Below are 115,343 nucleotides of genomic sequence, written 5' to 3'. Positions count from 1 at the left end.
ATTTTGTCAGTAATGCCGGCACCGGTGGTGAGGGCATCGGGCGCTGTCGTGTATCTGGACGGGGAGAATGGTTCAGATGAGAATTCAGGAGCGGATGCAGATCATGCGGTAGCTTCGTTCTATCAGGCTGAGGGACTGCTTGGCGGCAGCGGAACGATTATCGTGACAGGGACGCTGACTGTATCAGGCGAGAGTGACTGGTATTCGGAGTCAGATGTGGTGCTGAAGGCATCAGATGATCTGGACGGTCCGGTGATCAGGATAAAGGAAGGCGGTTCTCTGGCAATCGGCGGAGTGACTGTCAGCGGCGGAGACGTTCTGATTAAAAATTCCGGGAGCCTGAATCTGGATGGAGTTGTTTTGAGAATCTGGGGTGAAAAGGTCAAGGCTCCGGAAGGTATCATTACAACTGACACCGGGGTGACAATGAAATATGGCGAAGCGCTGGAAGGCGGCAGTGAATCCGGAGATGAGTGGACTGAAGGATCCACAGAGAGCTGGACAGAACCCCAGGAAGAGACCGGAAACGGCCAGGATGAGAGCTGGACAGAGGCACCGGAAGAGACCGGAAACAGCCAGGATGAGGGCTGGACAGAGGCGCCGGAAGAGACCGGAAACAGTCAGGATGAGGGCTGGACAGAGGCGCCGGAAGAGTCTGAGAGCAGCCAGGATGAAGGCTGGACAGAAGCGGCAGAGGAGACCGGTGATGGCCAGAGTGAGGACTTGACCGGGACAACGGAAGAGACTGGAAACGGCCAGAGCGAGGACATGACAGAGGCACCGCAGGAGACCGGAAGCACTCAGAGTGAAGGCTTAACAGAGGCGCCGGAAGAGAGCGGGAGCAGCCAGGAGCAGGATGGAACAGAAGCGGCAGAGAAACCTGCGGACGATCAAAGCAGCTCATCTGAGAAAGCCACAGAAAGCCAGAGTGAGTCAGAGCAGGAATCAGAAAAAGCCACAGAAGGCCAGAATGAGGGCTGGACGGAAGTGACAGAGGGATCAGGCGAAGACCAGAGCGAAAAAGAGACAGAGACACAGAGTGAAAGCCAGGCAAAAGATCCTGTGACAGCATTCATGGACAGCGCATATGCACTGCAGGTATCATCAAGGGATGATGTAATGCAGGTCCTGGAAGTTTCCAAAATGTTTGATGCATTGACGGAGGAAGAACTTTCCCAGGTCAGTCAGGGGGCAATAGAGGCGCTGTGGACTGCACAGAGTATATCCAGTGAATTAAATAAAACGGAAGCGGGCGTGTCAGTAGTGGGCGATTTCCCATGGTTTGTACAGTTCCGTGTAGTACTCAGAGATAAGTCGGAGACAGCGTCCAGTGAAGAGGGAATGGATATTATAGCTCCTTATGAGCTCTGCCTCTGGAATCTTTATGATGATATACCGTATTATCTGCCGGAAGGGGAACAGGTGACTGTAATGATTCCGGCTCCGGTTGGGGAGAATGCCCAGGAACCTGTAATTTTCCACTATAAAGCAGATGGAAGCTATGAGAAGATTATTCCAAGGCAGGAAAATGGAATGCTGGTTTTTGAGACAAGTTCATTCAGCCCGTTCAGCATAGCGGGAAGTACTGTCATTTCTGGTATTGGGATCAATGGACAGACAGCAGATTCACCTGGAAAAGGCTCTAAGGATGAGACTGAGAAAAAAGATAATACACCAGGAGGCAGCAGTACAGGGGGAACGAGTAAGCCCGGAAACGCCACACCGGGAGGAAACAGCACGGGAACCGGAAGTACAGGAGGAAGCAGTACAGGAAGCGGGAGCACAGGGGGAAACAGTACAGGAGGTACAGGAACCCAGACAAGCAGTACCACGCCTCAGACCAGTGCACCATCCGGTACAGGGAGCAGCGGACAGGGACAGGCAAGTTCTGGTTCAGGATATGCCCAGAGCAGCACAAGCGCTCCTAAGACAGCCGATGAGACAGATATCTTTTTGTATGTCATGCTGGGAGCAGGAGCTTTGCTGTTAATGGCAGGTGCACTTTTTGCCGGCAGGAGAAGGCTGGAAGATTTATAGGCTGATATTCAGCAGGTGTGTGATTTACTGACCAATACGAATGCAAGGCATTCTTGAAATTAAAGTTAAAGGGAAGGTTATTCTGTAAACGCAGAGTATCCTTCCCTTTTTTGATTTCAGTTTATATGGACCAGGAGGAATAATACACTTTCATCACACATATATTGTGATTAAGAGGAGGGGCGGTATGGAAAATAGTATTTGGAAGAAATCGAAAGTAATGGTGGTCCTGAAATCTTTAATGATTTCTTATGTGGTGACAGGCATTCTGCTTCTGATCCTGGCGGCATTGCTTTTTAAGCTGGAACTAGATGAAGGAAAGGTGACAATTGGAATCATTGCAGTCTATATTATTTCCAGCTTTCTGGGAGGATGGATCGCAGGAAAAGGCGTAGAGAGCAGGAAATTTATGTGGGGGCTTATTGTTGGCTGCGCGTATTTTGTGATGCTTACCATAATCTCACTGCTGGCAAACCAGTCACTTCAGGCAGAACCCTGGCAGCTGATCACTACTTTCCTGATGTGTATGGGCGGAGGCATGCTCGGGGGCATGCTGGCCTGAAAGCAGCAGCCATGATGTTACTGGTCACGGAGTGAACAGCAACACCGTACTTACAAATCCTGGAAATCCAGTGCTATAAATGCTGGATTTCCGGGATAATATGTGTTATAGTATTAATGTCTTAATGAATTCGGTCATTTCTGACAACAATCCCTGTGAAAGTTATTTATAAAGCAGAAAGAGAATATTTAGTTCAAATGGATTGAAAAGAGTATAAATGTATTTATAAAATTTTGGTTATCATAACGAAAGGAGTTTTTATGGAATCAATGCGCGAAAAATATGAGTCGCTGTCAGCAGCGGCTCTAAAAGAACTTGCAAAAGCAAGAGGTCTGAGACATATTTCCGGGCTGCGTAAAAGTGAAGTGATCGAGCGCATGCTGGAAGCAGATACAAAAGAAAATGGCAGCGATGGAAGCGTAAGCCAGCCGGAAGAAAAGAAAGAAAACAGAGAAGTAAGAGCAAATAAAGGTAACAGCGGCAATAATAGTAATAACAGCAGCAATAACGGCGGAAGTAATAATACAAGCAATAACAGCGGCAACAGCGGCGGAAGTAATAATTATACAAGCAATAACAGCGGCAACAGCGGCGGAAGTAATAATTATACAAGCAATAACAGCAGCAACAGCGGCGGAAACAATAATTATACAAGCAATAACAGCGGAAGTAATAATAACAGCAATACTAACAGCAGCTATAACAATAATAACGGCAGCAGCAGTAATAACAACAGCAGCAATAACAGCAGTAGCAACAGCTATAGTAATAATAACAACAATAACAACAGCAGCGCCGCGCCGTCAAGTGAACTGTCACAGCTGGACAGCGGGCAGCAGGCATCCGGGATTCTGGAGGTGCTGCCGGACGGATATGGATTTATCAGGTGTGAGAATTATCTTCCTGGTGAAAATGACGTGTATGTGTCTCCTTCACAGATACGCCGCTTTAACCTGAAGACTGGTGATATTATTGCAGGGAATACCAGGGTAAAGACTCAGCAGGAGAAATTCAGCGCCCTTCTCTATCTGAAGACGATCAATGGCCTTCACCCGGCAGAGGCGGCAAAGAGGCTGAATTTTGAGGACATGACCCCTATTTTTCCAAATGAGCGGCTGAGGATGGAAAGGGGACCCAAGGAAGTATCTATGAGGATCATGGATATGATATCCCCTATCGGAAAAGGACAGAGGGGTATGATAGTCTCCCCGCCAAAGGCAGGTAAGACAACCCTGCTGAAGGATGTGGCCAAGTCAATTCTCAGGAACAGCCCGCAGATGCATCTGATCATTCTTCTGATCGACGAGCGCCCGGAGGAGGTTACAGATATCAGGGAAGCTATCTGCGGACCGAATGTGGAAGTCATATACTCTACCTTTGACGAGCTGCCGGAACATCACAAGAGAGTTTCGGAGATGGTTATAGAAAGGGCAAAGCGGCTTGTAGAGCACCGAAAAGACGTGACGATCCTTCTGGACAGTATCACAAGGCTGGCAAGGGCATATAACCTGACTGTTCCGCCCAGCGGACGTACACTTTCAGGCGGACTTGATCCTGCAGCCCTCCATATGCCAAAGAGGTTCTTCGGTGCCGCCAGGAATATGAGGGAGGGCGGCAGCCTTACCATACTTGCCACAGCGCTTGTGGATACGGGCAGTAAGATGGATGATGTGGTCTATGAAGAATTTAAGGGCACAGGTAATATGGAGCTTGTTCTGGACAGGAAGCTTTCCGAGAAAAGAGTATTTCCTGCTATCGATATCCCCAAATCAGGTACAAGGCGTGACGATCTGCTTCTGGATGCAGATGAGCAGGAGGCAGCTTATATCATGAGGAAGGCCTTAAATGGAATGAAGTCTGACGAGGCAGTGGAAAATATCTTAAATCTTTTTGTCAGGACCAGAAATAATAAAGAATTTACATCCACAGTCAGAAGACAAAAATATGTTTAATGGGGCAGCTAAAGAACTTGCATTTCCAGACAAAATATGATATAATTCAAGAGCTGTTTTAGAGACATAAGCATCCAACGTTACAGACAACAAAGGATGAATCGCAACTGCAGGGACTTGCAGGGGTAGCCCGGGATATCTTACTGTGGAAACATGAGGAGCAGTATTGGCCGGGAATCGGTTGCATCCCTTAGGATGAGAGGGTGCAATAAGCAGTTCACAAATAAAAAAGAAGAGGTGAATATCATGAAGGAAGGTTTACATCCAGAATACCATCAGGCAACAGTTACATGCAACTGCGGAAATACATTTGTAACAGGTTCTACAAAGAAAGAAATCCACGTAGAAATTTGTTCAAAATGTCATTCATTCTACACAGGACAGCAGAAATCTGCTGCAGCCCGCGGACGTATTGATAAATTCAACAAGAAATATGGTATTAGCGCAGACAAATAATGTAGCAATAAAGATAAGGTTGAGGTTGCAAAATCTCAACCTATTTTTAAATGTCGGAAAGAGTGATTTTATGAAGTCATCGAATATAGGCGGACAGGCAGTCATGGAAGGCATTATGATGAAAAACGGCGATAAATATGCCGTAGCTGTCAGAAAGCCGGATCAGGAAATAGAAGTTAAGGTTGAGGAATATAAAGGCATCATCAAAAATAAGAAAATAAAGTCACTGCCGGTTGTGCGCGGTGTGTTCAGTTTTATAGATTCTCTGGTGCTGGGAATGAAAACTCTCATGTATTCAGCTGATTTTTTCATGGAAGATGAAGAAATGGAGCCTGGCAGAGTGGAGAAGGCGCTGGACAAGGCAACAAAAGGCAAGGCAGACTCCGTTATAATGGGGGGAACAGTTGCATTTTCCGTTGTAATGGCAGTTGTGATATTCATGATGCTGCCATATTTCCTGGCGGGGGTCCTGCGCCATGTGATATCGTCAGAGACGCTGATCGCCCTGGCTGAGGGAGTTTTGAGGCTTGTCATCTTTGCCGGATATATCCTGCTTATTTCCAGGATGAAGGATATCCAGCGGGTCTTTATGTACCACGGTGCAGAGCATAAGTGTATCAACTGTATAGAGCATGGGCTTGAACTGAATACAGAAAATGTTATGGGAAGCTCCAAACAGCATAAGCGGTGCGGTACCAGCTTTCTGCTTTTTGTTATGATCGTGAGTGTTATCTTCTTTATTTTCATACGTGTGGACTCACCTGTGTGGCGGGTGGTGATCCGCCTTCTTCTCATACCAGTCATAGCAGGTGTCTCTTATGAGTTTATACGCCTTGCAGGCAGAAGTGAGAATAAGGTCGTAGAATTTTTGAGCAAGCCCGGTTTGTGGATGCAGAACATGACTACAAGAGAGCCGGATGAATCAATGGTTGAAGTGGCTATAGCATCTGTGGAAGCCGTATTTGACTGGAAGGCTTATCTGGCTGAGAATTTTAACTGGGAGTATCCCAGGGAAGATATGGTTTCGCAGGCTCCGGCAGATATGGCGGATCCAACAGGCCAGGCAGATCCGGCAGAGGCAGAAGGGAGCAGTCCGGCGGAGGCGGGGGCATGACATATCAGGAGGCTTTGAAGAAGGCTGAGGAGTATCTGGTATCCCGTGGAATCGATAATGCGCCTGTAGATGCCTGGTATCTTATGGAATACAGCTGTAAGTGCGACAGGTCCTGGTTCCTGATGAACAGGGAAAAGGAAATGCCAGGCCCTTTATATGCCAGATATCAGAGCATGCTTTCAGACAGGGCCAGGCATATTCCGCTGCAGCATCTGACTGGTGAGCAGGAGTTCATGGGGATCCCTTTTATGGTAAATGAGAATGTGCTGATTCCAAGACAGGATACGGAAATTCTTGTTGAGGAAGCTTTAAAAGTCATAAAGCCCGGCAGCCATGTGCTGGATATGTGTACCGGTTCAGGCTGTATCATCATCAGCCTGATGAAATATAAACAGGATATATTGGGAACTGCCGTGGATATCTCAAATGCCGCGCTGGATGTGGCAAAAGAAAATGCGGCCCGGCAGGGAGTATGTATTGATTTCATACAGGGAAACTTATTTCAGAATATAGATGGGAAATATGATGCGATCGTGTCAAATCCGCCGTATATACCTACGGACGAGATTTCAAAGCTCATGGAAGAGGTGAGATGCCATGAGCCTGCAGGCGCCCTTGACGGAAGAGAGGACGGGCTTTACTTCTACAGGCAGATCATCACAAAGAGCTGTGGTTTTCTGAAGGCTGGAGGATGGCTTCTTTTTGAAATCGGATATGACCAGGGACTCTCTGTCAGTGAAATGATGAAGAGTGCCGGATTTTCGGACGTCAGGGTAATAAAAGACCTGGCAGGACTAGACCGCGTGGTAAAAGGAAAGCTGCCCTGATAGCGGGCGGAATAATTTTTTGGATTTTATACAGGTGACAGGTATTAGGAGGAATAGAGATGTTTGACAGATTAGAAGATTTATTGATCCGCTTTGAAGAAATATTAAGCGAGTTAAATGAGCCTTCAGTAATAAATGACCAGGGCAGGTTTCAGAAGCTGATGAAAGAGCAGAGTGACCTGACTCCCATAGTGGAGGCATATAAAGAATATAAAGACTGCAGGCAGACGGTGGAAGACAGCCTCGCCCTTCTGGGGGAGGAATCTGACGAAGAGATGCGTGAGATGCTGAAGGAAGAGCTGAATGATGCAAAGAAGAGGATCGAGGAGCTGGAGCATGAGATGAAGATACTGCTCCTTCCCAAAGACCCAAATGATGAAAAGAACGTTATGGTGGAGATCCGTGCAGGCGCAGGCGGTGATGAGGCAGCTCTCTTTGCAGCAGAAATCTACAGGATGTATGTGCATTATGCAGAAGGACGCAGATGGAGGACAGAGATCATTTCCTTAAATGAAAATGGAATCGGAGGCTTCAAAGAAGTAGTATTTATGATAACTGGACAGGGAGCTTATTCCAGGCTGAAATATGAGAGCGGTGTGCACCGTGTGCAGCGTGTGCCTGAGACAGAGAGTGGCGGCCGCATCCATACTTCCACAGTGACAGTTGCCATCATGCCGGAGGCGGAAGAGGTGGATGTTGTGATCGATGATAAAGATATCAGGATTGATGTCATGCGTGCGTCAGGAAACGGCGGACAGTGTGTCAATACTACGGACTCAGCTGTGCGTCTGACACATTATCCCACAGGGATCGTAATTTACAGCCAGACAGAAAAATCACAGCTGCAGAATAAGGAAAAGGCCTTCCGGCTGCTCCGTTCCAAGCTGTATGAGATGGAACTGGAAAAACAGCAGGCTTCGGAGGCAGCAGCCCGCAGGAGCCAGATAGGGACAGGAGACCGCTCTGAGAAGATCAGGACTTACAATTTCCCCCAGGGACGTGTCACGGACCACAGGATCAAGCTGACTCTCCACAGGCTGGATAATATATTAAACGGTGATCTGGATGAAGTGATAGACAGTCTTATCGCAGCGGATCAGGCGGCCAAACTTGCCAATATGAATGAGAGTTAAGGAGTTATAACAGATCAGTTATAGTGAATTGATATATATGAGATAAAAAATGAGTGCCTGATATTGGCTTTTGTGCCAATATTGGGCACTTTTGTATATGAAAATATTGTAACATATGTTATAATCTAACCTGAAACTGTTAGGAATGATCTGAATTTCAGGAGGGCTTAGAATGGATATCTGGACATACAGCTTTAACCATACTAATACATTTACCAAATAAAGTTCAGGAGATTTCTATGAAAGAAATATATTATATGGGCGGTTCTCCCTGCAGCGGCAAAAGTACGGCTGCGAAGATTCTGGCAGAAAGATACGGGTTATACTATTTTAAAGTTGATGATTATTTAGAGAAGTATACAAATGACGGCGCTGCTGCCGGGATGGAAATTTGCAGCAGGCAGAGCAAAATGAGTCCGGAAGAGATCTGGATGAGAGAGCCGTCTTTGCAGTGCAGAGAAGAACTGCAGTTTTACGGGGAAATATTTGATTTTATTATGCAGGACCTGGAAGCAGTCAGTAAGGGCAGAGATATTATAACAGAAGGTGCAGCTTACCTGCCCTGCCTGATGAAAAAGCGGGATATTTCCGGGAACAGATACCTGGCGGTAGTACCGGCTAAAGATTTTCAGATAAGCCATTATGCCCAGAGAGAATGGGTGCCTTACGTTTTGGAGGGGTGCAGCGACGTCCAGAAAGCCTTTGATAATTGGATGGAAAGAGACTGCCTGTTTGCAGAAGAGGTAAAGAGGCAATGTATCCAAAATGGGTATCTTAGTTTTGTAAATGACGGACAGACTGAAATTGAAGGAGTAGTCCAAATGGTTTCCTGCCATTTTGGTCTGATGAAGTAATTGATGAAATAATTGATATTGGATCTTGTATAAGTGATGCTTAAAAATGGAGTCATTCAGTTTATATCTCGCAAGAGTTATAATAAAAATTTATTATGAAAGGTGGGTTGACGATACATGAAAAAAATAAAATTATCGTTTTGGAGGGGCAATGCTAAATAGCAGGATTTCTCCAGAAAAGGAGAAAATATATGTTAGAAATAGAAATCAGACCAGCAGAAGAAAAAGATTATAAAGAGACAGAAAACATTGCACGCCAGGCATTTTACAGGGATGACAGGATCGCTGAGATTGGTGTCGGCTGTACAGAGCCTTATATGCTTCACATGCTTCGAAAAGAAGTGGGGATAAAAGAGTTGGATTTTGTGGCTTATGTGGATGGAAAAGCGGTAGGACAGATTATCTACAGCCATTCTCATATTCGCCGGCCGGACGGCTCACTTGTGGATACTTTGAATTTCGGGCCACTGAGCGTACTGCCGGAATTCCAGAAAATGGGAGTGGGCAGCGCTTTAATGAGATATTCTATGAAGCGGGCAAAAGAGCTGGGATATGGAGCAATTTTATTCTTTGGCCACCCGGAGTACTATCCGCGTTTCGGGTTTGTGCAGGCCAGTAAGTATGGCATTGAGACTGAATGGCAGGCAGACACGCCGGCATTTATGGCTATTGAATTAAAAGAAGGATATTTAAAAGATGTCACAGGCATATATCTGGAAGCTCCGGTGTATGATGAAGAAATCACAAAGCTCCCGTCAATGGAGTACGAAAAGGAGTTTGCCGGACAGAACGGAGAACAGGGTGGGCACTGAACACGTAATCATGTCTTAAATGTTGTCTGAGAGCTGAATAAACAACAGGGGTCATTATCAGTTTGTAATGCTGATAATGGCCTTTTTTAATTACCAGGTAAATTCGCTGCGGCTGATTTTGCCGTCAGCAGCGAAAATTCTTGTTTTCCCAAACATTATTCATGAAATGAATTGAAAATCAAATGCTTATACCGTATAATTATGTGAAAGTTAGTAACTATTCAGCAGTTCTGTTTTAAATGGATTTCTGCATTCAGCTGTGAAGGGACTGGACAGTTACGAAAGTTAAAATAATGGGGGAAGTTATGAGTGTTAAAGAGAAGAAACATACCAGAAAGGCAATTGAGTATGCCGTCATTTTATTGCTTGTGAATATCGCAGCCATATTCTTTATCAGTATCAGGGAAAAAGACTATATAAATGAAAGTCTGGGGAACCATTCAGAAAGTATAAGCGAACAGTTCAATCTGGTCATGGAAGATTATAAGCGTTCTTTCAGGGTATTTTCCATGATGATGACAAAGGAACTGGAAAATACTCCAGACGAGATCTGGGATCATCTGAAAGGTATGGACGGTGATCTGGCTGAAATAGAGGGAGAGACATATGACGGCCTGTACATGTATTACAGGGACCGTTATCTTTACAGCTGGGACACACCTTATTCCCAGTATGAAAAGACAGGGTACAACGCCAAAGAGAGGCCGTGGTATAAAGACGCCGTGGCAGGCGGCGGAGAGATCGTATTTACTCCCCCGTATATGAGCTATGCAAATCATTATATCCTGACTACGATCTCCCAGCTGCAGCCGGATGGGGAAACTGTATTTGCATATGATATCAAGATGGGAGACATCCAGACACTGGTCACAAATCTGGATTACTATGATGATACACAGGTTATGATCTTTGACAACAGCGGCACTATAATAGGCAGCACGGACTCTGACTATCTTGGAGGAAATCTCTATATGTCGGAAGAAGAGGTGGAGGATGCGCTCTCAGAGCTGGAACAGCAGCTGGAGAGTGCAGATGAAAATGAAGTGGACGAGGCTGACAAGATCAGGGAAAGCATTGATTCCACAAAGGCCTTTTATGAATTCAGAAAGCAGTTTGGGGATGGGACTGCCAGGCTGGAGAAGGACTCAGGGAAGTCTGTTTTATTGAGCATTGGCAGCAGGCAGTATTATGGTTGCGCACTTGGGAGCGGCGGTTATAATTTCATGATCCTGGTGCCACGTCTGGGCATGCTGAAAGAGACCATGGACATATGGCTGATTCCTCTTCTTATTATAGAAATACTTCTGATCTACGTTCTGGGAAGTCTTGGCAGAGCGCGCAGGAATAGGGAGCTGAAGGAGGCTTATGTGGAACTTGGGCAGACTCAGCGCAGGCTGGAGATCGCACTCTCAGTTGCTCAGAAAGCTGCGGCGATTGATGACCTCACAGGAATGATGAATGACAAGTCCTTCAGAAAAGGTATGGGTGAGGCGCTTGATGCAATGGAGCCTGATGAATCTGCAATCTTTATCATGATCGATGGGGATCATTTTAAGCAGGTCAATGATAATTATGGTCACAGCGTGGGAGATGAAGTTATAAAATTGTGTGCTCAGATGATCATAGGACGTATCAGGACAGTCGATCTGGCTTCCAGGCTGCACGGCGATGAATTCGCACTGTTTATAGCAAATACGGGTGATTTCGCAGTCGCTGAGCACATTATGCAGGATATAAATAAATCTCTTGAAAAAGAGGCTGCCAGAAGGAACATGCCTTCGATCACTTTGTCAGCCGGAGCTGTGCGCGCAAGAAAGGGTGATAATTACTCAGCGCTCACAAAAGCGGCGGATGAGGCTTTATACAAGGCAAAAGAGACTCATAACGGCGGATTTTCGTATAACGAATAAAAACCCGGCGTGAAGGGAAATTTAAAGTACAGGCAAATTTTAACATGCACAACAGGACAGGAGCGTAATACATGATTTTATCAGGAAAAGAAATAGAGAAGAGAATTGGCAAAGACATATTTATTGAACCCTTTGACAAGAGCAGGATCAATCCAAACAGTTATAACCTGACATTATCCAATGAACTGCTGGTATATGAGGAGCATGAACTGGATATGAAGCGCCCCAATGCGGCGAAAAAGCTGGTGATACCGGAGGAAGGCCTGCTTTTGCAGCCAAATGTGCTGTATCTGGGCAGGACAAACGAGTATACAAAAACAGAGAGATTCGTGCCTATGCTGGAGGGCAGGTCTTCCATAGGAAGACTGGGCCTGTACATCCATGTGACGGCAGGCTTTGGAGACATTGGCTTTTCGGGATACTGGACTCTGGAGATACATTGTATACAGCCGGTGCGTATATATCCGGACGTTGAGATCTGCCAGATATATTACCATGATATTTTGGGAGAATATGAGTTATACACGAGCGGAAAGTACCAGAATAACAGCGGTATCCAGCCCAGTCTTCTGTATAAGGATTTCGAAAAATAGTTGTAACTGTTCAGTACCTTCACAGTTCCATGCAAAAATCCATTTAAAATCGCCTTCGGCGATGGGATTTTTGCACCCTTGAATCATTTTCTTACGGTCTGTGCAGTAAATGCACAGACCTGCTGAATAGTTACAAACAGTTACAAAAATAACCTCTTGACCTTCGCCTTAGGCGAAGGTCTATATTATTTTTAACAAGAATAAGGAGGAACAGTCATCCCATACAGGACGGCTGAAAAAAGAGAGATGTATTCAATAAAACAGGTTTCGGAAAAGCTGAATATCCAGGCAAATGCGGTCAGGTTTTATGAGGAGAAGGGCCTGATCAGCCCCGGGAGAGGTGAAAATAATTACAGGGAGTACAGCGTGGAGGATATAAGCAGGCTTGAGATGATAATCCTCTACAGAAAGATGGGATTCAGTATAGAGGCTATAGGGTCTGTTATGGCAGCCCACAGCGGGGATGAACTCCTGAATCAGTTTGTGGCCCAGTATAATATCCTGAACCAGCATATCCATACTATGACAAAGGTCAGGGAAACGCTGGGGGAAAGCATAGAATTAATGCTTAACAGCAGTGGTCCATGTGATGATATCCTGGAGAAAATGGAAAAGACGGCTGATATCATCACTGCATCAAATGAGTGGGAGGACAAGTGGAATTTTGACAACTGGGCATCCCACTATGATGCAGATATCAGAAGAGGCGGTCAGGGGCTGGATTTTTATGTCCATTATGATGAGGTGATCTGCTGTGCAGCCGGAGCAGCCAAAGGAAAAAGAATCGTGGAGATAGGAATAGGTACAGGCAACCTGGCAGCAGAGATCCTGAAAAGAGGGATCAGGCCTGAGGATTACACAGGTGTGGACCAGTCAGTGAATATGCTCAGGGAGGCGGGAAAGAAATGCCCGGGGATCCAACTGCGGATTGGGACCTTCCTGCAGCTGCCGTTGGGTGATAATGTGTGTGATACGGTTATTTCCTCATATGCATTCCATCACTGCAGCCATGACGAAAAGATCCTCGCAATTGCAGAGATGGACAGGATAGCCGAAGGCCATGGCAGGATCGTGATAGCTGACCTCATGTTCGCAGATGAGAATGCCAGAAAGGAATATGAGGAAAAGTGCTCAGAGAGAGCAAAGGATGTCCTGAATGATGAGTTTTTCGGCAATGCAGACGAGATAGAGGGGATGCTGAAGGCGCAGGGGTATGAGTGCCGGCATGAAAGAGTGGATGAACTGATCTGGGTCATATGGGCAGATAAAAGACAGAGCAGCTGTAATTACTGATAATCTGACAGAAACATGGAAACTTTTCTGCGCGCATCCTCAGATGTCATCAGCCCCGTACCGGTACTTGGCAGGGAGAAGTCAGAGGCACGCAGGAAAAGGATATCCGCTTTCTTATTTTTTCCAAGGCAGTTTTCAAATACAAGACTAAAATGAGCTGCATCTGTGTTGCTGATGACAATAAATTTTTTTGGCACGTTCAGATACTTCTCATATTCTTTGCGTGCATTCAGATAAACACCCTGTCCCCTCTCTTCAAAGGCATAGAAATTCGAGCAGGGATGCCCGTTATAATTGGGGACTATGAAACAGCACATATCAGCCCCGGCAGCCTTCATGTAGACTTTCCACATGTCGTCATCCTTATGAGGGCATGCCTGCCCGCGACGGAAACATTCATAATGGCAGCTGCCGCAGCCGTTAACTGTAAGGCCCGAGAACTCGATGATCTCCGGCTCAGATGTGCGGATAAGTTCCGCGGCGGCAAAGGCGGCTGTTCCATGTCCGTTTCCACCGGCTCTTCCGCTGAAATTGATGATACAGGTTTTCATGTGTAGACTCCTTTTATATATTCTGTCCATTACGGCTGATTCGCATCGGTTAACCTGCCAGGCAGTATGTCAACAGTTTTCTGCTCCGACGTTGGCTGTCCAAAGTTTCTACTCCAGCCCTGTTGCAAATAGTATATACCTTCGTGACATAAATGCAATAGGGCTGTCTATTTTTCAACCTATACATTATCTAAAACCAGTTTATCTAAAATTACACCGATGTCGCCATTGATACAGATAGACTTCTTTTGAATTTCTTCCGGAGCATAAGCCTCTCCATAATTCAGGCAGGCATACACTGCATTTTTCCATTCGTGCGTCATACGCCAAAAGCTGTACTTCACTATGGATGGGGTATTATATCCGACTGCTGCCTCCAGGAAGACTGTCTTCATGTCCTGGTGGCTGCTCAGAAAATTAAAATACCGGTCTGACGCCTGATGCCAGCCTGCATCCTCCACAAAGGTTCTGTCTGTACGAAGATTCATCATCATAGGTTTTCCGCACTTGGGGCAGTGAGGAATTAATTCAGAAGGAACCGTCATCTTTGGTGTCCTTCCTTCTGGCAAGATCAGTAAACCATCCCCATCCACTGCATAGCCTTGCGCTTCAATCATCCGGCAAATCAAATCCATATTTTCATAGGTTTCATGATGACAGGGCTCGCTGCATTGAAATAAGCCATAATCGCCCTGTGTGTAGAATAACCTGTGCTTATCAAAACCGGCTTTCTGAAAACAATGATCCACATTAGTAGTCAGCACAAAGTAGTCTCTGCCCTTTACCAATTTATAAAGATTATCATAAACAGGTTTAGGAGCCGTCATGTAACGATTGATGTATATGTATCGGCTCCAGTAGGCCCAATGTTCCTCCAGGGTCTTATATGGATAGAAACCGCCGGAATACATATCATGAAAATCATATTTTTCTGCGAAATCATGGAAGTATTTATCGAAGCGTTCACCTTTATAGGTAAAACCTGCGGAGACAGAAAGACCGGCACCTGCGCCGATAATGATGGCCTCCGCATTGTTTAATGCCTCCCGCAGCTTATCTAAAGTACTATATGGATAGAATCCCGGAGAGTATATGTCTGTAGATTTCATAGTCCCTGTCTTTATACACATTAAAAATCACCTCTGTTTCAGAATTATTTTCCTGGAGATATTTTTTTACTGTCCCAACGGCTATCCTGGCGGCAGTTTCATTTGGAAAATGGAATTCCCCTGTAGAAATGCAGCAGAAGGCAATACTGTCCAGCCTGTATGCGGCAGCAAGTTCCATGCAGGAACGGTAGCAGGAGGCCAGTGCTGCACAGTCTTCTGTGTCAGGCTCCCCGTGAATCACAGGCCCGACAGTGTGAAGCACATAGCGGGAGGGCAGATTATAAGCTTTTGTGATCCTGGCTGTTCCAACAGCTTCAGGGTGCCCCTGCGCCTCCATGATCCTGCGGCATTCCAGACGGAGCTGGACCCCGGCAGCGGAGTGGATGGCATTATCGATACAGCCGTGGCAGGGGATGAAGCAGCCCAGAAGGGCACTGTTTGCGGCATTTACAACAGCATCTGCCTGAAGCCTTGTGATATCTCCCTGCCAGAGATATATCCCCTCCTGGACAGGGGAGAGTTCCGCCAGTGTGACAGGTCTTTTAAGCTTCAGCTCACTGCCCAGATAGCTGTCCTGTACCTCTAAAAATTCTTCAGGGACCGGTCTGGGCGGACGTATATTCATCAGGGAGCGCAGCAGTTTCTTTTGTTCCGCCATAGAATCAGGGATTTCCAGATTGCTGTATTTTGTATCTTCATGGATCAGATATTGTATCATGTAAAGCAGCTGTTCCTGAGTATTCATATCTTTTACCTCCGTATTATATATATCATGAAGTGCAAAGGCTTATATTTGCGCCTTGTTTTTATCTGCTCTTAACCATATAATATTTGTAACTATTCAGTACCTTCACAGTTACATGCAAAAATCAATTTAAATTGCCTTCGGCGATGGGATTTTTGCACCCTTGAATCATTTTCTTATGGTCAGTGCAGTAAATGCACAGACCTGCTGGATAATTTAATAATATTTCTATATAGATAAAATGTAAAGTAAGCACTTTTATGTGCTGTAGTTACCAATTGGATACTGTTCACGCATCTGGATACTGTACATGATGCAGGATAAAAGAAATGGAGGCCTGTTATGGAAAAAAAGTTACCTGACTGCCCGGTGGAGACGACACTGATGCTTATCAGTGACAGATGGAAAGTACTTATCATCCGGGATCTTATGGGGGGTACAAAACGCTTTGGAGAATTAAAAAAGTCTATTGGCAGCATCTCTCAGAAGGTGCTCACGTCAAATCTGCGCTCCATGGAGGAGAGCGGGCTTGTGAGCCGCAAGGTATATCCGGAGGTGCCGCCCCGGGTAGAATATACTCTGACGGATACGGGATACAGCCTGAAGCCGGTCTTAGACGCCATGGTGGCATGGGGGACAGAGTATAAAAAGAAACTGTAGGTAATCCGGCTGCGCAAAAAAAGATTGTATTTTTCATACTTCAATCGTATAATTGAACATGTATGTAATTTTTAATGGCAGAGCGCTGCAGTGTGCGCGCGAAGCTGGCATTGGAGTAATTGAATAAGGAGACTATATTATGGGAAAATATTTTGGAACAGACGGGTTCCGCGGAGAGGCTAATGTAGACCTGACAGTTGAACACGCATATAAAGTAGGACGCTTCCTGGGATGGTATTATGGAAGAGAACACAAGGCCCAGATCGTGATCGGCAAAGATACACGGCGCAGCAGCTACATGTTTGAATATTCCCTGGTGGCAGGGCTGACCGCTTCTGGTGCGGATGCATTCCTGCTCCATGTGACAACTACCCCCAGTGTTTCTTATGTAGTGCGCACGGAAGGGTTCGACTGCGGAATCATGATCTCAGCCAGCCATAATCCGTTCTACGACAATGGCATCAAGGTCATTAATGGAATGGGACAGAAGCTGGAGGCGGAAGTAGAAGAGAAAATAGAATCATATATAGACGGAGAGTTCGGAGAGATACCTCTGGCTACTAAAGAGAATATAGGCCGTACCGTGGATTTTGTGGCAGGCAGAAACCGTTATATCGGTTATCTGATATCTCTGGCCACACGTTCCTTCAAAAATTTCAGGATTGGCCTGGACTGTTCAAACGGAAGCGCTTCAGCGATCGCAAAGAGTGTGTTTGACGCGTTAGGGGCAAAGACGTATGTGATCAATAATGAGCCAAATGGTACAAATATCAATACAGACTGCGGGTCCACCCACATCCATGTGCTTCAGGAGTTTGTGAAGGAAAAGGGCCTTGATCTGGGATTTGCCTATGACGGGGATGCAGACAGATGTATAGCAGTAGACGGCAGGGGAAATGTGGTCGATGGCGATCTCATCATGTATGTCTGCGGTAAATATCTGAAAGAAGAGGGCAGACTGAATAATGATACGATCGTTACCACGATCATGTCAAATCTGGGTCTTTACAAAGCATGTGACAAGGCAGGCATCAAATACGAGAAGACTGCCGTAGGTGATAAATATGTATATGAGAATATGGTCCAGAATGGACACTGCCTGGGCGGAGAGCAGTCAGGACATATTATCTTCAGCAAGCATGCTACTACAGGCGACGGTATCCTCACATCCCTCATGGTGATGGAAGTGATCACGGAAAAGAAGCAGAGCCTGGAAACTCTGGCAGGAGAAGTGAAGATATATCCCCAGCTGCTTAAGAATGTCAGGGTGGCTGACAAGAAGACAGCCAGAGAGAATCCGGCAGTGGTAAAGGCTGTGGAGGAGGTCGGCGCTTCTTTAGGAGATGACGGAAGGATCCTTGTGCGCGAGAGCGGCACAGAGCCGGTGATACGTGTCATGGTAGAGGCAGCTGATGATGAACTCTGCGAAAAATATGTAAACCAGGTCATTGACGTAATGAAGGAGCAGGGGCTTATAGTGAACTGAGAACAAAGAAACTGCTGCTTTGTGCCCGGAGTGTGTACAGCAGCAGGAAATATGAAAAGGAAAGACTCTGGCCCGCCGGAATAAGCCGGCAGCCGGAAGCAGGATAAAAATAGTCATGGAACACAAATGGAAAAGATTAATTTCATATTATAAACCATATCAGGGACTGTTCTGGTCTGATATGCTGTTTGCAATCATGGGGGCCGGCGTAACGCTGGCTATCCCTTTAATTGTGAGATATATCACAAATGAAGTAGTTTATATGCCTGAGCCCCTGAAGATGATCCTGACGCTGGGGGCTGTTATGCTGGGGCTGGTAGTCCTGGAATTTGTCTGCAATTTCTATATTGCCTATTATGGCCATATCATGGGGGCTAATATTGAGCATGACATGCGCAATGAGATTTTCTCCCACTATCAAAAGCTGTCATTTGCTTTTTACGACAATCAGAAGGTTGGACAGCTGCTGTCGAGGGTCACAAGCGACCTGTTCGACATCAGCGAGCTTCTCCATCACGGACCTGAGGATCTGCTGATCTCTGTCATCAAAATAGTGGGGTCCCTCATCATATTAGTGAGCATTAATCCGTTCCTGGCGCTGGCTGCTTTTGCCCTTGTGCCGGTCATGGCCGTGTATGCCTTTTTTATGAATAAAAAAATGAAAAAGGCCTTCAAGGAGAACAGGGCCAGGATCGCGGATATTAATGGACAGATAGAGGACAGCCTTTCAGGCATCAGGGTAGTAAAATCCTTCGCCAATGAAGAAGTGGAGATGGAGAAGTTTAAAAAGGGCAACAGCCGTTTCGTAGAGTCCAAGAAGCGCAGCTACTGGTACATGGGCAGCTACAATTCCGGGCTTGGGGCTCTGACAACTCTGATCACTATTGTAGTGCTCGTGGTGGGAGCTGTGCTGATCACAGGAAAAGGGATGCCGGTGGCTGACCTGATCACCTTCCTGCTCTATATTAATAACTTTACTGAGCCGGTGAAAAAGCTTATCAACTTTACAGAACAGTTCCAGAACGGCTATTCCGGATATGAACGTTTCCTGGAAATACTGGCTATAGAGCCTGATATAGCTGATGTACCAGGGGCTGATAGCCTTAAAGATGTAAAAGGTGATGTGGAATTTGAGAATGTCTCCTTCCACTATGAGGATAATAAAGAAAAGGTCCTCAATCACGTGAACTTAAAGGTCCGTTCCGGTGAATACCTGGCCCTTGTGGGAAGTTCAGGGGGAGGCAAGACAACACTCTGCAGCCTGATCCCCAGATTCTATGATGTGGTGGAGGGACGGATCCTTCTGGACGGGACGGATATCCGCAGGATTCAGTTAAAGGATTTAAGAGACCATATCGGGATCGTGCAGCAGGATGTTTACCTGTTTGCTGAAAATATTATGGAAAATATACGCTACGGGAAACCGGATGCCACAGATGAAGAGGTCATCGTGGCGGCCAAACGGGCCAATGCCCATGATTTTATCATGTCCCTGCCGGACGGGTATCTGACGGATATTGGGCAGCGCGGTGCGAAGCTTTCAGGAGGACAGAAGCAGAGATTATCAATTGCGCGTGTATTTTTGAAAAATCCGCCGATACTAATTTTTGATGAGGCCACATCAGCCCTTGACAATGAGAGTGAAAAGATTGTTCAGGAATCATTGGAGGAGCTGGCAAAGGACAGGACTACATTCGTTATCGCTCATCGCTTAAGCACGATCAGAAATGCTGAACGTATCCTGGTGCTGACTGAAAATGGAATCGAAGAGGAAGGAACCCATGCGGAGCTTCTTGCAAAGGACGGGGCCTATGCAAAGCTTTACAAGGGAAGATAGAAAAGAGGAGAACATGGAGATACAATTTAAGAAACCCGTATTAGAAGACAGAGAGCTGATCAAACACTATCTGTCACTGCAGCAGTCCAGAAGCTGCGAACTTACTTTTGGAAATATTTATCTGTGGTCCTGCCACTATAAAGTTAAATTTGCTGTTGTGGAAGATATGCTCATCTTTCAGAGCGCGGATGAGACCTCCTACTCATTTCCCATAGGGAGAAGGGAAGGGGTGAAGGCAGCACTGGAGACACTGATAAATCATGCAAAAGAAAGAGGCGCAGAATTTAAGCTGCACATGGTGACACCCGGGCAGTTTGATATCCTGGAAGAACTTTATCCCGGCAGGTTTGAGATAGAGTATGACAGGGATGATGCTGACTATGTATATGAAGCTGAGAAGCTGGCCAGTCTCTCCGGAAAAAAATATCACGGCAAGAAAAACCATATTAATAAATTTAAGCGTATGTATCCTGACTGGAGCTATGAGCCGTTGAATGACGAAAATGTTGAGGACTGTTTCCAGATGGCGCTTTTATGGCGCAGGGAAAACGGCTGCGAGGCAGACCGGGAGAAAAATGCCGAGATGTGCGTGGCGCTGAATTCCCTGAGGCTTTATAAAGAGCTGGGATTCTGCGGAGGCGTGCTGAGGGTGAATGGGCAGGTAGCGGCCTTCACAGTGGGAGAGCCGGTCAGCGATGACACTATGGTAGTCCACATAGAGAAGGCCATGTCTGATATCCAGGGGGCGTATACGATGATCAATCAGCAGTTTGTACAGCATGAGTGCATGGATTATCAGTATGTGAACAGAGAAGATGATGTGGGCGAAGAAGGGCTGCGCCAGGCGAAGCTCTCCTACCATCCTGCATTTTTAGTCGAGAAGGGCACTGTTACACAAAAGGCAGATATTTAGCAGGTCTGTGCTTTTCTGCACAGACCGTAAGAAAATTAGCGGACCTGTGTATTTACCACAAAAGAAAGAAGGAGCAAGATGATCGCAGATAAGATGAAGGGATTTGTGAAGAACAGTTCAGCGATAAGGGCAATGTTTGAGGAAGGCAAAAAGATGGCGTCAGTATACGGTGCGGAGAATGTCTATGATTTCAGTCTGGGCAACCCAAATGTAGCCCCGCCTGAAAAAGTGAAGGAAGCCATAGAGGCTATTTTAAAAGAAGAAAACCCATTGGAAGTCCACGGTTATATGAATAATTCCGGGTATGAAGGCGTGCGCTCCCAGATAGCAGAATCCTTAAATGAACGGTTTGGGACAGCCTTTGGCGCAGAGAATATCCTTATGACAGTAGGTGCGGCAGGCGGCCTGAATGTGATTTTAAAGTCCATTTTAAATCCGCAGGATGAGGTGATCACCTTTGCACCGTATTTTGGAGAATACAGAAGCTATGTGGAAAATTATGACGGCATCTTAAGGTCAGTGCCTCCCCACGCACCTGATTTTCAGCCGGATCTGGCGGCATTTGAGGAGATGATAAATGGCAGGACAAAGGCAGTTATCATCAACACTCCCAATAATCCCACAGGTGTCATCTATTCAGAAGAAACCATCACAAGGATGGCGGACATACTGAATAATAAACAGAAGGAATTCGGGACAGATATTTATCTGATCGCTGATGAACCATACAGGGAGCTGGCCTATGACGGCCTTAATGTCCCATATTTGACAAAGTATTATGACAATACAGTGGTAGGGTATTCCTACAGCAAGTCATTGTCACTGCCGGGAGAGAGGATAGGCTACCTGGTCATTCCGGATGAGGCTGCTGACAGCGAAGAACTGAGGGCTGCCGCCAATGTGGCCAACAGGATACTGGGATTTGTCAACGCTCCCTCTCTTTTCCAGAAGGTTGTGGCCCGCTGTACCTCGGCGTCAACGGACATTGAGTATTATGACAGGAACAGAAAGCTTCTCTACAGCGGGCTCTCAGAGATGGGATATGAATGCGTGAAGCCTGAAGGGGCCTTTTACCTGTTCGTGAAGTCACCCCTGGAGGATGAAAAGGCGTTCTGTGAGGCGGCTAAAAAGTACCATATCCTTATTGTGCCGGGAAGCTCCTTTGCCTGCCCGGGCTATGTCAGGATCGCCTACTGTGTTGCATATGAAACTATCGAAAAAGCTCTGCCTTATTTTAGAAAGCTGGCAGAGGAATATATAAATAACTAAGGAGAATTTCATGAAAGCATGGGAAAAGAATGTCAGGACCGTGGTTCCGTATGTGCCGGGAGAACAGCCGAATCAGCCGGGAATGATAAAGCTGAATACAAATGAAAATCCTTATCCGCCTGCTCCGGGAGTGGCTTCGGCGCTCAGAGAGATGGACGCAGAAGCGCTGCGCCTCTATCCTGATCCGGCAGCTTCAGACCTGACCGGGGCGCTGGCAGAGAGATACGGTCTTGAAGAGGATCAGGTATTTGTGGGAGTGGGGTCTGATGATGTGCTGGCTATGGCATTTATGACCTTCTTTCATTCAGGAAGGCCTATCCTGTTCCCCGATATTACATATTCATTTTATGATGTTTGGGCCGACCTGCTCAGGATTCCGTATGAATGCCAGCCTCTCGATGAGAATTTTAATATTGTTAAAGAGAATTATAAGAAATATAACGGCGGAGTCATATTTCCGAATCCAAATGCTCCCACGGGGATAGCGCAGGATTTAACAGATATTGAGTATATCATACAGCAGAATCAGGACGTGGTTGTGATCGTGGATGAGGCCTATATCGACTTCGGCGGAGAATCAGCTGTGAGCCTGATTGACAAATATGACAATCTTCTTGTTGTGCAGACCTTTTCAAAATCCCGTTCCATGGCAGGCATGAGAATTGGTTTTGCCATGGGAAATAAGAGCCTGATCAAATATTTAAACGACGTGAAATATTCCTTCAATTCTTATACCATGGACAGGACGGCCTTAGTCCTGGGTGTGGAGGCAGTGAAGGATGAAGCATATTTTCAGGAAACTACAGAGAAGATCATACAGACAAGGGAATGGACAAAGAGAGAGCTTAAAAAACTGGGCTTTCATTTTGCAGATTCCTGCGCCAACTTTTTATTTGTGACACATGAAAAGTATCTGGCCAGGGATTTATTTGAAGCATTAAAGCAGAAGAGGATATATGTGCGCTACTTTAACAAGCCAAGGATAGACAATTTCCTGCGCATCACGATCGGGACTGGCCAGGAGATGCAGGCCCTTGTGGATTTCCTTAAGGCATACACGGCACAGTGAGAGAAATAAGGAGGAGAAATCAGTATGCAGGCTTATACAAGCTTTGCCCGTGTGTATGACACGTTCATGGATAATGTGCCCTATGAGCAGTGGGGAGAATATGTCTGTGGATTATTGGAAGAATATCATATTAGGGATACGCTGGTGCTGGAGCTGGGCTGCGGTACGGGAAGCCTTACTGAATACCTGGCCGGGCGCGGATATGACATGATCGGGATAGATAATTCTCCTGACATGCTGGAGATAGCCATGGAGAAGAAGCGCTCTTCCGGCCGCGATATCCTTTATCTGATGCAGGACATGAGGGAATTTGAGCTGTACGGGACGGTGGCTGCTGTAGTCAGTGTCTGTGATTCTATAAATTACATTACTTCGGAGGATGAACTGAGGCAGGTCTTCTCCCTGGTCAATAATTACCTGGATCCGGGCGGCCTTTTTCTCTTTGACCTGAATACAGTCTATAAATATGAGCAGCTCCTGGGGGACTGTGTCATAGCCGAAAACCGCGAGGAATGCAGCTTTATTTGGGAAAACAGCTATTTCCCTGAGGAGGAAGTCAATGAATATGATCTGACTATCTTCATGAGGGAAGAGGGAGGCCTGTACCGGAAATATGAGGAGACACACTTCCAGAAAGCATACAGGCTTACTGTGATCCGGCGGCTTTTAGAAGAAGCGGGAATGGAATTTGTGGCTGCCTATGATGCATTCACAAAGGAGGCGCCAAAGGAGGACAGTGAGAGGATCTATGTCCTGGCGCGGGAAAAGGGAAAACAAAGAAAGTAATAGAAAAGAGGAACCGATATGGCAGATTATATAGTCAGGGCGACTGCGGCAGATAACCAGATAAGGGCGTTTGCAGCTGTCACAAGAGAGATGGCAGAGGAGGCAAGAAGAGTCCACGGCACCAGCCCGGTGGCAACAGCAGCCCTGGGACGCCTTCTGAGCGCAGGAGCTATGATGGGAGTAATGATGAAGGGAGAAAATGACCTTCTGACACTTCAGATAAGGGGAGACGGTCCAATAAAAGGGATCACCGTGACGGCAGATTCCCATGGCAGAGTCAAGGGCTATGTGGGAGAGCCTGGTGTGATGCTGCCTGCAAATGCAAAAGGAAAGCTGGATGTCTCAGGAGCAGTTGGAAAAGGATTTTTGAATGTAATTAAAGACATGGGCCTGAAAGAACCATATGCAGGACAGACTGCTCTGCAGACAGGTGAGATTGCAGAAGATCTGACTTATTATTTTGCGGTTTCTGAGCAGGTTCCTTCATCTGTGGGGCTGGGAGTACTCATGAACCACGATAATACCGTAAGGCAGGCAGGCGGATTCATCATTCAGCTCATGCCTTTTACAGATGAAGCTGTCATAGATGCCCTGGAGAAAAAGATCTCAGAAATGGCGTCAGTAACATCCATGCTGGACGGGGGAGATACACCTGAGCAGATACTGGAAAAACTGCTGGGAGATTTCGGCCTTGAGATAAATGAAAAGTATCCTGTGTCTTATTACTGCAACTGCAGCCATGAGCGTGTGGAGAAAGCTATCATCAGCATCGGGAAAAAGGATATCCAGGAAATGATAGATGACGGAAAGCCCATAGAAGTGAACTGTCACTTCTGCAATAAAAGCTATACATTTGATGTGCCGGAGCTAAGAGAGATGCTTAAGAAAAGCAAATAGGGTTACTGGTCACGGAGTGAACAGTAACCAAATAGGTAACTATTCAGCAGGTCTGTGCATGTAACTGTGAAGGTACAGAACAGTTACAATCAGATAAGAGATGAGAGGAGGACGCCAGTTGAGGGACGGATTTATCAGGGTAGCGGCAGTGACGCCGGATGTGAGGGTGGCAGACTGTATTTTTAATACAGAGCAGATATGTATGAGGATGGATGAGGCCTGCGGACATGGAGCAAAGATCCTTGTATTTCCCGAGATGTGTATTACAGGGTATACATGTGAGGATTTGTTCAGACAGGATCTGCTGTTAAAGGAAGCGCGGAAGTCTCTGCGGGAGATCATATTCCATTCCAGAGGAAAGGATGCTCTTATATTTGTGGGGCTGCCCTGGGAGCAGGAGGGAAAGCTCTATAATGTGGCAGCAGCCGTCAGCGGCGGCAGCCTTCTGGGCCTGGTGCCGAAAAAGTGTATCCCCATGTACTCTGAATTCTATGAAGGACGATATTTTTCGCCGGGGAATGAAGAAGTCATATGGACGGAATTTGACGGGAAGCCGGTTCCTTTTGGCAGCAGCCAGCTGTTCGCCTGCAGGGAGATGGAGGGCCTGAAGGTAGCGGCTGAGATCTGTGAAGATATCTGGAGCCCCAAGCCCCCAAGCATTTCTCATGCCATGGCAGGTGCCACAGTGATCGTGAACCTTTCCGCCAGCAATGAGAATACGGGGAAAAGCATTTACAGAGAATCCCTCGTAACAGGCCAGTCGGCCCGTCTGGTCTGCGGATACATCTACACAAGCGCGGGAGAGGGAGAATCATCTACAGACCTGGTTTTTAGCGCCCATAATATGATAGCGGAAAACGGGACTCTTCTGGCCCAGTCAGCCCGGTTTAAGAATGAGACGGTATACAGTGATCTGGACATTTTCCGCCTGCTCAGTGAGCGGAGGAGAATGAGCACGTTCACCTCAGCTGAAAATGCGGATTACCAGAAGAATGCATTCCATCTGGAAACAGAAGAAATGAAGCTGGAGCGCTTTTTTGATCCAGCTCCGTTTGTACCGGGCGTCAAGGAGGACAGGGACAGAAGATGTGAGGAGATACTCTCCATACAGGCCCTGGGATTGAAAAAGCGTATGCAGCATACAGGCTGCAGGAGTATAGTAGTGGGGATCTCAGGCGGTCTGGATTCCACGCTTGCACTTTTAGTTATGGCAAAGGCATGCGACATGCTTTCTCTGCCAAGGAATACCATCACTGCAGTGACCATGCCGTGTTTTGGGACTACGGACAGGACTTATACGAATGCATGTACGCTGACAAGGAAGCTGGGAGCCAATCTGCTGGAAGTGGATATTAAGGAGGCCGTTAAGCTGCATTTCAGGGATATCGGACATGACCCTGATGTGCATGATGTAACTTATGAAAACAGCCAGGCAAGGGAAAGGACTCAGGTTTTGATGGATGTGGCGAACCAGCTGGGCGGAATGGTCGTGGGTACTGGAGATATGTCTGAGCTGGCTCTGGGCTGGGCCACTTATAACGGAGACCATATGTCTATGTACGGGGTGAATGCATCCGTGCCAAAGACACTGGTGCGCCACCTGGTATCTTATTATGCGGACACCTGCGGTGACGGGGAGCTGTCCCGGACACTTGAAGATGTGCTGGATACACCTGTCAGCCCGGAGCTGCTTCCTCCAAAAGACGGCGAGATCGCTCAGAAGACGGAGGATCTGGTGGGGCCGTATGAGCTTCATGATTTCTTCCTGTACTATGCACTCAGGTTTGGCTACAGCCCGTCAAAGATCTACAGGATCGCAAAGATTGCTTTTGATGGGGCCTACAGTAAAGAGACAATACTGAAATGGCTGAAGAAGTTCTACTACAGGTTCTTTTCACAGCAGTTCAAGCGTTCGTGCCTGCCTGACGGGCCCAAGGTAGGGTCTGTGGCAGTTTCACCCAGAGGTGATCTGAGAATGCCCAGCGATGCATGCGTGAGGCTTTGGATTGGGGATCTGGACAGGATAACAGCTGATTAGCAGTAAAAATCCCTGCCCGCACCGGTTATTACCGCTGTGGGACAGGGATTTTCAGTTTTTGTTATTTCTTCTTATTCTTCTTATTTTGGCTTTGCAGCTCATAATAAAGTCTGGCAGCCAGCTGGGACACCCACATGATAAGCAGGAGGCCGGTCAGCGTAAGAGCTATATATACGAGTGCGATCTCCTTTACAAACCAGGTCACCACAAGAAGGATCACCAGTCCCACAAAACATGTAAAATAAGCAGCCTGGAATCCGATGCTGTTGCATTTTGCAGTCAGTGCAGCGCCTTCTTCGGCGGAACTGATCTCTGTGGGAGGAGAAAAACTCTGCAGCAGAGATGTGATGCCAAAGAAAAAAACAAAAAGTGTCAGAATAATCAGCTGGAAATAATCGATGACAGGATAGCGGAAAGCCTTCACAATAACCATAGCCAGCAATAAAAGGCCAAGCAGGAGCCAGCCTATGCCGATCAAAAACTTTTTTGTACTATGTACCTCCATCCGAGATATGTCTCCTTTCGGGCAGGTCCGGAGTCTGGACAATAGATGCACGGTCCTGTTGAATCATTACTACAGTTACCATATTACCATTTGTGACGTTTTTTTGCAAGACAGACAGCTGCCGGAACAGTATACTTAATAGTCAAATGTATTTTCTCCAACATCTATTTTTTGGAGCAGCTTTTCATCCGGGTAGGGCTTGCGGATCTCGATCAGGTTTAAAACTGTATATCCGTGCCTGCGCAAAAATGCGATCATCTGGCTGTTATTGGGGTGCACGTAATTATACACAGTAGTCTCTCCAAATGATGCGGCGATCTCTTCAGCCTTTTTAAATAATGCGGTAGCTGTTCCTTTTCTGCGGTATGCTTCATGTACGAAAACAGATTCCACCCACACAACAGGCCTGTCCACCCGGCACACGAGATAACCGGTGTAAGTACCGCCTTCTTTTGCTGCAAAGCAGGGAAAACCTGAATTCAGATATTCCACGATTTCAGCCAGCCCCGCGTCATTATCAGGCAAAGAGCTTATCCCCTTGAATTGTTTTAAAGCAACACGAAATAAAGCGGCTAACGGCGCAATCATTTTAGCTTCGCTTTCGCCAATCTGGATAATTTCCATTTTTCTCTCCTCCTTACTGATTATAAAAATAGTATGTTTTATCCTCCAGAACACTTTTACATATGTCCTGATAAGGCGAAAACATACTATCTTTGATGTGGCAAATAAAAACAGTGGAGATAACGAGATTCGAACTCGCGACCTCATACATGCGAAGCATGCGCTCTCCCAGCTGAGCTATATCCCCGGATAATGCTGATCCATATAAAATATGTGAATTCCTCATTATAGTTGTACCTGATGACTATAGTTATTATATCATGTTTTATTTAAAAGTGAAGAGGATTTTTGAAAGTAGCAGAAAATATTTTGTCACTGTTCGGAGTGGGCAGTAACAATATTTTGTCCCGGACTGTTGAATTATTTTATGATCTCTGGTAAAAATGGAGATAGAGATGCAGCAGGACTGGGAGATAAGAAGAAAGGCAGGTAGGGAGCAATGTGCGGAAGATATTATATAGATGATTCTACAGGCAGGGAGATCGAAAAGATCGTGCGCCAGGTCAGTGAAAGACTGGCGCAGATGAGAAAGAGCGGTGATGTGGTGCCCACACAGGGAGCGCCGGTGATCATAGGCAGAAATGAAGAATTTGCGGAGGAGCTCTTTGTCTGGGGATTTCCGGGAATCCAGAAAAAGGGAGTGATATTTAATGCGCGCAGTGAGACAGCTCTGGAGAAGCGCATGTTTTCTGAAAGTGTCCGCAAAAGGAGATGTGTGATACCGGCCGCAAAATTCTATGAATGGGATTCTGATAAAAATAAAGTGACATTTATGCGCGAGGATGGAAAAGTATTATATCTGGCAGGTTTTTATGGGGATTTTGAGGGGGAAGAGCGGTTTGTGATCCTGACTGCGGAGGCTGATGAATTCGTAAAAGATGTTCATAACAGGATGCCTTTGATCCTGGAGGAGGATGAACTGCGGGACTGGATATTTGACGGAGAGAAGGCCAGGGAGATGCTCAGGCCTAAAAAAATACCGCTGAAAAAGAGCGGTGGGTATGTTCAGCAGACGCTGGATCTGTGGTAAGGATGACAGAAAATTCCACTTTACATCGAACATATATACGGATATAATGAAAATGTGAGGTGGAACATATGTTTGATAAAACGATATTTCATATTGATGTTAATTCCGCCTTCCTCAGTTGGGAGGCGGTTCATCGTCTGGGGCACAGGGGTGCAAGGCTGGACCTGCGCACGGTCCCGTCGGCAGTGGGCGGAGATATTTCTATGCGTCACGGAATCATACTGGCGAAGTCCATCCCGGCCAAAAAGTACGGGGTCAGGACAGGGGAGTCTATACCGGAGGCTCTGCAGAAGTGTCCGGAGCTTGTGATCGTGCCCCCGAACTACGAATTATACGATAAGACTTCAAAAGCATTTATAGAATTGCTGAAGGAATATACACCAGATGTGGAACAGTACAGTGTCGATGAGGCTTTTGCTGATATGACCGGAACGGCAGGACTGTGGGGGGACCCTGTATCCGCGGCGGAACGTCTGAGAAACCAGGTCAGGCAGGAGCTGGGATTTACAGTGAATATCGGAGTTTCACAGAATAAGCTGCTGGCCAAGATGGCTTCAGATTTTAAGAAGCCGGACCAGGTCCATACATTGTTCAGGGAAGAAATATATGATAAGATGTGGCCCCTGCCTGTGGAGGATCTGTTTTTTGTGGGGAGGGCCACCTCCAGAAAATTATACAATATGGGAATCCACACCATCGGAGATCTTGCGCAGACATCCCCGGACATCCTGAGGGCCCACCTGAAAAAGCACGGGGAAGTGATATGGAATTTTGCAAACGGAAGGGATGTATCTGTAGTCGAAAAAGATCCTCCTGCAAATAAGAGCTATGGAAACAGCACAACCATAGCGTTTGATGTGACAGACCCGGGAACAGCCAAAATGGTCCTGCTGGCCCTGGCGGAGACAGTGGCGTCCAGGATGAGGAAGGACGGGGTGAAAGCGGAGATGGCAGCTGTGGGGATCAAGGATTTTGAGTTTCACTATACTGGGCATCAGAGGGTGCTGCAAAGCGCTACGAATATTACACAGGAGATACACAGAGCGGCAGTGCAGCTGTTTGATGAGCTGTGGGATGGCAGACCTGTCAGGCACCTGGGCCTGTGGGCGGGAAGGATCAGGGAAGCAGAGTGTTCCCGCCAGCTGATCCTGTTTGACGGCACAGATTATGAAAAATTAGAGAAAATGGATATGGCGGTAGATGATGTCCGCAGAAAATTCGGGATCGATGCAATTAAGCGGGCGGCCTTTGTTCATACGGGCAGCGGGCCAAAGTCTTTGAATGAAAATAATATTGATCATATGTCAGGAGGCATATCCAGGGAACGCAGGCATGTAGATTATGACAAGGTGCAGATTCTGTAAATCATGAAATGGGGTGAAGATGATGGCATTTGGGATTGGGACGAATATGGAGGAGGCAGATGCGGGGAACGTGAGGGGAATGCAGATCCCTGTGTGCTGCGACTGCTGGTTCACAAGAGATGGGAAAGGGATGCCCAGGCTGATCAAGTTCCAGGACGACCAGGAACAGATCCATACAGTCTCTGAGATACAGGTTTTGTATCAGGAGCAGAAACGGTACTGCGGACTGCCGTCCGTGGAGTATGCATGCAGGATAGTGGACGGCGGCAGGCAGAAGGATGTAAAGCTGATGTTCTGGCCTCAGGAGCAGAAATGGTCCATGGTAATCAGTACCCCGCCCGGGACAGTGGCATGTGAACAGTAACCAGTTTATAATTACCGAATTTAGTATAGAAAAATTTTATTTGAAACATCATAGTAAGTAAGGTAAAATAAATGCAGGAAACAGTAATTGAGTGTAACTATTAAGTCCCGGGTATCCGGATTGTGAAAGGAATCAGGCAGTATGAGAAGACAGGAATTTCTAAAAGAGCTGCAGGCACGTCTGGAGGGGGAATTGAGTCCCGCCCAGGTGCAGGAGCATATTCGTTACTATGATGAATATATAAGAGAAGGTGTCAGCGCAGGGAAGACAGAGGATGAGATGACAGCCAGCCTGGGCAGCCCGCTGCTTATTGCCAAAAGCATTCTGGAGACTGCCAGGGAAGCCAGGGAAAATGCAGGTACATCTGGCTATTCTCAGTATGGGAACGGGCAGAACGGCTATAATGACCAGGGATCATATGGGAATCAGGGCGGATTCGGCAGCCAGGGCGGTTTTGGAGGCCATGGAGGATTCGGCCCGGGAAACTGGGGCGGATGGCAGAATCAGGATGCAGGCCAGAGCCAGGGCGGAGGCTCAGGTTCCGGTATTGGAAAATGGCTGGCCATAGCCGTAATTATTGTTATAGTTGTGGCGCTGTTCTCGATCCTGGGATCTATTATGGCATTTGTACTCAGGTTCTTTTTCCCGATTCTTCTTATCGTGTTCATCGTATCTCTGGTGCGCAGAGGAGGCAGACGATGAAGATTTCTACAAAAGGAACATATGCGCTTGAGATCATTGTGGACCTGGCCATGCATTCGGAACCGGACAGGCTGGCCAGTCTTAAGGATATTGCGCAGAGAAGGCAGCTGTCGGAAAAGTATCTGGAAAGGATAGCCGGGATGCTGAAGAAGGCGGGACTAATAAGCAGTACACGCGGAGCGTATGGCGGATATTGTCTTGCAAAGGAGGCCGGGGATATCACAGTCCTTGAAGTACTGAGGGCGGTGGAAGGAAATCTTGCCCCTGTCAAGTGTCTGGTGTATTCCACTGACTGCGGCATAGAGTGTGAAAAATGTCCTACAAGAGGGACCTGGGGCGAGCTGTGGGAACGGATCAAGAGTGTGGCAGAGAGCGTAACCGTGGAAGAGCTGGCTGCCAGAGCAGGAGAGAAGTAAAAAAAAGAGTTGACATACAGTAAAAATAGGTGTATAAAAGAAAACATATAAAACATATATAAATGGTAGGAAAAAAGGAGGGGCTGCATGAAAATATCTACAAAAGGGAGATATGGCCTGAGGGCACTGGTTGATCTGGCGGCTAATGGCGACAATACCACAGTCTCACTTGTAAGCGTGGCACAGAGGCAGAAAATTTCCCTGAACTATCTGGAACAAGTATTTGCCACGCTGAGGAAGGCCGGAATTGTAAAAAGCGTCAAGGGTGCACAGGGAGGCTATATGTTATCAAAAAGGCCTGAAGAGATATGCCTGGGGGATATCCTGACTGCCTTGGAAGGCAGGTTTTCAATAGTGGATGAGCCGGAATCAGAAAAGGCAGATGACAATCTGAGAAAGACTCTTAATGAAATGGTCTGGGACAGAATTAATGATTCTGTAAATCAATTTCTGGAGGAGAGAACACTGGCGGAGCTGGTTGAAAATTACCGGCGGCTGAATATGCAGGAAGGGAACATGTATTATATTTAATTTTTTTAGGATTAATTCCTACTAAATAACTATGGTAACTAATAATTAAATATATAAATGAGAAGAGGAGATACTATTATGAAAGAAGAAAGACAGTTAAAATTTGAGACACTTCAGTTACATGTAGGCCAGGAAGAGCCGGATGTGGTATCCGACGCACGGGCAGTGCCTATTTACCAGACTACCTCTTATGTTTTCAGGAACTGCGAGCACGCGGCAGCCAGATTTAATCTGTCGGATGCAGGGAATATTTACGGGAGGCTGACAAATACTACCCAGGATATCTTCGAGAAGAGGATCGCTGCTCTGGAAGGCGGTGTGGCGGCGCTTGCAGTGGCATCCGGGGCGGCAGCAGTTACGTATACGTTCCAGAATCTGGCCCAGGCAGGCGACCACATTGTCGCAGCCAAGACAATTTACGGGGGCAGCTACAATCTCCTGGCCCATACACTTCCTGAATATGGTATCTCCGCTACATTTGTGGATCCGGACGAGGAGGGCAGCTTTGAAAAGGCAATCCGGGAAAATACAAAGGCAATTTTTATTGAAAGTATAGGAAATCCCAATGCCAGCCTGATAGATATAGAAAAAACAGCCCGGATCGCACACAGCCACAAGATCCCTCTTGTAGTTGACAGCACATTTGCCACACCCTACCTTCTCCGTCCCTTAGAGCACGGCGCTGACATTGTAGTCCACTCGGCAACTAAGTTTATCGGAGGGCACGGAACCACCATCGGTGGAGTTATAATAGACGGCGGAAAATTTGACTGGGAAGCATCAGGAAAGTTCCCGTCACTGACAGAGCCAAATCCCAGTTATCATGGGGCAAGCTTTACAAAAGTGGCAGGACCGGCTGCCTTTGTGACAAAGATCAGGGCGATCCTGCTCAGGGATATGGGAGCAACCCTTTCCCCGATCCACGCCTTTATTTTCCTTCAGGGACTTGAAACACTTTCACTTCGTGTGGAGCGTCATGTGGAAAATACACTGAAGGTGGTGGAGTACCTGAATAATCATCCTCAGGTGGAGAAGGTAAACCATCCGTCTCTCCCGGACAGCCCATATAATGAGCTGTATAAACGTTACTTTCCAAAAGGAGGGGCATCCATCTTCACATTTGAGATCAAGGGAGGTGCAAAAGAAGCCCAGGAATTCATTGATCACCTGGAAATATTCTCACTTCTGGCAAATGTTGCAGACGTAAAATCCCTTGTGATCCATCCGGCCAGTACAACACATTCACAGATGACAGAAGAAGAGCTGCTGGATTCAGGCATTAAACCGAATACGATCAGGCTTTCCATAGGGACAGAGCATATAGATGATATTATCTATGACCTGGACCAGGCATTCAATAAAATCAGTGTTATACAGTAACAACGCAGCTGCAAAAATAAAAGTAATAATAAAAAAGATAGGAGACATAAAATGGCAAGGATATATGAAAATATTACAGAACTTATAGGGGGAACACCTCTTGTAGAAATGAAGAAACTGGAAAAAAAGGAAGGGCTGAAGGGCAGAGTAGCCGTAAAGCTGGAATATTTTAATCCTGCGGGCAGCGTGAAGGACCGTGTTGGAAAGTCTATGATTGAAAATGCGGAAAAACAGGGCCTGATTAAACCGGGAGCAACGATCATTGAGCCGACAAGCGGAAATACGGGTATAGGGCTGGCAAGTATAGCGGCTGCCAGGGGATACAAAGCAGTGTTTGTGATGCCGGAAACTATGAGTATAGAGAGAAGAAAGCTTCTGAAGGGATATGGGGCAGAGATCGTGCTCACAGAGGGCAGCAAGGGGATGAAGGGGGCCATAGCCAAGGCTGAAGAGCTGGCAGGGGAAATCCCGGATTCATTTTTAGCAGGTCAGTTTGAGAATCCTGCAAACCCTGCGGTTCATGAGAGGACTACAGGACCGGAGATCTGGAACGATACGGATGGAAAGGTAGATATTTTTGTGGCAGGCATCGGAACAGGAGGGACAATCACAGGTACAGGACACTATCTCAAGGAAAAGAATCCGGAAGTAAAAGTAGTGGCGGTAGAGCCTGCTGCGTCACCGGTCCTGACAAAGGGAACGGCCGGACCTCATAAGATCCAGGGTATCGGTGCAGGCTTTGTGCCGGATGTGCTGGACACAAAAGTATATGATGAGGTGGTAACGGTAGAAAATGATGCGGCAATACAGACAGCCAGGCTGATCGCACATGAAGAGGGCATACTTGTGGGGATCTCTTCAGGAGCATCACTGTGGGCTGCCATGGAGCTTGCAAAACGGCCTGAAAACGAAGGAAAGCTTATCGTGGCTCTCCTGCCGGACACAGGAGAGCGTTATCTTTCTACAGAGCTGTTTGAGGACTGAGAGAGAGGGATGTCTGCTCAGCAGCCTGAAAAGGTGTCTGTTTTATAGACCCTGGTATAAAGAATTTTTTTCCAGGGCAGGAAATCTTCCGCTGTAAGGGCGGCAGGATAACTCATGATATAAAGGGGAAGGTTATCCTTCCCTTTTTGCATGGGCGGCTGCAGATAGGCAAATGTATTAAGCCGGAACCCCAGCCTTTCATAGAAGCCTATCCTTCGTTTTGCAATCTCATTTTCAGGAAGCTCTACTTCCAGGACAGCGGGAAGACAGGAGGAATCCAGCCAGTCCGCCAGCATTTCTTTTCCAAGCCCGTGTCCCCTGAGTGCCGGATTTACAGCGAAATGTTCCGCAAAACGGAAGTCTCCGAAGTCCCATGTGCTCAGAAATCCGCCCAGAGTTCCATTGTCCTGCCTGACGATCCATACCTGATAAGCGTTGTCCTTAAATAAATCTCTCTGGTCTTTTTTAGTTCTGTGTTCTATGTCAGGAAAAGACGTCTCCATCAATTCGTAGATCTCATCAAAATCTTTTAATCCGGCTAGTGTCAGTCTGCTCATAATATTTCTCTCCATTCTGCCTGAAAGGCTTATCTGTTACTGTCCGATCAGTGATCAGTAACGCTCATTTACTTCAGAATGATACATGGTAAAAATACGTTTGTCAATCAGCCTGCCGAAGATAATCATTAAGTTTTTATTACTATTTTTTTGTAAAGGTTTTTTGTAAATTCTTATGGTTTCCTGAAGTTCATGGACAGCCATTGAAATATGGAGTATAATATAATTAATCAACTAGGCGAATTTGCACAAATATAAGGAGGAGGCGCAACTATGAAAAAATCAGTAAAACGTCTGATGTCCTGTGTTCTGGCGATGCTGTTTCTGGTCGGGACAGTATTTGGGAATGCAGGCACATTGACAGCAGAAGCATCGGGGGATGGTGGAGGCACAACGTACAGCGGAAGGATTGTCTACCACCTGACTGATGGAAAAGAAGATGCAGGCACCGGCCAGGAAGGAACCCAGGAGGATACCGGAGAACCCGTTGAGGGAGGTGAGCTGTCGGAAGGCGGTGAAGGCCAGGAAATACCAACAGATGTAACTTCAGAAGAAACAGGCAAGACAATAGAGCAGGCTTACTCTTTTGTATGGGACGGAGTGGATGAAGACCTGGAAGCAGCTCTTAAGGGCTCGGAAATTTCTCTTGAGAAAGTAAAGACAGTTCTGGAAGAATCAGGAATTACGAATGAAGGTAACGTAGCAGCAGGCTGGAAGGTAAAGAAGCAAAATCCAGAAGCAGGCGAAGAAAATGTTAAGGTCATCAGGAATGCGTGGGATATCCCGGCAGAACTGTTCCGCGAAAATCAGGGGGGAACTATTGATCTTGAACCTGCGTGGGGTAAAGAGTCGAATGTCACTTATTCTATTTCGAATGATGGAACAGAGGCATCGCATTCTATTCTCGCAATAACAGGAGAGAAGTATAAGGTCAGCGGTTTTGAAGAGATTGCAGGCGCAGCAGAATTTCAGACACCGGAAAATATAGAATTTACCGGCTGGAATACTTCCTGGGACGGGACTGGTGAAAACTATGCAGCAGGCAGTGAAGTGACATTGAATGAAGGCGGCCTGGTACTGTATGCACAGTGGCAGGACACAGGCGCTGCCGGTACAGAGGATACCGGAACTACTGAGCCAGTCACAGAACCTCAGACAGGTGATGATGGAACAGGGAGTACGGAGCTTGGCACAGAGCCGCAGACAGAGCCAGATGGCGGAACAGGAAGTACGGAGCCTGGCACAGAGAACGGCTGGGAGCCGCAGACAGAGCCATCTAATGTAGGTAGTCCGCTGGGCAATGGACTGCCGGATTTTCATACTATAACATTTGATGGAAATGGAGCCACATATAATGTTCCAGAAGCGGTTAAAGCATTACTGGCAGAAGGCGTATATACAACTACAATCCCTGATGTAACGCCAGAATTAGAAGGATATTCTTTTAATGGATGGCGGGATGATGAATGGAATTATTATAACCCAGGTGCTCCAGTGACTGTCAGTACAGATGTGACTCTGTATGCAGACTGGACTAAAACATGGAAGGTTACTTTTGAAGGAAATGGTCAAACAGGAAGAAATGTACCGGAACCAATTATAGTCAGAGAAGGCGACAGCTTAACATTAGATGAGACAATACCAGTTCCGGAGAGGGATTCCTATATATTTGAAGGCTGGAGTTATAATGATACGCTTTATAATACCTGGGATACAATCGAGAATATCACAAGTGATATAACTTTGATGGCATCATGGAAAGCAGTTCCTGTGGAATTTAGCATAACCTTTGATGGCCAGGGAGCAACAGAAGGAGTACCGGGGAACGACAGCGTAGAGGAAGGAAATCCCTACACAATTCCATCGGATGTGCCGGAGAAAGCAGGGTATATATTCAAAGGCTGGAGCGATGGCCAGAATGTGTATGCAGCAGGCACTGACATAACAGATATAAAAGGAAACATTACATTAACAGCAGTGTGGAAAGGTTATTATAGTATAACCTTTGACGGTCAGGGAGCCACAGGAGGAGTAGTGCCTCAGGGAGCCAGTGTTGAAGAAGAAAGTTCCTACACAATTCCAGCAGAAGTGCCGGAGAAAACAGGTTATACATTCAAAGGCTGGAGCGATGGCCAGAATGTGTATGCAGCAGGCACTGACATAACAGATATAAAAGGAAACATTACGTTAACAGCAGTGTGGAAAGGTTATTATAGTATAACCTTTGACGGCCAGGGAGCCACAGGAGGAGTAGTGCCTCAGGGAGCCAGCGTTGAAGAAGGAAATTCCTACACAATTCCAACAGAAGTGCCGGAGAAGACAGGTTATACATTCAAAGGCTGGAGCGATGGCCAGAATGTGTATGCAGCAGGCACTGACATAACAGATATAAAAGGAAACATTACGTTAACAGCAGTGTGGAAAGGTTATTATAGTATAACCTTTGACGGCCAGGGAGCCACAGGAGGAGTAGTGCCTCAGGGAGCCAGCGTTGAAGAAGGAAATTCCTACACAATTCCAACAGAAGTGCCGGAGAAGACAGGTTATACATTCAACGGCTGGAGTGATGGCCAGAATATTTACAAAGCAGGCACTGACATAACAAATATAGCTGGAAATATCACGTTTACAGCAGACTGGCAGGAAATACCGAAGACATATTACAACATAACCTTCGACGGCCAGGGAGCGACAGGCGGAGTAGTACCGCAGGCAGCCAGCGTGGAAGAAGGAAATTCCTACACAATTCCAGCAGAAGTGCCGGAGAAGACAGGTTATACATTTAAAGGTTGGAGCGATGGGCAGAACACGTATAATGCAGGCGCTGAATTGACAAATATAGCTGGAAATATTACATTTACAGCCATTTGGGAGGCAAAGGCACCGGAGCATGTGCCAGTAGTGCCTGATCCGGCTAACAGTACAGTCAGTGGCATCAAGAGTGGTTCAGTATTTACTGTAGGCGACAAGCCATCCTTTGAGGTTAAGGGAGCAGGAATGGATAATAATGCTCCGGGCAAAGGCGATGTGAGATATGTGCCGTCTGACTGGACAGCAGGAAATAATACAGCAACATGGCAGAATGGACCATATAAGGGTACACTTGATCTTGGCAAAGGAGACTATACACTTCAGATAAACCTCAAAAAGCAGGTCTATGATGGAGCACAGTGGACAGCTGATGGTACGACAGCATCTATAAAGATCAACTTTACCATAAAGGAAAAGGAGACAGAAGCTCTTCCGGAGACTAAGACTGTTTCACTTTCTTCAGGCCAGACTGTGATCAGTGCAGATGATATGAATAAGCTGATTGCAGATAATGCGAAACAGAATATTGTAATTAATAATGGTAGTGTATCATTTACGTTCCTGAAAGGAACAATGCAGGCTGTAGAAGGAGTTACGAATTATGATTTCGGAACCTCCCTGAACAGCGGAACTAACTATGAAAAGGCAAAAAGTCTGGCTGGAAAGCAATTTGTAGAATTTATACATTTTAACCATGACGGACAGCTGCCGGGCAAAGCTATTATAAGATTCCCTCTGGATCAGGCACATGCAGGAGCTCTCTGCTATTATTATTACTACAATCCTGAAAAAGAAGGGTTTACTCTGGTACAGGAGGTGACAATAGGCAGTGACGGCTATGGACAGATAGAACAGGAACATTGTTCCGACTATGTGCTCACAGATTCGAAACTGTTGAAAACGATCCAGGGTGTTACTCAGATCAGCAATCCTACGAATGTACCTAAAACAGGCGATAATACACAGATTATTATATGGATTGTAATACTCGCAGTAGCACTCGTATGTATAGTGATAGTTGGAGTGATTTTTGTAAGAAAGCGTAAGAAATAGCATTACAGTTCAGCCATTTGCCTTTCGGCAGATGGCTGAATTACTGCATAGGGTGTTGAGGGCTACGGAGTGAACAGGAACCAGTAACTTTGAACATCTGCTTTGGACTAATAAAAAGACTTTCCTTTTGTAAAGAACTGTATTATAATAAATCCGTTAATTAAATTTCTGGAGGAGAGTTAAAATGAAAAGAAAAAGTATTATCAGTGTTTTGATGCTTCTGGTTATGGTATTTGCGCTTGCAGGATGTAAGAAAACGCCGGCAATCGTAGGTGCATGGACAGGAAAGACGATTGAGTCTGCAGGAATCAGCATGGACATGGAAAAATTTGCAGAACAGCTTGGAGAAGCCGGCGCTAATTTCAAAATGACAATGGATGTGAAAGAAGACAATACATTTACTGTGGATTTCAATGGTGAAACAGAGCAGGGAACATGGAAAGAAGACGGAGATAAGTACACTCTGACAGTTGATGGTGAAGATCAGGTTGTTACTATCGAAGATAACCAGCTCGTTTTTGAGATGACAGAAGAAGATCAGACAGTTAGATTGATCTTCGCAAAATAAGCAGACGATTTTAAATGGATTTTTGAATATGACTGTGAAGGTACCAAACAGTTACATATAACGAAAATAAAGAGTGGGGACACTGCATTTTGCAGTGTCCCCGTTTTTCAAATACGCTATAGAACATCGGTCAGGTTAAGAGTTCAGCTGTCTGATTTCTTTTTGTTTACGGCTGTCAGCTGCATTTAGCGGAAGCCAGACGATGAAGGTAGTGCCGGATTGTGCACTGCTTTCTGCATGGATCCTGCCTTTGTGTTTCTTAACGATAGTCTGGGCGATGGAGAGGCCCAGGCCGTAGCCGCCCTCTGTGCGGGCTCTCGATTTGTCAGAGCGGTAGAAACGTTCGAACAAATGTGAGAGTTCACCGGGGGGTATGGCGTCTCCTGTATTATTAACAGACAGACATGCTTTCTCCTGAACCTGCTCTAATATCACTGTGACCTTTTTCTCCTTTCCGGCGTATTTGCAGGCATTGTCAAGAAGAATGGCTGTCAGCTGTTTGATCTGCCCCTCGTCTCCCAGCATGGAAAGTCCGGGCGTTACAGATTCATTCAATGTCACTCCCTGCTCAAAGGCAACTGATTCGAAGGGGAGAAGACAGCTCCACACTGCATCACTCAGATTGAAGGTATTAACGGCTGCAGGGACGGTATTTGATTCTGAACGCGCCAGGAACAGCAGGTTTTCTACCAGTTTCTTCATACGGGATGCCTCAGTATGTGTATTTTCAATCCAGCGGAATTGATTTGATATCGTTTCCTCCTTGTGTGAGAGGAGGATTTTTAAATTTGCAAGTATGACAGTCAGGGGTGTCTTTAATTCATGTGACGCGTCTGCTATGAACTGATTCTGCTGGTCCCAGGCCCGTTCTACAGGCGTCAGGGCCCATTTAGCCAGGAACAGGCTGATGATAAAGAAAGCGGCCATGCTGCCTGCAAGTATAAGCAGTGATGTCAGGATCAGGCTTCTCATAGAACTGGATTCGTGGGTGGTGTCTGCGAAAGCGATTCTGGTGAAATCTGATGTATTATCTATCAGAAATCGGAGTGAAAGGCTTTTTAAATTTCCGCGCCGTTCCCCCGTTTCAAGGGCAGCGGCCACTGCCTCGCTGGCCAGGTCTTCTGTAACTGTTGACTGGTTCCCACCTGTGATCGATGCGATGGTATTGTCATCATTGAGTGTGACTACGAAAACAGGAACAAGATTAAAGGGAGATTTTTCTCCTCTGCCTATGCGGTCCTTCCCAAATTCGAATTTAGTCTCGTTTGTTCCGAGCCTGTTGTCCTCAAGCGAATGACGGAGCGCATTCATATTGTCATTTTCATATTTCTGGTAACTGGAAAAACAGAGGACGGAGAATACAGCCATGAGAACTATAAATATAAGTGACATATTGATGATTATGAATTTTCTCCGCAGTTTTTTAATCATTGCCTGCCTCCAGCCGGTATCCCATCTTCCGCACCGTACCTATGGAAGTTGATGATCCAAGATAGAAAAATTTCTTGCGCAGGAAAGATATATATGCCTCCACATTGTTATCCTCGGCGTTAGAATCATTTCCCCATACTTTCGTGATAAGTATTTCTTTTGAGATCAGGATTCCAGGGGAGGACATCAGGATCTTTAATATTTCAAATTCTTTGTAGCCAAGGTGGATAGATTTTGCCCCGCACCAGAGGTCACAGGTTGACAGATTCAAAGTGAGATCGGCAAATGAGAGCTCTTCTAATACTACATCGCCCTGGCGTCTGGACAGTGCGCGTATCCTGGCCAGGAGCTCTTCGGGAACAAAGGGCTTTGTCATATAGTCATCGGCACCCTTGTCCAGCCCCATGATCTTGTCATTTACATCGTCTCTGGCGGTCAGCATGATGACGGGAGTGGCGATCTTAGCGGCGCGAAGCTCTTTTACAATATCAAATCCATTTTTTCCGGGCAGCATCACATCCAGAACGATTACGTCATAGATGCCGCTGACGGCATAGGCCAGCCCGTCAATGCCGTTGTAGACTACATCTGCCATATATTTTGCTTCTTCCATGATCTGTCCGAGTGCATCCGCCAGGCGCACTTCGTCTTCTACAATTAATATCCTCATTTTTTCCCTGCTTTCTGATCAGTATCTCCGTTTTTTAATCTATGTCCTGCCATATAAGCCAGGCGTCCAGCATATCTGAATAAGTATTTTCATTTTAAATTATATAAGATAAAAGAATTATGTACAACTACTCTTCTGCACAAGTGTGACAGGAGGCTGTGGATAAATATTCTGTTAGCTTTAGTATAGTGTGGATAGCTGAAATTACTCTGAAAATATTTACTGAAAACTTTTAAGTGTAATTTCAGGTTATGTCTGTATGATAATGAGGAACGCCATAAAGAGGAGTACAGTCCGGCTCTGAACGGGCCGGATGGCAGCGAGGAGGATCATAATATGAGTGAACAGGAAATATTTCAAAGATATGAGAAAAAATACCTGCTGGAAGAGGGGCAGTTCCAACTGCTTAAAAAGGAGCTGGAAGGGAAGATGACTATGGATCAGTATGGAAAGCATACCATATGCAATATTTATTTTGACACTCCGGATTATCTGCTGATCAGGACATCCCTTGAAAAGCCTGTCTATAAAGAAAAACTCAGACTGAGAAGCTATGGGATACCTAAAGAGGAGGATCTTGTATTTGTTGAGCTGAAGAAAAAATACTACGGCATCGTATATAAGAGAAGGGCAGCTATGAAGATGTCTGATGCCAGAGCATATCTGTATGAGGGAAAACGTGAAGGCAAAAAGGGACAGGTCATAAAAGAGGTGAATTATACTCTGGACAAATACGGGCTGGAGCCTAAGGTATATCTTTCTTATGACAGGATCGCAATGTTTGGGAATATGGACCCGAATCTCAGGGTTACTTTTGATTTTAATATCAGAGGCAGGAATACAGCTCTTGATCTGACGAACGGAGTTTATGGGGAAAATATACTGGGAAATGGACAGGTATTGATGGAAGTGAAGACAGCAGGCGCCATTCCTGTATGGATGGCCAGGATTTTAGGAGAGGCTGGAATATTTACCACTTCATTTTCAAAATATGGAGAATTTTACAAGCAGGAAATAATTCAGGATGTTTTTGGGGATCAGGTACAGAAAACAGCAAAAGGAGGAAGCAATTGTGCTTAACAGTATTATATCAGGAAATACATCAACAGGGGTAACACTTACAGAATTTATATTATGCACGGGAGGTGCACTTGTCCTTGGAATTCTGATAGCAGCAGTACATATGTATAAAAACAGATATACCAAAAACTTTATATTGACATTGACAATGCTCCCCGTAGTGGTTGAGGCCGTTATTATGCTGGTAAATGGAAACCTGGGTACTGGCGTGGCAGTTATGGGCGCTTTCAGCCTGGTGAGGTTCAGATCCGTGCCCGGCAATTCAAGGGAGATAGGCAGCCTGTTCCTTGCTATGGCTGTGGGACTGGCTGCAGGCATGGGTTATCTGGGGATAGGATTTTTGCTTGTGCTGATCGTTGGGGCAGCAACAATCCTGTTTGTGACGATTCCCTTCGGGGAAGAGAGAGGCCAGGGAAAAGACCTGAAGATAACCATCCCTGAGAGTCTTGATTACTCAGGAATCTTTGACGATGTATTTGAAAAATATACAGATGGAGCTGAACTGATCAAAGTAAAGACAGTAAATATGGGAAGCCTGTATGAGCTTCATTATCAGGTACAGCTAAAGGATCAGAAACTGGAAAAAGCTTTTCTGGATGATATACGCTGCCGCAATGGCAATCTGAACATTGTATGCGGGAGGATAGCATCTGAACGGGAGGAATTATAATGAAAATAAGAAGAAAACAGCTGACGGCGCTTGGGATTGCAGCATGTATGACAGTCATGTATCTGCCGGGATGCAGCAGGCAGGCGCGTTTGGAGAACAGTACAGCAGCAGATGCACAGGAAACTGCCCGGACAGAGGAGGATGCTGCCGGTGACAATACAGATTCAGAAGATTCAGAGAGTCCGGCTGATACGGCTGGTATATCAGCCGCCGGCATACAGGCAGAGTATGACGATGAGGACCTGGATGCATCATGGGATGAAAAAGATGCTGTGGTGATTTCCTGTGATGGAGATAATATCTCAATTGACGGAAAGGGTGTGGAAGAAAAAGACGGAGTGATCACAATTACTGCTGCGGGGACATATGTATTTTCTGGTGAGGTGTCAGATGGCCAGATCCGGGTAGATGCGGGGAAAGAGGACATAGTCAGAATAGTACTGAATGGATTTTCCATAACATGTGCAGATGGAAGCGCCCTGTACGGGAAAAAAAGTGAAAAAATAATACTGACTCTGGTAGAGGGGACTGAAAACGTGCTGGCTGATGGAGAGGATTATAAACTGGAAGATGGTGAAGACGAGCCGGATGCAGCATTTTTCAGTAAAGACGATATTACAATCAATGGCGAAGGAAAGCTTACAGTAAACGGAAATTATCAGGATGGCATCAGGAGCAAGGATGACTTGAAAATCGTTTCCGGCACTATTGAAGTCACGGCTGTGGCAGACGGAATCAAGGGGAAAGACAGTATTGCAGTAAAAGACGGCACAATAACTGTCACAGCGGGCAATGACGGGATGAAGTCAAATAATGATAAAGAAGCAGATAAAGGATACGTTGTATTAGACGGAGGTACATTAAACATTACATCCGGAAATGACGGCGTACAGGCCGAAACGATCCTTCAGGTAAACGGAGGAAATATTGAGATAGAGGCCGGAGGAGGAAGTTCCCAGGCTGTGGCAAAGACAACAGAGGGATTTGGCGGAATGGGCGGCCGGATGAACGGCATGCTTGGCAGAGGACAGTGGAGTGAAAAGGGCGGGATGCCAGAGATGCCTTCTGACGGAGAAGTTCCAGAGATGCCATCCGACGGAGAGATGCCAGACATGCCGTTTGGCGGAGAGGCACCAGAGATGGGCGGGGATGGAGAAATGCCGGATATGCCATCTAATGGAGAAGCACCAGATAAGGCCGAGGATGGAGAAATGCCGGATATGCCGTCTAACGGAGATGCGCCAGAGATGGGCAGTAATGGAGAAATGCCGGATATGCCGTCTAACGGAGATGCACCAGAAATGGGCAGTAATGGAGAAATGCCGGATATGCCGTCCGATGGAGAGGTACCGGAGACGGGCGAGGATGGAAAAATGCCGGAGATGCCATCTGGCGGAGATGTTTTGGAAATGGATCAGGATGGAAAAGCTGCGGATTCCGCTCAGGCCGGCAGCACGGAGACAGAATCCGACAGTATGAAAGCATTAAAAGGAGGAACTGCAGTTATTGTCACAGGCGGTGAAATCAAGGTTGATTCTGCGGATGACGCCCTGCATTCAAACGGCGATGTCACAGTTTTAAGTGGAACTCTTGATCTGGCTACGGGAGATGACGGTATCCATGCTGACGGAGCACTCAGAATAGACGGGGGGACTATAACGGTATCCCAGAGCTATGAAGGACTTGAAGGCTTTACAATAGATATTAACGGCGGCACTATACACGTGGTATCGTCTGATGATGGCTTGAACAGTGCAGGAGGCAGCGACAGCGGTGAAGGCAGTGATTTCATGGCAGGAGGTTTCGGAGGCGGTATGGGAGGAAACCAGGCCATAGAAGGATGTTACATCAGAATCACTGACGGATTAGTCTATGTGGATGCATCAGGAGACGGACTTGACTCAAATGGAGATCTGTATGTGGACGGAGGAACGGTTCTTGTATGCGGACCCACCAGCGGAGCGGACGGCGCTCTGGACTATAATGGGGCAGGAGCCATAACAGGCGGTACTGTAGTGGCAGTAGGAAGCGCCGGAATGGCCCAGGGATTCTCTGACAGCTCCACACAAAGTTCCATGCTGGTTTATTTTGATGAAACACAGGCGGCAGGCACAACTCTGAGCCTCACAGATGAAAATGGGAACACAATATTTAGCTTTACTCCAGGCAAAGAGTACCAGACAGCAGTAATCAGTACACCGGAATTAAATGATGGGCAGACATATGATATATACAGCGGTACAAGTGCAGAGGGCGAAGAAAATGAAGGCTATATATCAGGCGGCATATTCAGCGGAGGCGAGAAGCTGCTGAGTGTGACAATTGACGGCGTGGCCACTTCAAACAGAAGTACGGCAGCCGGGAATATGGGCGGTTCCGGCCAGGGAAGAAACGGGGCCTGGGGGAAAGATAAAGCAAAACAAAAAACAACAGGTGAAATAACAGAAGACACGGTAAAAGAAACGACAGGCGGTAAGGCATCAGACGAGACAGACGGCAGCGTATCAGACAAAACAGATGGCAGGACCTCAGACGAACCAGCCGAAGATACAACAGAAAACATGACAGAAGAGGTTATGGAGAAAACATCTGGAGGAATCGTAGTATAGATGTGAGGTAAAAGAAAAATCCCTTGTCAATTTCAGCCCCTGTATGATATATTGAGAAAAAAGGAGGTGTAGTATGAGTAAAAACTATAGGGCTGAATTGGTAGGGGTAATTGGGGATCCCGTGGACGGCAATCCGACCGGGGTGATGGAAGAAGCCGGATTTGCAGCATTGGGGCTGAATTTCCGGTATCTTACCATCAAAGTTCTTCCACAGGATCTGGAAGATGCGATCAGAGGTGTTCGCGCTTTTCATATGCGGGGAATAAACTTAACTATGCCGCATAAAGTCCAGGTGATACCATATCTGGATGAGCTGACAGAAGCAGCAGGAATCATAGGCGCTGTCAATACTGTGATTAACCAGGATGGAAAGCTTATTGGGGAAAATACAGACGGCAAAGGTTTTATGATCGCCTTGGAGAATGAAGGCATTCCGGTAAAAGGAACGCATATCACAATGCTGGGGGCCGGAGGAGCAGCCAAAGCTATAGCTGTGGAATGTGCACTGGCAGGAGCATCAGAGATAAAGATCATTAACAGGGATAAGACACGGGGTGTGGCTCTGGCAGAACTCATCACGTCCAGGACAGGGTGCACGGCAGAATACATACCATGGACGGAGAAAAAGACTGTGCCGGCAGATACAAATATCCTGATCAACGGAACAAGCGCAGGTTTATTTCCAGATATTGACATGTGTCCGGATTTAGATTATGCTACTATTCATGAAGGAATGACTGTATGTGACGTAGTCTTTAATCCTGTGGACCCGCTGTTCCTGCAGAAGAGCAGGGCCAATGGTGCAAGGACTGTAAACGGGATCGGAATGCTGGTAAATCAGGGAGCGATGAATTTCAGGCTCTGGACCGGCAGAGAAGCTCCGGTGGATGTGATGTACAAAACTCTGGAAGCAGAATTTAGTGAAGAATAATGGTGGAGCGGTACGTCCTGTATGAATGGGCGGCCGCTTTTTGCTTCTATATGGAACTTCAGTTTCTGTAGAATTAAGTCTTTCAGAAGGATGCGCGGCTATGCATACAGAATAAAAGTTGTGCTGTTTAAATGAAAAGGAGATTTACCCAAGATGATGCTGAGGCAATGTACCTGATTCAGAGTGACCAGGAGGTAAATAAGTTTCTGCCCTGGTTCCCTGTAAGAAGTGCGGAAGAGGCAGCAGAATTTCTAAACATAAAGTATCTCAGAAAATATGATGATGCCTGGGGATATTATTATGCAGTGTGCTTTAAGGAGGATAATATTCCTGTGGGGTATGTTAATGTCAGCAGTGATGAAAGCCATGACCTGGGGTATGGACTCAGAAAAGAATTCTGGCATATGGGAATCATGGCAGAAGCTTGTAAAGCATTGGCTGGATATTTAAAGAATACAGAAATGATGTATATAACAGCAACCCATGACATAAATAATCCTGCAAGCGGTGAAGTCATGAAAAAAATAGGAATGACCTACAAGTATTCCTATGAAGAAATGTGGCAGCCTAAAAATTATCTTGTCACTTTCAGAATGTATCAGTTGAACTTTGATGGTGATGAAAACAGGACATATAGTAAGTATTGGGATAAGAGTGATGTGCATTTTATTTAAGCTTTAAAACAATCTTAAAATATTTAATATAAACTGAAGAATATTGAGAAAATATAAGGAGTATGATATAATTTAATAAATAAATCGTGAAAACAATGTTAAAAAATTAGTAAAATTGGATTGGGTTGGAAAAGGGGGGAATTGGAAACTGTAAATATTGATTTTGAAATCAGGGCCGGAAAATTGTAGATGAATTGAATTTCAGATGCAGCAATCCGGCCTATAATTTTAACAAAAGATGGCGCGGGGGATTACGCGGGAAGGGAGAAGTTATGAAGGAGAATAAAGTTAGAAAAAGAGCAGTAAAGGTTGAGCATCTATTTGCGGCAGCTGTGCTTGCGGCAGTGATATTGCCGGGGTTCGCATCAAAGGGTGGGCTGGAACTTGCAGAATTAAGTAATGGAGATTCATTTAGTTACAGAGGCCTTGACTGGCAGGATAAAAAGAAAGACGTGGAAGAAAAGCTGGGGCTGGAGTTTGATCAGCCTGTTATGAATTCAGGCTATGGCACAAAGATATATCAGAATGAAGATGGAATGGAACTGTTTGAGATGACAGGTACAGAGTATTATAAATTTGATACAGCCGGACTGGAAAACGTGGAAGTGATATTCGCTGCGGAGGACGGAATTCAGGACCTGGGTGAATTCGAACAAAGGATAAGCAGTGGATTGACAGAACTGTACGGTGATCCTGAATACACCCTGGAGAGGGAAGCCCTGTACCCGGTCGTATCGGAAAATATGGTCAAATTCAGAAAAAGCTGCTGGAAGGCTGAAGCAGGAGAAGGTTTGGGAGACGCTCTTTATCTGCAGGCTGATATGGATGAAGGTTCAGCCGTGAAGTATGTCAGGCTAATGGTTGAGAGAACAGCACCGGAAATTTCAGAGAATGAACTTGAGGATCTGGATATTACGGGATTTAAGGATGGTGATATATACAAGTTTAATAATCTGGAGTGGGGAAGCTCCCCGGCCCAGGTGGAAGAACAAACAGGAATTAAATTTGAAAATCCGGGAATAGGGGTACATGATCCTGAAAATGGGAATGGAATATATTTCAGAGCCAGAATTGTAAACTATTTCGGCTTCAAGGGGGCAGAAACTTATGACTTTATGAGAGGCGGATTGCGGGAAGTTGTGATAGGATTTGGGACAGAGGACGGCACACTAGATATAACAGAGCTGGAGACAAAGCTGTTAGGTGAGTTGGAAAAAATGTATGGAAAAGCTGATAAGAAATTGGAGGCTTTAGGGAAGGAGTCAGATTCTTTCAGGAAAAGGCGCAACTATATATGGGAAGGAGCCAAGCAGAGCGGAATTCAAAACAGTTTTGGTATTGATGTATATTCAGATAAGGACGATAAGACTGTCCAGATGAGACTTTTGATAAGTAATTATGCCATAGAAGAAATTCCAGAGCCTGATGTTACTTCCACAGCAATAAGAATAACTGACCTGAAAAAAGACGATTCTTATACTTACAGAGGAATAGAATGGGGATGTACGCCGGAAGAACTTGAAGATTTGCTCGGAATCAAACTGAGGGAGCCGGATGATTTTGGTGAACCTGTCAATAAAGATGCGCAGACCCCGGTACAATATTCAGAGGTGAGAAGGGTTGAGCTTTTAGGGATGCTGGGGATGGAGTATTACTCATTCCTGGATAATAAATTGTTTGAAGCGGGTATAGTGTTTGATAATCGGGGAGGCGATAATCTAAGGAATTATGAAGATTTGATTATCCAGATGCTGGAAAATACCTATGAAGAAGGTGAAGGGAAGAAAGAATCAGAGATTGAAAGCGGAGACGGTAAGACAACCATTGTGCAGTATAAATGGAATGGTAAAGCAGAGGAAGGATATATAAACAGTTTGTTTGTAGTCTGCTATAGAAACAAGTTTGGCACTACTGAAAAGGTACAGCTGGCAGTGTGCAGGCAGCCGGTTGATAAAAAGTAGGGTCAGAAGGGCATCATTTGCCGTCTCTATTTATTTGCCGAGAATAGTGCAAGGCACCTGTGAATCGGACATTTACAGGTGCCTTTTTCTGCCCTTATAATAAATATCATCAGAATAGAAAATATCATGGGCGCAGTCCCGGGCAAATGAAGAAAGAAGGTATGTTATGGAGTATGTAAAGGAATATGCAAGGCAGATATCTTTTCCGCTGGGAGGAATCGGAACAGGCTGCATTGGGCTGGGGGGAAACGGCGGGCTTGTTGATGTGGAGATCAAAAACAGGCCAAACAAAAATTCTACTGCGGAATTTACTCATTTTGCCATAAAGGCAGAGGATGAGAATGGTGTGGCAGATGCCAGGATCCTGCAGGGTGATCTGGAGAAAGACCATATTGGATGTACAGAGCGCCCTCTCTATACAGGGTATGGATTTGGACCGGACAGGGGAACTATGATTGGTTTCCCGCATTTTGAACAAGTGACATTTAATGGGGAATTCCCTTTTGCAGAACTGGATTTCAGCCATGGTAAATTTCCGGGAAAAGTGAAAATGACGGCCTTTAATCCTCTGATACCTACAAATGAGGATGACAGCTCTATTCCGGCTGCATTTTTCCAGTTCGAGATACATAATACGACAGATAAAAGGCTGAAATATACACTCGCACTGTCATGCAATAATTACTATAACAGAACAGACACATGCCATACATATGAGGAAAAGGATGGCGTGAAGATGATATACCTGTCAAACAGAGGGGACAGGAATACTGCGGAGTATGGAGACCTTACAATAGCCACAGACAGCAACCATGTAAGCTTCCAGAGATACTGGTTCAGAGGACGGTGGTTTGACAATTCCTCTGTATTCTGGCAGGAATTTACACGTCTGGGTGAGCTGCCCGACAGAGATTACAGTGAGCAGAGAATAAACCCGGATTCGAATGACACATCTGATATTGCGACTCTGGCCGCACATGTGGATGCAGGTCCCGGTGAGACAGTTTCCATCCATTTCGTGCTTTCCTGGTCTAATCCGTTTATGAATAATTTCTGGGAAATTACTCACAGGGGGCTTTCACAGGATGAGATTGACAGGCGGAGGAGTAAGCTGTGGAAGAATTATTATGCTGTCCTGTTTAATGATTCCAAAGAAAGTGCAGTGTACGGAGTAAAGAATTTCCAGAGGCTCTATGATGATACAATGCTGTACAAAGAAGCGATTTATAATTCAACACTTCCGCCGGAGGTCATGGATGCCGTCACGGCAAATGTGGCTGTGCTGAAGTCCCCCTCCTGTCTGAGGCTGAGTGATGGTTCCTTCTATGCATTTGAGGGCGTGCATGCACATATGGGATCCTGCGAAGGTACATGTACCCATGTGTGGTCATATGCGTATGCTCTGGCATTTCTGTTTCCCAGGCTGGAGCGGAGCGCCCGGTACAACGAATATACTTATTCTATGCAGAAAGACGGAGGGATGGGATTCAGGATACAGCTGCCTCTCGGGTGCGGCCCCACAAACCACAGGCCCGCGGCAGATGGCCAATATGGAACTGTGATCAGGGTATACAGGGAATTCCTTATCTCAGGTGATAAAGAGTGGCTCAGTTCAATATGGCCGGAGGTAAAGCGCAGCGTTGAGTTTGCCTGGAATCCGGACAATGTAGACGGCTGGGACCAGGATAAGGACGGCATAATGGAAGGAAGGCAGCACCATACTCTGGATATGGAACTGTTTGGAGCAAATTCATGGCTGAGCGGCGTGTATCTGGCAGGCCTTCTGGCAGCTGCAAATCTGGCAGGCATCATGGGGGAGACAGATACAGAGAATGAGTACAGGGAAATATTCCAAAAGGGCTGCAAGATCCTGAATGAGAAGCTCTTCAACGGAGAATATTTCTTCCAGGATGTAGATCTGAAAGATAAAAAGATTCTGGAAAAATATAACGGCGGTGTCTCTGACCATGGGGCGGACGCGGTGAAAAGCTACTGGAATGAAGAGAATCAGGAGATGAAATATCAGATAGGGGAGGGGTGTTCCATCGACCAGGCCCTGGGACAGTGGCATGCTGACCTGTTGAATATGGGAGAGATATTCCAGACAGACAAGCTGAGATCAGCTTTGGGTGCAGTCTACAAATATAATTATATACCTGACATGAGAGAGCATGTGAATCCCTGCCGTATCTATGGATTTAATGATGAGCAGGGTACGATGATATGTGCATATCCGGCGGACAGGAAGAAACCACTGATTCCTGTACCTTATGCAGAAGAGACTATGCATGGATTTGAATACCAGGCAGCCAGCCACATGATCAGGCATGGACTTGTGGAGGAAGGCCTGGAATGTGTGAGGGCCGTCAGGAACAGGTATGACGGCAAAAAGCGGAATCCCTGGAACGAGATGGAGTGCGGCAGCAATTATGTAAGGTCTCTGGCAAGCTATGCACTGCTGCTGGTATACAGCGGTTTTATTTATGACCTGTACAGGCACAGGATAGGTTTTAACCCCATCGAGGAAGGTGATTATCAGTTCTTCTGGTCTGTGGACACAGGCTTTGGAACCATACAAAAAGAAAATAAGACAGCCAGATTAAATGTTTTATATGGAAAGCTGGAGGTCGGTGAATTTGTGACAGATACAGAAGGAATCTTAGAAGTGCTCTCAGGAGAAAAGCCGGTGCAGTACAGTGTACAGGGAGATACAGTCCTGTTTGATGAGATACAGAATTTAGACAGCGGCAGGGATATTACAGTCATCTATAAATAACGGCGGCAGGGCAGTGTCTGGCAGAGCAGTGTTTGGCAGAGCAGAGATACAGCAGGGCAGAAATATAGCAGGACAATGATATAGCAGGGCAAAATGCCCTGCTATATTGTTTTCAGATACTCACTGGGCGGAAGCCCCGTAGCTTTTTTAAATTGCTTGCTGAAGTAGCTGGCGCTTGCGAAACCTGTTTTTTCTGCCACGTAGCTGACATTTTCCACGTGGTCCTGAAAGAGTGAAATAGCTTTCTCTATACGTACCTTGTTTAGAAAATCATTGATGGTCATCTGCTTATCACGCTTGAAGCAGTAACAGATATAACTGTAATTCAGATAGAGCGCATTGGCAATATCGGTGATCGTTAGCTCCGGGTTGCCATAGTGTCTGAGAATATAATTTTCCACGCATATTGTGACATCTGAGTATTCATCATTCCCTGAAATGCTTGTGACAGAATTTTTGTAGATCAGTATGATCCAGTCGCGGATGGCATCCAGGCTTTTCATATTATTTAAAGTATCTAGGATACTGCCGTGGCCGCCTGTGACTGATATGGGGGAGGAGGACTGAGCGCTCAGTGATTCTGTGAGCAGATTCAGCAGAGACAGGGTCTGGAGGATAATATTGTCCCAGAGCGCTTTCTCATCTTCCATCTTTTGATAAATACTTGTAAGCAGAACTTCCAGATTGTCAGTATCTTTAGCGGTGATCATGGACTTCAGCTGGTTTTTTTGTTTGGCATCCATGGTGGCCGGAGCGGCTGCTGACTTCAGGTTCTGGTACTGTATGGCACGCTGCTTCAGGACAGAACAGTTCTGAAGGGCGATACAGGCTTCATGGTAGGAGAGGTAGAGATCCTCAGGTCCCCTGCAGATGTCTCCAATGCCTGCAGAGAGGGTGACGCCTTCCTTTTCTGCTGCGGCAAGTACCTGGCAGACCCGCTGTGGAAATACATTCTGTGCATTTCCGTCAAAGATAAAGAAGAGCCTGCTCTTTGTGTCAAGGCAGCATATATACCCCTCTCTTCCGATACTTTTGCGGATGTTATCAAGAAGAAGGCGCAGTTTCTCCTTGGGGAGAATGGATGCAGGTTCGAAGAGGGCGGCAATATAAGACTGGTAGCCGGGCAGCAGGCGGTCAGCCAGCTTGTGGTCATACTGGTCGATATTCTGCACGCTGAAGTTACAATTGACCAGGTCATTATAGTATCCCTCCAGGATAAAACGCTCATTTTCATTCTCAAGGCTTTTCATATGGCTGTTCAGAGTGTCCTCCTGCTGGATCTCCCTGCTCAGTTCATCCAGAGCCGAGCAGAGGTTCTGGTAATTGATAGGCTTTAAGATATAGTCAGATACCCCCAGGCGTATTGCCTGCTGGGCATATTTAAATTCATCATACCCTGTCAGGATGATATACCGGCATTCCAGCTGGTTTTCACAAAGCCTTGATATCAGTTCAAGGCCGTTAAGCTTTGGCATATTGATATCTACGATTGCTATGTCAGGGGGATCAGCCATCATCATTTCCAGTGCTGTCTGTCCATTATTAGCTTCGCCTGAGACAACAAGCCCGTGTTCCTCCCAGGGAAGGCTGTTTTTCAGGGAAAGCCTTTCATAATACTCATCGTCTACAAGAAATACTTTTAACATGATACTTCCTCCTCATTCGTATGCTGATTTGTTTACTGCTGTCCGTCATGCTTTTATTCCTTCTGTGCCGGAAAGGAGATAGAGATACAGGTATATTCACCGGCGGAACTGTCGATATGGAAGGTTACCTGGTCATTATAATGGATACAGAGACGCTTTATGACACTGGCCAGGCCGAAATGGTCTTCGATTTCTTTCTGGGATATCCTGTCAGCACGAATAGCTTCAGTGAGCTCCTGCTTTTTCTGTTCCGTGATCCCGTTTCCCGTGTCAAATACTTCAAAAACGATCCGCTCTTTGTCAAGGTATCCGCTGACGCAGACCATACCTTTATCTCCTTTCTCCTTGATGCCGTGATAGATGGCATTTTCTATAAGCGGCTGCAGAGTCAGCTTGGGAATGGAGAAATCATAGATGGCCGGGCTGAATGCAAGGACATAGTCCATGAATTCAATATATCTCATCTTCTGCAGGCAGAGGTAGCTCTCGATCAGCTGTATTTCTTTGGAGATGCTGATAATGCTGGAGCCGTTATTCAGTGAGATCCTGTAGAAGCTGGCCAGATTTTCCACAGTCTTCATGGCCTCCTGGTTCATATTGCAGCGGATCATACTGTTTATCATTTCCAGAACATTATATAAAAAATGTGGTTTTACCTGTTCCTGGACCATCTGAAGTTCCATTTTCCGCTTCATTTTCTGCTGTGCCTTTTGTTGTGCCATCAGCTCCTGTATCCTGTCCAGAAGGGAATTAAAAGTAATGCCCAGCTCAGCAATCTCATCCTTTGTTCTGGGGTGCGTCCTGATAGAGAGATCCCCGTCTTTCACACGGTTCATGATATTTTTGAGAGATACCACAGGTTTTGTCTGGAAACGGGATATTACAACTGCAAATACAATGGCGAATAAGATCCCATAGAGTGTAAATGTCATAAGCGTTGGAAACGTAGTTGTCAGGTTATCCTTCAGCACCTTGTAGGAGGATACAGAAAGGAGCTGGACGTCCAGCGGGGAAAAACTTTTTGTGGTAACGATGAGAGGATCATCTGCCTGCTGGATAATAACACTGCTGTCCTCGAGCAGAAGGCTGTAGCTGATCTGCATCTCTGAGAAAAGACTGGTGTAGATAGGGAGGTCCTGTTTGCTTGCCAGGATATAATTGCCCTCCAGCACATAGATATTGTCTGAGTAGACTTTTAGCAGTTCTTTCAATTTTGACATATCTACAAATAAGGCTATATACCCTAATAGCTCACCCTCAGGAGTATGGGAGGGGACAAGCAGGGCAAAGACCTTCTCCACGGAAGAGTCATTTAAAAATTCTATAGAGAAAGTCTTTGTCCAGTAAACATGTTCCCCTGTCACTCCCCTCATCAGTGTCTTATTAAAGAAATAGGTGAGCCTGTCCAGATTCAGATTCTGTTCACCGATAAAAAAACCATCAGCATCCATCAGGGAGAGAGCACGCAGGGAAGGCAGGGCCCTGTGATAGGAGGAGAGAGGCGGCTGATTGTCCATGGACTTGTATATGATCCTGCCGTTTTCTGCTGACTCAGAGCGTGCGGAGGCGAGGAAAGAGATAATATCTTCATCATGGGCGATGATCTTTCCTATGGACTCTATAGATTCCATATAAGTATCAAGTGCAGCAGCATACGTATCCAGAGTGACCAGGTCGGAACTCTGCTTTTGTGCCAGGGATAAAGTGATATTGCTTTCTCTGGCAATAAAGAAGAAGGCACAGATAGGAACAACTATCAGAAGAAAGGTAACGATGAAGTATTTTACTGCTATAGAGTGTATGTTCAGCCTTTTCATAAGATCTTCCTTTCGAATATACTCTTTATCCATCTTTGACAGTTTTATCGGGTCTGCTTGCGCTTATTATATCATGATTTTAAAGGCTTCTGAATCATTTTGGAATAACATCCGAGAATTTTACAAGTGTATGGAGAATAGTTCATTTACTTTTACACGGTCAGATTTTATACTGTGTTTAACAGCAATGGTCCAGCCAGATGATATGACATAGGGCAGGCCATTACAGGGGCATGCAGCCGGCCGGCTATCCCTGGAGTTATTTGGCAGTTAATATTGATAAAGATTGGGAGGAAATGCGAAATGAAAAAAAAGGTGATTGCTTTATTAATGAGTACGTGTATGATGCTTGGGCTTGCAGCAGGCGGAACTGTGGCAGCTGCTGATCCGGATCAGGCAGGCGTAAAAAAGAATGAAGTGACTAGGACAAAAGCAGGAAGTTCTGATGTGACACTGACCCTTGCAATGTGCGGTGACGGAACTACGAAAGAGTCCCTGGACAAACTGCTTGCGCAGTACACTGAAGAAACAGGGGTGAAGGTAGATACAATCTTTATCGCAAGCAACTGGGGAGAGTACTGTACGAAGATCCAGACAATGGTAGGAGGCGGAGACGATCTTGACTGTGCGATCCTGGCAATCGAAGGCGTGGCAAAATTCCTGGATATGGGCATAGCTGAACCGATCGACGACTGGATTGCCGCTAATAAAGAGATATCGGATGCTATCTTAAGTGACACCAGCCCGTCCTTCCAGGATGTATTTAAGGATGACGAGGGCAATACATATGCATTCCCGTTCTCCTTCAATAATGTAGTAATGCATTTTAACACCAGCCGTCTTGAGGAGGCAGGACTTGAGCTTCCGGCAGCCGACTGGACAAAGGATCAGTTCCTTGAGTATTGTGAGAAGCTGACAACAGAAAAAGACGGTGTTAAACAGTATGCAGTAGCAGTTCCATATGGCGAGTATTTCTGTGCAGAAGCCTGGCTGTATAATAACGGAGCTTCTTATATGAACGAAGATTTTACAGAGAGCACAATTAACTCTCCGGAAGCTGTAGAAGTGTTCCAGCTGTGGCAGGACCTGATCTATGAATATGGATATGCTCCTATACCAGAGGAAAATGTAAGCGCTATTGCCCAGATCATCAATGGACAGGTAGCCATGGGATCATGGGGACGCTGGCCGACCGCAAACTATATAGCGGATGATTTTAAAGACGTGGCGATCCAGTATCTTCCTACATTCACAGTTAACCAGCAGATCGGCGGCGTGGACGGTATCTTCACACTGAAGAATTCCAAACATATCGAAGAGGCAAAGGAACTGGCTGCATGGATGTCGCAGGCTGATTTTGAAGGGCAGTATCTGTCATCAGGCAATATCCCGGCACTGCATTCTCTGGCACAGACAAAGATCTCAGACCTTGGAATTCCTGAAAACTACGAGATATTCTATCTGGATTCAAATACCGATATCTATAAACCGGTCAGTGCACCGCCTCAGTTTACTGAATGCTCAAATATTGTGCTGACAGCAATCTCTGATATCTGTGTGAATAAGTCAGATGTGCAGGAGACGCTGGATAATGCTGCTGAAGAGATGAACGCAGTCCTGGCTGATAACAAATAAGCAGGGGTAAGAGGGTGCCTTTAAATAACAGACACCCTCTTTTTATTCCAGAGAGAGGGGAATTCTATGAAAACCGTAACAAAAACAGCCGGCAATTATGCGGCTAAGAAGAAAAGAAAAGATACAATATCGGCTTATATTTTCCTGGCACCGGCACTTATCAGCTTTGGACTGTTCATAGGGCTGCCTGTAATTCTGTCAGCTGTGCTGTCATTTTTTAAATATAACCTTGTAAATCCGCCCCAATTCGTAGGGCTTGAAAATATTAAGAAGATGTTTACCGATAAAGGGCTGTTCACCGCATTTGGGAATACCTTTAAATTTCTGTTGATACTGTGTCCTATCCACTGCGGACTTGGCATGATACTGGCATTTATGGTGTACAGGGCCAAACGTTTCCAATTCTTTTTCAGAAGTGCTATTTATTTTCCTTCAATTGTGACAACAGCATCAGTTGCTATCGCATGGGGGTATCTGTTCTCTACGGATATGGGTGCTATCAACTACTTTGTGAGGCTCCTGGGAGGGACAAATATTCCATGGCTGACAGACAGAGTGGTGGTCTATGTGACAATAGCCCTGTTCAGTTTCTGGAAGTTTATCGGGACTACATTCCTGTATTATTTCATAGGTATGCAGAATATACCTGATGTCTATTATGAGGCTGCCCAGATCGACGGGGCAGGTATTATCCAGACGTTCCGGCACATTACGCTTCCTCTGCTTAGCCCAACGATCTTTTTCGTGATCATAACTAATATTGTCAGCGTATTCCAGATCTTTGACGAGCCTTACCTGCTGACAAATGGAGGTCCCGGCACTGCCACACGGACGATCGCACTGGAGATATACCAGACAGCCTTCCAGGATATGAATATCGGATATGGGGGAACGATTTCCTTTGTCCTATTCCTGATAATCCTGGTGATAACCATAATCCAGTTTAAGGGACAGAATAAATGGGTGGTGTATGACTATGAATAAAATAAAAAATAAAATTCCGCAGATATGCCTTATTATATTTTTGCTTTTGCTGTGCATTATAATGCTGGCGCCTTTTGCATGGATACTGTCCACCTCTCTGAGGCTGCCAAAAGAATCTTTTAAGCTGCCGCCGTCTTTTTTGCCGACCAGCTTTCACTTTGAGAACTATAAAGAGGTTTTCAGGCAGTTCCCGTTCGGACAGGTTATCTTCAACAGCTTGAAGATCGCTGTCATAGTAGTGATAGCAAATACATTCATTTCCACAATGGCAGGCTACGCTTTTGCCAGGATTGATTTTAAAGGAAAAAATGTTGTATTTCTGATCATCCTTTCAGGAATGATGATACCTGTGCAGGCAAAGCTGATCCCTACATATATAGTAATGTCAAAGATGGGATTCGTGGGTACACATATGTCGCTGATATTGCCAGCGATCATAAGCCCGCTGAATATTTTCTTCGTGAGGCAGTATATGAAGACAATACCAGCCAGCTATGAGGATGCGGCGTATATAGACGGGGCGGGAAGGTTCCGAATTTATTTTACAATCTTTCTGCCAATGTCCAAGTCAGTGATCGTCATGACGTCCCTGCTTACATTCCTGGCATCCTGGAATGATTTTATAAATCCGCTGATCTTCCTTTCCAAATACGAGAGGATGACACTGCCCCTGGGACTGAAAATATTGAGCGGAGCTATGGGGACCGGAAGTGTTTCAGTGGTGCTGGCCGGTGTCACCATGTCTCTGATCATACCGACGCTGCTCTATCTGTTTGGGCAGAAGCACATTATGCAGAGTGTAGTCATGTCAGGATTGAAGACTTGACATGCAGCAGAAAAAGGAGGACAAAATAATGAATGCATTCCGTTATGATACAATTAAAAAAAATACTAAGAAGTACACCAATAAGGACAGGGCTTTCAGAGCCCTGCTGGGAGGAATAGGCACAGGAAATATATCTCTGGACGGGGACGGCAGGCTGTGTGACTTTGAGATCATGAACCATCCTGACAAGAAGCTGAAGATCCCATATACATTTTTTTCCCTGTGGTGCAGGGAAGAGGGGAAAGATTCCAGGGCCTTTGTGCTGGAAGCTGAGCCGGGAGGCTTAAGTGAGAAAGCTCTGGGCTATCCCACAGGAGAGCTCTACGGCCTGCCCAGAATGGACAGCTGTGAGATAGAGACAAATTATCCTTTCTTTAAGTACAACTTTAAAAGAGAAGGGCTTCCGCTGAAGATCACTATGGAAGCATACACGCCATTTATTCCTCTTGATGAGAAAAATTCCGGCATCCCGGGATATTCAGTGGAGTACTGCATAGAGAATATGTCTGACAGACCTGCTGAGGTATCAGTGTGTTCATCCATGTATAACTTTACAGGATTTACTTCTTATGACGGTTATGACCGCCTCTGTGTGGATGGAATGCCGGAAAATGATGTTCTGCAGGGAGAGGGATATACAGGAGTTCTGTTCAGGAACAGGGGAGCGGATCCGGAGGCTGTGAATTACGGAACACTGGCTCTTGCGTGTACCGGGAAAAATATAACATTAAAACCATGCTGGCAGGCAGGAGGATGGTGGGATGGAGCAGAAGAATTCTGGCAGGATTTCCGGGAAGACGGAAAACTGAACGCAGATGTAGCTACTGATGCAGTAGGTTCGAATATCGGCTCGGCGGATGTCCCCAAGGTGGTGGGATCTGTCTGCAGCACTGAGACAATAAGACCGGGAGAATGCGCGCATTTCACCTTCTACTTCACATGGAGCTTTCCAAACAGATACGGATGGTGGCCTGATGGCCATGCCAGGGAAGAAGATAAGCCCCAGCATGACAAGATATGGAAAAATTATTACAGTACAGTGTGGAAGGATGCACCTGATGCCCTGAAGTATATGTTTGAAAATGCGGAGGAGCTGAAGGGACGCAGCAGGGATTTCTCGAATGCCCTCTACAGCACTACATTAGATGCAGATGTGATAGAATCTCTTGTATCGGCCATCACTGTACTGCGCTCTAATACATGTTTCCGCATTGGCGACGGCAGATTTTTCGCATGGGAGGGCTGTTTTGAACATGCGGGGAGCTGTGCAGGCACATGTACACATGTCTGGAATTATGCCCAGGCCCTTGCATTCCTGTTCCCCTATCTGGAAATAAGCGCCAGAAAGACTGAATTTCTTCAGGAGACTGATGAAGAGGGAAATATGGCCTTCAGGGCTAAAAGGCTTCTGGATGGCAGCAAGTGGGAGATGCTTCCGGCTACGGACGGCCAGCTGGGCAGCATCCTGCGTGTGTACAGAGAGTGGAAGATGACAGGAGACGATTCCTTCCTCAGGGAGGTATGGGACAAAGTAGTGTCAGCTATGGAGTTCTCTCTCAGAACGTGGGATTCAGACGGCGACTTTGTGCTTGATGACCAACAGCATAATACATACGATATTGAATTTTACGGCTTGAATTCGCTCACCAATTCTATACTTTATGCTGCGCTTGCTGCATGCAGCAGCATGGCGGAATATTTGGGAGAAACAAAAAGAGCATCCAGATACAGGAAGGCATGGGAAGAGGGCAGCAGAAGGATGGACGAGCTTCTGTGGAACGGTGAATGGTATGAACAGAAAATATCGCCGGAAGACCTGAACAGATATAAATACCAGTACGGGACAGGATGTCTGGCAGACCAGCTGCTGGGCCAGGAACTGGCTCATGTGTGCGGACTCGGCTATATTCTGCCGGAAGAACACGTGAAGAGCGCAGTACACTCTATTTACAGGCATAATTTCCTCAGAAGCATGAAGGACCATGAAAGTGTACAGAGGACATACGCTTACCAGGATGAGGCAGGGCTGATACTCTGTTCATGGCCGAGAGGAGGAAGGCCAAAGCAGCCGTTTGTATACAGCGATGAGGTGTGGACAGGTATAGAGTATCAGGTGGCAGCCCATCTGATCTACGAGGGATATATAGAGGAAGGCATGGATATCGTCCATGCAGTACGCGGCAGATATGACGGCAGCAGGAGAAGCCCGTACAATGAAATAGAATGCGGCAACCACTATACAAGGTCAATGGCAGCATGGGGACTTCTGACAGCCCTGTCAGGATACAAATTTGACATGGTAAAGAAAGAGATATCTTTTGCGCCCCTCGTCAGCCAGGAAGATTTTTCATGCTTCTATTCTAACGGAAGCTCATGGGGGATCTACAGGCAGAATGTGATGGAAAATGGAGAACTCAGCTATGAAGTGATACCTCTTTATGGGGATATGGATGGAGTTGCTGTGAATCCACGCAGCTGATTATTTGGAGGATATATAGAAAGAGGACATTGCAATGAATATTCGCTGTTTGACAGGGAGGTTCAGAGCATTGTCCTCTTTTTCATGCTCTGTAAAATGTAAGAAATATTGATATTGATAAAATATCTGAATAGTAAAAGAGAAAGAGAGAGATAGTTGAAAATAAATATATATAATAATTATAATAAATTAACCGTTAAGTAATATAAAAATATTGAGATAACATATGAGGTATGTTAAAATATAAATAATAAATTTTTCACTGCTGAGGAAGGGGTGTGGGTAATGAAGTTCACAAAAATTAAAATGAAATACCTGGCGGTCTGCATGATGATCATATTAATGTCATCATCCTGTGCTAATGGAGATCAGAATACAGTATTAGAAATATCGGATCTGTCAAGCCAGGGCAAATATTGTTATCAGGAGATCGAGTGGGGTAGCAGTACAGAAAAAGTTGAGGAAGAGATAAAGAGTCCCTTGGGAAAGAATGTAAAAGGTTATGAGTCACCAAATGGAATCTTTTCAAACGTAAGAAATGTCCAGATGTATGGAGTGGATGGAGTTGAGGTTTATGGCTTTAAAAACAGAGGACTTTATTTTGTGAGAGTTTCATTTGGAGATCTTGATTTTACTTCCATGTTAAATGATTTTTTTGACCAGCTGATTACAGGGCTGAAGGATGCGTATGGACCTGCGGAGGAGCAGCTGCTGGGAAAATGCTATCTGTACACAGACAAATGGGGGAAAAGCAGCTATTATCAGTGGAAGACTGTAGCTGAAGATGGATCTAAGAGCATACTTCAGCTCAATCTTACACGTGATAATGATAATAACGTAATATTTGTCCAGTTATATCTGGAAAATATTCCTGAAGTTTAGTGGGTGTCTTCCCCAAACTTACAGTTCATGCTTTATATAGCACCGGCGTGCCAGCAGATAGAATACGGGGATTTCTAGCAGTGCCGCAGCCAGCATAAGATGCGGCGACCAGACAATCAGGGGTCCAGCAGTAAGAAAGGTCCCCTGGCCCAATTCAGTGAAAATATTTGCAAGGCCGGTTCCTCCGGAAGGCAGGCACAGCCGTATCCAATTCACCAGATTACCAGTGTCGCCAATAACAGAAATAAGTGAAGGCAGCAGTGCGATTCCCACAGATATTGCCAGTACCATTACCGGGCTGTTCAAAATGGAGGAAAGCCATAATGTCAGGCAAATCATAGCTAAAACAGTCAAAAACCCGGAAATCAGGACCAGGATCAAAAAACCATTTTCACTCATATTGGTAAAGGCCAGCACCCCCGTACTATAGTTAAACTGAACCGATGTGCCATCCAGCCCAAAGACTGGAAGCGTTATAGCGAGGAATACACCTGTGCAGAGGAAAAAAAGCGAGGAACTGATTATAATGGCGGAGAGAAGCTTTGCATGTGCCAGTTTCCTGCGTCCGTTTCTGGTACAGCGCTGGATATCATCTGCGCCGCTGGCGTAGTCAGAGGAAAAAACAGGGGCCGAAATCACTGAACAGATAACAGCTAACATAAAAATACATAATGTCAGATGAGCTAAGGTATTACTGCTGCCAAATCCATATTGATAAACAAAAGGTGTCTCAACCCTCTCATCCAGCCGCAGTGCATAGTCTGCAACATCCTGCCTGTTTTGATGTCCATAATATATGGTTTTATTGATATAGTCTTTTCGCTGAGAATAAAAATTACCCGCTTCTTCCGGAGAAATATCCGTGGGCTCTTTGGGCATGCCATTTGTCTCAAAAAACACCAGCCTTGTATTTAGAATCGTATTATAGACAGGTTTCATTTTCGAATTCCACACTTCTGTGGGAATGACTTGTCCATAAACACGAGAAAGCTCCTGATTTACAGCATATGCCTCTCTGATTTTCTCCGGTGTGATCTCACCTTCAGATAACGCAGCCTCCGCCCGTTCAGCGGCGATTGCTGCAAGCCCATGTCTGCTGGTTCCAGTAGCACTGTCAAAATAATATGTCATAAAGATAGTCATCCCTGCAAGCAGCACAGAGAGGAGTAATGCAGCGCCGGACAGATAACGTGTTGAGCGCGATTTCATAATCCGCAGCAGTTCAAGCTTCAGCATCATGGCTGCCCCCTTTCTCATGAAACAAGTAGATGTATAAATCCTCCAGGCATGGATTAGACGGACATGAATCTGGAATCTGTCCGCTGTCTGCCACATAGCGTACCCTCATCATGCTGTCCCCCTCCGACTTTACTCCTACAATACAAATTGAACGCTCATATGTCTGCAGGGCATCAGCGGGGATCACTGCGTAAAATACTTTTCCATGTATTTCTTCCAGAAGCAGCTCTGTCGTTCCGATTCCAATGATTTTACCATTTTTCATAACAGCATTTTGTGTGGCAACAGACTCCACATCGGACACAATATGTGTGGAAATAAAGACAATTTTATTCTGTGCCATTTCAGAAAGCAAGTTGCGGAAACGAGCCCGCTCACCGGGGTCAAGGCCGCTGGTCGGCTCATCCAGTATAAGAATATCGGGATCATTCAGCAATGCCTGAGCAACCCCTATACGCCTCTGTGTGCCGCCGGATAATTTGCGGATGTGCTTTTTTCGCACGTCGTCTAGGGCCAGCAGTTCCAGCAGCATACTGATTCGCCTTTTCGCCTGATGTCTGGTAAGTCCTTTCAGCGCTGAAATATACTCCAGATAGTCTGTGACTGTAAATTCCGGATAGAAGCCAAAGGTCTGCGGCAGATAACCCAGCCTGTCCCAATACCGCTCGCCCAATACACTGATTTCTGCACCATCATACAAAATCCGGCCGGAGGTTGGCGACAAGATACCAGTGAGCATCCTCATAAGCGTAGTTTTTCCTGCTCCGTTTGCGCCGATAAGCCCCCAGACCCCGGGAGTAAGATTCAGGCTCACAGACTTGACTGCATCCTTGTCCCCATAGCGTTTTGTCAGTTTCTCAATTGTTAATTCCATAATCTTCTCCTTAATCTCCCATTAAAGGTACCATATCATTTACACGGACTTTACATAACATACTTCGGCATTCAAACAATAACAGAATAGATAATACTGCACAGACGGCAACCGCGAGTGTTAGTGACAGCTCCGTCCTGCTAAACTGTATTTTGTCAGATATAATCTTGAACAATACGCCAAGGCCTAAGCAGTAACCACAAACAATTTCAATCCCCTGCTGTCTGTGGCAATGGTTCAGGATAAACAGGCTGCCGGTACCAGCCAGCAGATAAGGAATAATCACATAGATAAACGCCGCCTCTATCGAGCTGTCTGCACTCCCGGCCCAAAATAAAATTATCAAACTCAGGCATAGGGCATCCCCGATTCCAATGATACAAAGCTTAGCCAGGAGTGTTCTGGCAAGTGATATCCTCGTTACGGCTTCTGTCTCAAGAACTTTGTAGCGTTGTGCCCGCCCGTAAAATGGAAGCGCCGTCATAGCTGTGAAAATTGCAGACATATACAGAACAGATGTCAAACGCTGCCCGGCAGCAAGCTTAATGATCAGGCAGGTGACAGCCAGAAATACTCCCTGCAGCAGCCAGACAGACCTGGCAATAAACCGCACCTGTCCAGCAAGAATTTCCAAAAAGCCGACCGGGCGGAACGGCCTTTGACGTGCCGCTGCTGAAAACGCTAAACTTTTCCTGGCTTTCGAAATTGTCCTCTCTATAGAGGCAGGATCAGGCCGCTCCACCGGAGCAGAATATAAATCTCTCAGAGCGGTTTCTATACGTTTTTTCAATACTTATACCCCCTTATCTTTAATAATTTTGTGTGGTAACTTAATTATACTAAAACCAGATGGTCTCGTGCTGTTTTTAGCCAGTTATTATTGAAATTTCAAGGTGCATAGACACTTATTTAAATGCGAAGTTTGTGTTATGATAAGGGACTTTTTGTATGTCACGGCAGGACTCATGGACTATCCGCAATTCTCAATACAACTGGGCAAAATGGGGCGTAATTCAGTGTCCATCATGCTCTCTGAGACTACCGGATGACTACTCTTTTCCTTCTTTAAAAGAAAGTATGTGAAATCAATCGTTAACAGGGTATATAACATGAACCTCCTTGAAAGAAATCGTTAATAGGGTTCTATCAAGTGACTACTGCACTTCGGAATTAAAAGTTTCTCTTCTATAATATATGGATTTGTTTTCGTGTACCGTCCATGTTGAGACGTAGTTTAGCTGTCAAAAGTACAGAATTAAATAGTGTAAATAGCCTTAAAATAAAGCATTTCTGGGTATTCGGACAACCTTCTATGGTTTGCCTGGATACCCGGGTTTTTCTTTTGTGGAAATATATCAATCACCTAAATCTGGGGTCGAGTTGACAGAATGACTATGCGGAGAGTTGATAGTATAAACTTGATTTACAGTTATTAATACGCAAAAATTCAAATGCACAAGCAGATTTAATTTCGCGTTCACAAAACTTTATATACTTTTGCGTATCTTTGTGATATACTGTTATACTAAGAAGTTAGCACATTCGATAAAGCCATATCTTCCAGGCAACTGAGAGTGCGCAGAAGTATTAAGATGGGGACAAATAGCGGAGGTAAAGCGAATGCGTTTTAGCTATAATAAATTATGGAAATTGTTAATAGATCGTGGAATCAATAAAAAGGCCTTGCGTGAAATGAGTGGTATTAGTGCAACATCTGTTGCAAAACTTGGAAAAGGCGGAAATGTCAATACAGATGTGCTGCTTCGGATATGCGATGCACTCAACTGTGATGTTGGGGATATTATGGAATTTATTAGAGAAGAGAAATCTAAAGAACAGAAACGAAAGGATGCATTTCCCAATGGGTAAGATTGATACATCCGCTGCAGGAATTGAAAAATGTAGTGCTGTTGATGAGGCATTAAACCTTGTCTATTCATATATACAAGAAACATATTCACCGAATGAGGTTGAAATGATTTGTAATGAACTAACGGGTATTGCAAAGCGAGACGATTTTCGAAGAAACAAGACTGCTCGATCCAAACATTCATATCAGCAAGTTCAAGATACTCTTTCAAAGATTAATGAAAAACAAAGCATCAGAAAAAATAAGGGCGTTTATTACACGCCGAATGATGTTGTACGATTTATTCTTATAAATAGTATTAAGGCATCCTACGGAAAGCTTAAGGCATCGAATATTAGTAATATGAGTTTGGATGCCATTCCATATCGCTCATTTTGTTGCAACAAGACTATATTTGATCCTACGTGTGGTGCAGGAGAATATTTACTTACGGCACTTGAACTTAAGATTGATTTGCTGAAGAAAAAAACGAAGATTACAAAACGTCTTGTGCGAGAAGTGTTTTTTACTATTTTTGGCAATGATGTAAATGCTGAATCAATCATTATAACGGAATTACGCTTGTTGTTGTATATAATGAAATCTTGTGGTGTAGAAAATTGCTGTGGACTTGGAAATATAATGAGCAGACACTTTACATCATTGGACTTTATTGCGGATGAGTCCTCATTTGATGAGAGGTATCATATTGTGGTAGGCAATCCCCCATATGTTGAAGATTCGAAAGCAGGTCTTGAACTTAACAAAAAATATGGGAATATTTATGCAAATATATTGCTCAATGCAGCCAAGAGACTTGAAAAAAATGGTTCGATTGGATTTATTATTCCACTCTCTTATGTATCTACGCCGAGAATGAAAAAACTCAGAGATGAATTGGGGGTGTTAGTTTCAGAGCAGTATATTTTGAGTTTTGCAGATAGACCGGATTGCTTATTTGATTCGGTGCATCAAAAATTATGTATTCTGATTGGCAAAGACAGAAAATCAGAAAAGGCTATTTTTACTGGAAACTATAAGTATTGGTATAAGCAAGAACGCTGCAATCTTTTTACTGATATTAAAATGGTAAAGAATAAGTACGGAAATGCTGATTTTATACCTAAGTTGGGAACTGAGCAAGATATCAATATTTACAAAAAGATTACTAATAAGAGAAAAATGCAGTCTGTATATGCAATCTCTAGAGAGGGATGCGAATCAGTTTACTTAAATAGGCGTGAAGCATTTTGGATGAAAGCTTACAGAGAAAAAGTAGATGATCCAGAATATAAGGTATTCAGTTTTAAGACTCCAATAGAAGCGGATTTTTGTTACTGCTTGATCAACTCCACTTTGTTTTGGTGGTATTGGATAGGTGTGTCAGATTGTTGGCACGTCAGTAAAGATTTGAATGGTTTTATAGTGCCAAGGCAAATAGATATGTCTGGTTCTACAGAATTGGCACATAATTTGAGACAGAAGTTGGAAGATACCAAGGTGTATGTAGGAACAAAGCAAACGCAGTATGAATATAAGCACCGTGCGTGTTTGGAGGAAATTTGGGCAATAGATGCTTTTATTAATGCAGCGTATGGATTAACTGAAGCCGAAAGCAACTATATCAAGAATTTTGCTATTAGGTACAGGACGAGCGGAGGAATTGACGTAGATGAAAATAATTGATTTATTTGCGGGATGCGGAGGCTTATCACTTGGATTTATCCAAGCAGGATTTAGCGTTGAGAAAGCTGTAGAGTATGACCCTGTTATAGCAAACACATATAAGCGTAACCATCCTGAAGTTGATGTAATTGTTGATGATATAAAAAATATAGACACTTCTGATATGTTCGTGGGAACGATGGCTGATGTCATTATTGGAGGACCACCGTGTCAAGGATTCTCTATGGCAGGTGCAAGGATCAGACAGGGATTTATCGACGACCCACGAAATTATCTTTTCAAACATTATTTTAATGTTGTAAAAACGGTTATGCCTAAAGTTTTTGTTATGGAAAATGTAAAAGGAATATCTACAATGCAAGGTGGGAAAATTTTTGAAGAAATCAAAAGAATTTTTCAAGACCCCGAGTCACTCAACGGAAAACCATACCGCATATATCACAAGGTAATCAATGCTGCGGACTTTGGAGTTCCGCAGCGAAGAGAGAGAATGATTATTATAGGAACTCTCATTGATGAAGCGGATATTGATGTTTTGTGGGAAAAAACCATAAAGGACATAAAAAAAGAGTATCCGAATTATTTTGATGAAGTGACGGTAAGGGATGCAATAGGAAATCTTGCGATGATAAGTGAAGATGGAGTAATTGATAATCTATCACCAGAAACTGCGTATGAAAAGTTTTTAGCTAGTGATACACGCACAATTACAAATCATACTCGGTCACGGCATTCTAAGGTTGCAATAGAGAGAATGCGCCAAATTAAAAACGGAGAAAACTACACAGCATTGAATGAACAGATTAATTCTATTCATAGTGGTTCGTATGGCAGACTTTGTTGGAATGAGCAAGCATCAACAATCACCACAAGGTTTGATACTCCTGCAGGCGGTCGGTTTATCCATCCGGATGAAGACCGTACACTAACACCAAGAGAGGCGGCAAGAATTCAAAGTTTCCCTGACAGCTATGTTTTTTATGGAGATAAGCGTTCAATAAGCCGTCAGATTGGCAATGCGGTTCCTCCAAAAGTATCATACTTTCTTGCAAGATTGGTTAGGAATCTATTGGGTGTAGAAAATAGCGAGAACATTGGAGAGGGATTTATATGAAAAACCTGTTGTTCACAGGTAACCCGGCGACGGGCAAGACTTTTCTTGCCAGAGCTGCTGCGTATTATCTGTGTTATGAAAAATTAAATATTGATAGCCTCCAATCAAAAGACATCTATAAGGATTTGGATAAAATCGAGGATTTCATCGGCAGTGATAGATGTGAGTTTATACAAGTTTATCCGAGCATGACCTATGAGGACATTGTATACGGGCTTGATATTAAAGCAACCGGAACAATGACGGTGGATTATGTAGAGAAACGCATAAAAAAACTTTGTGACAGAGCTCGAGATACAGAAGAACTTCACGCAGTAATATTTGATGATATTTCAAGGGTGGATGCAGGAGCATTACTCGGAAATCTTATTTATGCAATGGAGTTCCGAAATGAGGCTGTTTCTCTTTCTGATGGCTCCACATTGTGTATTCCGGATAATGTCATTGTTATTTTTACAGAGTGTAGAAATTTTCATGCGGGCCATCTTGATTATGCATTGAGAAGAAGAATGGATTATGTTGCAGACTTAAAATCGGATCGGGACGTACTTGAAAAATACTATGACTCTGTTAATGCGAATGCTGGAAGAATTATCATAGATATATTTGATAGTATAAAAGAATTTTTAACTACAAATGCTGCTCCAGGAGTTCCTGATGTTGCAGAAAAATATATGCCGGGACACGGTATGTTTATGGTAGAACGTACCGGAACAGCTTATTTCGTACTTGATAAGTTCAAACCCAAAATGATGTATCAAATTTTCCCGTTTATCAACAACCTTTCTTCCTTGGGAATTTTACGCGGGAATATTAAAACATATGAGAAAGCACTTGAATCAAAACTGAACACGGGGATATCTGGTTTAAATCGTATATCTGACATTCGGAAGGTTATGGTGAATTCAGGTGAACATGTTGAACCATATTCGTTAGAAGATACCGTTAGGTATTATGAAAATGAAATTATATCTAATCATTGTTCGGATTATAAAGGAATTTTAGAGAGCGTCATAGATGCTATTGTGTTGAATGGTGTTTTCCCATGTGACATAGCCACAGACTCACTTTTATTCAATATTGAGATTGCATCGATTCCAAGCAAATCAGTTCCGGTTGCATATGCCTCGTATTTGGTTAAATTGAATGATGCGCCAAGTTTCTATTATGAAACAGCAGTTAAGGGAAAAGCCAGGAGAAATCCTCATGCATATTATTCAACTCGCCCAGGCAATGTCGGACGGTGGGCAGAGAGAACGGATGTGGCTGCATATGAGATTTCATACACAGATGGTTCTCCAAGTAACATATATCTTCCGTTAAACGGATTGAGATTGCATACATTTACGATCAACAATGTTTGCAAGGATAACAACCCGGCAGAAATCTATGGTGCCGTTTATAGACTGTTGCTGTATTATCTGAATCTCTATGAAATGAATATTTCTTTAGTTAAAGGGCACAGTGAAGCATATGGTGATTTAGATGCACTAATCCAGTTGGAAATAAAGTATCTCGAAGCATTACACGATGGATTAAAGAATGTTAATGCGGTAACCCAGACAGAAAGAGAAAAAGCACGAATTGATTATTTCGGAACGAAGATGATGAATCTGTACACATTATGGAATCAGCAAGGAACTCATATCCGGGTCGATAAGGAAAAATTTGATGCATTGGTTTTGGGAACAACAGCATTTGATGTTGATGCATATGAGGATATTTTTAATATCACGAATGGTACAGAAAAAATGATAGAGATAAAAGGAGTTGTAAAAATGACTGATTTAAAAGACTATCAACAAATCATGGAGAATATCGGTGTTAGACAGATGATATTCCAAGGCCCTCCTGGCACGTCTAAAACTTTTGAGAGCAAGAGATTTGTATTAAAACAATTGAAGCCTGAATCAGAAGTGCTTACAAGCCGTTTTGTAAGCCAGGAAGAGATTTCTGCTGCACTGGATACATATAAGCTCAGTGAGAGTGACTATGCAAATCCTTCCGCTTCTGCAAAGTTGTCAACAGGAGGATGGGATTTGGTTCAGTTTCATCCATCATACGGATATGAAGATTTTATCCGTGGTATTGAAGTTAAAGCGGATGGTGGTCTTCCATCCTATAACAGTGTAAATAGAATTCTGGGTAAAATTGCCGAGTTTGCTAAAATTGCAGAAAAAGCTAACCATGACGAACCACCTAAATTTTACCTTGTTATAGATGAGATAAACAGGGCAAATATTGCAACTGTTTTTGGCGAGTTGATTTATGGATTGGAATACCGTGATAGCAAAGTTTCCACACCTTACGAAGTAGAGGACAAAGTCAGTATTCCTGTATCAAGGACAAAAGATATTGTTCTCGGAAAGAACCTATTTATTATTGGTACAATGAATACTGCAGATAAATCTATTGATTCGATTGATTATGCTATTCGAAGACGTTTTCTTTTTGTCGATAGTCCGGCTGACAGAGGTGTTGTTATTAGCTGTTACCAGAATGTATCGGAGAATGATGATGAAAATTCAATTGAATTATTGGTATTCGATGCAGTACAGGCTATATTCGACAACGAAAGTTATTTCAACGATGAATATCAGAAGAGTGATGTACGTCTTGGTCATACGTATTTCCTTCGTAAGCGTAAAGAAGGATATGAGGAAGATTTTGTGGAACGTTTTGTTTTCCAAATCATTCCAATTCTAAGAGAATATGTAAAAGACGGGATTTTGGATACCATTGAAGAATTGATTGCTATTGAACACACTCCTTCCGAGATTAGAGATGCTACTGACCGTGGTGAGCGAGTACGCTTTATTAGTGATAACATCATGTTGTATGTAAAGGAATTTGGTAACATAACCCGAGCGGGAAAGCGTATTGACAACGAATATGTTGGAACTTTTATTGAAGAAGTGAGGATAAAGATAGGATATTGATTAGGAAGGTGATGTTATGGCACGAGATGTAATAATACACCAAATAAATGATTGGTCAGTGTTGAATAGTAAAGATGATGTATGGAATAATATTGACTTATCAACTCCAGAAATAAATTTTGGAATCCACAAATTTCAAGGTAGGCTTTGGAGTAGTGGTTATGTTGGAGTAGGAAGGCTACATGACAAGAATGGACGTTATTTGCAGTCGGCAGGAAAAGAGCATATTGTCGTTGTTACTTCGCAATATGGCATGGAGCCTTGGCATATGCTTGAAATGGTAATGTCTGATGATGAGTACGATGACTATATTGCCGAAGTGGAGGATGATGGCAGGTCATTATTCCAAGTATTTTATGACCAACCGCTTATTAAACTTTCCCAAGATATAGAGCAGGATGGAGAACTTTTATACGCATTAAGTTTTATAACTTCATGTTATGGTTTATGCAAAAAGGGTTTGAAAAAAACAATGTTCCACCAAGAGGAAAACTATTCTTCAAAGGTCAGAGGAAAGATTGAAATCAAAAAGAATATACGGATTAACACCTGCAAGGGCAGAAATGACAGATTCTATTGCAAATATATTGATTTTACTGAGGATAATATTGAAAATAGAATTTTGAAGGCTACTTTGCTGAAATGCAAAGAAATTGTAGGGAGACGCTTTCCAACTACATCAGAGGTGGCAAAGCGAGTAGCATATTGTACGAATTCATTCCGCCGTGTTCAGACCGTCCGTATTAAGACAAGTGATTTTAATGGCGCAGACGCATCGGGATTGTATATGTACTATAAACCGCTGTTGCAGCAAGCAAGGTGTATCTACGGTCAAAAATACTATGCTTATAAAAATGAAGAAGGAAAATCGGTTGCAAAAAGTGTATTTACAATACCCTATATGATTAATATGGAAACTTTGTTTGAATTTTACACTCGTATAGTACTCAAGCGAACCATAGACAAGGATAAATATTCTTTGGACAGTTATTCGAAAAGGCTGTTTATCCAAAAGGATGTTAGCGATATTTCGGATGTTGAGAGAGGCATTCATTTGATGCCGTACTGTATTCCAGATATCATCATTCGGGACAATGAAACGCAGAATCCCGTTGCGGTTATAGATGCAAAATACAAGCCTAATAGCAGAAGCGTCAGAGCAGATACACATCAGCTACTTTCATATGTACTGTTAACAGGTGTTCAAAAATGTGGCTTTGCATTTCCGGGTTCTGAAAGTAGGGCTAAGATAATGCATTCAACAGAGACGGCTGCATTACCGTTGTCTGTTGACTCAATTAATTATTATGAATTGATTTTGGGAAATGATTCTGATAATGCGGCAGATGCATTGAAGCAAATATTACTGTGAAAGGACTTGTGATGAAGTACTATACCGTATATCGTGAGGATACCGAAGAGATAATTGCATTTGGCAATGCAGTAAAATGTGCGGAAATTCTAGGATTAAAAGATGCACGGCAATTTCACGCTTTTGTTTCCAAAACACGGTCAGGATTGAGGAAACACTATATAGTAGTTGTTGAAGAAGATAACGAGGAATGAAAAGCAAGACTTGAAATGTTGGAACTATGACACTCATCAAGGAGGGAGTTTATGGCAGCACATCGTTCGTTTACTGAATATATATAAAAGAGATTTGATAATGATTTCTAGGAGGCTGCCGAAAGCTACCCGGAAACCAACTTCGATTCCTTTAGGATTGATTTTAAGCGAATTCACCGTGCCGGAGAAACGGAGATATCAGATGTAAAGGTGGAGTATGTATGGGGTGAGGACAAACCAGGCATGGAGATACATTTCGATGTAGCTGTGTTAATATGGTTTGAAACCCACGAAGCTGATTACCATTACGATGATTATGATGAGAGCATTGTGTGGATGATGGCTCATTGCCGTGGGGACTTGGCAAAAGCAATGATACATTAACTTACCAACAGTTTTATGAAGTTTGCTCATATGCTGAAAAAATGAAGTCCCTTGGACATGAGAAAATTGTGAGAACAGAATAAGCAAAATTTTTACGACGAGTTACTCAATGAGGTAGTAGTCCTTTATGGAATAAAATTGAGCATGAATGGCGGAATTAAATTCCGTTGTTCGTGGCTCTTTTTTATTGTGCGCCTGGGGGCGCACGTTTCTGACCGGTGAAAGTCCGGAATATGCCCGGTAGTGGGAAGGATATAGCCGAAGGCAAGGGTGTCCATCGCGAGATGTAATCTGAAGGAAACCGGATGTGGGGAACATACTAACCCACGGGCAAATCTCTGGTCTGATGAACAGAAATCACATCAGGCCATGCATGAGGGTAAGACTGCATCACAAGCCGAAGCCCAATAACTACACGGAATCATGTATGGTAAATGTGACAGATAGATGGAGAGAAAGTCCAATGTCTGATGGGGCATTTGACATAGGCGTGACACTGAATACCTACACGCATCTTGGGTTGGAGGATGCGGCTGATGAATTAAAGCGGATGGAAGAACTGGTGTGATTATTCCGGGGCTCTTTGGTTCTTCCGGAATTGTCCGTTTTTATGTTATCTCATATAACGTAGTTTAGCTTCCAATAATTCCTTACTACATCTGCCGTACATGGTTCTCTTTATCATTTTTAACCTGCTATTGGTTCCCTATACAAACCCATTGCTAAAATTATAAGATACTGCATTCTCAACAGCATCCATATCTCTTTCCAATCCTCTTGCGAAACTGCTGAGTGCATTTATTTTGCTATTTTTATATTTATCTATGAATAGATAAAGAAGAACCACCATCTTTTTCTGAAAAACATTTCGGAACTCTTTGATACAACTATGGATTTTCCATAAATCTGGAAATTTATCATAGATATAAGATTTGTGCAACTCTGCCAAAGCTGCATTCATCCACATATGCTTGAATACACCTTCTCTTGTAATAAAATCTTCATGTTTTCCAGTAGTCCCTATTTTATATTTAAGTGACTCTGTTCGTGTTCTTATATATGATTGAGGGTCAAAGTTTTTTCTTTCACGCTGCTCTATTTTTACAAGATAATCAAAAGCATTGCTCTTCGAACCAGCATATCCTTTTTCATAAATGGCTTTTACGGTTTTGCATTTACTCCCTCTAGAATTCAGACATTGCAAAATAAAATCATGAAAGACATCCAACTTGCTTTGATGTATTCCGTACATACTTAATTCTTTTGGATCACCTGTCCTGTATTTGGCTATCGTATTCCTTCCAACGCCCATACGTCGGGCTATTTCTCGGCAGCTACAACCTTCTTTTAGCAACGCTTGAATCTGGCAGATCGTTTTATAACACTTTTCTGAATAATTCAGAGAGTTATCCACATCGTGTGCCATTTTTTTTACTACCTTCGTTGTCTTCTGGTGTATTTTCTGTATGTGAAATCTTAATAGTAGCTGGTAATTCATGATTCAGTGCATTTTTTATTTTTTCCAGTAAATTTTGATGCAGGTGAAAGCGATCTGCGACCTGCATAGCATCTGGTAATTCCTCTGCAATGACTTTTGCGTAAGCACTGGCTCTGTCACGGGTAACTATTTTAATATGCTTATTATTTTTTAGCCATTCCCGCAATGAATTCCCATCTCGTCCATCTAGTAATGTAATAGGGGCATGCGTTTTTTCATCTACAATAATTGTTCCGTATGTGTGACGTTTCTTATAGGCGAAATCATCTATCCCTATCACATCACCAACAGGGGGCTCTTCCATACACTGATATCTTTTTAAAAGAAGGCGGATTACAGTATCCCCACTGATTTTTATTCCCAAGACTTTGCAAATCCGTGAGCATCCTTCACAGCTTGTTTCTAATGCCAAAGTGCAGATAAAATCAGCACATCGTTCGGTCATTCTGCTATAGGTATTTAGAAACCCATCGAAACTCTCTGCAATCGTAGTAACATCACAATCTTGATTTGTACAATCATACTCATGGGCTCTAATATGCAGTTGAAGCGTTTTTCCTAAAACAGGAAGATCCTGAACTGTTCTTATATATGTACCATGGTATTGCTCGGTAAAGTGTCCGCACTTGGGACAGATGCAGCTTTTAGTTTGCGATCTCAAGTAAATATGTATTACTGTTTCTGTTTGTTCAACTTTTGTTATCTGCAACTTATCTTCTGGAAAGAAGAGTTCTAAATCAAGTTTATTCATGCTCATAGAAAATCTCCCAATTTTATTAATGTAATTATAATATAATTTTCTATGATTTTCCAGGCAAAAACGGATAATTACGGAAGAACCCGCCGCACCGTAAGATTCATGGTGGATGCCAAAAAGGAATTAGAAAAGGTCAAAGGGGAAAATCCGGTATCGCAGAAAATGTTCCGGGCAATTTAATAATAGAAAGAACAAAATGGTGTTCTGCTTCAGCAGGGCATTTTCTGCTTTACCTACTCCCCAAATCAAGCAGGTTATGGTAGAATAATCGCAGTAGTAAGAAACCCTAGTTTCTATTACATTATATTTAGATATGGACCTGATAAGATGGAATATAAAATTGACGATTTAAAGAATATTGCAAGATTATTTGCTGGTTTAGGAAGTGTCGACCTTCCAGAAAGTATAAAGATTGATGAAACAGCTCTGTATGAATGTTGTTATGATATGGGGTGGGAAACATCAATTTTAGATAATAACAATTATAGTATAGAAATTTTAAGTAGTTTTTTTTGTCAATTGGCTGATGAAGAAAAATTGGTTGAGTTTATTGATTACTATTTTAACAAATATATCGAAAATAGGGTAACTGATTTAACTGTAGCGGGATACAGTATATTTCAGCTAAAAGATAGAATTCTCACTTCATTGAATGCATTATGGAGCATTTCAAACCAAGAGTTTGGAATAGACAACAGTAAATTTTCTTTGAAATTTGTTGATTTTAAGGAATATGACAAAATGGGAGAAGGTGGATTTTGTACTGTATATCGTTGTCCTACAGATGAATCGCGCGTATACAAAGTACTTAATATTTCTGAAAAAGCCGATGCAGGCTCGGTACATAGGTTTAAGAGAGAATATGAGATTATGAGCGAACAGAATGATAGTGGTTACACACTTAATGTGTTTGATTATGATTCTCAGGCTCTTAGATACTCAATGGAAAAGGCGAGTATATCATTGGAAACTTATATTGAAAAGAAAACACTATCTGATGAGGAAAAAGATGAAATTGTGATTAGATGTGCTGAAAGTATGAGATATTTACATAATAAAGGAGTAATACATCGGGATTTCCATCCGGGTAATATATTGTTGGGATGTTCTGGAGAATGGATGATTACGGATTTTGGGCTGGCGAAAGATATTTCTAGCAAATATTCTCATCAAACAACTACCACTCATGCTGTTGGACGCGCATGGTTTACAGATCCAACTCAGCTATTTGCGTTGAAAGATGGTAATTTTAGAACAGATATGTTTTCACTAGCAAAAACGATAGACTATATAATGGATGGGAACATGTCAGGAGCACCACATAAGTATTCATCTATTGTATATAAAGCTACTGCATCTAATCCAGATAGTAGATATGAGAATATTAATGAAATGTGTGAAGATTTAGCGGCTATCTGCGATAGGTCAGATTATGAATCGCCTGAAGAAATAGCAGAAAAGTTACTTGTAGAATATACAAAGGGTGGACAATTAGATGTGATTCGATTAATTGACTTTTTTAACAGAGATATCGATGGCAAATTAATGTGGCATTTGATAATCAAATTCGGGCAAGATATTTCTGTTCCGTTTATTAATGTAATTGAAGTGTCATTTGAAGTTGCACTAAGAGAAATACGAAGGGCTTCAAGTGAAATGCAAGAAAGTTCCCATAGTTGGGATGATTATGATATTATAGCATACTGGGCAATTGAGATAATAAAAAGTCGAAACAATAGAAATGATGAGATTAGTATTGAAGCAGCAAAGATTATCGAATATGTGGCATCAAATGTTGGAAGATTTAAAATAAAAAGTGTTTCCAATATATTGAAGAGGAATGCAAAGATCGATGGCCATATACGCGCACAACTGTCCTATCATGAAGGATATTAAGTTTGGCGTTAGAGTAATAAACATTTTAGATGTATATTAAAAAAAGTATTAAGAAATCGCAGTAGTAAGAAACCCCAGTTTCTACTAAGCTTCCTCAACTTGCCTCGTTTTGCCGCATTTTGCTTATGCTATGAAAAAATTAACAATTTTTAAACGAAATATAGAGTCGATAAACTACAGCAAATCGGCGAAATAGAACTGATGGAGGACTACGGTTTTACTACGATTGAGGGGCTAAAGAAAATATATGTGAAAACTAAGGTTTGTTGGATGATTAGTCTGGGATGAAAATTCGAATATTGTATCTTAGTGTAAACTATACAAATAGAGAAAGAAGGGATTATATGCTGCACCCCAATAGTTTATTCCAAAAGTACAAGGGAAAAATAGCGGACTTAGGCGTGATTAATAAAGAGAGTATTCAAACGGAACAGTTTTTACTTTATCATGATTCTAAAATTCAGATTTATTATGCTCCTCATAACGAATATATAAACGAAAAAGCCAGTGTATTTATTATCGGCATTACACCAGGTTGGAGCCAAACACAAATTGCATTTCAAACGGCAAAAAATGGGATAGGGACGTGTAATACAGATGAAGAAATATGTTTTAAATGTAAAGTAGAATCACGTTTTGCCGGAACAATGCGTAAAAACCTAATTTCTATGTTAGATGATCTGAACCTTCAGGAGTATTTAGGGTTGAAATCTTGTTTAGAGTTGTTTGACAAAAATAAATCACTTTTACATACTACATCTTTGATAAAATATCCATGTTTTTACAAGGGAAAAACTATAATGGTCATACTCCAACGATGGGATCTGTTGATATTTTAAGAAAATATATTATGGAAGAATTTTCAAAGGAGTTAGATTGTGTCCCGGATTTAAAATTGATTATACCATTGGGGGCAGCAGTAGAGGAGATCTTAAAAGAATTTTTTGAACCAAAGTCTGCACAGTACAGCAAAGTTCTGTGGGGATTTCCGCATCCATCAGGATTAAACGGAAGAAGAAAAATTCAATTTGAAGAAAAACGTGAAAGTATGTTAGATATACTAGAAAATGGCATATATTCCAGACAAAGTAATACTTAGAACTTTCTGACCGGCTGGCACAGCATCTGTGGCCATGAAATCCCAATTGGGCTTTGACACTACAAGGATACATTCCACAGAAGAGAGATGCTTCGGGAAACAGACCGGATTGTACTGATCCTTATGACAGACGGATTGTTAGGGAACCGTAATGATTTTGCGCCCCATAATTTTTCACCACAATTAAAAATGTGCAAGAAATCAATCGTAAAAAAAAACGATTGATTTCTTGCGCACTTTTACATATAATATAAACAAGAAAACGGAAAGGATATGGATAGTATGCGTGAAACAAGGGTAATAGAATTCAAAGAAATAATTGCAAACACGTTTTTAAAAACAGTAAGTGCCTTTTCGAATTATGATGGTGGAGAAATTTTTTTTGGAATCGATGCCTCTGGTAATATTAAAGGAGTGTCGGACATAAAACAGGCATGTTTGGATATTGAAAATAAAATTAATGATAGTATTTCGCCACAGCCTGATTATACACTGGAAATACAAAATAATGATAAAACGATAAAGCTTACCGTAAAAAGTGGTGTTCAGAAGCCGTATTTATACAAATCAAAAGCATATAAGAGAAACGATACAGCGACAATAGAGGTAGATACGCTGGAATTTTCAAGACTCATTTTGGAAGGGAAAAACATCAGATTTGAAGAGCTGCCAAATAAAGAACAGGATTTAGCTTTCGATATCCTGCATCAAAAATTAAAAGAAAGTATTCAAATCGAAACATTTAATCAAGATACATTAAAAACATTGAACCTGTATGACGGATTCAATGGATATAATAATGCAGCTGGTATTTTGGCAGATAAAAATCATTTTCCGGGAATTGATATGGTAAAATTTGGTGAAAGTATCAGTATCATTCAAAAGAGAGTTACATTTGAAAATATATCAGTATTGGCTGTATATGACAAAACGTTAGATGTATTTAGAGATTATTATCAATATGAAGAAATACAGGGAGCCGATAGAAAGAAGGTCGAAAAAATACCAGAAGCTGCATTCCGGGAAGCAATTGCAAATGCTTTGATACATAGAACGTGGGATGTAGAATCACAAATAAGAGTTCTAATGTTTGATGATAGGATAGAAGTTATTTCTCCAGGAGGATTGCCCTCTGGAATAACGGAAGAAGAATATTTATCAGGTAAAATTTCAGTTCTAAGAAATAGAAATCTGGCAAACGTGTTTTATAGATTAGGGTTTGTTGAAATATTCGGAACAGGAATTACAAGAATAAAACAACTCTATGAAGAGGGAGTGAAAAAACCAGAATTTGAAATATCAGAAAATACAATTAAGATGGTACTTCCGGTTTTTGAGGAGAATTTACATTTAACGGAAGATGAGAGAAAGATATATAAAGTTTTAAGCAGGACAATGTTAAAATCAATTAGCGAAATTGCACCTTATGCCCCATTTGGCAAATCAAAGACAACACAGTTGCTGAAAGAGATGGGACAAAAAGGTGTCATAAAAGTTGAAGGCAGGGGAAGAGGTACTAAGTACGTAATAAAGTAATCAATTGTAACTATTCAGCAGGTTTGTGCATTTACTGCGCAGACCGTAAGAAAATTGCATAAACAGGAGAATGAAAATATATGAAATCTTTAGTAATAGCAGAAAAACCGTCGGTTGCACGGGATATCGCACGGGTACTGCACTGCCAGAAGAAGCTTGCAGGCGCGATGGAGGGCAGCTCTTACGTGGTGACCTGGGCGCTGGGGCATTTGGTGACGCTGGCGGACCCGGAGGCCTATAATAAGAAATATACACAGTGGAAAATGGAAGACCTGCCCATGCTGCCTGAGAAAATGCAGCTTGTAGTGATCAAACAGACTGCAAAGCAGTATTCACTTGTGAAAGCACAGCTGTTTAGGAAGGATATCGGCGAAATCATAATCGCCACAGACGCAGGCAGGGAAGGTGAACTGGTGGCCAGATGGATACTGGAGAAGGCAGACTGCCATAAACCCATCAAAAGGCTCTGGATCTCTTCTGTAACAGATAAAGCAATAAAAGAGGGCTTTGCACATCTGAAGGATGGGAGAGAATATAATAACCTCTATGGCGCGGCGGCGGCCAGGGCTGAGGCGGACTGGCTGGTGGGGATCAATGCCACCCGTGCGCTTACCTGCAAATATAATGCCCAGCTGTCCTGCGGACGTGTGCAGACTCCCACCCTGGCTATTGTGGCAGGCAGAGAAGAGGAGATCAGGAATTTTAAACCGAGAGATTATTATAGTTTGGCTGTCATGGCAGGCGGCGTAAGGTGGAGCTGGACGGATGGGAAGAGCGGCAGTTCTTCCACTTTCCAGAAGGACAGGATAGAGAAGATCAAAGAGAAGATTGATGGGGCTGCGCTGACAGTAGTTTCAGTGGAAAAGAGTGCAAAGCATAAAAATGCTCCGGGGCTCTACGACCTGACGGAGCTGCAGCGGGATGCCAATAAAAAATTCGGGTTTTCCGCAAAAGAAACTCTGAATATTATGCAGAGGCTGTATGAGAACCATAAGGTCCTGACATATCCCAGGACTGATTCCAGGTATATTGGCAGAGATGTGGCTGAAACAATAAAGGAACGACTGATGGCCTGCGGGACAGGACCGTATAAAAAGGCGGCAGGTCCGCTGCTGACAAAGCCCATACGGACAAATTCCTCGTTTGTGGACGATAAGAAAGTCAGCGACCATCATGCCATCATACCCACAGAGCAGTATGTTCAGCTGGACCACATGACGAATGAAGAGAGGAAGATATATGATCTTGTGGTAAGGAGGTTCCTGGCAGTACTCTATCCGCCCTATGAATATGAGCAGACCACTCTGAGGGCGGAGGCGGCAGGAGAGAGCTTTACCGCCAAAGGCAGAACCGTAAAAAGCCCAGGGTGGAAAACTGTCTACGAAAACGCAGGTTTTGGGGATAACTCTGACGAGTTTGATGAGGATGAAGAGACAGATACTAATATGAATGTGAAAGACCAGACACTGCCTTCATTGTCAAAGAGCCAGGTACTAAAGGCCGGGAAAGCTGAAATGACATCAGGAAAGACAAAGCCGCCGGCCAGGTTTAATGAGGCCACCCTTTTATCAGCTATGGAGAATCCTGTAAAATATATGCAGACCAGGGACAAAGATTCCGTGAAAGTTCTGGGTGAGACGGGCGGACTTGGAACAGTGGCTACAAGAGCTGATATTATTGATAAGCTTTTTAATAATTTCATGCTGGAGAAAAAGGGACAGGATATCTACCTGACTTCGAAAGCAAAACAGCTTTTGGAGCTGGTGCCGGAGGATTTAAAAAAGCCGGAGCTGACGGCTTCCTGGGAGCTGAAGCTCTCACAGATCGCCAAAGGAAAGGCAAAACAGCAGGCTTTCATAACAAGCATCAGGGAATATACAAAAGATATAATAGGAGAGATAAAATCCGGGGACGGGACATTCAGGCATGAAAATATGACGAATAAAACATGTCCCCAGTGCGGCAAGAAGCTTCTTGCGGTGAACGGAAAGAACAGTAAGATGCTTGTCTGCCAGGACAGGGAATGCGGATACAGGGAGACTGTTTCCAGAACAACAAATGCCAGATGCCCCGTCTGCCATAAACGGATGGAGATGTATAAGAGAGGCGGGGAGGAAGTGTTTATCTGCGCCTGCGGGCACAAAGAAAAACTCTCGGCTTTTCAGGCCAGACGTGAAAAAGAAGGGGCAGGAGTAAATAAACGGGATGTCCAGCGTTACCTGAATAAACAGAATAAGGAAGCAGAGGAGCCGGTCAACAATGCATTTGCAGAGGCGCTTGCAAAACTTAATCTGAAGTAGGAGCAGAAAAAAGCCAGAAAAAGTTGTAGTTTTATATCGGATATGTTATAATCAACACAGTTTTAAGATGCGCTTTTTGCGGCGTGTCATCATCTAAATTAAAGACAAGCAGAGGTGCAAATAATGAAAAGAATATTGCTGAAGCTGAGCGGCGAGGCGCTGGCCGGCGACAAGAAGACTGGTTTTGATGAACCGACGGTCACGAAGGTAGCCAGCCAGGTAAAACAATTAGTGGATAAAGGTATTGATGTGGGTATCGTCATCGGCGGCGGAAACTTTTGGAGAGGAAGATCCAGCGAGACGATCGACCGCACGAAAGCAGACCAGATCGGTATGCTGGCGACAGTTATGAACTGCATCTACGTGTCTGAGATTTTCCGTTCGGTTGGTATGATGACCCAGATCCTCACTCCCTTCGCATGCGGTTCGTTCACAAAGCTGTTCTCAAAGGACAGAGTGAATAAATATTTTGAAAAAGGTGTGGTTTCATTTTTTGCAGGCGGTACAGGTCATCCGTATTTTTCTACAGATACGGCAACTGTCCTGCGTGCCATTGAGATCGAAGCTGATGTTATTCTGCTGGCCAAGTCTATAGACGGAGTCTATGACAGCGATCCCAAGGATAATCCGAATGCCAAAAAGTATGACGAGATTACCATCCAGGAGGTCATTGACAAAAAGCTGGGCGTAGTGGATATGGCAGCGTCCATCCTGTGCATGGAAAATAAGATGCCAATGATGGTGTTTGGGCTGAACCAGGAAAACAGCATTGTCAACACGGTGAATGGGAACTTTACAGGGACGAAGGTAACTGTATAACAAGAGTTAAAGGATGCAGGAGGAAATTAAGAAATGGATGAAAGAATTCAGATTTACGACACAAAAATGACAAAAACTTATGATAACCTGATGGCAGAGTTCGGAGCAGTCCGTGCAGGGCGCGCGAATCCTCATGTACTTGACAGGATCATGGTGGACTATTATGGAACGCCGACCCCGATCCAGCAGGTAGGAAATGTGACAGTGCCTGAGGCCAGAATGATCCAGATCCAGCCGTGGGATGCCAGCCTTGTAAAGGCTATCGAAAAAGCAATCATGGTATCTGACCTGGGGATCAATCCTAATAATGACGGCAAAGTTATCCGTCTTGTATTTCCGGAACTCACAGAGGAACGCAGGAAAGAGCTGGTAAAGGATGTAAAGAAAAAAGGCGAAGCAGCAAAAGTAGCAGTCCGCAATATCCGCAGGGATGCCAACGATGCGTTCAAGAAGCTGAAAAAGTCTGCGGATGTGTCTGAGGATGAGATCGCAGAACTGGAAGAAGAAGTACAGAAACTGACCGATAAGTATGTAAAAGAAATCGATAAGGCAGTTGAAGAAAAGTCTGGTGAGATCTTAAAAGTCTGATAGAGAAAGTGCAGAGAAAGAGGAGGCTTTTTTAAGCCTCCTTTAATATTCATAGCATTTTATCTTGAATGAACTTGAAATAGGGAGGATAAAGATGGTTATACCGCAGCACGTTGCGATTATACTGGATGGAAACGGCCGCTGGGCCAAGAGTAAGGGGATGCCCAGAAATTATGGGCATGTGAGGGGTGCCAAGAATCTGGAAGTCATCTGTGAGGATGCATGGAACATGGGTATAAAATACCTGACTGTTTACCTTTTTTCAACTGAGAACTGGAAAAGGCCTCAGGAGGAGGTGGACTCCCTCATGAAGCTTTTCAGAAATTATACAAAGACATGTATAAAGACAGCCAGAAAAAACAATATGAAAGTCCGCGTCCTTGGAGAACCGTCCGCCCTGGCTCCGGATCTACAGAAAAGCCTCAGCGACCTGGTTGAAGATTCCAAAAATAATACAGGGCTTAATTTTCAGATCGCTATTAATTATGGCAGCAGGAATGAGATGATCAGAGCAATGAAAAAGATGGCCCGGGATTGTGTGGATGGCAGACAGGCGCCGGAAGAGATCACAGAAGAAGTATTTGAAAGTTATCTGGACACGGCAGGGATACCGGACCCGGACCTGCTTATAAGGACCAGCGGTGAGCTCAGGCTGTCAAACTATCTGCTGTGGCAGCTGGCATACACGGAATTTTATTTTACAGAGGTCCCATGGCCGGCCTTCAATAAAAATGAGCTGATGAAAGCCATTGAAAAGTACAACGAAAGAGACAGGCGCTTTGGCGGCGTGGAGGAGGAATAATTGTGTTTTTTACAAGACTTATCAGTGGGGTTGTATTAGTTCTCGCTGCATTGGTAACTATAATAAGCGGTGATATAGTGCTCCTTGTGACACTTCTTCTGACATCGCTTGCAGGGCTTTTCGAACTCTACCGTGCCGTAAAAGTTCAGGAAAAGGGATTTTCAGTACTGGCGGCTGTAGGTTATGCAGGCACACTGCTGTATTATCTCATGTTACTTTTGGGGTTAGAAGCATATAGTATGATAGGGCTGATATTTTTACTGGCCGCCTTTATGTCTGTCTATGTGTTCACCTTTCCGAAATACAGGTCTGAACAGGTTATGTCAGCGTTTTTCGGAGTCGTATATGTTTCCGTTATGCTCTCCTATATTTACCAGACGAGGATGATGGAGGACGGCGCCTTTCTTGTGTGGCTCATCTTCCTGTGTTCCTGGGGGTGCGATACGTGCGCTTACTGTGTAGGTGTGCTGATTGGAAAACATAAGATGTCCCCGAAGCTGAGCCCTAAGAAGTCTGTTGAGGGTGCCGTCGGAGGCGTTGTGGGAGCTGCTGTGTTAGGCGCAGCGTATGCGGCTGTGGTTGGAAAATACCTGCAGACAGACAGTAACCATATAGTAATGTATGCAGCCATATGTGCGGCAGGCGCCCTGATCTCCATGATAGGAGACCTGGCTGCATCCGCCATCAAGAGGAATCATGAAATAAAGGATTACGGCAAGCTGATACCAGGACACGGCGGGATTCTGGACCGGTTTGACAGCGTGATTTTCACGGCGCCGGTCATCTATTTTCTTGCTATGGTAATGATGTAACGGATAAAGAGGAGATAATGATGAAAACAATTGCGATTCTGGGTTCCACAGGCTCTATTGGTACCCAGACATTAGAGGTCGTGGCTGAGAATAAGGATATAAAGGTGGCAGCCCTGGCAGCAGGCGGCCATAATCTGAAGCTTCTGGAGAGGCAGATACGTCAGTACTGTCCGTCCAGAGTGGCAGTATGGGAAGAAGCGGCTGCAAAAGAACTCAGGGCATCTGTACGTGACCTGCCTGTCCGGGTGGTCAGCGGAATGGATGGCCTTATTGAGCTGTCTGTTATGGAGGAAGTTGACATACTTGTGACTGCCATAGTAGGCATGATAGGGATAAGGCCAACGATAGAAGCCATAAAGGCGGGAAAGGATATAGCTCTTGCAAATAAAGAAACCCTGGTGACAGCTGGGCATATTATTATGCCGCTTGCCAGAGAATGCGGTGTCCGTATCCTTCCTGTGGACAGTGAACACAGTGCGATTTTTCAGTCACTGAACGGGGAGGACAGAAAGTGTATAAGCAAGATACTGCTGACAGCCTCAGGCGGTCCTTTCCGCGGAAAAAAACGCAGCGATCTGGAGAAGGTCCAGGTGGAAGATGCCTTGAAGCATCCTAACTGGTCTATGGGACAGAAGATCACCATCGACTCGGCGACTCTGGTCAATAAAGGACTGGAAGTGATGGAGGCCAGGTGGCTGTTTGATGTCAGTCTGGATCAGATACAGGTAGTAGTCCAGCCCAAAAGTATCATACATTCCATGGTGGAATATGTGGACGGGGCGGTCATAGCGCAGCTGGGCACTCCGGATATGAAGCTGCCCATTCAGTATGCCCTTTACTACCCGGACAGGAGGTATCTGCCGGGCGAAAGGCTGGACTTTGGAAAGCTTTCCCAGATAACTTTTGAAGAACCGGATATGGAGACTTTTCTGGGACTTCCGCTTGCGTTTGACGCTTCCCGGGCCGGAGGCTCCATGCCTACAGTGTTTAACGCGGCAAATGAGCTTGCGGTAAGTAAATTCCTACATAAGCGTATAAGGTTCCTGGATATTTACGAGATCATATCTGCAAGCATGCAGGCACATAAGATAATCCAGAATCCCACTGTGGAAGAAATACTCATGACAGAGCAGGCGACTTATGAATTGATTGAAAGCAGGTGGTAGGGTGAAAATAATCATTGCACTTTTGATATTTAGTTTAATTATTATCATACATGAGCTGGGACATTTCTTCCTGGCAAAATACAACGGAGTAGTAGTAACGGAATTTTCTCTGGGAATGGGCCCAAGGATCATCAGCACTGTAAAAGGCGGCACAAGATATTCATGGAAACTGCTGCCGTTCGGCGGTTCCTGCATGATGCTGGGGGAAGATGACGGAGTAATGGAATCGGGTTCATTTGGCAGCAAATCTGTCTGGGCCAGGATGTCGATTGTTGTGGCAGGACCAATATTTAACTTTGTACTTGCATTTTTGCTGTCGCTGTTTGTCATTGGCAGTATTGGCCATGATGTGCCTGAGATCTTAAATGTAACAGAAGGTTCGCCGGCAGAGGCTGCAGGACTGCAGCCAGGGGACACGATCATTTCCATGAATGGGAAGAAGGTCCATCTGTACAGGGAAGTTTCAAATTATATCACATTTCATCAGGGAAAGACCATAGACCTGAAGTATGAGCATAACGGTGAAGTTAAAGAGACTACCATCGTGCCTCAGCTGGATAAAGAGACGGGAAGATACCTGATGGGTATCAGCGGGAGCAGCAACTACCGTGTAAAGGGGAATGCCTGGGATACGATAAAATACAGCGCATACGAAGTAAAATACTGGATAGAGACTACTATAGACAGCCTGAAGATGCTTTTTAAGGGTGAGGTCGGACTCAATGATCTGTCAGGACCAGTGGGCGTAGTCGATATCATAGGCGAGACATATGAGAAGAGCGCCGAGGACGGCGGGTTCTATATATGGCTGAACATGCTGAATATATCCATACTTCTGACGGCCAACTTAGGTGTCATGAACCTTCTGCCTATACCTGCCCTTGACGGCGGCAGGCTGGTGTTCCTGATCATAGAAGCCATCCGCAGGAAACGTATTGATCCGGAAAAAGAAGGAATGGTTAATTTCATCGGCCTTATGGCGCTGATGCTTCTGATGGTTGTCGTTATGTTTAATGATGTGCGGAAACTGTTTTAGAGCCGGGGAACGAAAAGAAAAATATAGCATATACTGAAACGAGAAGCTATCGTTGAGGTTTATATGGAAATAAAAAATATAACTGCCATGCAGCAGGATGCGCCTGACCAGGGAAAACTCAGGCTTTCCGTAGTGTCAAACACGGGATATGCCCCTATTCAGGATGCTGTAATTGATATCTCGTACACCGGAGACCCTGAGAGCACGGTTGAAGAGGTGACAACAGACCAGAACGGCCAGACAGAGACCCTGGAGCTTCCGGCTCCGCCGCTGGAGTACAGCATGGCTCCATCTGAGAACCAGCCGTATTCTGAATATACATTTCGTGTCAGCGCGCCGGGGTATGAGACACTGACTATCTCAGGAGCGGAAATACTGCCGGATGCCACAGCTCTTCAGGAGATACGCCTGCGTCCGCTTGCTCCCGGCGAAACGATTGATAATATTGTTATACCTGCACATACTCTCTTCGGCGACTATCCGCCGAAGATTGCAGAGGCTGAGATCAAACCTGTCAGCCAGTTCGGAGAGATAGTATTAAGCAGAGTGGTGGTGCCGGAATTTGTGGTGGTGCATGACGGTTCCCCTATGGATACTACGGCAACAGATTATTATGTGCGGTACAAGGATTATATTAAGAATGTGGCATCGAGTGAAATATATGCAACCTGGCCGGCAGCGACCATCAGAGCGAATGTATTGGCTATCATGTCATTTACCCTGAACAGGGTATACACAGAGTGGTACAGGAATAAAGGGTTTGATTTTACTATCACGTCCTCCACCGCCTTTGACCACAAGTGGATATACGGCAGAAATATTTTTGAAAGTATCTCAGTAATAGTGGATGAATTATTTGCCAATTATCTGTCAAGGCCGAATGTAAAACAGCCGATCCTGACACAGTACTGTGACGGACAGAGAGTATCCTGCCCCAACTGGATGACACAGTGGGGGTCAAAGAGCCTGGGAGATCAGGGGTATCAGGCGATAGAGATACTGAGATATTATTATGGGGACAATATGTATATTAACACGGCGGAGGAAGTTTCGGGGATTCCCTCATCGTGGCCGGGGTATGCTCTTGATATCGGGTCGTCCGGCGCAAAAGTGCTCCAGATGCAGGAGCAGATAAACGCGATCTCCAACAACTATCCTCTGATTCCCAAAATAGCAGAGGACGGTATATTCGGGGAGGGCACACAAAATGCGGTGAGAGTGTTCCAGAGCGTATTTGGGCTTCCTCAGACAGGTGTGGTAGATTACAGTACCTGGTTCAAAATCCAGGAAATCTATGTGGCAGTGACGAGGATCGCAGAATTAAATCCATAAACGCTGAAGAAATTTTACTGTCCGGACCGAAAGAACATGATGCAAAAATTAATAAGAACAGTTTGGCAGTCTGCTTTGAGAATATCAGGGCAGACTGTCTTTTTATTTATATAAAATATTCTACTCCAATAGAATAATGTGCTTGACAATTCTGTTCTATGGGAGTAGAATGAAATTATATTCTAATGGAGTAGAACAAAGGAGGTGATTTGACTTGAGCTTAAAATTGTTTGATTCAGAGAAGCGTGTTATGGAATGTATATGGGACAACGGGGATATGAGCGCTAAAGAGATTGCGGCTGAATTAAATATCAGAGTAGGATGGAGTAAGACGACTACTTATACTGTGATTAAGAAATGCATTGAGAAGGGTGCAATTCGCCGCAGTGATCCGGGTTTTATGTGCCATGCGCTGATAAGCAGGGAAGAAGTACTGGAGCAGGAGACGGAGGAGTTTATTGAACGTAACTATGGGGGCGCTGCGGACCGCCTTGTGGCATCACTTCTGGGACAGAAGAAGATGTCAGGGGAGGAGATCCTCAGATTGAAGCAACTGATCGAGAGATTGGAGGGGGAAGGATGATTTCAACGATGTCTTTTATAGAAATGAGCCTGTATGGGGGCATTTTTATAATCGCGATCACTGTTCTTAGAGCGGCAACTTTTAACAAAATACCAAAAACAGCTGTGAAGGTGCTGTGGGCTGCAGCCTTCCTGAGACTGACTCTCCCGGTGACAGTCACCTCGCCTGTGAGTATTTATACTGCGGCAGAACGGCTGGCGCATGCTGCCCGCCGGGGAGGCGTGCTGGTTACGGAGAGGACACCGCTGTCAATGAAGGCTACGGCAGGTTTATCTGGAAGCAGTTCTATGCCGGGCGGTGTACCTGTATCTGTAATAACGGGTATATGGATAGCTGTGGCGGTTATTGTGGCATTGAGCTTCTGGGTATCTCATATGCGGGGGAAAAGGATATACAGGGCTTCTCTTCCTATTGAAAATTCATATGTGAAGACGTGGCTGGAAAACCACAGGCTGCGCAGGCCTATACAGATACGTGTCTGTGACCAGATAGACTCTCCTCTGACATACGGCATCCTCTGGCCCGTTATCCTGCTGCCTAAGAATCTGAACCTGATGGATGAGAATAAACTTTCCTTTATACTTGCCCATGAGTTTGCCCATATCCGCCGGTTTGACGCACTGTTCAAATGGCTGCTGGCGGCGCTTGTGTGTGTACATTGGTTTAATCCTCTTGTCTGGGTCATGTATATTCTTGCAAACAGAGATCTGGAGCTGTCCTGTGATGACTATGTGATCAGGCAGTACGGCAGCCAGGCACGCGTCACCTATGCATTGACACTTGTAGGGCTTGAGGAGCACCGCAGCGGCTGTTCACCCATTGTAAACAGTTTTTGTAAAAACGCTATGAAAGAGAGGATAACAGCAGTTATGAAATCAAGAAAAACTACCGTGATCAGCACAGTCGCAGCGCTTCTGATGGTAGCTGCAGCACTCAGCCTGTTTCTTCCAAATGCCCAGGGAGAGAGCGGTCAGGTTATGGCTGCCGGGGAAGAGGCCCTGAAGGAAGGCAGTGAAAAAGGCGCCCTTGTCCAGGACATAAATGAGACAGAGAAACTTAGTGAGACTGGGGAAGCAAGCGGGACAGAGAAGCAAAATGAGACAGGGAAAGCAATTGAAACAGAGCTGGCTAATGGAGAAGGATCAGATATTCTGGAGGGAAAGACAGGGGAAGAGGACTGGAACTTTGATATGAAGAAATATGCACTTAACAGTGAGTATGCGAAGTCCCAGTACGACAGGCTTATAAATGCAGTGGCAATTGAAAATTACGAGGATATGTCAATAGCTGAATTTAACAGAAAAATAAATGCGGTTTTCTCATCAGAAGAGGACTTCATGGATACAGGGCTCTATACATTATATGAAGTAGTTATGAGCATGCTCCCGGCCGGCGATCCTTATGAGGCATATCTGTGCAATACGGTAAACGCCTCATTAACCGAATATTCTTCCCGTATGGATGAAGTTTATTCCGGCCGGCGTACAGATCCCTCATTCAGCAGCACAGCACAGATAACTTCAGAAGAAGACGTGTTTGGGGATAAGGTCACAGTTGATTTTGGGATGATTGATTATAGGTTTACGTACAGAATCCTTGACCAGGACAAACTTACAGTACGAGAACGTGACCAGTTCCTTCAGGATGTGATGAAGGGGGTTCAGGACTATCTGGAATCAGGAAATATATCTGCCGATGAAGAAAAAGGAGAAAAAGAAGCGCTGGAAGAATTAAAGAAGATAGGGAAATCAGCATCTAACGAACATATTGAATTCACTGGCGGTGAGATCGATTATTTTGAGATAGAGAATAAGGAGGAGCTATGAGAAAAGCAGGAATAGGAATATTGATGACAGGCATGGCTGTGTGCCTCTGCTTTGGAAAGATAAATGTTTCTGCGGCGCTGCTGCGGACTCCGGAAGCAGAAAAGGCTGCATACCAGCGGCATTTAGTAAGGGGCGGGAACTGGAACAGTTCAGACGATAAGAAATATACACAGGATGAGTATGAGTTCGCTGTGTCTTTAAAGTTTGACGGGTATGAATCAATGAAGGTGGGGGATTATAATAAGAAAGTGCTGGACTGGGAGGATGAGACAGCCTTCCATAAGACAGAGGGTATATTGGAAAAGGTATATTGGGGGCTCAGAGATGACGACCCGGAATATGAATTTTTTATGACGACACTTTCAAATACATGGGAGGAGTGTTCAGAACTTCACTATAATGCCTGCCATAAGGAGAAGCCCAACTATTCAGGAGAAGCCTCAGTGGAGACTTTCGGTGATATCTATGGTGACAAGGTAGTGCTTACAGGCGCGTATGCGGAATTCAGCTTTGACTATGACATGGACAGTCTGGAAGATATGACGGTTGCCCAGAGGGATCAGGCGCTTGAGGGCGTACAGACGCAGATGCAGGAATTTTTAGATCAATTTGACCAGTCAGAGCTCAGGGATGAGCAGAAGATGGAGGAGGTACTGAAGGAGAAACTGATCCAGATACTGGAAACAGATCCAGATAAAGTTTCAGCGGATACTGATCCATATCTGTATTATTACTGGCAGCCCTACTGGAATGAACTTGAGGATGATGGGATTTCAGAGAATTCCTCAGATGATACTTCCAATGAAACTGTGTCTAAGGAAGAGTTAAAAGAGCAATATGACGTTGTGCTGAATGTGCTCCATTTTTCGGATTATGAGTCTATGCCTGTGAGTGAATTTAACCGGGAAGTAAATTCTGTACTGAATGGGGAAAAAATGACGGAAGAGTTTTTAAAAGCTTACGAGGCAGTTCTGTGGGCATCCGAATATGAACGCACGGGCAAAGAGGAAGATTTCCTGAATAATATTATACAAACCTCCATAAAGGAATACAGCGCCAGGGCTAAGGAAGTCTATTCAGGAAAGACTGTGGATCCTGAGCACAGCGATTATTTCCAGATTGAGCATAAGGAAGATGTCTTTGGAGATGAGGTTGCCACAGGAATATCATATGCTTACTATACATTTACATACAGGATACTGGCTGCAGATGAGCTGACTGTCGGTGAGAGGGAGCAGTTTTTAGACTCGGTCAAGGCCGGGGTCATGGATATACTTGAGAAATCAGAAAATCCCGGGAAGTTTACTGCAGACCAGCTAAAAAGTGCTATTGAAAGTGCTGGTGCGTCTGCCTCCACAGATAAAATACAATTTACAGGTTACAAGATAGAGGATTTCGATTCAGAAGAGATGGATTAGATACTGTGCGGCATGGAGAGGACTTCCTGTAAAGCAGCAGCGGCTGCCGTGAGAATCAAATACCCTGCAGCAGGCTGCGGGGTACTTGATTTTCTGGCTGTGTCAGTCATCATCATCGTCAGACTGCGCCTTTGTTTCTGTCTCCGATTCGTCTGCAGACTCTTTGTCAGGCTTGCTGCCGTCTTTGACCCTGGCTTTGTTCAGGGAGTCCTTGATGGCATCCAGAAGTATCTGCGAGGTATATTTGCTGTCGGCAGAGAAGGTGATGCCATCTGTTGTCTGAGACTCATATATCTGAGATGCGAGGTCTTCCAGGGCAGGCTGTACGAGAGGGTACATTGTGGTGACAGATTCACTTAAATTGACAAGACGTATGGAGTTGATATGGCTTGTATCCACCACCACTTCCACATCTATGGCGCTGTCACCTATGGTGATCCCGGAGGTGTAGACACCCGCAGTGTATTTTGCGGCGTCAGCCGCGGTCTGTGCGCTCTCAGCCTCTTTTTTCGGCTTGAACATGATTATCATCAGTACGATAAGTATGATTCCCAGTACAGCAAAAATCCCGGTATAAATAACTTCACGCATTTTAAATACCATAATTTTTGTCTTAGAACTCATCCATAATCCCCCCTAACCATTGTTTTATATAGTCTATTTTCCAGTACAGCCTTTTATTCCTATTTGCATATTTTTTGAAAAGATGCTATGATGGAAAAAAGTTTTCTATGGGAGGAAAAGAGAATGAGTGATTATTTAATAACTACTGATAATATGACAGATCTGCCGGATTCCTATTTCCAGGAGCATGGTCTGGGCGTTATGTCCCTGACTTATATGATAGATGGGAAAACATACAGTAAAAAGAATGAACTTCCATATAAGGAGTTCTACGCTAAAATGAGGGCAGGCTCTATGCCTACTACATCTCAGGTTAATCCTGATGAGGCGAAGGAAGAACTGAAGGTCTTTCTGGAAAGGACGAACCGCCTTATTCATATAGCTTTCTCCAGCGGACTTTCAGGCAGCTATAACAGTGCAAGGATAGCAGCTGAGGAGCTTATGGAGGAGAATCCAGATGTTAAGATCACAGTTATCGATTCACTGTGCGCGTCCCTTGGAGAAGGCCTGCTTGTACATAAGGCTGTCATGCTGAAGGAGCAGGGGATGGAATATGATGAACTTGTCAGCTGGATAGAAAATAATAAGCTGCATATGGTCCATAATTTTACCGTGGATGATTTGTTTCATCTTTACAGGGGCGGCCGTGTTTCAAAAGCCGCAGCCATTCTGGGAACTATGGTGAACCTCAAACCTGTACTCCATGTGGATGATGAAGGTCACCTTGTCCCTGTATCCAAGGTAAGAGGGAGGAAGAAGTCTATAGCTGCCCTTGTAGAATCCATGGAAAAGCAGATCGGAAGCTACAGGGACAAGAATGATATTGTATTCATCAGCCATGGAGACTGCCTGGAAGATGCGGAGTATCTGAGGGATATGATCAGGGAAAAGCTGGGGATCCAGGAATTCCTTATTAACCCGGTAGGGCCTACTATCGGAGCCCATTCAGGACCCGGTACCCTGGCGCTTTTCTATATGGGTGATGTGAGATAAGGGAGCATCGATGACAAATGATATGACAAAGGGGAATCCGCTTAAGCTGATCATCATGTTTACGATTCCCGTTCTTATCGGAAATATTTTTCAGAATTTCTATAATATCGTTGACTCGATCATTGTAGGACAGTTTTTAGGCGTGGATGCGCTGGCAGCTGTAGGGACGACCGGTTCCATTAACTTTCTGGTGATCGGCTGGGTGAGCGGCATGACCAGCGGGTTTGCCATACTGATAGCGCAGAGCTTTGGCGCAGGCGATCACAAACGTCTGCGTCATTATGTGGCTATGTCCATTTATCTCTGTGCGGCCATGGCGGCAGTTATGACCGCAGGCCTGCTTATTGCAAATGAACCGGTCCTCAGGCTTATGAATACACCTGATAATATTTTTGGAGATACGCGCAGCTATATTGCCATTATCTATGCAGGGCTGCCTGTAACTATCATGTACAATATGCTGGCGGGTACTGCCAGGTCTCTGGGGGACAGTAAGACGCCGCTGTATTTCCTGATACTCTCCTCGCTGCTCAATATCGGCCTGGATCTGCTTTTTGTAGCAGTGCTACCCATGGGAGTGGCCGGAGCCGCCTATGCTACAGTTCTGGCACAGGGTGTATCTGCAGTACTCTGCTTCTTTTATGTGCGCAGGCATTTTGAGATTCTGCATTTTAGCAGGGAGGATGCCAGATTTAACGGAAGGAGCGCCTGGAGGCTTATGGTTATGGGGATACCCATGGCGCTTCAGTTTTCCATAACAGGTCTTGGCACAATGATCGTGCAGGCTTCCTTAAATCTGCTGGGGTCTGCTTATATTGCAGCGTTCGCAGCCGCTATTAAGGTGCAGAATATTATAGTCCAGGTATTTCCGTCCCTGGGAGTCACCATGGCTACCTTTGCAGGACAGAATGCGGGCGCAGGAAAGATAAAGCGGATCAGGAAAGGGATGAGGCAGGCATTCTTTATTGTGCTGGGCGGCAGCGCAGTCTGTGCACTGATCGTTTACTTCCTGGGAGATTCCATGGTTACCATGTTTGTGAAAGATCCAACCGGGGAAATAAGATCCATAGCCAGGCAGATGTTCCGCATCAGTATGTGGTTTTATCCATTTTTGGGGACTATCTTTCTGTTCAGAAATGTGCTGCAGGGGCTGGGAGATGGTTTTGTGCCTATGCTGGGAGGAGTTTTTGAACTGTTCGCCAGATGGCTGGCTATAGTGCTGCTGGCTGCGCCCCTGGGATATGTGGGAATCTGTCTGACCGATCCCTGTGCCTGGGTATCGGCCCTGATTCCTTTGATTCCTGTCTATTTTGTCAGGATGAAGAGGCTGATGAGATGGGAACAAGAGAAGATGGTGGCAGCGGAGTGAGATCAGACACAGGCAGTCCCGAAGTCTTCGTCTTCCAGAATGCCTATTGAACTGCCGATCTTACCGCCGCTTTTTAGATACTGTCTGATGTTCCGCTGAAGTGAAGTATGCCCGGGAAGTTCATCTAATGAGCTCCCGGGTTTTTTAAATACCCAGGTCATGTATTCTATGTCATCAGGCTGATCCTCGATCAGGCGGAAGGCATTTTGAAACTTCATGATATTAGATCCTGCCCTCAGGACATGTTCCAGCCTGGGAGAAAGAAGCCACGAACTGCAGACAAACGCCTCGCTGTGGTACTGGGGAAAGAATTTCTCAAAGAAGCTTTTTGCAGCACTGACCGAGCTGCGGCAGCATTCAGGTGTCAGAGAAGCGTCTGATGGGATATGGAGGTTGATTCTGGGGTGTCCGTCAACTGTCTCCATCTCATATTCCATCTCACCGATGCGGAAATCTTCCATGGCGATGATACGGCAGGTCCAAAAATCACGGTCGAAGCCATATTCGCCAAAACTCTCTTTATGTTCTCCAACGAATCTTGAGAACATCTTAAAGGTATCTGCAAAAATCTTTTCACCGATCCCCAGATCTATGTAATCTTCAAATGTCTTCCGGGAGGTTTCCAGCATGCAGGTGAGCATATGGAAGCCATTTTTATTTTCTTGTTCTTGAGAGAACAGTTCTCTCAGCGTACAGACTCCGTCCATCCATGTATCCCGGGAATAGAAGAGTTTTATGGCTGGAGCTGCGGCAGCCCAGTCCAGCCGTTCTGCAATTTTACATACCAGGTCAGCAGCTTCATCCGGCAGGCTGATCAGCCTGCATAATTCATTTAGTGATATCATGAAAGCTTCTCCTTTTTGTGCCTGTTTTTAGTGAAGGCAGTGAGCAGAAACGGAAAGATAACTATGATCCACAGGACGAGAATAAAATACTGGAACATTTCTGACGGGACAGAGGCGCCCAGAAGAGCCTTAAGTCCTGTCTTGAGTAAAAGAGTGACAATAAGTCCTATTATAAATTTTACTGCCTGGAATGAAAGGGAGGCTTTCGTGTCATAGTGGATATATGTGTGTTCCAGGTACCAGCCAAGTGCAAACGCCAGACCTGCGCCCGCCGCCTTGCAGCAGTCTGCCGCGTAAGCCTCTTCGATAGTCCCGCTGCCCAGCAGAGCCAGAGAATAACAGGCAGTTGCAATAGAAAATACAGCCAGTACGATGGCTATGATGATATTTTCTTTCTTTGTATTCTTCAGGGATGCCATGAGCCTGTGAATCAGCCAGGACACAACAAGGGCTATAAGCATGGCAGTGACAACATCTTTAGGTGTATGGACACCCAGGTACATCCTGGAAAAGCCCACAAGCAGGAACAGGACAATACATATGATCCTTCCCCAGGTTTTCTTTATATTCAGAGCCAGACCAGAGAAAAGAGTAGTGGCGCTCTGGGTATGTCCGCTGGGAAAAGAATATCCTGTGGCAGCAGGTATGGCAGAGGGTACCGCCTTAAAGCCAGGATCAAGGACCCAGGGACGGGGGATCCTGAAGGTGATCTTCAGATTCTGCAGGATAAGTCCGGAGGTGAAAAAAGACAGGCCGATCTCGTAGGCCAGTTTTTTGTTCAGACACCAGTAGAGCAGGCAGATAATGCCCAGCACCAGAAAATCCTGGCCAAAATAAGTCATAAACTGAAATATCTGATCCAGGAAAGGTGTCCGTATTCCTTCTAACAGTCTTAAAAAATCCATAGTAAAAAATCTCCTTTATTAAATTTAGAATGGGCAGAAGCCTTCCGCAAACTGTGCTGCACATCTCACGGAAAGTATTTTTCAAACATGCTCCGTGTTCATTGTATCATAATTTTAATATTTTGTAACTGTTCAGTACCGTTACAGTTACATGCATATTTTTGCAGTTTTTGGAAATCCTATTTTAAATATACTAGAAAGGAACAAAGGTTATGGAAGAAAAGGAAATAAAAGGCGTACAGGAGAAAGAGGACGCAGCGTCAGGGAAAATCGGCAGCAGTCTTTTTGAGAATATGCAGTATTTCCATGACAAGCTCCAGGTTGATAAAAATTTCGATATTATTTATAAGATGACCCTGGTGGCAGATAAAAATGCGAGTATTTATTTTATGGATGGATTCGTAAAGGATACCATCATGCAGAAGCTGATGGAGTATTTCTACTCCATAACACCGGAGGATTTGCCGGAGGACAGCCATGGGCTGTCCCATGAGAACATGCCTTATGTGGAAGTGGACCTGCTGGATGACAAAGAAGAGATCCTGACAAATATTCTGTCGGGCGTCCTGTGCCTGTTCATAGACGGATACAGCAAATGCTTTGCCATTGACTGCAGGACATATCCCATGCGCAGTGTACAGGAGCCGGAGAAAGATAAAGTACTCAGAGGTTCCAGAGACGGCTTTGTGGAGACTGTGGTTTTCAACACGGCCCTGATCCGCAGAAGGATACGAAGCCCCAAGCTTGTGATGGAGATGCTTAAAGCCGGCAATTCATCCCAGTCTGATATTGTGCTCAGCTATATGGACGACAGGGTGGACAAGAAATTTCTGGCAGAGCTTAAAAAAAGGATTGAAAATATGAAAGTAGATGCCCTTACCATGAATCAGGAAAGCCTGGCGGAGTGTATCTACAGAAGAAAGTGGTATAATCCGTTTCCAAAATTCAAATATACAGAGCGGCCGGATGCCACAGCGGCCAGTATTCTTGAGGGAAAGATAGCAATACTGATAGATAATTCCCCGGCAGCAATGATACTTCCTGTTGGAATTTTTGATATTCTGGAGGAGGCGGATGACTTCTATTTTCCGCCTGTGACCGGAACTTATCTGAGGGTGACCAGATTCTGCATCAGTGTTATGACATTATTCCTGACGCCTGTCTGGCTGCTGCTCATGCAGAATCCGGAATGGATACCGGGATCTCTTGAGTTTATTAAAATAAGTGATCCTGTTAATGTGCCATTGATCGCGCAGCTTCTGATCCTGGAATTTGCCATAGACGGTCTGAAGCTGGCGGCTATCAATACGCCTTCCATGCTGACAACGCCTCTGAGCGTTATTGCAGCTCTTGTGGTGGGAGAGTTTTCAGTGAAATCCGGCTGGTTTAATTCTGAGACTATGCTTTATATGGCATTTGTGGCAATAGCCAATTATACCCAGGCCAGCTATGAACTGGGATATGCGCTGAAATTCATGCGGCTGATCATGCTGGTGCTGACAGCTATATTTGGGATTTATGGACTGATAGCAGGAGTTATTATTTCTATGCTGTTTATTGCGCTTAATAAGACAGTCTCAGGAAAGAGCTATCTCTATCCGCTGATACCATTTTCAGGCAGGCAGCTGGCAAGAAGGCTGTTCAGGGTCAGGATCAGCCATTATTATGAGTAAGGAAATTAAAAATGATGTATAAAAAGGTTTTTTTGACACATATTATTCCCGAAGAGAAATCTTATAGAAACTAATAGAAAAGGAGAATCATTATGAAACAGTTCAAAAAATTTATGACCGGAGCTGTACTGGCAGTATGTCTGGTGGCAGCTGCAGGATGCACAAAGAAAGATAATAACAAGGATACTTCCAAGCAGACTGAAGCTGTTACAGAGAAAAAAGAGACAACAAAAGAGACACAAAAAGAGACAACTCCGGCAGAAACAAGTTCTATGACAGAAAATATGACTGAAACAAACAATAAAGGCAATGTAAACGATGCAACAGACGGAACAAACACAGCAGGCAGCGAAGGTCTGTTGGACGAAATCGGCGATGATATCAAAGACGGCGCCAGAGATATCAAGGATGACCTGGAAGGCGGCGGAAACGGGACAGCAGAGAACGGGGCTCCGGCAGAAGGCACGGCGGGAACAAACAGATAAAACTAAAAACTGTATGGGTGATTATTAATGCGGCGCTGCTTAAAAGCTGGGGCCGCATTATCTGCGCTTAAGCCAAATGTTATCTTGCATGGAGCACTTTGTTATGCTAAACTCTGTATAACTTTAAGTAATCAGGAGGTTATGCATGAGATTCAGGCCTTGTATCGATATACATAATGGTAAGGTGAAACAGATCGTAGGCGGCTCACTCAGGGACAAGGGTGACAGTGCAAGGGAAAACTTTGTCTCCGGGCAGGACGGGGAGTGGTATGCCAATTTCTTTAAAAAAGATAATATCCGGGGAGGGCATATTATCCTGCTGAATCCTTCTTCCTCCCCCTATTATGAAGCCACAAGGCAGCAGGCCTTTAAGGCTCTGCGGGCATGGCCGGGAGGCTTTGGGGCAGGCGGGGGCATCACAGATAAGAACGCAGGCGAATATCTGGAAGCGGGGGCTTCCCACGTTATTGTCACCAGCTTTGTATTTAAGGATGGACTTCTGAATTATGAAAATCTGAAAAAGATGGTCAGGGCGGCAGGAAGGGAGAGGCTGATTCTGGACCTGAGCTGCCGGTGCAGGGACGGGCAGTATTATATTGTCACAGACAGGTGGCAGAAGTTTACAGATGTCATTTTATCCCATAAGGTCTTAGATGAGCTGGCCAAGAGCTGTGATGAGTTTTTGGTCCACGCTGTTGATGTGGAAGGAAAGGCGCAGGGGATAGAAGAAGGGCTGGCGCAGCTGCTGGGAAGCTGGGACGGATGCCCTGTCACTTATGCCGGGGGCGTGGGAAGCTATGCTGACCTGGAGACGCTGAGGAGGTGCGGCAGGAACAGGCTGGATGTGACTGTGGGAAGCGCTCTTGACCTTTATGGCGGCCCTGTGGAATACAGAGAAGTGTTAAAATTGTGTGATAAATAAAACAAGCATAAATAAAATTCGAAACTTTTTATGAATTTCGTTGTAAAATGTTCAGGATATGGTATAATTGGGATATAAATTAAAGAGCAAAGGAGTTGGACATCATGCCTTATACAATTAGCGGAAAAAATATTGAGGTTACAGAGGGCTTAAGAAATGCAGTAATGGACAAGCTTGGAAAACTGGAAAGATATTTTACTCCTGAAACCGAGATCATCGTTACACTCAGTGTCGAAAAAGAGCGGCAGAAGATCGAAGTCACTATTCCGGTAAAAGGTGGTATCATCCGTTCTGAACAGGTCAGCAATGACATGTATGTTTCCATAGATCTTGTGGAAGAAGTTATAGAGAGACAGTTAAGAAAATATAAGAATAAGATTATCGACAAGCATCAGGATGGCGGAAATTTCCGCAAGGAATTTATAGACAAGGAAGTGGAGGACGACGAGGAGATCAAGATCATCCGTACAAAACACTTTGGTATGAAGCCTATGTTCCCGGAAGACGCATGTGTACAGATGGAACTCTTAGGCCACAATTTCTTTGTATTCCGCAATGCGGAGACTGATGAAGTGAATGTAGTTTACAAGAGAAAAGGAAATACATACGGTCTGATCGAACCGGAAGTATAAAAACACATTATTTTAATAATAGTAAGTATATGGACCTGCCAGACGGCAGGTCCAATTATTATTTGCGGTTCTGCAAATACAGATTCTAATTTCGTTAAACATAAGTTCACAAAAAATTTATTGTCTAACTGTCCCTAAAGTGTTAGAATATAGGGGTGTTTATTAAGACTGGGGTAAAATGGATACCCTTATGTTGGAAAGTATAGGAGAATAATAATGAAACTGATTGAAAAAGTATTCGGGACTCACAGTGACAGGGAACTGAAATTGATCAATCCCATCGTGGATAAGATAGAAGCTTTGAGGCCGTCCATGCAGGCATTATCAGATGAAGAGCTGCGCGGCAAGACGAAGGAATTCAAAAAAAGGCTTGCTGAGGGTGAGACTTTGGACGATCTCCTGCCGGAAGCTTTTGCAACGGTCAGAGAAGCCGGCAAGCGTGTACTTAATATGGAGCATTACCGTGTACAGCTGGTGGGCGGTGTGATCCTGCACCAGGGACGTATTGCAGAGATGAGGACTGGTGAAGGTAAGACACTTGTGTCTACTCTTCCGGCTTATTTAAATGCCCTGGAAGGCAAAGGCGTGCATATCGTAACGGTCAATGACTATCTGGCCAGCCGTGACGCTGAGTGGATGGGAAAGATACATGAATTTTTGGGCCTTACAGTAGGATGTGTACTGAATCCTATGAAAAACGACGAGAGACGGGCAGCCTACGCCTGTGATATTACCTATGTTACCAACAACGAGCTGGGATTTGATTACCTGAGAGATAACATGGTAATTTATAAAGAGCAGCTTGTTCAAAGGGATCTTCATTATGCCATCATCGATGAGGTCGACTCTGTATTGATCGATGAGGCAAGAACACCTCTTATTATTTCAGGACAGAGCGGAAAATCGACAAAACTCTATGAAGTCTGTGATATCCTGGCAAGGCAGCTGGAAAGAGGTGAAGCCAGCGGTGAGGTCACCAAGATGTCTGCCATCATGGGTGAGGAGATCACGGAGACAGGTGATTTTGTTGTAAATGAAAAAGATAAAGTAGTGAACCTGACTGAGCAGGGTATTAAGAAGGTGGAGGAATTCTTCCATATCGAAAACCTGGCTGATCCGGAGAACCTGGAGATCCAGCATAATATCAATCTGGCCCTGCGGGCGCACAACCTCATGTTCCGTGACCAGGACTATGTGGTAAAAGAGGATCAGGTTCTGATCGTAGACGAATTTACCGGGCGTATCATGCCGGGAAGAAGATATTCTGACGGCCTGCACCAGGCGATCGAGGCAAAAGAGCATGTGAAGGTGAAGAGAGAGAGCAAGACCCTGGCAACTATCACTTTCCAGAACTTCTTTAATAAATATGGGAAGAAATCTGGTATGACAGGTACAGCCCTCACAGAAGAAAAGGAATTCCGTGATATCTACGGGATGGACGTTGTTGAGATCCCGACAAACCGCCCTGTTATCCGTAAAGATAACGAAGATGCGGTATATATGACAAAAAAAGAGAAATTCCATGCAGTTGTGGAGGAAATTGAGGCCGCACATTCAAAGGGACAGCCTGTACTTGTAGGTACCATCACCATCGAGACATCTGAACTGCTCAGCGGCATGCTAAAAAGAAAAGGAATCAAGCACCAGGTGTTAAATGCCAAGTTCCATGAGCTGGAGGCTGAGATCGTTGCACAGGCAGGACAGCACGGCGCCGTTACCATCGCTACCAATATGGCAGGACGTGGTACAGATATTAAGCTGGACGATGCATCCAGAGAGGCCGGCGGACTGAAGATCATAGGTACAGAGCGCCATGAGTCAAGGCGTATCGATAACCAGCTGCGCGGACGTTCAGGACGTCAGGGTGATCCGGGAGAATCCAGGTTCTATATTTCACTGGAAGATGATCTGATGCGTCTGTTCGGTTCAGAAAGACTGATGGGTGTATTTAAGTCCCTTGGTGTGGCTGAGAATGAGCAGATCGAGCATAAGATGCTCTCAAATGCCATTGAAAAAGCTCAGATGAAGATCGAGAGCAATAACTACGGTATACGTAAGAACCTGCTGGAATATGACCAGGTAAATAACGAGCAGCGCGAGATCATTTATGCAGAGCGCCGCCGTGTGCTGGATGGCGAGAGCATGAGGGATGCTATCTACAAGATGATCACTGACATTGTAGATAATACTGTGGACATGTGTATTTCAGATGACCAGGACAAAGAAGACTGGGATCTGAATGAACTGAATTCACTTCTTATCCCGATCATACCTCTTGAGCCGGTGAACCATGAAGGGCTTGGAAAAATAAACAAAAAGAATGAACTGAAGCAGAGCCTGAAGGAACAGGCAGTGAAGCTCTACGAAATGAAAGAAGCTGAGTTCCCGGAGCCGGAGCAGCTGCGTGAACTGGAACGCGTCATTCTGCTGAAGGTCATCGACCGCAAGTGGATGGATCACATTGATGATATGGACCAGCTCCGTCAGGGAATTGGCCTGCAGGCATATGGACAGCGTGATCCGAAGGTAGAATACAAGATGAGCGGTTATGAGATGTTTAATGCCATGACAGCCGGTATCCAGGAAGATACGCTGCGCCTTCTCTACCATGTGAGAATTGAGCAGAAGGTAGAGAGAGAAGAAGTAGCCAAGATCACTGGTACAAATAAAGATGAGACAGGACCGAAGGCTCCTGTACGCCGCGCGGCCGATAAGGTATACCCGAATGATCCGTGTCCCTGCGGAAGCGGAAAGAAGTATAAACAGTGTTGCGGCAGAAGAGCATAGGCGGAGTAACAGTTTGAGATATACTGCCAGAGAGGCCGTTTTTATAAGCGGCCTCTTTGCCGCAGATAGCAGTAATACAGACAGAATAAAAAAGAGATTATAGAAAGAAGGTGAAGCTATGGTAGAATTAGATGAGTTTAAAAGTACGCTTGGATCGTACACAAATGCCTTAGTGGAAGTGAGGGATTCACTTTGACCTGGCTAACAAAGAGCAGCGTATCCAGGAATTAGAAAGAGAAATGGAGGCTCCTGATTTCTGGGATGACCCGGAAAGCTCACAGGAGTCCATGAAAACATTGAAAAGCTTAAAGGATGATGTGGAGACATATGCACATCTTAAAGAGCTGTATGAAGAAATTGAGACGCTTATAGAGATGGGATATGAGGAGAATGACGCCTCACTGATTCCGGAGATCCAGGAATGCCTTGATGAGTTTATAGGTGATCTGGATAATATCAGGCTTAAGACTCTGCTTTCAGGTGAATATGACAAGGATGACGCCATCATAACGCTGCATGCGGGAGCGGGCGGCACTGAGTCATGTGACTGGGCCAGCATGCTGTACCGCATGTACTGCAGGTACGCTGACAAGAAGGGCTTTGACGTGGAGGTCCTGGATTATCTGGACGGTGATGAGGCGGGTATTAAATCAGTCACATTTGAAGTCAGAGGTGAGAATGCCTTTGGTTATCTCAAGGCGGAAAAGGGAGTCCACAGGTTAGTGAGGATTTCACCCTTTAATGCGGCAGGAAAAAGGCAGACTTCCTTTGTGTCATGTGATGTCATGCCGGATATTGAGGAAGACATTGACATCGAGGTGCGTGATGAGGATCTGAGGATCGATACTTACCGTTCCAGCGGCGCAGGCGGCCAGCATATCAATAAGACATCGTCGGCAATCCGCATTACCCATCTGCCTACGGGTATCGTTGTCCAGTGCCAGAATGAGCGTTCCCAGCACATGAATAAGGATAAAGCAATGCAGATGTTGAAGGCAAAGCTGTATCTGCTCAAGCAGCAGGAGAATGCAGAAAAAGTTTCGGGAATCCGCGGTGAAGTCAAGGAAATAGGCTGGGGCAACCAGATACGTTCTTATGTCATGCAGCCATATACAATGGTGAAAGACCACAGGACGAATGCTGAGACAGGAAATGTTGACAGTGTCATGGATGGCAATATTGATCTGTTCATTAATTCCTATCTCAAATGGATGGCCCTGGGTGAATAAAAGGAGGAAATACCATGGGAATTATCAGAGCGGCAGCAGGTGCATTTGGCGGTGCTCTGGCTGACCAGTGGCAGGAAGTGATAGAGCCTGACGAGATGGGAGGCCAGACCCTGTTTACCAAAGGAATAAAGATAAGAAAAGGCGGAAACAGGAAGGGGACAGACGACAATATATCAAATGGTTCTGTGATCCATGTCTACGACAATCAGTTCATGATTCTGGTGGATGGGGGCAAGATCATAGATTATACTGCTGAGCCCGGATATTTTACGGTAGAGAATTCCTCATCCCCGTCAATGTTTGACGGGCAGTTTGAGGATGCCCTCCATGAAGCATTTTCCAGGATCCGGTTTGGAGGAGGGACGCCTGTATCCCAGAAGGTGTATTATATCAATCTTCAGGAAATAAAGGGCATTAAATTCGGAACCAGGAATCCTATCAACTATTTTGATAATTTTTACAATGCAGAGCTGTTTTTAAGATCCCATGGAAGTTATTCCATCAAGATCGTGGATCCGCTTAAGTTCTACTGTGAAGTAGTGCCGAAAAACTGCAGTCATCTGGAAATAGAAGACATCAATGAACAGTACATGGCAGAATTTCTGGAGGCACTTCAGACATCCATCAACCAGATGTCTGCAGACGGGACCAGGATATCATTTGTGTCCTCTAAGAGCAGAGAACTGGGCAGGTATATGTCTAATACCCTGGATGATGAGTGGGGAAAGATGCGCGGCATTGAGATACAGTCTGTGGGGATAGCAAGCATTTCTTATGACGAGGAGTCCCAGAAGCTGATCAACCTGAGAAACCAGGGCGCCATGCTGGGTGATCCAACAATCAGGGAAGGATATATGCAGGGAGCTGCTGCAAGGGGCCTGGAAGCAGCCGGATCTAATGCGGCAGGCGCCATGACCGGATTTATGGGAATGGGAGCCGGCATGCAGACTGGCGCAGGTTTTATGGGGGCGGCATCTTCAGCAAATATGAGACAGATGCAGATGAACCAGGAGCAGCAGATGTACCAGAGCCAGCAGATGAACCAGGGGCAGAACACACGGCCGGTCCCGCAGATGGATCAGGTGCAGCAAGGGTCCCCGGGAGCAGGTAACTGGACCTGTAGCTGCGGCAATGTAAATGCAGGGAAGTTCTGCAGTGAGTGCGGCAGTCCGCGTCCGGTCCAGGGAAACTGGACCTGCAGCTGTGGCACAGTCAATACAGGAAAGTTTTGTGCGGAATGCGGCAGACCGCGCAGCTAAATATACATGTTAATGAACAGGGGAGCCAGAATTTCGGACCGGTTGGACGGGACGATGGCTCCCCTGCGTTATAAGGAGGGAAGAAGATGCCAGCAATTATTTATAAATGCCCGAACTGCGGCGGAGACCTGAAGTTCGATCCTGATTCCCAGCAGTATAAATGTGGATACTGCATGTCCTATTTCAGTCAGGAGGACGTGGATAAGACAGATGCCGGAAGGAAGCAGAATACATCAGAGCAGGCAGGGGAAGCTTCAAAAGCAGCCGGCGATGCAGCAGTTTATTCGTGTCCCAGCTGCGGGGCAGAGATCGTGACAGATCCTACCACAGCAGCTACCTTCTGTTATTACTGCCACAATCCTGTCGTCCTCTCGGGAAGGCTCTCAGGCCGCTATCTGCCCGATAAAGTGATCCCTTTTGCAGTGGACAGGGAGAAGGCAGTGGAAAGTTTCCTGAAATATGTACATAGCAGGCGGTTTGTGCCGGGGAGCTTTTTTTCAAAGGACCAGATAGAGAAGATAACAGGTGTATATTATCCATACTGGATCTACACAGCAGAAGTGGAGGGCCAGCTGGATGCTGAGGCAGTAAACGTGAGAGTCTGGAGGGGCGGAAATATAGAATATACGGAGACCAGCCATTATGAGGTTGAGCGGGCCGGCACTATACACTTTGGTGAGTATACACGCAATGCCCTTCAGAAGAATGACAGGACACTGGCAGAAGGAGTGCAGCCTTTTAACGCTGACGGGATGAAGGATTTTACGATGAGTTATCTGTCAGGATTTATGGCTGAAAAGAGGGATATTGAAAAAGACGGCCTGTCATCCCAGGCCAGGCAGGACATCAGAGAGTATTCAGAAAATATGCTCCGGGATACTGTCAGCGGGTATTCTTCCGTGGTCAAAAAGAATGCGAATATCACGTTTGAGAAAGAAAAGTGGGAATATGTCCTTCTTCCTGTCTGGGTGCTGACATACAGGGGCAGAAATGGGGAGACATATTATTATACAATGAACGGGCAGACTGAAAAAGTCTGCGGAAAGCTTCCTCTGGACTACGGCAGGCTGGCAATACTCTTTGCAGCTGTAGCTGTGCCTGTATTTTTAATCTTACTTTTAGGAGGATATTTCATATGAAGGCTGTAAATGAGAGATATCCGCGGCAGGGAGTGTATAAGACTCTATTGATGGCGCTGGCGCTGTGTATGGTATGGATGGCCGCGTTCCTGGCCTGCGGTGCAGGGGCCAGGGCAGATGGACCTCAGCGCAGGGTCTATGACCAGGCAGGCCTGCTCACAGATGTGGAAGCAGATATGCTGCAAAAAAAAGCAGAGGAACTGACAGGGCAGTGCGGCATGGAAGTAGTGTTAGTGACTACTGATTATGCGGAAGGTAAGAGCTCAGAGAGCTATGCAGATGATTTTTTTGATAAGCTGTACGGCAAAGATAAGGATGGAGTCTGCTTCCTGATCGATATGAGCAGCCGCAATCTGTGGATCTCCACTTCGGGAAATATGGTCTACTATCTCACGGATGACAGATTGGAGAATATGCTGGATAATGCGGAAAATTATGCCGCCGGAGGAAATTATTCAGGTGTGTTTGAGAGCTTTCTGAAGGATACCCTGGCCTGGTATAACCAGGGAGTGCCAAAGGAGCTGTATATCTATGATTCGGAGACGGGCACATACAGGCGGAACAGAAGCATTACTCTTATGGAAGCCCTGATCGCGGCAATCGCGGCCTTGGCAGCGGGCGCTGCATGCGTCGGAGGCGTGGTTGGGAAGTACAGGCTCAAATGGGGACATTACAAGTATCCCTACAGGGAGAAGAGCAGGATGAACCTCACTAAACAGGAAGACCGCTTCATGTACAAACATGTTACCCAAAGAGTTATCCCAAGGAATGAGAATAACGGCGGCGGTGGAAGCGGAGGCGGACACAGCAATGTCAGCACCACCCATACATCCAGCAGCGGAGGGACTCATGGGGGAGCCGGGAGAGGCTTTTAATTAAGGAAAAGAGAAAAAATGGTTGCACCATGGAAAAAAATGTGATACTATCTTCCATGTGACTACAAATGTGTTTCTGGTGCGTACTTATCCGGTGCGCGGGAGGTAGTAATGGCAGATAAAAGTCAATATTTTGTGGTAAAGCAAAAAGCCGTGCCTGAGGTTCTGCAGAAAGTAGTGGAAGCTAAGCGGCTTTTAGAGTCAGAGCGGGTGGAAACCGTACAGGAAGCGACAGACCGGGTAGGGATCAGCCGGAGTTCTTTCTATAAGTATAAAGATGATATATTCCCCTTTCATGACAATGCCAGGGGAAAGACGATTACCTTTGTGATTCAGATGGATGATGAACCAGGACTTCTTTCAGATGTTTTAAAAGCAGTGGCGGATTTCCATGCCAACATACTGACGATCCATCAGAGTATTCCTGTAAATGGGATCGCTTCGCTGACACTCAGTGTGGATATCCTTCCGACTACGGGGGATGTGTCCAGAATGATTGAAGAGATAGAATCTAAGAATGGTGTGCATTATTTAAAAATATTAGCCAGGGAGTGAAAAATATGATACAGATAGCAGTGTTAGGATATGGAACAGTAGGTTCAGGTGTCGTGGAGGTCATCGACACAAATCATGCCAGCATCAATAAGAAGGCAGGGGAAGAAATCAATATCAAGTATGTACTTGATTTGCGGGATTTTCCGGGAGACAAGATCCAGGAAAAGATCGTACATGATTTCAATATCATTCTGGAGGATCCGGAAATAAAGATCGTTGTAGAGGTGATGGGAGGCGTGGAGCCTGCCTATACATTTACTAAGAGGGCGCTTCTGGCAGGAAAGAGCGTATGTACCTCCAATAAGGAGCTTGTTGCCAGACATGGCGCTGAGCTTTTGGAGATCGCCCGTGAGAGGAACTTAAACTATCTGTTTGAAGCAAGCTGCGGCGGCGGTATCCCCATCATAAGGCCCCTGAATTCTTCTCTCACAGCAGATGAGATCGATGAGATAACAGGTATTCTGAACGGGACAACAAACTATATCCTGACGAAGATGACCGAAGAAGGGTCCAGCTTTGAAGAAGTCTTAAAGGATGCACAGGAGAAGGGCTATGCGGAGCGCAATCCCGAGGCAGATGTGGAAGGCCATGATGCCTGCCGCAAGATTGCCATTCTCTCATCTCTGGCTCTGGGCCGTCAGGTTGACTATGAAGATATCTACACAGAAGGCATTACAAAAATAACAGCTGATGACATTAAGTATGCAAAAGAAATGGGCAAGACGATCAAGCTTCTGGCTTTCAGCCGGAAAGTAGATGACAGCTTCTATGCTATGGTAGCTCCGTGCCTGATCGGGCCGACTGACCCGCTTTACAGCGTAAACGGCGTATTTAATGCAATATTCGTGCACGGAAATGTGCTGGGGGATGCCATGTTCTACGGCAGCGGTGCGGGCAAGCTTCCTACAGCCAGCGCAGTTGTCTCGGACGTAGTTGACTGTGCAAAACATCTTCACAGAAGCATTATGTCGTTCTGGAGCAGCCATAAACTGGAGCTGACAGATATCAGCAATTCCAGAAGGAGATTCTTCGTGAGAGTCAAAGGCGACCCGGCTGCTGACTTGGCCAGGGTCAGAGAGCTCTTTGGGGACGTGGAGGTAGTGACTGTACCTGGATTGGACGGAGAGTTCGGATTTAAGACAGGAACCATATCTGAAGCAGAGTACAAGGAGAAAGCAGCAGAGCTTGGGACTGTGATCAATATGATCCGCATGCGCCGTGTAAAGGCAGGGAGATAAAAATGAAATATATCGTCGTGTTAGGAGACGGGATGGCTGACGAGCCGATAGAAGAGCTGGGGGGCAGAACGCCGATCGCTTTTGCCGGGACTGGCGAGCTGGACCGTTTATCAAAGCTTTCTGAGGTGGGCATGGTACATACGATCCCCGATGGAATGAGCCCCGGAAGCGATACAGCCAATCTGTCAGTCATGGGGTATGACCCGAAAAAATATTATACAGGGCGTTCTCCCCTGGAAGCCTTGAGCATAGGTATACCTATGAAGGATACAGAGGTGGCCCTGCGCTGCAATCTGGTGACGCTTTCGGAAGAAGAACCATATGAGGAGAAGACGATCATCGACCACAGCTCAGGAGAGATCAGTACAGAGGATGCTGCCATCCTGCTGGAGGCTGTCAGAAAAGAGCTGGAGAGTGATGTATACCGGTTCTATACAGGCACCAGTTACCGCCATTGTCTGATATGGCAGGAGGGCAGCGTGCTAAAGCTTACAGCCCCTCATGATGTGCTGGGGCAGGTGATAGGGCAGTATCTCCCTCAGGACGAGATGCTGCGTATGATGCAGAAAAAAAGCTATGATATATTAAAGGACCATCCGGTCAACGTAAAAAGAAAAGAGCAGGGCTTAAATCCTGCCAACAGCTGCTGGTTTTGGGGAGCAGGCACAAAGCCGTCCCTGACTTCATTTGAGGAAAAGTACCATAAGAAGGGCGTTATGATCTCAGCTGTGGATCTCCTTAAGGGGATCGCTGCAGGTGCAGGCATGGATAATATTATTGTAGAAGGCGCTAACGGAGGGCTTGATACAAATTATGAAGGCAAGGCTGAGGCTGCTGTGAAGGCTCTGCTGGAAGATGGATATGACTTTGCGTACATACATGTGGAGGCTCCGGATGAGATGGGCCATCAGGGAAGTGTGCAAAGAAAGATAAAAGCTATTGAATATATAGACTCACGTGTGATAAAATACGTGGTAGAGCGCATGGATGCCTCAGGGGAAGAGTACCGTCTTCTTGTACTGCCTGACCATCCGACGCCGATCCGCGTGAGGACACATACAGCAGCGCCTGTGCCGTATCTTCTATACGACAGCAGCAGGCCGCTTGATAACACATGGAATTATAATGAAGAGGAGGCAGCGGCTTCCGGCAATTATATTGCTGAAGGCCACACTCTGATGGAGCATCTGTTCTCAGCATAAAATAAGGTCTTTCAGTGATGAAGCCGGCCAGCCGTCAGGCGGGCCGGGTCCGTCACTGAAAGATCGTGCTTTTATGCCATATGCGGAAATGAAAACTTAGGAGGAAGTTATGCTGATAGTAAAGAAATTCGGCGGTACTTCTGTGGGAGATAAGGATCGTATCTTTAATGTGGCCCGCAGGTGTATCGAGGAATATCAAAAAGGCAATGACGTGGTAGTAGTCCTTTCCGCTATGGGAAAGACCACTGACCATCTGCTTGAGCAGGCTAGGGATATCAACCCGAAAGCGCCCAAGAGAGAGCTTGATATGCTCATGACTGTGGGGGAGCAGACATCTGTAGCCCTTATGGCCATGGCAATGCATGCCCTCGGTGTGCCTGCCATATCTCTGAATGCATTCCAGATTGGAATGCGCACCACGTCCAACTACGGGAATTCCCGCCTGAAGGACATTGATACAGAGCGTATCCGGCATGAGCTGGATAACCGGAAAATTGTGATCATCACGGGATTTCAGGGAGTTAATAAGTATGAAGATTATACTACCCTGGGCAGAGGCGGCTCTGATACCACGGCTGTGGCATTGGCGGCTGTGCTTCATGCGGACGCGTGTGAGATCTTTACGGATGTGGACGGTGTTTACACTGCTGATCCAAGGATCGTGGTGAATGCCAGAAAATTAAAAGAAATTACATATGATGAGATGCTGGATCTGGCTACGTCAGGGGCCGGTGTCTTACATAACCGTTCCGTAGAGATGGCAAAAAAATACGGTGTCACCCTGGTGGTGCGCTCAAGCTTAAATGATTCTGAAGGTACAGTGGTCAAGGAGGAAGTCAGTGTGGAGAGAATGTTGATCAGCGGGGCTGCGCTGGATAAAAAAGCGGCCAGAATTTCCGTGTTAGGGGTAAAGGATGAACCTGGAATCGCTTTTAAGCTGTTCAATACCCTTTCTAAGAATAATATAAATGTAGATATCATCCTGCAGTCAGTAGGGCGTGACGGTACAAAGGACATCAGCTTTACCGTGGATGAGGATGATGTGGATGAGGTGATCAGCCTTATAGAAAAGAATAAGACCAGGATCACAGCGCAGAAAGTGACATGTATGAGGGATATCGCCAAGATATCTATTGTGGGCGCTGGAATGGTATCAAATCCGGGTGTTGCGGCAAAGATGTTTGAAAGCCTTTACAATGCAGGAATCAATATCAATATGATCTCTACATCAGAGATACGTATCACGGTTCTTGTCGCCCAGGAGGATGCTGAGAAAGCTCTGATTGCCTGCCATGATGCGTTTGGGCTGGCAGATTAAGATTGCTGTTTAGATGATTAGAGGCGGGGAGGACGCTTTGCATTTTAGGCTGTGAATCAGCGTGAGGGGCAGGGGTGGGGAGAGGTTCGTGGTTCTGTCCAAACCGCTGCGGAGTGAAACTCTAAGGCTCCGGTATTTGCTCGAACCGCGAAAGGCGGCCGGTATGACCGCAGATACCGGAGCCTAAGAGTTTCATCTTCCTCGCTACAGTCCTTCACCACGAACCTCTCCCCACGCCTGCCCCCTCCCACTGATGCCAAGGTTATCGATGCAAAGCTGGCTCCCGTAATGAGGCTGGGGTATGGGTGAAGTCACTACTTTACTGGATTCCCGGAACATATCAGTAGCAATTATTTGCCATATTCAAAATATATAGGGTATTCTATTTCCCTATAAATATAGAGTTGGATATTAATTTGATAGCTTGTAAGTGAAAAATAGGCTTTTACAAAAACTGGATTGAACTGTTTTTTTGTAAATATCGGATTACGAAAACGGTAATTCCATGGAAAAGATTTTAACCAAACTCTTTCGTATACATAGTAGCTTTCCAACTCACTCCAAGCCTGTTTAGAACCGCCCCCTTCCTGACAGCTCACCGCTTCCCGCACAAAGCGTCCTGTTACTCCGTTAAACAGCAATTTCCTACAAAATTTGCTTCCTTTAATCCGGTTTAAATGATAACTGTGATTTCATTTCAGTGGAGGATATATACCCGCACTGATATGATGCTTGTTTATGACGATTCATCTTTCTGCTTGCAGACAGTATCTCTGCTGACAAAGCACACATTCCCCCAAATTTAAATTCTGTAGTATGCCATCACGAAATGCCTGCAGTGTCTGACAGTTTCATTTATAATCCAAATTCTTCAAACAACTTCTCCTGCCACTCTTTGTCGTTTGCTGCTCTGACAATATCTTCTGTTCTGTTTTGATGGGCAAGAAGTCTGTTTAAATGGTTCACCCGCGCTGCTCCCTCTTCTCTGCCTTCTTCTTTTGTCTGTCTCATATGTCTTTCTTCATCATATTCAAAAATGCTCACATTCTTTGCCTCCGTTCTGTTATTCCTCAGAAACTCTGCCAAAATATCATCCTCTATACATTCTGTGATTGCCTTCTCTACAGCATCTTCAAGCGGCATCGATTTTGTATATTCTCTTACCTTATCCACATAAATGCTGTAATCCTTCAGCGTTTTGCATTTGCTCATCAGCCTTTCATTATGGCCTCTATTTATGTTCAGCATTACTGCTTTTAATTCCAAAGATATTTCTCTGTCCTGCACTTCATAAACATCTGAAAGCTTAAT

At 44.9% G+C, this 115,343-nt stretch carries 99 protein-coding genes, 1 tRNA gene and 1 pseudogene (1 of these 101 running past the window's edge); 81 read left to right on the top strand and 20 right to left on the bottom strand.

The window, feature by feature from the left end; translation table 11 throughout:
• The 12 genes from NSB28_RS17985 to NSB28_RS17930 form a co-directional block, all read left to right on the top strand.
• Positions 1 to 2,037, top strand: partial view of a hypothetical protein gene (locus tag NSB28_RS17985; protein ID WP_109747936.1) — the 3' portion only. 72 nt of this gene lie to the left of the window's left edge; only the last 2,037 of its 2,109 coding nucleotides appear in the window; its start codon lies off the left edge, out of view; its stop codon occupies positions 2,035 to 2,037.
• A gap of 187 nt (positions 2,038 to 2,224) precedes the next feature.
• Positions 2,225 to 2,599, top strand: coding sequence for a TIGR04086 family membrane protein (locus NSB28_RS17980; RefSeq protein ID WP_109747937.1), 375 nt, complete (start codon positions 2,225 to 2,227; stop codon positions 2,597 to 2,599).
• A 269-nt stretch (positions 2,600 to 2,868) separates the two neighbouring features.
• The gene (gene rho, locus NSB28_RS17975; RefSeq protein ID WP_109748027.1) at positions 2,869 to 4,551 is read left to right on the top strand and encodes a transcription termination factor Rho; all 1,683 of its coding nucleotides are present in this window, start codon (positions 2,869 to 2,871) and stop codon (positions 4,549 to 4,551) included.
• A gap of 246 nt (positions 4,552 to 4,797) precedes the next feature.
• Positions 4,798 to 5,007 (top strand): 50S ribosomal protein L31, encoded by a 210-nt coding sequence (gene rpmE, locus NSB28_RS17970; protein WP_109748028.1) that lies wholly within the window; start codon positions 4,798 to 4,800, stop codon positions 5,005 to 5,007.
• 70 nt (positions 5,008 to 5,077) lie between these two features.
• A complete protein-coding gene (locus NSB28_RS17965; RefSeq protein ID WP_109747938.1) occupies positions 5,078 to 6,121 on the top strand; it encodes a DUF1385 domain-containing protein in 1,044 nt (347 codons plus the stop codon).
• Positions 6,118 to 6,948: a peptide chain release factor N(5)-glutamine methyltransferase gene (gene prmC, locus NSB28_RS17960; protein ID WP_109747939.1), complete on the top strand. Its 831-nt coding sequence runs from the start codon at positions 6,118 to 6,120 to the stop codon at positions 6,946 to 6,948. The genes NSB28_RS17965 and prmC overlap by 4 nt, the downstream gene beginning before the upstream one ends.
• A 59-nt stretch (positions 6,949 to 7,007) precedes the next feature.
• Positions 7,008 to 8,081: a peptide chain release factor 1 gene (prfA, locus tag NSB28_RS17955; protein WP_109747940.1), complete on the top strand. Its 1,074-nt coding sequence runs from the start codon at positions 7,008 to 7,010 to the stop codon at positions 8,079 to 8,081.
• Between the two features lie 239 nt (positions 8,082 to 8,320).
• The gene (locus NSB28_RS17950; protein ID WP_109747941.1) at positions 8,321 to 8,935 is read left to right on the top strand and encodes a nucleoside/nucleotide kinase family protein; all 615 of its coding nucleotides are present in this window, start codon (positions 8,321 to 8,323) and stop codon (positions 8,933 to 8,935) included.
• 191 nt (positions 8,936 to 9,126) lie between these two features.
• Positions 9,127 to 9,747: a GNAT family N-acetyltransferase gene (locus NSB28_RS17945; RefSeq protein ID WP_109747942.1), complete on the top strand. Its 621-nt coding sequence runs from the start codon at positions 9,127 to 9,129 to the stop codon at positions 9,745 to 9,747.
• Positions 9,748 to 10,052: 305 nt separating this feature from the next.
• Positions 10,053 to 11,657: a diguanylate cyclase domain-containing protein gene (locus NSB28_RS17940; protein ID WP_257497914.1), complete on the top strand. Its 1,605-nt coding sequence runs from the start codon at positions 10,053 to 10,055 to the stop codon at positions 11,655 to 11,657.
• A gap of 71 nt (positions 11,658 to 11,728) precedes the next feature.
• On the top strand, positions 11,729 to 12,250 hold the full coding sequence (gene dcd / locus NSB28_RS17935) for a dCTP deaminase (protein WP_109747944.1): 522 nt from the start codon (positions 11,729 to 11,731) through the stop codon (positions 12,248 to 12,250).
• 246 nt (positions 12,251 to 12,496) lie between these two features.
• Positions 12,497 to 13,543 carry a MerR family transcriptional regulator gene (locus NSB28_RS17930; RefSeq protein WP_109747945.1) on the top strand — a complete coding sequence of 349 codons (1,047 nt, stop codon included), beginning with the start codon at positions 12,497 to 12,499 and terminating at the stop codon, positions 13,541 to 13,543.
• On the opposite strand, the gene NSB28_RS17925 is transcribed toward NSB28_RS17930, so the two are convergent.
• The 3 genes from NSB28_RS17925 to NSB28_RS17915 all read right to left on the bottom strand — a co-directional run bounded on the left by NSB28_RS17925 (position 13,537) and on the right by NSB28_RS17915 (position 15,948).
• Positions 13,537 to 14,094, bottom strand: coding sequence for a flavodoxin family protein (locus NSB28_RS17925; protein ID WP_187374362.1), 558 nt, complete (start codon positions 14,092 to 14,094; stop codon positions 13,537 to 13,539). The two genes, NSB28_RS17930 and NSB28_RS17925, sit on opposite strands and share 7 nt — an antisense overlap.
• 179 nt (positions 14,095 to 14,273) lie before the next feature.
• On the bottom strand, positions 14,274 to 15,224 hold the full coding sequence (locus NSB28_RS17920; RefSeq protein ID WP_330665399.1) for an SIR2 family NAD-dependent protein deacylase: 951 nt from the start codon (positions 15,222 to 15,224) through the stop codon (positions 14,274 to 14,276).
• The gene (locus tag NSB28_RS17915; RefSeq protein ID WP_109747947.1) at positions 15,160 to 15,948 is read right to left on the bottom strand and encodes a protein-ADP-ribose hydrolase; all 789 of its coding nucleotides are present in this window, start codon (positions 15,946 to 15,948) and stop codon (positions 15,160 to 15,162) included. Before NSB28_RS17915 ends, NSB28_RS17920 begins: the two co-directional genes overlap by 65 nt.
• A 342-nt stretch (positions 15,949 to 16,290) precedes the next feature.
• On the opposite strand from NSB28_RS17915, the gene NSB28_RS17910 reads away from it, so the two are divergent.
• From NSB28_RS17910 to NSB28_RS17870, 9 genes are all read left to right on the top strand, one after another.
• On the top strand, positions 16,291 to 16,608 hold the full coding sequence (locus NSB28_RS17910; RefSeq protein ID WP_109747948.1) for a winged helix-turn-helix transcriptional regulator: 318 nt from the start codon (positions 16,291 to 16,293) through the stop codon (positions 16,606 to 16,608).
• Positions 16,609 to 16,747: 139 nt separating this feature from the next.
• Entirely contained in the window at positions 16,748 to 18,094 is a 1,347-nt protein-coding gene (glmM, locus tag NSB28_RS17905) for a phosphoglucosamine mutase (RefSeq protein ID WP_109747949.1), read from the top strand.
• Between the two features lie 115 nt (positions 18,095 to 18,209).
• Complete coding sequence (locus tag NSB28_RS17900) at positions 18,210 to 19,931, top strand: ABC transporter ATP-binding protein (RefSeq protein ID WP_109747950.1); 1,722 nt, start codon at positions 18,210 to 18,212, stop codon at positions 19,929 to 19,931.
• Positions 19,906 to 20,844 (top strand): DUF2156 domain-containing protein, encoded by a 939-nt coding sequence (locus tag NSB28_RS17895; RefSeq protein ID WP_257517597.1) that lies wholly within the window; start codon positions 19,906 to 19,908, stop codon positions 20,842 to 20,844. The genes NSB28_RS17900 and NSB28_RS17895 overlap by 26 nt, the downstream gene beginning before the upstream one ends.
• Before the next feature lie 78 nt (positions 20,845 to 20,922).
• Entirely contained in the window at positions 20,923 to 22,113 is a 1,191-nt protein-coding gene (locus NSB28_RS17890; RefSeq protein ID WP_109747951.1) for a pyridoxal phosphate-dependent aminotransferase, read from the top strand.
• 10 nt (positions 22,114 to 22,123) lie between these two features.
• Positions 22,124 to 23,182, top strand: a complete 1,059-nt coding sequence (hisC, locus tag NSB28_RS17885) for a histidinol-phosphate transaminase (protein WP_109747952.1) — start codon at positions 22,124 to 22,126, stop codon at positions 23,180 to 23,182.
• 24 nt (positions 23,183 to 23,206) lie between these two features.
• On the top strand, positions 23,207 to 23,968 hold the full coding sequence (locus NSB28_RS17880; RefSeq protein WP_109747953.1) for a class I SAM-dependent DNA methyltransferase: 762 nt from the start codon (positions 23,207 to 23,209) through the stop codon (positions 23,966 to 23,968).
• A gap of 18 nt (positions 23,969 to 23,986) precedes the next feature.
• Positions 23,987 to 24,865, top strand: a complete 879-nt coding sequence (gene hslO / locus NSB28_RS17875; RefSeq protein ID WP_109747954.1) for an Hsp33 family molecular chaperone HslO — start codon at positions 23,987 to 23,989, stop codon at positions 24,863 to 24,865.
• A 118-nt stretch (positions 24,866 to 24,983) separates the two neighbouring features.
• Positions 24,984 to 26,903, top strand: a complete 1,920-nt coding sequence (locus tag NSB28_RS17870) for an NAD(+) synthase (RefSeq protein ID WP_257497915.1) — start codon at positions 24,984 to 24,986, stop codon at positions 26,901 to 26,903.
• A 61-nt stretch (positions 26,904 to 26,964) separates the two neighbouring features.
• Here the strand turns inward: NSB28_RS17870 and NSB28_RS17865 are convergent, their stop codons facing one another.
• The 3 genes from NSB28_RS17865 to NSB28_RS17855 form a co-directional block, all read right to left on the bottom strand.
• Positions 26,965 to 27,408 (bottom strand): hypothetical protein, encoded by a 444-nt coding sequence (locus NSB28_RS17865; protein WP_109747956.1) that lies wholly within the window; start codon positions 27,406 to 27,408, stop codon positions 26,965 to 26,967.
• 135 nt (positions 27,409 to 27,543) lie between these two features.
• Complete coding sequence (locus NSB28_RS17860) at positions 27,544 to 28,032, bottom strand: GNAT family N-acetyltransferase (protein WP_109747957.1); 489 nt, start codon at positions 28,030 to 28,032, stop codon at positions 27,544 to 27,546.
• Positions 28,033 to 28,146: 114 nt separating this feature from the next.
• A tRNA-Ala gene (locus tag NSB28_RS17855) sits at positions 28,147 to 28,219 on the bottom strand.
• A 252-nt stretch (positions 28,220 to 28,471) separates the two neighbouring features.
• On the opposite strand from NSB28_RS17855, the gene NSB28_RS17850 reads away from it, so the two are divergent.
• The 8 genes from NSB28_RS17850 (at position 28,472) to cysK (ending at position 34,803) form a co-directional block, all read left to right on the top strand.
• Positions 28,472 to 29,062: an SOS response-associated peptidase gene (locus NSB28_RS17850; protein ID WP_109747958.1), complete on the top strand. Its 591-nt coding sequence runs from the start codon at positions 28,472 to 28,474 to the stop codon at positions 29,060 to 29,062.
• Between the two features lie 68 nt (positions 29,063 to 29,130).
• Complete coding sequence (locus tag NSB28_RS17845) at positions 29,131 to 30,426, top strand: DNA polymerase Y family protein (RefSeq protein ID WP_109747959.1); 1,296 nt, start codon at positions 29,131 to 29,133, stop codon at positions 30,424 to 30,426.
• A gap of 19 nt (positions 30,427 to 30,445) precedes the next feature.
• Positions 30,446 to 30,790, top strand: a complete 345-nt coding sequence (locus NSB28_RS17840) for a hypothetical protein (RefSeq protein WP_109747960.1) — start codon at positions 30,446 to 30,448, stop codon at positions 30,788 to 30,790.
• 141 nt (positions 30,791 to 30,931) lie between these two features.
• Complete coding sequence (locus NSB28_RS17835) at positions 30,932 to 31,492, top strand: DUF1700 domain-containing protein (RefSeq protein ID WP_109747961.1); 561 nt, start codon at positions 30,932 to 30,934, stop codon at positions 31,490 to 31,492.
• Positions 31,489 to 31,908, top strand: a complete 420-nt coding sequence (locus NSB28_RS17830) for an RrF2 family transcriptional regulator (protein WP_109747962.1) — start codon at positions 31,489 to 31,491, stop codon at positions 31,906 to 31,908. Before NSB28_RS17835 ends, NSB28_RS17830 begins: the two co-directional genes overlap by 4 nt.
• Before the next feature lie 87 nt (positions 31,909 to 31,995).
• Positions 31,996 to 32,439 (top strand): RrF2 family transcriptional regulator, encoded by a 444-nt coding sequence (locus tag NSB28_RS17825; RefSeq protein ID WP_109747963.1) that lies wholly within the window; start codon positions 31,996 to 31,998, stop codon positions 32,437 to 32,439.
• Between the two features lie 78 nt (positions 32,440 to 32,517).
• Positions 32,518 to 33,819: an O-acetylhomoserine aminocarboxypropyltransferase/cysteine synthase family protein gene (locus tag NSB28_RS17820; protein WP_109747964.1), complete on the top strand. Its 1,302-nt coding sequence runs from the start codon at positions 32,518 to 32,520 to the stop codon at positions 33,817 to 33,819.
• A gap of 51 nt (positions 33,820 to 33,870) precedes the next feature.
• The gene (gene cysK, locus NSB28_RS17815; RefSeq protein ID WP_109747965.1) at positions 33,871 to 34,803 is read left to right on the top strand and encodes a cysteine synthase A; all 933 of its coding nucleotides are present in this window, start codon (positions 33,871 to 33,873) and stop codon (positions 34,801 to 34,803) included.
• Between the two features lie 17 nt (positions 34,804 to 34,820).
• Here the strand turns inward: cysK and NSB28_RS17810 are convergent, their stop codons facing one another.
• Entirely contained in the window at positions 34,821 to 35,360 is a 540-nt protein-coding gene (locus NSB28_RS17810; RefSeq protein WP_109747966.1) for a GNAT family N-acetyltransferase, read from the bottom strand.
• 273 nt (positions 35,361 to 35,633) lie between these two features.
• On the opposite strand from NSB28_RS17810, the gene NSB28_RS17805 reads away from it, so the two are divergent.
• Positions 35,634 to 39,224 (top strand): InlB B-repeat-containing protein, encoded by a 3,591-nt coding sequence (locus tag NSB28_RS17805; protein ID WP_109747967.1) that lies wholly within the window; start codon positions 35,634 to 35,636, stop codon positions 39,222 to 39,224.
• Between the two features lie 184 nt (positions 39,225 to 39,408).
• A complete protein-coding gene (locus NSB28_RS17800) occupies positions 39,409 to 39,792 on the top strand; it encodes a lipocalin-like domain-containing protein (RefSeq protein WP_109747968.1) in 384 nt (127 codons plus the stop codon).
• A gap of 135 nt (positions 39,793 to 39,927) precedes the next feature.
• Here NSB28_RS17800 and NSB28_RS17795 read toward each other — a convergent pair whose 3' ends face one another.
• Both NSB28_RS17795 and NSB28_RS17790 read right to left on the bottom strand, forming a co-directional pair.
• The gene (locus NSB28_RS17795) at positions 39,928 to 41,223 is read right to left on the bottom strand and encodes an ATP-binding protein (RefSeq protein ID WP_109747969.1); all 1,296 of its coding nucleotides are present in this window, start codon (positions 41,221 to 41,223) and stop codon (positions 39,928 to 39,930) included.
• Positions 41,216 to 41,893 carry a response regulator transcription factor gene (locus tag NSB28_RS17790; protein WP_109747970.1) on the bottom strand — a complete coding sequence of 226 codons (678 nt, stop codon included), beginning with the start codon at positions 41,891 to 41,893 and terminating at the stop codon, positions 41,216 to 41,218. The genes NSB28_RS17795 and NSB28_RS17790 overlap by 8 nt, the downstream gene beginning before the upstream one ends.
• Before the next feature lie 336 nt (positions 41,894 to 42,229).
• Here NSB28_RS17790 and NSB28_RS17785 point away from each other — a divergent pair, with 336 nt between their 5' ends.
• From NSB28_RS17785 to NSB28_RS17755, 7 genes are all read left to right on the top strand, one after another.
• The gene (locus tag NSB28_RS17785; protein WP_109747971.1) at positions 42,230 to 42,973 is read left to right on the top strand and encodes a polyphosphate polymerase domain-containing protein; all 744 of its coding nucleotides are present in this window, start codon (positions 42,230 to 42,232) and stop codon (positions 42,971 to 42,973) included.
• Positions 42,966 to 43,643 (top strand): DUF4956 domain-containing protein, encoded by a 678-nt coding sequence (locus NSB28_RS17780; RefSeq protein WP_109747972.1) that lies wholly within the window; start codon positions 42,966 to 42,968, stop codon positions 43,641 to 43,643. Before NSB28_RS17785 ends, NSB28_RS17780 begins: the two co-directional genes overlap by 8 nt.
• Positions 43,643 to 46,252: a carbohydrate-binding domain-containing protein gene (locus NSB28_RS17775; RefSeq protein ID WP_109747973.1), complete on the top strand. Its 2,610-nt coding sequence runs from the start codon at positions 43,643 to 43,645 to the stop codon at positions 46,250 to 46,252. The genes NSB28_RS17780 and NSB28_RS17775 overlap by 1 nt, the downstream gene beginning before the upstream one ends.
• Before the next feature lie 73 nt (positions 46,253 to 46,325).
• Positions 46,326 to 47,183, top strand: coding sequence for a shikimate dehydrogenase (aroE, locus tag NSB28_RS17770; protein ID WP_109747974.1), 858 nt, complete (start codon positions 46,326 to 46,328; stop codon positions 47,181 to 47,183).
• Positions 47,184 to 47,314: 131 nt separating this feature from the next.
• Positions 47,315 to 47,857, top strand: a complete 543-nt coding sequence (locus NSB28_RS17765) for a GNAT family N-acetyltransferase (protein WP_109747975.1) — start codon at positions 47,315 to 47,317, stop codon at positions 47,855 to 47,857.
• A gap of 272 nt (positions 47,858 to 48,129) precedes the next feature.
• Positions 48,130 to 49,818 carry a hypothetical protein gene (locus NSB28_RS17760; protein WP_109747976.1) on the top strand — a complete coding sequence of 563 codons (1,689 nt, stop codon included), beginning with the start codon at positions 48,130 to 48,132 and terminating at the stop codon, positions 49,816 to 49,818.
• A gap of 166 nt (positions 49,819 to 49,984) precedes the next feature.
• Complete coding sequence (locus tag NSB28_RS17755) at positions 49,985 to 52,594, top strand: GH116 family glycosyl-hydrolase (protein ID WP_109747977.1); 2,610 nt, start codon at positions 49,985 to 49,987, stop codon at positions 52,592 to 52,594.
• A 101-nt stretch (positions 52,595 to 52,695) separates the two neighbouring features.
• Here the strand turns inward: NSB28_RS17755 and NSB28_RS17750 are convergent, their stop codons facing one another.
• Positions 52,696 to 54,240 carry a response regulator gene (locus NSB28_RS17750; RefSeq protein ID WP_109747978.1) on the bottom strand — a complete coding sequence of 515 codons (1,545 nt, stop codon included), beginning with the start codon at positions 54,238 to 54,240 and terminating at the stop codon, positions 52,696 to 52,698.
• Between the two features lie 53 nt (positions 54,241 to 54,293).
• Complete coding sequence (locus NSB28_RS17745; RefSeq protein WP_187374360.1) at positions 54,294 to 56,057, bottom strand: sensor histidine kinase; 1,764 nt, start codon at positions 56,055 to 56,057, stop codon at positions 54,294 to 54,296.
• A gap of 303 nt (positions 56,058 to 56,360) precedes the next feature.
• On the opposite strand from NSB28_RS17745, the gene NSB28_RS17740 reads away from it, so the two are divergent.
• The 5 genes from NSB28_RS17740 to NSB28_RS17720 all read left to right on the top strand — a co-directional run bounded on the left by NSB28_RS17740 (position 56,361) and on the right by NSB28_RS17720 (position 62,863).
• Positions 56,361 to 57,692, top strand: coding sequence for an ABC transporter substrate-binding protein (locus tag NSB28_RS17740; RefSeq protein WP_109747980.1), 1,332 nt, complete (start codon positions 56,361 to 56,363; stop codon positions 57,690 to 57,692).
• A 66-nt stretch (positions 57,693 to 57,758) separates the two neighbouring features.
• The gene (locus NSB28_RS17735) at positions 57,759 to 58,676 is read left to right on the top strand and encodes a carbohydrate ABC transporter permease (RefSeq protein ID WP_109747981.1); all 918 of its coding nucleotides are present in this window, start codon (positions 57,759 to 57,761) and stop codon (positions 58,674 to 58,676) included.
• Positions 58,669 to 59,502 carry a carbohydrate ABC transporter permease gene (locus NSB28_RS17730; protein ID WP_187374359.1) on the top strand — a complete coding sequence of 278 codons (834 nt, stop codon included), beginning with the start codon at positions 58,669 to 58,671 and terminating at the stop codon, positions 59,500 to 59,502. The genes NSB28_RS17735 and NSB28_RS17730 overlap by 8 nt, the downstream gene beginning before the upstream one ends.
• A gap of 28 nt (positions 59,503 to 59,530) precedes the next feature.
• Positions 59,531 to 61,981 carry a non-lysosomal glucosylceramidase gene (locus NSB28_RS17725; RefSeq protein WP_257497919.1) on the top strand — a complete coding sequence of 817 codons (2,451 nt, stop codon included), beginning with the start codon at positions 59,531 to 59,533 and terminating at the stop codon, positions 61,979 to 61,981.
• 285 nt (positions 61,982 to 62,266) lie between these two features.
• Positions 62,267 to 62,863 (top strand): hypothetical protein, encoded by a 597-nt coding sequence (locus NSB28_RS17720; protein WP_109747984.1) that lies wholly within the window; start codon positions 62,267 to 62,269, stop codon positions 62,861 to 62,863.
• Positions 62,864 to 62,881: 18 nt separating this feature from the next.
• Here the strand turns inward: NSB28_RS17720 and NSB28_RS17715 are convergent, their stop codons facing one another.
• The 3 genes from NSB28_RS17715 to NSB28_RS17705 are packed head-to-tail and all read right to left on the bottom strand — an operon-like array spanning position 62,882 to position 65,766.
• Positions 62,882 to 64,102, bottom strand: a complete 1,221-nt coding sequence (locus NSB28_RS17715; RefSeq protein ID WP_257497920.1) for an ABC transporter permease — start codon at positions 64,100 to 64,102, stop codon at positions 62,882 to 62,884.
• Positions 64,086 to 64,976 carry an ABC transporter ATP-binding protein gene (locus NSB28_RS17710; RefSeq protein ID WP_109747986.1) on the bottom strand — a complete coding sequence of 297 codons (891 nt, stop codon included), beginning with the start codon at positions 64,974 to 64,976 and terminating at the stop codon, positions 64,086 to 64,088. Before NSB28_RS17710 ends, NSB28_RS17715 begins: the two co-directional genes overlap by 17 nt.
• A gap of 10 nt (positions 64,977 to 64,986) precedes the next feature.
• Entirely contained in the window at positions 64,987 to 65,766 is a 780-nt protein-coding gene (locus tag NSB28_RS17705; RefSeq protein ID WP_109747987.1) for a hypothetical protein, read from the bottom strand.
• A gap of 830 nt (positions 65,767 to 66,596) precedes the next feature.
• Here NSB28_RS17705 and NSB28_RS17700 point away from each other — a divergent pair.
• From NSB28_RS17700 to NSB28_RS17665, 8 genes are all read left to right on the top strand, one after another.
• The gene (locus NSB28_RS17700) at positions 66,597 to 66,845 is read left to right on the top strand and encodes a helix-turn-helix domain-containing protein (RefSeq protein ID WP_109747988.1); all 249 of its coding nucleotides are present in this window, start codon (positions 66,597 to 66,599) and stop codon (positions 66,843 to 66,845) included.
• Entirely contained in the window at positions 66,838 to 68,511 is a 1,674-nt protein-coding gene (locus tag NSB28_RS17695; RefSeq protein WP_257497921.1) for an Eco57I restriction-modification methylase domain-containing protein, read from the top strand. The genes NSB28_RS17700 and NSB28_RS17695 overlap by 8 nt, the downstream gene beginning before the upstream one ends.
• On the top strand, positions 68,498 to 69,625 hold the full coding sequence (locus tag NSB28_RS17690; RefSeq protein ID WP_109747990.1) for a DNA cytosine methyltransferase: 1,128 nt from the start codon (positions 68,498 to 68,500) through the stop codon (positions 69,623 to 69,625). The genes NSB28_RS17695 and NSB28_RS17690 overlap by 14 nt, the downstream gene beginning before the upstream one ends.
• Complete coding sequence (locus tag NSB28_RS17685; protein ID WP_109747991.1) at positions 69,622 to 72,564, top strand: AAA family ATPase; 2,943 nt, start codon at positions 69,622 to 69,624, stop codon at positions 72,562 to 72,564. The genes NSB28_RS17690 and NSB28_RS17685 overlap by 4 nt, the downstream gene beginning before the upstream one ends.
• A gap of 16 nt (positions 72,565 to 72,580) precedes the next feature.
• Positions 72,581 to 73,936 (top strand): 5-methylcytosine restriction system specificity protein McrC, encoded by a 1,356-nt coding sequence (locus NSB28_RS17680; RefSeq protein ID WP_109747992.1) that lies wholly within the window; start codon positions 72,581 to 72,583, stop codon positions 73,934 to 73,936.
• Positions 73,933 to 74,130 carry a hypothetical protein gene (locus tag NSB28_RS17675; RefSeq protein WP_109747993.1) on the top strand — a complete coding sequence of 66 codons (198 nt, stop codon included), beginning with the start codon at positions 73,933 to 73,935 and terminating at the stop codon, positions 74,128 to 74,130. The genes NSB28_RS17680 and NSB28_RS17675 overlap by 4 nt, the downstream gene beginning before the upstream one ends.
• A 210-nt stretch (positions 74,131 to 74,340) precedes the next feature.
• Positions 74,341 to 74,514: a hypothetical protein gene (locus tag NSB28_RS17670; RefSeq protein WP_257497923.1), complete on the top strand. Its 174-nt coding sequence runs from the start codon at positions 74,341 to 74,343 to the stop codon at positions 74,512 to 74,514.
• 373 nt (positions 74,515 to 74,887) lie between these two features.
• Positions 74,888 to 75,082, top strand: a complete 195-nt coding sequence (locus NSB28_RS17665) for a hypothetical protein (RefSeq protein ID WP_257497924.1) — start codon at positions 74,888 to 74,890, stop codon at positions 75,080 to 75,082.
• 138 nt (positions 75,083 to 75,220) lie between these two features.
• Here NSB28_RS17665 and NSB28_RS17660 read toward each other — a convergent pair whose 3' ends face one another.
• The gene (locus NSB28_RS17660; RefSeq protein WP_257497925.1) at positions 75,221 to 75,940 is read right to left on the bottom strand and encodes a helix-turn-helix domain-containing protein; all 720 of its coding nucleotides are present in this window, start codon (positions 75,938 to 75,940) and stop codon (positions 75,221 to 75,223) included.
• Entirely contained in the window at positions 75,921 to 76,769 is an 849-nt protein-coding gene (locus tag NSB28_RS17655; protein ID WP_257497926.1) for a transposase, read from the bottom strand. The genes NSB28_RS17660 and NSB28_RS17655 overlap by 20 nt, the downstream gene beginning before the upstream one ends.
• A gap of 327 nt (positions 76,770 to 77,096) precedes the next feature.
• Between NSB28_RS17655 and NSB28_RS17650 the strand changes: the two genes are divergently transcribed.
• The 15 genes from NSB28_RS17650 to NSB28_RS17580 all read left to right on the top strand — a co-directional run bounded on the left by NSB28_RS17650 (position 77,097) and on the right by NSB28_RS17580 (position 93,982).
• On the top strand, positions 77,097 to 78,665 hold the full coding sequence (locus NSB28_RS17650; RefSeq protein ID WP_109747995.1) for a protein kinase domain-containing protein: 1,569 nt from the start codon (positions 77,097 to 77,099) through the stop codon (positions 78,663 to 78,665).
• Between the two features lie 344 nt (positions 78,666 to 79,009).
• Positions 79,010 to 79,504 (top strand): hypothetical protein, encoded by a 495-nt coding sequence (locus NSB28_RS17645; protein WP_109747996.1) that lies wholly within the window; start codon positions 79,010 to 79,012, stop codon positions 79,502 to 79,504.
• A gap of 11 nt (positions 79,505 to 79,515) precedes the next feature.
• Positions 79,516 to 79,764 (top strand): uracil-DNA glycosylase family protein, encoded by a 249-nt coding sequence (locus NSB28_RS17640; protein WP_257497927.1) that lies wholly within the window; start codon positions 79,516 to 79,518, stop codon positions 79,762 to 79,764.
• 282 nt (positions 79,765 to 80,046) lie between these two features.
• Complete coding sequence (locus tag NSB28_RS17635; RefSeq protein ID WP_109747998.1) at positions 80,047 to 81,300, top strand: ATP-binding protein; 1,254 nt, start codon at positions 80,047 to 80,049, stop codon at positions 81,298 to 81,300.
• Positions 81,301 to 81,380: 80 nt separating this feature from the next.
• Positions 81,381 to 83,600 (top strand): DNA topoisomerase III, encoded by a 2,220-nt coding sequence (locus NSB28_RS17630; protein ID WP_109747999.1) that lies wholly within the window; start codon positions 81,381 to 81,383, stop codon positions 83,598 to 83,600.
• A 123-nt stretch (positions 83,601 to 83,723) separates the two neighbouring features.
• The gene (gene pyrH, locus NSB28_RS17625) at positions 83,724 to 84,419 is read left to right on the top strand and encodes a UMP kinase (RefSeq protein ID WP_109748000.1); all 696 of its coding nucleotides are present in this window, start codon (positions 83,724 to 83,726) and stop codon (positions 84,417 to 84,419) included.
• 33 nt (positions 84,420 to 84,452) lie between these two features.
• Positions 84,453 to 85,007, top strand: a complete 555-nt coding sequence (gene frr / locus NSB28_RS17620) for a ribosome recycling factor (RefSeq protein ID WP_109748001.1) — start codon at positions 84,453 to 84,455, stop codon at positions 85,005 to 85,007.
• A gap of 94 nt (positions 85,008 to 85,101) precedes the next feature.
• A complete protein-coding gene (locus NSB28_RS17615) occupies positions 85,102 to 85,809 on the top strand; it encodes an isoprenyl transferase (RefSeq protein WP_109748002.1) in 708 nt (235 codons plus the stop codon).
• Between the two features lie 2 nt (positions 85,810 to 85,811).
• The gene (locus NSB28_RS17610) at positions 85,812 to 86,621 is read left to right on the top strand and encodes a phosphatidate cytidylyltransferase (RefSeq protein WP_109748003.1); all 810 of its coding nucleotides are present in this window, start codon (positions 85,812 to 85,814) and stop codon (positions 86,619 to 86,621) included.
• 20 nt (positions 86,622 to 86,641) lie between these two features.
• Complete coding sequence (locus NSB28_RS17605) at positions 86,642 to 87,787, top strand: 1-deoxy-D-xylulose-5-phosphate reductoisomerase (protein WP_109748004.1); 1,146 nt, start codon at positions 86,642 to 86,644, stop codon at positions 87,785 to 87,787.
• A gap of 1 nt (position 87,788) precedes the next feature.
• Positions 87,789 to 88,823 carry an RIP metalloprotease RseP gene (rseP, locus tag NSB28_RS17600; protein WP_109748005.1) on the top strand — a complete coding sequence of 345 codons (1,035 nt, stop codon included), beginning with the start codon at positions 87,789 to 87,791 and terminating at the stop codon, positions 88,821 to 88,823.
• A gap of 63 nt (positions 88,824 to 88,886) precedes the next feature.
• Positions 88,887 to 90,155 (top strand): peptidoglycan-binding protein, encoded by a 1,269-nt coding sequence (locus NSB28_RS17595; RefSeq protein ID WP_109748006.1) that lies wholly within the window; start codon positions 88,887 to 88,889, stop codon positions 90,153 to 90,155.
• 214 nt (positions 90,156 to 90,369) lie between these two features.
• Entirely contained in the window at positions 90,370 to 90,738 is a 369-nt protein-coding gene (locus NSB28_RS17590) for a BlaI/MecI/CopY family transcriptional regulator (RefSeq protein ID WP_109748007.1), read from the top strand.
• Complete coding sequence (locus tag NSB28_RS17585) at positions 90,735 to 92,564, top strand: M56 family metallopeptidase (RefSeq protein WP_109748008.1); 1,830 nt, start codon at positions 90,735 to 90,737, stop codon at positions 92,562 to 92,564. The genes NSB28_RS17590 and NSB28_RS17585 overlap by 4 nt, the downstream gene beginning before the upstream one ends.
• Positions 92,561 to 93,982 (top strand): hypothetical protein, encoded by a 1,422-nt coding sequence (locus NSB28_RS17580; RefSeq protein ID WP_109748009.1) that lies wholly within the window; start codon positions 92,561 to 92,563, stop codon positions 93,980 to 93,982. The genes NSB28_RS17585 and NSB28_RS17580 overlap by 4 nt, the downstream gene beginning before the upstream one ends.
• Before the next feature lie 102 nt (positions 93,983 to 94,084).
• Here NSB28_RS17580 and NSB28_RS17575 read toward each other — a convergent pair whose 3' ends face one another.
• Positions 94,085 to 94,606 (bottom strand): hypothetical protein, encoded by a 522-nt coding sequence (locus NSB28_RS17575; RefSeq protein WP_243134933.1) that lies wholly within the window; start codon positions 94,604 to 94,606, stop codon positions 94,085 to 94,087.
• A 123-nt stretch (positions 94,607 to 94,729) separates the two neighbouring features.
• Between NSB28_RS17575 and NSB28_RS17570 the strand changes: the two genes are divergently transcribed.
• Positions 94,730 to 95,599, top strand: a complete 870-nt coding sequence (locus tag NSB28_RS17570) for a DegV family protein (protein WP_109748010.1) — start codon at positions 94,730 to 94,732, stop codon at positions 95,597 to 95,599.
• 10 nt (positions 95,600 to 95,609) lie between these two features.
• Positions 95,610 to 96,968 carry an MATE family efflux transporter gene (locus NSB28_RS17565; protein ID WP_109748011.1) on the top strand — a complete coding sequence of 453 codons (1,359 nt, stop codon included), beginning with the start codon at positions 95,610 to 95,612 and terminating at the stop codon, positions 96,966 to 96,968.
• A gap of 2 nt (positions 96,969 to 96,970) precedes the next feature.
• On the opposite strand, the gene NSB28_RS17560 is transcribed toward NSB28_RS17565, so the two are convergent.
• Positions 96,971 to 97,813: an acyltransferase domain-containing protein gene (locus NSB28_RS17560; protein WP_109748012.1), complete on the bottom strand. Its 843-nt coding sequence runs from the start codon at positions 97,811 to 97,813 to the stop codon at positions 96,971 to 96,973.
• Complete coding sequence (locus NSB28_RS17555) at positions 97,810 to 98,718, bottom strand: phosphatase PAP2 family protein (protein ID WP_109748013.1); 909 nt, start codon at positions 98,716 to 98,718, stop codon at positions 97,810 to 97,812. Before NSB28_RS17555 ends, NSB28_RS17560 begins: the two co-directional genes overlap by 4 nt.
• A gap of 212 nt (positions 98,719 to 98,930) precedes the next feature.
• On the opposite strand from NSB28_RS17555, the gene NSB28_RS17550 reads away from it, so the two are divergent.
• The 13 genes from NSB28_RS17550 (at position 98,931) to NSB28_RS17490 (ending at position 114,032) form a co-directional block, all read left to right on the top strand.
• On the top strand, positions 98,931 to 100,391 hold the full coding sequence (locus NSB28_RS17550; protein WP_109748014.1) for a spore germination protein: 1,461 nt from the start codon (positions 98,931 to 98,933) through the stop codon (positions 100,389 to 100,391).
• A 92-nt stretch (positions 100,392 to 100,483) separates the two neighbouring features.
• Positions 100,484 to 100,876, top strand: a complete 393-nt coding sequence (locus tag NSB28_RS17545; protein ID WP_109748015.1) for a hypothetical protein — start codon at positions 100,484 to 100,486, stop codon at positions 100,874 to 100,876.
• 145 nt (positions 100,877 to 101,021) lie between these two features.
• Positions 101,022 to 101,798: a phosphoribosylformimino-5-aminoimidazole carboxamide ribotide isomerase gene (gene hisA, locus NSB28_RS17540; RefSeq protein ID WP_109748016.1), complete on the top strand. Its 777-nt coding sequence runs from the start codon at positions 101,022 to 101,024 to the stop codon at positions 101,796 to 101,798.
• 104 nt (positions 101,799 to 101,902) lie between these two features.
• The gene (gene hpf / locus NSB28_RS17535; RefSeq protein ID WP_109748017.1) at positions 101,903 to 102,430 is read left to right on the top strand and encodes a ribosome hibernation-promoting factor, HPF/YfiA family; all 528 of its coding nucleotides are present in this window, start codon (positions 101,903 to 101,905) and stop codon (positions 102,428 to 102,430) included.
• Between the two features lie 216 nt (positions 102,431 to 102,646).
• Entirely contained in the window at positions 102,647 to 105,217 is a 2,571-nt protein-coding gene (secA, locus tag NSB28_RS17530) for a preprotein translocase subunit SecA (RefSeq protein ID WP_109748018.1), read from the top strand.
• 118 nt (positions 105,218 to 105,335) lie between these two features.
• A protein-coding gene (gene prfB, locus NSB28_RS17525) for a peptide chain release factor 2 (RefSeq protein WP_109748019.1) occupies positions 105,336 to 106,446 on the top strand; the annotation gives its coding sequence in 2 pieces (ribosomal slippage) (positions 105,336 to 105,410 and positions 105,412 to 106,446; 1,110 coding nt in all).
• Positions 106,447 to 106,460: 14 nt separating this feature from the next.
• Positions 106,461 to 107,705 (top strand): SPFH domain-containing protein, encoded by a 1,245-nt coding sequence (locus NSB28_RS17520; RefSeq protein WP_109748020.1) that lies wholly within the window; start codon positions 106,461 to 106,463, stop codon positions 107,703 to 107,705.
• An 86-nt stretch (positions 107,706 to 107,791) separates the two neighbouring features.
• The gene (locus NSB28_RS17515) at positions 107,792 to 108,844 is read left to right on the top strand and encodes a TFIIB-type zinc ribbon-containing protein (RefSeq protein WP_109748021.1); all 1,053 of its coding nucleotides are present in this window, start codon (positions 107,792 to 107,794) and stop codon (positions 108,842 to 108,844) included.
• Positions 108,841 to 109,719: a TPM domain-containing protein gene (locus tag NSB28_RS17510; RefSeq protein WP_109748022.1), complete on the top strand. Its 879-nt coding sequence runs from the start codon at positions 108,841 to 108,843 to the stop codon at positions 109,717 to 109,719. Before NSB28_RS17515 ends, NSB28_RS17510 begins: the two co-directional genes overlap by 4 nt.
• A gap of 111 nt (positions 109,720 to 109,830) precedes the next feature.
• Entirely contained in the window at positions 109,831 to 110,274 is a 444-nt protein-coding gene (locus NSB28_RS17505) for an ACT domain-containing protein (RefSeq protein WP_109748023.1), read from the top strand.
• Positions 110,275 to 110,279: 5 nt separating this feature from the next.
• Positions 110,280 to 111,512: a homoserine dehydrogenase gene (locus NSB28_RS17500; RefSeq protein WP_109748024.1), complete on the top strand. Its 1,233-nt coding sequence runs from the start codon at positions 110,280 to 110,282 to the stop codon at positions 111,510 to 111,512.
• 2 nt (positions 111,513 to 111,514) lie between these two features.
• Complete coding sequence (locus tag NSB28_RS17495; RefSeq protein ID WP_109748025.1) at positions 111,515 to 112,714, top strand: cofactor-independent phosphoglycerate mutase; 1,200 nt, start codon at positions 111,515 to 111,517, stop codon at positions 112,712 to 112,714.
• A gap of 109 nt (positions 112,715 to 112,823) precedes the next feature.
• Positions 112,824 to 114,032, top strand: a complete 1,209-nt coding sequence (locus NSB28_RS17490; protein WP_109748026.1) for an aspartate kinase — start codon at positions 112,824 to 112,826, stop codon at positions 114,030 to 114,032.
• Between the two features lie 855 nt (positions 114,033 to 114,887).
• Here the strand turns inward: NSB28_RS17490 and NSB28_RS17485 are convergent.
• Positions 114,888 to 115,343, bottom strand: a pseudogene (locus NSB28_RS17485) (hypothetical protein); the annotation flags it as partial.

The sequence above is a fragment of the Murimonas intestini genome (assembly GCF_024622195.1).
GTDB classification, from domain to species: domain Bacteria; phylum Bacillota; class Clostridia; order Lachnospirales; family Lachnospiraceae; genus Murimonas; species Murimonas intestini.
Note: the sequence above shows the minus strand (reverse complement) of the source record. Positions and strands in the feature narration are given on the sequence as shown.

What these genes read in the sequence shown, in the direction of transcription:
- NSB28_RS17965 (WP_109747938.1), top strand. Translation starts at nt 5,078, where the DNA reads ATGAAGTCATCGAATATAGGCGGACAGGCAGTCATGGAAGGCATTATG.
- NSB28_RS17715 (WP_257497920.1), bottom strand. Translation starts at nt 64,102, where the DNA reads ATGATGCTGAAGCTTGAACTGCTGCGGATTATGAAATCGCGCTCAACA.
- NSB28_RS17950 (WP_109747941.1), top strand. Translation starts at nt 8,321, where the DNA reads ATGAAAGAAATATATTATATGGGCGGTTCTCCCTGCAGCGGCAAAAGT.
- NSB28_RS17825 (WP_109747963.1), top strand. Translation starts at nt 31,996, where the DNA reads ATGAAAATATCTACAAAAGGGAGATATGGCCTGAGGGCACTGGTTGAT.
- NSB28_RS17630 (WP_109747999.1), top strand. Translation starts at nt 81,381, where the DNA reads ATGAAATCTTTAGTAATAGCAGAAAAACCGTCGGTTGCACGGGATATC.
- NSB28_RS17660 (WP_257497925.1), bottom strand. Translation starts at nt 75,940, where the DNA reads ATGGCACACGATGTGGATAACTCTCTGAATTATTCAGAAAAGTGTTAT.
- rpmE (WP_109748028.1), top strand. Translation starts at nt 4,798, where the DNA reads ATGAAGGAAGGTTTACATCCAGAATACCATCAGGCAACAGTTACATGC.
- NSB28_RS17805 (WP_109747967.1), top strand. Translation starts at nt 35,634, where the DNA reads ATGAAAAAATCAGTAAAACGTCTGATGTCCTGTGTTCTGGCGATGCTG.
- NSB28_RS17595 (WP_109748006.1), top strand. Translation starts at nt 88,887, where the DNA reads ATGGAAATAAAAAATATAACTGCCATGCAGCAGGATGCGCCTGACCAG.
- NSB28_RS17665 (WP_257497924.1), top strand. Translation starts at nt 74,888, where the DNA reads ATGAGGGTAAGACTGCATCACAAGCCGAAGCCCAATAACTACACGGAA.
- NSB28_RS17550 (WP_109748014.1), top strand. Translation starts at nt 98,931, where the DNA reads ATGGAAGAAAAGGAAATAAAAGGCGTACAGGAGAAAGAGGACGCAGCG.
- NSB28_RS17650 (WP_109747995.1), top strand. Translation starts at nt 77,097, where the DNA reads ATGGAATATAAAATTGACGATTTAAAGAATATTGCAAGATTATTTGCT.
- NSB28_RS17710 (WP_109747986.1), bottom strand. Translation starts at nt 64,976, where the DNA reads ATGGAATTAACAATTGAGAAACTGACAAAACGCTATGGGGACAAGGAT.
- NSB28_RS17915 (WP_109747947.1), bottom strand. Translation starts at nt 15,948, where the DNA reads ATGAATACTCAGGAACAGCTGCTTTACATGATACAATATCTGATCCAT.
- NSB28_RS17800 (WP_109747968.1), top strand. Translation starts at nt 39,409, where the DNA reads ATGAAAAGAAAAAGTATTATCAGTGTTTTGATGCTTCTGGTTATGGTA.
- NSB28_RS17840 (WP_109747960.1), top strand. Translation starts at nt 30,446, where the DNA reads ATGATGGCATTTGGGATTGGGACGAATATGGAGGAGGCAGATGCGGGG.
- NSB28_RS17945 (WP_109747942.1), top strand. Translation starts at nt 9,127, where the DNA reads ATGTTAGAAATAGAAATCAGACCAGCAGAAGAAAAAGATTATAAAGAG.
- rho (WP_109748027.1), top strand. Translation starts at nt 2,869, where the DNA reads ATGCGCGAAAAATATGAGTCGCTGTCAGCAGCGGCTCTAAAAGAACTT.
- NSB28_RS17820 (WP_109747964.1), top strand. Translation starts at nt 32,518, where the DNA reads ATGAAAGAAGAAAGACAGTTAAAATTTGAGACACTTCAGTTACATGTA.
- NSB28_RS17640 (WP_257497927.1), top strand. Translation starts at nt 79,516, where the DNA reads ATGGAAGAATTTTCAAAGGAGTTAGATTGTGTCCCGGATTTAAAATTG.
- NSB28_RS17565 (WP_109748011.1), top strand. Translation starts at nt 95,610, where the DNA reads ATGACAAATGATATGACAAAGGGGAATCCGCTTAAGCTGATCATCATG.
- NSB28_RS17810 (WP_109747966.1), bottom strand. Translation starts at nt 35,360, where the DNA reads ATGAGCAGACTGACACTAGCCGGATTAAAAGATTTTGATGAGATCTAC.
- NSB28_RS17830 (WP_109747962.1), top strand. Translation starts at nt 31,489, where the DNA reads ATGAAGATTTCTACAAAAGGAACATATGCGCTTGAGATCATTGTGGAC.
- NSB28_RS17505 (WP_109748023.1), top strand. Translation starts at nt 109,831, where the DNA reads ATGGCAGATAAAAGTCAATATTTTGTGGTAAAGCAAAAAGCCGTGCCT.
- NSB28_RS17585 (WP_109748008.1), top strand. Translation starts at nt 90,735, where the DNA reads ATGATTTCAACGATGTCTTTTATAGAAATGAGCCTGTATGGGGGCATT.
- NSB28_RS17570 (WP_109748010.1), top strand. Translation starts at nt 94,730, where the DNA reads ATGAGTGATTATTTAATAACTACTGATAATATGACAGATCTGCCGGAT.
- hpf (WP_109748017.1), top strand. Translation starts at nt 101,903, where the DNA reads ATGCCTTATACAATTAGCGGAAAAAATATTGAGGTTACAGAGGGCTTA.
- NSB28_RS17720 (WP_109747984.1), top strand. Translation starts at nt 62,267, where the DNA reads ATGAAGTTCACAAAAATTAAAATGAAATACCTGGCGGTCTGCATGATG.
- NSB28_RS17940 (WP_257497914.1), top strand. Translation starts at nt 10,053, where the DNA reads ATGAGTGTTAAAGAGAAGAAACATACCAGAAAGGCAATTGAGTATGCC.
- NSB28_RS17725 (WP_257497919.1), top strand. Translation starts at nt 59,531, where the DNA reads ATGAATGCATTCCGTTATGATACAATTAAAAAAAATACTAAGAAGTAC.
- NSB28_RS17655 (WP_257497926.1), bottom strand. Translation starts at nt 76,769, where the DNA reads ATGAGCATGAATAAACTTGATTTAGAACTCTTCTTTCCAGAAGATAAG.
- NSB28_RS17775 (WP_109747973.1), top strand. Translation starts at nt 43,643, where the DNA reads ATGAAAATAAGAAGAAAACAGCTGACGGCGCTTGGGATTGCAGCATGT.
- aroE (WP_109747974.1), top strand. Translation starts at nt 46,326, where the DNA reads ATGAGTAAAAACTATAGGGCTGAATTGGTAGGGGTAATTGGGGATCCC.
- NSB28_RS17495 (WP_109748025.1), top strand. Translation starts at nt 111,515, where the DNA reads ATGAAATATATCGTCGTGTTAGGAGACGGGATGGCTGACGAGCCGATA.
- NSB28_RS17520 (WP_109748020.1), top strand. Translation starts at nt 106,461, where the DNA reads ATGGGAATTATCAGAGCGGCAGCAGGTGCATTTGGCGGTGCTCTGGCT.
- NSB28_RS17690 (WP_109747990.1), top strand. Translation starts at nt 68,498, where the DNA reads ATGAAAATAATTGATTTATTTGCGGGATGCGGAGGCTTATCACTTGGA.
- NSB28_RS17490 (WP_109748026.1), top strand. Translation starts at nt 112,824, where the DNA reads ATGCTGATAGTAAAGAAATTCGGCGGTACTTCTGTGGGAGATAAGGAT.
- NSB28_RS17515 (WP_109748021.1), top strand. Translation starts at nt 107,792, where the DNA reads ATGCCAGCAATTATTTATAAATGCCCGAACTGCGGCGGAGACCTGAAG.
- NSB28_RS17575 (WP_243134933.1), bottom strand. Translation starts at nt 94,606, where the DNA reads ATGAGTTCTAAGACAAAAATTATGGTATTTAAAATGCGTGAAGTTATT.
- pyrH (WP_109748000.1), top strand. Translation starts at nt 83,724, where the DNA reads ATGAAAAGAATATTGCTGAAGCTGAGCGGCGAGGCGCTGGCCGGCGAC.
- NSB28_RS17730 (WP_187374359.1), top strand. Translation starts at nt 58,669, where the DNA reads ATGAATAAAATAAAAAATAAAATTCCGCAGATATGCCTTATTATATTT.
- NSB28_RS17765 (WP_109747975.1), top strand. Translation starts at nt 47,315, where the DNA reads ATGAAAAGGAGATTTACCCAAGATGATGCTGAGGCAATGTACCTGATT.
- NSB28_RS17615 (WP_109748002.1), top strand. Translation starts at nt 85,102, where the DNA reads ATGGTTATACCGCAGCACGTTGCGATTATACTGGATGGAAACGGCCGC.
- NSB28_RS17890 (WP_109747951.1), top strand. Translation starts at nt 20,923, where the DNA reads ATGATCGCAGATAAGATGAAGGGATTTGTGAAGAACAGTTCAGCGATA.
- NSB28_RS17900 (WP_109747950.1), top strand. Translation starts at nt 18,210, where the DNA reads ATGGAACACAAATGGAAAAGATTAATTTCATATTATAAACCATATCAG.
- NSB28_RS17635 (WP_109747998.1), top strand. Translation starts at nt 80,047, where the DNA reads ATGCGTGAAACAAGGGTAATAGAATTCAAAGAAATAATTGCAAACACG.
- NSB28_RS17740 (WP_109747980.1), top strand. Translation starts at nt 56,361, where the DNA reads ATGAAAAAAAAGGTGATTGCTTTATTAATGAGTACGTGTATGATGCTT.
- NSB28_RS17680 (WP_109747992.1), top strand. Translation starts at nt 72,581, where the DNA reads ATGGCACGAGATGTAATAATACACCAAATAAATGATTGGTCAGTGTTG.
- NSB28_RS17510 (WP_109748022.1), top strand. Translation starts at nt 108,841, where the DNA reads ATGAAGGCTGTAAATGAGAGATATCCGCGGCAGGGAGTGTATAAGACT.
- NSB28_RS17700 (WP_109747988.1), top strand. Translation starts at nt 66,597, where the DNA reads ATGCGTTTTAGCTATAATAAATTATGGAAATTGTTAATAGATCGTGGA.
- NSB28_RS17645 (WP_109747996.1), top strand. Translation starts at nt 79,010, where the DNA reads ATGCTGCACCCCAATAGTTTATTCCAAAAGTACAAGGGAAAAATAGCG.
- hslO (WP_109747954.1), top strand. Translation starts at nt 23,987, where the DNA reads ATGGCAGATTATATAGTCAGGGCGACTGCGGCAGATAACCAGATAAGG.
- NSB28_RS17860 (WP_109747957.1), bottom strand. Translation starts at nt 28,032, where the DNA reads ATGGAAATTATCCAGATTGGCGAAAGCGAAGCTAAAATGATTGCGCCG.
- NSB28_RS17790 (WP_109747970.1), bottom strand. Translation starts at nt 41,893, where the DNA reads ATGAGGATATTAATTGTAGAAGACGAAGTGCGCCTGGCGGATGCACTC.
- NSB28_RS17580 (WP_109748009.1), top strand. Translation starts at nt 92,561, where the DNA reads ATGAGAAAAGCAGGAATAGGAATATTGATGACAGGCATGGCTGTGTGC.
- NSB28_RS17500 (WP_109748024.1), top strand. Translation starts at nt 110,280, where the DNA reads ATGATACAGATAGCAGTGTTAGGATATGGAACAGTAGGTTCAGGTGTC.
- prmC (WP_109747939.1), top strand. Translation starts at nt 6,118, where the DNA reads ATGACATATCAGGAGGCTTTGAAGAAGGCTGAGGAGTATCTGGTATCC.
- NSB28_RS17865 (WP_109747956.1), bottom strand. Translation starts at nt 27,408, where the DNA reads ATGGAGGTACATAGTACAAAAAAGTTTTTGATCGGCATAGGCTGGCTC.
- glmM (WP_109747949.1), top strand. Translation starts at nt 16,748, where the DNA reads ATGGGAAAATATTTTGGAACAGACGGGTTCCGCGGAGAGGCTAATGTA.
- prfA (WP_109747940.1), top strand. Translation starts at nt 7,008, where the DNA reads ATGTTTGACAGATTAGAAGATTTATTGATCCGCTTTGAAGAAATATTA.
- NSB28_RS17560 (WP_109748012.1), bottom strand. Translation starts at nt 97,813, where the DNA reads ATGATATCACTAAATGAATTATGCAGGCTGATCAGCCTGCCGGATGAA.
- NSB28_RS17850 (WP_109747958.1), top strand. Translation starts at nt 28,472, where the DNA reads ATGTGCGGAAGATATTATATAGATGATTCTACAGGCAGGGAGATCGAA.
- secA (WP_109748018.1), top strand. Translation starts at nt 102,647, where the DNA reads ATGAAACTGATTGAAAAAGTATTCGGGACTCACAGTGACAGGGAACTG.
- NSB28_RS17735 (WP_109747981.1), top strand. Translation starts at nt 57,759, where the DNA reads ATGAAAACCGTAACAAAAACAGCCGGCAATTATGCGGCTAAGAAGAAA.
- hisC (WP_109747952.1), top strand. Translation starts at nt 22,124, where the DNA reads ATGAAAGCATGGGAAAAGAATGTCAGGACCGTGGTTCCGTATGTGCCG.
- frr (WP_109748001.1), top strand. Translation starts at nt 84,453, where the DNA reads ATGGATGAAAGAATTCAGATTTACGACACAAAAATGACAAAAACTTAT.
- NSB28_RS17545 (WP_109748015.1), top strand. Translation starts at nt 100,484, where the DNA reads ATGAAACAGTTCAAAAAATTTATGACCGGAGCTGTACTGGCAGTATGT.
- NSB28_RS17920 (WP_330665399.1), bottom strand. Translation starts at nt 15,224, where the DNA reads ATGTGTATAAAGACAGGGACTATGAAATCTACAGACATATACTCTCCG.
- cysK (WP_109747965.1), top strand. Translation starts at nt 33,871, where the DNA reads ATGGCAAGGATATATGAAAATATTACAGAACTTATAGGGGGAACACCT.
- NSB28_RS17845 (WP_109747959.1), top strand. Translation starts at nt 29,131, where the DNA reads ATGTTTGATAAAACGATATTTCATATTGATGTTAATTCCGCCTTCCTC.
- hisA (WP_109748016.1), top strand. Translation starts at nt 101,022, where the DNA reads ATGAGATTCAGGCCTTGTATCGATATACATAATGGTAAGGTGAAACAG.
- NSB28_RS17755 (WP_109747977.1), top strand. Translation starts at nt 49,985, where the DNA reads ATGGAGTATGTAAAGGAATATGCAAGGCAGATATCTTTTCCGCTGGGA.
- NSB28_RS17745 (WP_187374360.1), bottom strand. Translation starts at nt 56,057, where the DNA reads ATGAAAAGGCTGAACATACACTCTATAGCAGTAAAATACTTCATCGTT.
- NSB28_RS17795 (WP_109747969.1), bottom strand. Translation starts at nt 41,223, where the DNA reads ATGATTAAAAAACTGCGGAGAAAATTCATAATCATCAATATGTCACTT.
- NSB28_RS17685 (WP_109747991.1), top strand. Translation starts at nt 69,622, where the DNA reads ATGAAAAACCTGTTGTTCACAGGTAACCCGGCGACGGGCAAGACTTTT.
- NSB28_RS17555 (WP_109748013.1), bottom strand. Translation starts at nt 98,718, where the DNA reads ATGGATTTTTTAAGACTGTTAGAAGGAATACGGACACCTTTCCTGGAT.
- NSB28_RS17980 (WP_109747937.1), top strand. Translation starts at nt 2,225, where the DNA reads ATGGAAAATAGTATTTGGAAGAAATCGAAAGTAATGGTGGTCCTGAAA.
- NSB28_RS17910 (WP_109747948.1), top strand. Translation starts at nt 16,291, where the DNA reads ATGGAAAAAAAGTTACCTGACTGCCCGGTGGAGACGACACTGATGCTT.
- NSB28_RS17605 (WP_109748004.1), top strand. Translation starts at nt 86,642, where the DNA reads ATGAAAACAATTGCGATTCTGGGTTCCACAGGCTCTATTGGTACCCAG.
- dcd (WP_109747944.1), top strand. Translation starts at nt 11,729, where the DNA reads ATGATTTTATCAGGAAAAGAAATAGAGAAGAGAATTGGCAAAGACATA.
- NSB28_RS17785 (WP_109747971.1), top strand. Translation starts at nt 42,230, where the DNA reads ATGAGTGAACAGGAAATATTTCAAAGATATGAGAAAAAATACCTGCTG.
- NSB28_RS17930 (WP_109747945.1), top strand. Translation starts at nt 12,497, where the DNA reads ATGTATTCAATAAAACAGGTTTCGGAAAAGCTGAATATCCAGGCAAAT.
- NSB28_RS17760 (WP_109747976.1), top strand. Translation starts at nt 48,130, where the DNA reads ATGAAGGAGAATAAAGTTAGAAAAAGAGCAGTAAAGGTTGAGCATCTA.
- NSB28_RS17925 (WP_187374362.1), bottom strand. Translation starts at nt 14,094, where the DNA reads ATGAAAACCTGTATCATCAATTTCAGCGGAAGAGCCGGTGGAAACGGA.
- NSB28_RS17750 (WP_109747978.1), bottom strand. Translation starts at nt 54,240, where the DNA reads ATGTTAAAAGTATTTCTTGTAGACGATGAGTATTATGAAAGGCTTTCC.
- NSB28_RS17880 (WP_109747953.1), top strand. Translation starts at nt 23,207, where the DNA reads ATGCAGGCTTATACAAGCTTTGCCCGTGTGTATGACACGTTCATGGAT.
- NSB28_RS17835 (WP_109747961.1), top strand. Translation starts at nt 30,932, where the DNA reads ATGAGAAGACAGGAATTTCTAAAAGAGCTGCAGGCACGTCTGGAGGGG.
- NSB28_RS17895 (WP_257517597.1), top strand. Translation starts at nt 19,906, where the DNA reads ATGCAAAGCTTTACAAGGGAAGATAGAAAAGAGGAGAACATGGAGATA.
- NSB28_RS17695 (WP_257497921.1), top strand. Translation starts at nt 66,838, where the DNA reads ATGGGTAAGATTGATACATCCGCTGCAGGAATTGAAAAATGTAGTGCT.